104 protein-coding genes and 2 pseudogenes (1 of these 106 running past the window's edge) are annotated in these 101,891 nt (G+C 71.3%); 51 read left to right on the forward strand and 55 right to left on the reverse strand.

All coding sequences use genetic code 11. From position 1 onward, the window contains the following. From ABD385_RS20025 to ABD385_RS20035, 3 genes are all read right to left on the reverse strand, one after another. Window positions 1-317, reverse strand: the 5' portion of a protein-coding gene (locus tag ABD385_RS20025) for a VOC family protein (RefSeq protein WP_344577873.1). Its footprint begins 76 nt before the window's first position; the window shows 317 of its 393 coding nt (coding positions 1-317); its start codon is at window positions 315-317; its stop codon lies beyond the left edge, outside the window. A 151-nt stretch (window positions 318-468) separates the two neighbouring features. Next, complete coding sequence (locus tag ABD385_RS20030) at window positions 469-627, reverse strand: hypothetical protein (protein WP_344577876.1); 159 nt, start codon at window positions 625-627, stop codon at window positions 469-471. Between the two features lie 1,059 nt (window positions 628-1,686). Then, window positions 1,687-2,034 (reverse strand): ArsR/SmtB family transcription factor, encoded by a 348-nt coding sequence (locus ABD385_RS20035; protein ID WP_344577877.1) that lies wholly within the window; start codon window positions 2,032-2,034, stop codon window positions 1,687-1,689. A 181-nt stretch (window positions 2,035-2,215) separates the two neighbouring features. Here ABD385_RS20035 and ABD385_RS20040 point away from each other — a divergent pair, with 181 nt between their 5' ends. From ABD385_RS20040 to ABD385_RS20050, 3 genes are all read left to right on the forward strand, one after another. Continuing rightward, window positions 2,216-3,214, forward strand: coding sequence for a zinc-dependent alcohol dehydrogenase family protein (locus tag ABD385_RS20040; RefSeq protein WP_344577879.1), 999 nt, complete (start codon window positions 2,216-2,218; stop codon window positions 3,212-3,214). Between the two features lie 138 nt (window positions 3,215-3,352). Then, on the forward strand, window positions 3,353-4,177 hold the full coding sequence (locus tag ABD385_RS20045; RefSeq protein WP_344577880.1) for an LLM class F420-dependent oxidoreductase: 825 nt from the start codon (window positions 3,353-3,355) through the stop codon (window positions 4,175-4,177). A gap of 16 nt (window positions 4,178-4,193) precedes the next feature. Beyond that, window positions 4,194-4,625 carry a TIGR03668 family PPOX class F420-dependent oxidoreductase gene (locus tag ABD385_RS20050; RefSeq protein ID WP_344577887.1) on the forward strand — a complete coding sequence of 144 codons (432 nt, stop codon included), beginning with the start codon at window positions 4,194-4,196 and terminating at the stop codon, window positions 4,623-4,625. A 218-nt stretch (window positions 4,626-4,843) separates the two neighbouring features. Here the strand turns inward: ABD385_RS20050 and ABD385_RS20055 are convergent, their stop codons facing one another. The 4 genes from ABD385_RS20055 to ABD385_RS20070 form a co-directional block, all read right to left on the reverse strand. Beyond that, a complete protein-coding gene (locus ABD385_RS20055) occupies window positions 4,844-5,293 on the reverse strand; it encodes a VOC family protein (protein ID WP_344577890.1) in 450 nt (149 codons plus the stop codon). A gap of 63 nt (window positions 5,294-5,356) precedes the next feature. Further along, window positions 5,357-6,145 carry an enoyl-CoA hydratase/isomerase family protein gene (locus ABD385_RS20060; protein ID WP_344577893.1) on the reverse strand — a complete coding sequence of 263 codons (789 nt, stop codon included), beginning with the start codon at window positions 6,143-6,145 and terminating at the stop codon, window positions 5,357-5,359. Window positions 6,146-6,238: 93 nt separating this feature from the next. Next, complete coding sequence (locus ABD385_RS20065; protein ID WP_344577895.1) at window positions 6,239-6,664, reverse strand: nuclear transport factor 2 family protein; 426 nt, start codon at window positions 6,662-6,664, stop codon at window positions 6,239-6,241. Window positions 6,665-6,732: 68 nt separating this feature from the next. Further along, window positions 6,733-7,722 carry a zinc-binding dehydrogenase gene (locus ABD385_RS20070; RefSeq protein ID WP_344577897.1) on the reverse strand — a complete coding sequence of 330 codons (990 nt, stop codon included), beginning with the start codon at window positions 7,720-7,722 and terminating at the stop codon, window positions 6,733-6,735. 341 nt (window positions 7,723-8,063) lie between these two features. On the opposite strand from ABD385_RS20070, the gene ABD385_RS20075 reads away from it, so the two are divergent. Continuing rightward, window positions 8,064-8,765, forward strand: coding sequence for a GntR family transcriptional regulator (locus ABD385_RS20075; protein WP_344577899.1), 702 nt, complete (start codon window positions 8,064-8,066; stop codon window positions 8,763-8,765). On the opposite strand, the gene ABD385_RS20080 is transcribed toward ABD385_RS20075, so the two are convergent. Together ABD385_RS20080 and ABD385_RS20085 are read right to left on the reverse strand one after the other, a co-directional pair. Further along, complete coding sequence (locus ABD385_RS20080) at window positions 8,762-9,229, reverse strand: Rrf2 family transcriptional regulator (protein WP_344577902.1); 468 nt, start codon at window positions 9,227-9,229, stop codon at window positions 8,762-8,764. The two genes, ABD385_RS20075 and ABD385_RS20080, sit on opposite strands and share 4 nt — an antisense overlap. 88 nt (window positions 9,230-9,317) lie before the next feature. After that, window positions 9,318-10,214, reverse strand: a complete 897-nt coding sequence (locus tag ABD385_RS20085) for a LysR family transcriptional regulator (RefSeq protein ID WP_425585440.1) — start codon at window positions 10,212-10,214, stop codon at window positions 9,318-9,320. Between the two features lie 263 nt (window positions 10,215-10,477). Between ABD385_RS20085 and ABD385_RS20090 the strand changes: the two genes are divergently transcribed. Both ABD385_RS20090 and ABD385_RS20095 read left to right on the forward strand, forming a co-directional pair. Continuing rightward, window positions 10,478-11,704 carry an aspartate aminotransferase family protein gene (locus ABD385_RS20090; RefSeq protein WP_344578126.1) on the forward strand — a complete coding sequence of 409 codons (1,227 nt, stop codon included), beginning with the start codon at window positions 10,478-10,480 and terminating at the stop codon, window positions 11,702-11,704. Between the two features lie 49 nt (window positions 11,705-11,753). Beyond that, window positions 11,754-12,560 carry a helix-turn-helix domain-containing protein gene (locus tag ABD385_RS20095; RefSeq protein WP_344577908.1) on the forward strand — a complete coding sequence of 269 codons (807 nt, stop codon included), beginning with the start codon at window positions 11,754-11,756 and terminating at the stop codon, window positions 12,558-12,560. On the opposite strand, the gene ABD385_RS20100 is transcribed toward ABD385_RS20095, so the two are convergent. Next, window positions 12,557-12,919, reverse strand: coding sequence for a nuclear transport factor 2 family protein (locus ABD385_RS20100; RefSeq protein WP_344577910.1), 363 nt, complete (start codon window positions 12,917-12,919; stop codon window positions 12,557-12,559). The genes ABD385_RS20095 and ABD385_RS20100 overlap by 4 nt on opposite strands. A gap of 182 nt (window positions 12,920-13,101) precedes the next feature. On the opposite strand from ABD385_RS20100, the gene ABD385_RS20105 reads away from it, so the two are divergent. Next, window positions 13,102-13,845: an SDR family oxidoreductase gene (locus ABD385_RS20105; protein WP_344577913.1), complete on the forward strand. Its 744-nt coding sequence runs from the start codon at window positions 13,102-13,104 to the stop codon at window positions 13,843-13,845. Between the two features lie 46 nt (window positions 13,846-13,891). On the opposite strand, the gene ABD385_RS20110 is transcribed toward ABD385_RS20105, so the two are convergent. The 12 genes and pseudogenes from ABD385_RS20110 to ABD385_RS20165 form a co-directional block, all read right to left on the reverse strand. Beyond that, window positions 13,892-14,350, reverse strand: a complete 459-nt coding sequence (locus ABD385_RS20110; RefSeq protein ID WP_344577915.1) for a hypothetical protein — start codon at window positions 14,348-14,350, stop codon at window positions 13,892-13,894. Beyond that, entirely contained in the window at window positions 14,347-15,486 is a 1,140-nt protein-coding gene (locus ABD385_RS20115; RefSeq protein WP_344577916.1) for an alkene reductase, read from the reverse strand. Before ABD385_RS20115 ends, ABD385_RS20110 begins: the two co-directional genes overlap by 4 nt. Before the next feature lie 79 nt (window positions 15,487-15,565). Continuing rightward, on the reverse strand, window positions 15,566-16,168 hold the full coding sequence (locus ABD385_RS20120; RefSeq protein ID WP_344577917.1) for an NADPH-dependent F420 reductase: 603 nt from the start codon (window positions 16,166-16,168) through the stop codon (window positions 15,566-15,568). A 22-nt stretch (window positions 16,169-16,190) separates the two neighbouring features. Continuing rightward, window positions 16,191-16,693: pseudogene (locus tag ABD385_RS41345) on the reverse strand (thiamine pyrophosphate-dependent enzyme); the annotation flags it as partial. Window positions 16,694-16,995: 302 nt separating this feature from the next. Next, complete coding sequence (locus tag ABD385_RS20130) at window positions 16,996-17,397, reverse strand: nuclear transport factor 2 family protein (protein ID WP_344577919.1); 402 nt, start codon at window positions 17,395-17,397, stop codon at window positions 16,996-16,998. A gap of 78 nt (window positions 17,398-17,475) precedes the next feature. Continuing rightward, window positions 17,476-18,339: a fumarylacetoacetate hydrolase family protein gene (locus ABD385_RS20135; RefSeq protein WP_344577921.1), complete on the reverse strand. Its 864-nt coding sequence runs from the start codon at window positions 18,337-18,339 to the stop codon at window positions 17,476-17,478. A 32-nt stretch (window positions 18,340-18,371) separates the two neighbouring features. Further along, window positions 18,372-19,304 (reverse strand): VOC family protein, encoded by a 933-nt coding sequence (locus ABD385_RS20140; RefSeq protein WP_344577922.1) that lies wholly within the window; start codon window positions 19,302-19,304, stop codon window positions 18,372-18,374. Window positions 19,305-19,413: 109 nt separating this feature from the next. Then, window positions 19,414-19,803, reverse strand: coding sequence for a lipocalin-like domain-containing protein (locus tag ABD385_RS20145; protein ID WP_344577930.1), 390 nt, complete (start codon window positions 19,801-19,803; stop codon window positions 19,414-19,416). Between the two features lie 54 nt (window positions 19,804-19,857). Then, a complete protein-coding gene (locus tag ABD385_RS20150; RefSeq protein WP_344577933.1) occupies window positions 19,858-20,142 on the reverse strand; it encodes a hypothetical protein in 285 nt (94 codons plus the stop codon). Window positions 20,143-20,810: 668 nt separating this feature from the next. After that, window positions 20,811-21,860: a helix-turn-helix domain-containing protein gene (locus ABD385_RS20155; RefSeq protein WP_344577936.1), complete on the reverse strand. Its 1,050-nt coding sequence runs from the start codon at window positions 21,858-21,860 to the stop codon at window positions 20,811-20,813. Between the two features lie 52 nt (window positions 21,861-21,912). Next, window positions 21,913-23,655 (reverse strand): CocE/NonD family hydrolase, encoded by a 1,743-nt coding sequence (locus ABD385_RS20160; RefSeq protein WP_344577944.1) that lies wholly within the window; start codon window positions 23,653-23,655, stop codon window positions 21,913-21,915. Window positions 23,656-23,831: 176 nt separating this feature from the next. Continuing rightward, window positions 23,832-24,260, reverse strand: a complete 429-nt coding sequence (locus tag ABD385_RS20165) for a VOC family protein (RefSeq protein WP_344577947.1) — start codon at window positions 24,258-24,260, stop codon at window positions 23,832-23,834. A 59-nt stretch (window positions 24,261-24,319) separates the two neighbouring features. Here ABD385_RS20165 and ABD385_RS20170 point away from each other — a divergent pair, with 59 nt between their 5' ends. Then, a complete protein-coding gene (locus ABD385_RS20170) occupies window positions 24,320-24,925 on the forward strand; it encodes a TetR/AcrR family transcriptional regulator (protein WP_344577949.1) in 606 nt (201 codons plus the stop codon). A 354-nt stretch (window positions 24,926-25,279) separates the two neighbouring features. Here the strand turns inward: ABD385_RS20170 and ABD385_RS20175 are convergent, their stop codons facing one another. Further along, window positions 25,280-26,155, reverse strand: coding sequence for an NmrA family NAD(P)-binding protein (locus ABD385_RS20175; RefSeq protein ID WP_344577950.1), 876 nt, complete (start codon window positions 26,153-26,155; stop codon window positions 25,280-25,282). Continuing rightward, window positions 26,152-26,577 carry a nuclear transport factor 2 family protein gene (locus tag ABD385_RS20180; protein WP_344577951.1) on the reverse strand — a complete coding sequence of 142 codons (426 nt, stop codon included), beginning with the start codon at window positions 26,575-26,577 and terminating at the stop codon, window positions 26,152-26,154. The genes ABD385_RS20175 and ABD385_RS20180 overlap by 4 nt, the downstream gene beginning before the upstream one ends. An 86-nt stretch (window positions 26,578-26,663) precedes the next feature. Here ABD385_RS20180 and ABD385_RS20185 point away from each other — a divergent pair, with 86 nt between their 5' ends. The 5 genes from ABD385_RS20185 (at window position 26,664) to ABD385_RS20205 (ending at window position 31,600) form a co-directional block, all read left to right on the forward strand. Next, on the forward strand, window positions 26,664-27,299 hold the full coding sequence (locus ABD385_RS20185; RefSeq protein WP_344577952.1) for a TetR/AcrR family transcriptional regulator: 636 nt from the start codon (window positions 26,664-26,666) through the stop codon (window positions 27,297-27,299). A 444-nt stretch (window positions 27,300-27,743) separates the two neighbouring features. Beyond that, window positions 27,744-28,319: a DUF4291 domain-containing protein gene (locus tag ABD385_RS20190; RefSeq protein WP_344577954.1), complete on the forward strand. Its 576-nt coding sequence runs from the start codon at window positions 27,744-27,746 to the stop codon at window positions 28,317-28,319. 267 nt (window positions 28,320-28,586) lie between these two features. Beyond that, window positions 28,587-29,360 carry a (5-formylfuran-3-yl)methyl phosphate synthase gene (locus tag ABD385_RS20195; RefSeq protein WP_344577956.1) on the forward strand — a complete coding sequence of 258 codons (774 nt, stop codon included), beginning with the start codon at window positions 28,587-28,589 and terminating at the stop codon, window positions 29,358-29,360. 54 nt (window positions 29,361-29,414) lie between these two features. Next, entirely contained in the window at window positions 29,415-30,518 is a 1,104-nt protein-coding gene (locus ABD385_RS20200; RefSeq protein WP_344578129.1) for an NAD(P)-dependent alcohol dehydrogenase, read from the forward strand. Between the two features lie 173 nt (window positions 30,519-30,691). Next, window positions 30,692-31,600: a class I SAM-dependent methyltransferase gene (locus ABD385_RS20205; protein WP_344577957.1), complete on the forward strand. Its 909-nt coding sequence runs from the start codon at window positions 30,692-30,694 to the stop codon at window positions 31,598-31,600. Between the two features lie 115 nt (window positions 31,601-31,715). On the opposite strand, the gene ABD385_RS20210 is transcribed toward ABD385_RS20205, so the two are convergent. Beyond that, entirely contained in the window at window positions 31,716-32,639 is a 924-nt protein-coding gene (locus ABD385_RS20210) for a hypothetical protein (protein ID WP_344577958.1), read from the reverse strand. Between the two features lie 288 nt (window positions 32,640-32,927). Here ABD385_RS20210 and ABD385_RS20215 point away from each other — a divergent pair, with 288 nt between their 5' ends. After that, on the forward strand, window positions 32,928-33,530 hold the full coding sequence (locus ABD385_RS20215; protein WP_344577960.1) for a hypothetical protein: 603 nt from the start codon (window positions 32,928-32,930) through the stop codon (window positions 33,528-33,530). Here ABD385_RS20215 and ABD385_RS20220 read toward each other — a convergent pair. Beyond that, the gene (locus tag ABD385_RS20220; protein ID WP_344577962.1) at window positions 33,527-33,652 is read right to left on the reverse strand and encodes a DUF6233 domain-containing protein; all 126 of its coding nucleotides are present in this window, start codon (window positions 33,650-33,652) and stop codon (window positions 33,527-33,529) included. The two genes, ABD385_RS20215 and ABD385_RS20220, sit on opposite strands and share 4 nt — an antisense overlap. Window positions 33,653-33,868: 216 nt before the next feature. On the opposite strand from ABD385_RS20220, the gene ABD385_RS20225 reads away from it, so the two are divergent. Together ABD385_RS20225 and lanM are read left to right on the forward strand one after the other, a co-directional pair. Continuing rightward, window positions 33,869-33,997, forward strand: coding sequence for a hypothetical protein (locus ABD385_RS20225; RefSeq protein WP_344577964.1), 129 nt, complete (start codon window positions 33,869-33,871; stop codon window positions 33,995-33,997). Between the two features lie 251 nt (window positions 33,998-34,248). Continuing rightward, on the forward strand, window positions 34,249-36,990 hold the full coding sequence (lanM, locus tag ABD385_RS20230; protein ID WP_344577966.1) for a type 2 lanthipeptide synthetase LanM: 2,742 nt from the start codon (window positions 34,249-34,251) through the stop codon (window positions 36,988-36,990). Here lanM and ABD385_RS20235 read toward each other — a convergent pair whose 3' ends face one another. Both ABD385_RS20235 and ABD385_RS20240 read right to left on the reverse strand, forming a co-directional pair. Beyond that, window positions 36,991-37,536 carry an AAA family ATPase gene (locus tag ABD385_RS20235; RefSeq protein ID WP_344577968.1) on the reverse strand — a complete coding sequence of 182 codons (546 nt, stop codon included), beginning with the start codon at window positions 37,534-37,536 and terminating at the stop codon, window positions 36,991-36,993. A gap of 115 nt (window positions 37,537-37,651) precedes the next feature. Further along, window positions 37,652-38,536 carry a helix-turn-helix transcriptional regulator gene (locus ABD385_RS20240; RefSeq protein ID WP_344577970.1) on the reverse strand — a complete coding sequence of 295 codons (885 nt, stop codon included), beginning with the start codon at window positions 38,534-38,536 and terminating at the stop codon, window positions 37,652-37,654. 126 nt (window positions 38,537-38,662) lie between these two features. On the opposite strand from ABD385_RS20240, the gene ABD385_RS20245 reads away from it, so the two are divergent. Together ABD385_RS20245 and ABD385_RS20250 are read left to right on the forward strand one after the other, a co-directional pair. After that, window positions 38,663-39,523 carry an SDR family oxidoreductase gene (locus ABD385_RS20245; RefSeq protein WP_344577972.1) on the forward strand — a complete coding sequence of 287 codons (861 nt, stop codon included), beginning with the start codon at window positions 38,663-38,665 and terminating at the stop codon, window positions 39,521-39,523. Window positions 39,524-39,840: 317 nt separating this feature from the next. Then, the gene (locus tag ABD385_RS20250; RefSeq protein WP_344577974.1) at window positions 39,841-40,473 is read left to right on the forward strand and encodes a GmrSD restriction endonuclease domain-containing protein; all 633 of its coding nucleotides are present in this window, start codon (window positions 39,841-39,843) and stop codon (window positions 40,471-40,473) included. Between the two features lie 106 nt (window positions 40,474-40,579). On the opposite strand, the gene ABD385_RS20255 is transcribed toward ABD385_RS20250, so the two are convergent. Next, window positions 40,580-41,500, reverse strand: coding sequence for an SDR family oxidoreductase (locus tag ABD385_RS20255; protein WP_344577976.1), 921 nt, complete (start codon window positions 41,498-41,500; stop codon window positions 40,580-40,582). A gap of 123 nt (window positions 41,501-41,623) precedes the next feature. Here ABD385_RS20255 and ABD385_RS20260 point away from each other — a divergent pair, with 123 nt between their 5' ends. The 3 genes from ABD385_RS20260 to ABD385_RS20270 all read left to right on the forward strand — a co-directional run bounded on the left by ABD385_RS20260 (window position 41,624) and on the right by ABD385_RS20270 (window position 43,885). Beyond that, window positions 41,624-42,190 (forward strand): TetR/AcrR family transcriptional regulator, encoded by a 567-nt coding sequence (locus ABD385_RS20260; RefSeq protein WP_344577978.1) that lies wholly within the window; start codon window positions 41,624-41,626, stop codon window positions 42,188-42,190. 362 nt (window positions 42,191-42,552) lie between these two features. Then, entirely contained in the window at window positions 42,553-42,795 is a 243-nt protein-coding gene (locus ABD385_RS20265) for a hypothetical protein (protein ID WP_344577980.1), read from the forward strand. Next, the gene (locus tag ABD385_RS20270; RefSeq protein WP_344577982.1) at window positions 42,788-43,885 is read left to right on the forward strand and encodes a response regulator; all 1,098 of its coding nucleotides are present in this window, start codon (window positions 42,788-42,790) and stop codon (window positions 43,883-43,885) included. The genes ABD385_RS20265 and ABD385_RS20270 overlap by 8 nt, the downstream gene beginning before the upstream one ends. 95 nt (window positions 43,886-43,980) lie before the next feature. Here ABD385_RS20270 and ABD385_RS20275 read toward each other — a convergent pair whose 3' ends face one another. From ABD385_RS20275 to ABD385_RS20295, 5 genes are all read right to left on the reverse strand, one after another. Beyond that, window positions 43,981-45,144, reverse strand: a complete 1,164-nt coding sequence (locus ABD385_RS20275; protein WP_344577984.1) for a ferritin-like domain-containing protein — start codon at window positions 45,142-45,144, stop codon at window positions 43,981-43,983. Window positions 45,145-45,602: 458 nt separating this feature from the next. Continuing rightward, entirely contained in the window at window positions 45,603-48,542 is a 2,940-nt protein-coding gene (locus ABD385_RS20280; RefSeq protein WP_344577986.1) for an AfsR/SARP family transcriptional regulator, read from the reverse strand. Window positions 48,543-48,734: 192 nt separating this feature from the next. Further along, window positions 48,735-50,606: a transketolase gene (locus tag ABD385_RS20285; protein ID WP_344577987.1), complete on the reverse strand. Its 1,872-nt coding sequence runs from the start codon at window positions 50,604-50,606 to the stop codon at window positions 48,735-48,737. A 521-nt stretch (window positions 50,607-51,127) separates the two neighbouring features. Next, a complete protein-coding gene (locus ABD385_RS20290; RefSeq protein ID WP_344577989.1) occupies window positions 51,128-51,658 on the reverse strand; it encodes a universal stress protein in 531 nt (176 codons plus the stop codon). A 215-nt stretch (window positions 51,659-51,873) separates the two neighbouring features. Continuing rightward, the gene (locus ABD385_RS20295; RefSeq protein WP_344577991.1) at window positions 51,874-52,659 is read right to left on the reverse strand and encodes a GNAT family N-acetyltransferase; all 786 of its coding nucleotides are present in this window, start codon (window positions 52,657-52,659) and stop codon (window positions 51,874-51,876) included. A 550-nt stretch (window positions 52,660-53,209) separates the two neighbouring features. Here ABD385_RS20295 and ABD385_RS20300 point away from each other — a divergent pair. From ABD385_RS20300 to ABD385_RS20310, 3 genes are all read left to right on the forward strand, one after another. Next, the gene (locus ABD385_RS20300; RefSeq protein WP_344577992.1) at window positions 53,210-53,989 is read left to right on the forward strand and encodes a GNAT family N-acetyltransferase; all 780 of its coding nucleotides are present in this window, start codon (window positions 53,210-53,212) and stop codon (window positions 53,987-53,989) included. Between the two features lie 677 nt (window positions 53,990-54,666). After that, on the forward strand, window positions 54,667-55,341 hold the full coding sequence (locus ABD385_RS20305; protein WP_344577993.1) for an HdeD family acid-resistance protein: 675 nt from the start codon (window positions 54,667-54,669) through the stop codon (window positions 55,339-55,341). Window positions 55,342-56,266: 925 nt separating this feature from the next. Beyond that, window positions 56,267-56,932 carry an HhH-GDP family DNA glycosylase gene (locus tag ABD385_RS20310; protein ID WP_344577994.1) on the forward strand — a complete coding sequence of 222 codons (666 nt, stop codon included), beginning with the start codon at window positions 56,267-56,269 and terminating at the stop codon, window positions 56,930-56,932. A gap of 38 nt (window positions 56,933-56,970) precedes the next feature. On the opposite strand, the gene ABD385_RS20315 is transcribed toward ABD385_RS20310, so the two are convergent. The 3 genes from ABD385_RS20315 to ABD385_RS20325 are packed head-to-tail and all read right to left on the reverse strand — an operon-like array spanning window position 56,971 to window position 57,875. Next, window positions 56,971-57,237: a hydrogenase subunit MbhD domain-containing protein gene (locus ABD385_RS20315; RefSeq protein WP_344577996.1), complete on the reverse strand. Its 267-nt coding sequence runs from the start codon at window positions 57,235-57,237 to the stop codon at window positions 56,971-56,973. A 15-nt stretch (window positions 57,238-57,252) separates the two neighbouring features. Further along, entirely contained in the window at window positions 57,253-57,687 is a 435-nt protein-coding gene (locus ABD385_RS20320) for a monovalent cation/H+ antiporter complex subunit F (RefSeq protein WP_344577997.1), read from the reverse strand. Beyond that, window positions 57,684-57,875 carry a hypothetical protein gene (locus tag ABD385_RS20325; RefSeq protein ID WP_344577998.1) on the reverse strand — a complete coding sequence of 64 codons (192 nt, stop codon included), beginning with the start codon at window positions 57,873-57,875 and terminating at the stop codon, window positions 57,684-57,686. Before ABD385_RS20325 ends, ABD385_RS20320 begins: the two co-directional genes overlap by 4 nt. A gap of 194 nt (window positions 57,876-58,069) precedes the next feature. On the opposite strand from ABD385_RS20325, the gene ABD385_RS20330 reads away from it, so the two are divergent. After that, window positions 58,070-58,840, forward strand: coding sequence for a maleylpyruvate isomerase N-terminal domain-containing protein (locus tag ABD385_RS20330; RefSeq protein WP_344578000.1), 771 nt, complete (start codon window positions 58,070-58,072; stop codon window positions 58,838-58,840). 42 nt (window positions 58,841-58,882) lie between these two features. Here the strand turns inward: ABD385_RS20330 and ABD385_RS20335 are convergent, their stop codons facing one another. Further along, window positions 58,883-59,503, reverse strand: coding sequence for a DNA polymerase ligase N-terminal domain-containing protein (locus tag ABD385_RS20335; RefSeq protein ID WP_344578002.1), 621 nt, complete (start codon window positions 59,501-59,503; stop codon window positions 58,883-58,885). 99 nt (window positions 59,504-59,602) lie between these two features. Continuing rightward, complete coding sequence (locus ABD385_RS20340; protein WP_344578004.1) at window positions 59,603-60,115, reverse strand: MarR family winged helix-turn-helix transcriptional regulator; 513 nt, start codon at window positions 60,113-60,115, stop codon at window positions 59,603-59,605. Window positions 60,116-60,178: 63 nt separating this feature from the next. Between ABD385_RS20340 and ABD385_RS20345 the strand changes: the two genes are divergently transcribed. Next, on the forward strand, window positions 60,179-61,180 hold the full coding sequence (locus ABD385_RS20345; RefSeq protein ID WP_344578006.1) for an amidohydrolase family protein: 1,002 nt from the start codon (window positions 60,179-60,181) through the stop codon (window positions 61,178-61,180). A 55-nt stretch (window positions 61,181-61,235) separates the two neighbouring features. Here ABD385_RS20345 and ABD385_RS20350 read toward each other — a convergent pair whose 3' ends face one another. Next, window positions 61,236-61,553: a hypothetical protein gene (locus tag ABD385_RS20350; RefSeq protein ID WP_344578008.1), complete on the reverse strand. Its 318-nt coding sequence runs from the start codon at window positions 61,551-61,553 to the stop codon at window positions 61,236-61,238. Window positions 61,554-61,992: 439 nt separating this feature from the next. Here ABD385_RS20350 and ABD385_RS20355 point away from each other — a divergent pair, with 439 nt between their 5' ends. From ABD385_RS20355 to ABD385_RS20380, 6 genes and pseudogenes are all read left to right on the forward strand, one after another. Then, window positions 61,993-62,319 (forward strand): plasmid stabilization protein, encoded by a 327-nt coding sequence (locus tag ABD385_RS20355; protein ID WP_344578010.1) that lies wholly within the window; start codon window positions 61,993-61,995, stop codon window positions 62,317-62,319. Window positions 62,320-62,521: 202 nt separating this feature from the next. Next, a complete protein-coding gene (locus ABD385_RS20360) occupies window positions 62,522-63,217 on the forward strand; it encodes a response regulator (RefSeq protein ID WP_344578012.1) in 696 nt (231 codons plus the stop codon). Between the two features lie 36 nt (window positions 63,218-63,253). Beyond that, window positions 63,254-64,351 (forward strand): sensor histidine kinase, encoded by a 1,098-nt coding sequence (locus ABD385_RS20365; RefSeq protein WP_344578013.1) that lies wholly within the window; start codon window positions 63,254-63,256, stop codon window positions 64,349-64,351. A gap of 205 nt (window positions 64,352-64,556) precedes the next feature. Next, a complete protein-coding gene (locus ABD385_RS20370; RefSeq protein ID WP_344578014.1) occupies window positions 64,557-65,150 on the forward strand; it encodes a hypothetical protein in 594 nt (197 codons plus the stop codon). A gap of 36 nt (window positions 65,151-65,186) precedes the next feature. After that, window positions 65,187-65,582 carry a hypothetical protein gene (locus tag ABD385_RS20375; RefSeq protein WP_344578015.1) on the forward strand — a complete coding sequence of 132 codons (396 nt, stop codon included), beginning with the start codon at window positions 65,187-65,189 and terminating at the stop codon, window positions 65,580-65,582. Between the two features lie 299 nt (window positions 65,583-65,881). Continuing rightward, window positions 65,882-68,916: pseudogene (locus tag ABD385_RS20380) on the forward strand (Tn3 family transposase). A 45-nt stretch (window positions 68,917-68,961) separates the two neighbouring features. On the opposite strand, the gene ABD385_RS20385 reads toward ABD385_RS20380, so the two are convergent. Then, entirely contained in the window at window positions 68,962-69,720 is a 759-nt protein-coding gene (locus ABD385_RS20385) for an SDR family NAD(P)-dependent oxidoreductase (protein ID WP_344578017.1), read from the reverse strand. Between the two features lie 146 nt (window positions 69,721-69,866). Here ABD385_RS20385 and ABD385_RS20390 point away from each other — a divergent pair, with 146 nt between their 5' ends. Beyond that, complete coding sequence (locus ABD385_RS20390; protein ID WP_344578018.1) at window positions 69,867-70,502, forward strand: TetR/AcrR family transcriptional regulator; 636 nt, start codon at window positions 69,867-69,869, stop codon at window positions 70,500-70,502. A 228-nt stretch (window positions 70,503-70,730) separates the two neighbouring features. Then, complete coding sequence (locus tag ABD385_RS20395) at window positions 70,731-71,654, forward strand: recombinase family protein (protein WP_344578019.1); 924 nt, start codon at window positions 70,731-70,733, stop codon at window positions 71,652-71,654. A gap of 65 nt (window positions 71,655-71,719) precedes the next feature. Here ABD385_RS20395 and ABD385_RS20400 read toward each other — a convergent pair whose 3' ends face one another. Next, window positions 71,720-72,904 (reverse strand): MFS transporter, encoded by a 1,185-nt coding sequence (locus ABD385_RS20400; protein ID WP_425585441.1) that lies wholly within the window; start codon window positions 72,902-72,904, stop codon window positions 71,720-71,722. Window positions 72,905-73,235: 331 nt separating this feature from the next. On the opposite strand from ABD385_RS20400, the gene ABD385_RS20405 reads away from it, so the two are divergent. Further along, the gene (locus ABD385_RS20405) at window positions 73,236-74,159 is read left to right on the forward strand and encodes a LysR family transcriptional regulator (RefSeq protein ID WP_344578022.1); all 924 of its coding nucleotides are present in this window, start codon (window positions 73,236-73,238) and stop codon (window positions 74,157-74,159) included. Window positions 74,160-74,309: 150 nt separating this feature from the next. Here the strand turns inward: ABD385_RS20405 and ABD385_RS20410 are convergent, their stop codons facing one another. The 3 genes from ABD385_RS20410 to ABD385_RS20420 all read right to left on the reverse strand — a co-directional run bounded on the left by ABD385_RS20410 (window position 74,310) and on the right by ABD385_RS20420 (window position 77,098). Then, window positions 74,310-74,549, reverse strand: coding sequence for a hypothetical protein (locus ABD385_RS20410; RefSeq protein ID WP_344578024.1), 240 nt, complete (start codon window positions 74,547-74,549; stop codon window positions 74,310-74,312). Between the two features lie 514 nt (window positions 74,550-75,063). Then, on the reverse strand, window positions 75,064-75,825 hold the full coding sequence (locus ABD385_RS20415; protein ID WP_344578025.1) for a pirin family protein: 762 nt from the start codon (window positions 75,823-75,825) through the stop codon (window positions 75,064-75,066). A gap of 289 nt (window positions 75,826-76,114) precedes the next feature. Continuing rightward, entirely contained in the window at window positions 76,115-77,098 is a 984-nt protein-coding gene (locus ABD385_RS20420) for a pentapeptide repeat-containing protein (RefSeq protein WP_344578027.1), read from the reverse strand. Between the two features lie 276 nt (window positions 77,099-77,374). Between ABD385_RS20420 and ABD385_RS20425 the strand changes: the two genes are divergently transcribed. After that, window positions 77,375-78,067 (forward strand): haloacid dehalogenase type II, encoded by a 693-nt coding sequence (locus tag ABD385_RS20425; RefSeq protein WP_344578029.1) that lies wholly within the window; start codon window positions 77,375-77,377, stop codon window positions 78,065-78,067. An 84-nt stretch (window positions 78,068-78,151) separates the two neighbouring features. Here the strand turns inward: ABD385_RS20425 and ABD385_RS20430 are convergent, their stop codons facing one another. Then, complete coding sequence (locus tag ABD385_RS20430) at window positions 78,152-78,502, reverse strand: hypothetical protein (protein WP_344578031.1); 351 nt, start codon at window positions 78,500-78,502, stop codon at window positions 78,152-78,154. Between the two features lie 137 nt (window positions 78,503-78,639). Continuing rightward, window positions 78,640-79,659 (reverse strand): hypothetical protein, encoded by a 1,020-nt coding sequence (locus ABD385_RS20435; protein WP_344578036.1) that lies wholly within the window; start codon window positions 79,657-79,659, stop codon window positions 78,640-78,642. Between the two features lie 296 nt (window positions 79,660-79,955). Between ABD385_RS20435 and ABD385_RS20440 the strand changes: the two genes are divergently transcribed. After that, window positions 79,956-80,882 (forward strand): D-alanyl-D-alanine carboxypeptidase family protein, encoded by a 927-nt coding sequence (locus ABD385_RS20440; RefSeq protein ID WP_344578039.1) that lies wholly within the window; start codon window positions 79,956-79,958, stop codon window positions 80,880-80,882. 386 nt (window positions 80,883-81,268) lie between these two features. Here the strand turns inward: ABD385_RS20440 and ABD385_RS20445 are convergent, their stop codons facing one another. After that, entirely contained in the window at window positions 81,269-81,847 is a 579-nt protein-coding gene (locus tag ABD385_RS20445) for a fasciclin domain-containing protein (protein WP_344578043.1), read from the reverse strand. 863 nt (window positions 81,848-82,710) lie between these two features. Between ABD385_RS20445 and ABD385_RS20450 the strand changes: the two genes are divergently transcribed. The 3 genes from ABD385_RS20450 (at window position 82,711) to ABD385_RS20460 (ending at window position 86,210) form a co-directional block, all read left to right on the forward strand. Beyond that, complete coding sequence (locus tag ABD385_RS20450; protein WP_344578046.1) at window positions 82,711-83,556, forward strand: tRNA-dependent cyclodipeptide synthase; 846 nt, start codon at window positions 82,711-82,713, stop codon at window positions 83,554-83,556. Further along, window positions 83,553-84,851 carry a cytochrome P450 gene (locus ABD385_RS20455; protein WP_344578052.1) on the forward strand — a complete coding sequence of 433 codons (1,299 nt, stop codon included), beginning with the start codon at window positions 83,553-83,555 and terminating at the stop codon, window positions 84,849-84,851. Before ABD385_RS20450 ends, ABD385_RS20455 begins: the two co-directional genes overlap by 4 nt. Window positions 84,852-85,085: 234 nt before the next feature. Beyond that, on the forward strand, window positions 85,086-86,210 hold the full coding sequence (locus tag ABD385_RS20460) for an MFS transporter (protein ID WP_344578136.1): 1,125 nt from the start codon (window positions 85,086-85,088) through the stop codon (window positions 86,208-86,210). Between the two features lie 159 nt (window positions 86,211-86,369). Here ABD385_RS20460 and ABD385_RS20465 read toward each other — a convergent pair whose 3' ends face one another. After that, the gene (locus ABD385_RS20465; RefSeq protein ID WP_344578062.1) at window positions 86,370-86,954 is read right to left on the reverse strand and encodes a helix-turn-helix domain-containing protein; all 585 of its coding nucleotides are present in this window, start codon (window positions 86,952-86,954) and stop codon (window positions 86,370-86,372) included. 118 nt (window positions 86,955-87,072) lie between these two features. On the opposite strand from ABD385_RS20465, the gene ABD385_RS20470 reads away from it, so the two are divergent. Next, a complete protein-coding gene (locus tag ABD385_RS20470) occupies window positions 87,073-87,909 on the forward strand; it encodes an EamA family transporter (RefSeq protein WP_344578063.1) in 837 nt (278 codons plus the stop codon). Window positions 87,910-87,980: 71 nt separating this feature from the next. Continuing rightward, entirely contained in the window at window positions 87,981-88,691 is a 711-nt protein-coding gene (locus tag ABD385_RS20475; protein WP_344578064.1) for a B3/B4 domain-containing protein, read from the forward strand. A gap of 140 nt (window positions 88,692-88,831) precedes the next feature. Here ABD385_RS20475 and ABD385_RS20480 read toward each other — a convergent pair whose 3' ends face one another. Together ABD385_RS20480 and ABD385_RS20485 are read right to left on the reverse strand one after the other, a co-directional pair. Then, complete coding sequence (locus ABD385_RS20480) at window positions 88,832-90,253, reverse strand: carboxylesterase/lipase family protein (protein ID WP_344578065.1); 1,422 nt, start codon at window positions 90,251-90,253, stop codon at window positions 88,832-88,834. A 63-nt stretch (window positions 90,254-90,316) separates the two neighbouring features. After that, entirely contained in the window at window positions 90,317-91,219 is a 903-nt protein-coding gene (locus ABD385_RS20485) for an MBL fold metallo-hydrolase (RefSeq protein WP_344578067.1), read from the reverse strand. Between the two features lie 157 nt (window positions 91,220-91,376). On the opposite strand from ABD385_RS20485, the gene ABD385_RS20490 reads away from it, so the two are divergent. Beyond that, complete coding sequence (locus ABD385_RS20490; protein ID WP_344578069.1) at window positions 91,377-92,222, forward strand: helix-turn-helix domain-containing protein; 846 nt, start codon at window positions 91,377-91,379, stop codon at window positions 92,220-92,222. Between the two features lie 50 nt (window positions 92,223-92,272). Here the strand turns inward: ABD385_RS20490 and ABD385_RS20495 are convergent, their stop codons facing one another. Beyond that, complete coding sequence (locus ABD385_RS20495; protein ID WP_344578071.1) at window positions 92,273-93,073, reverse strand: DUF899 family protein; 801 nt, start codon at window positions 93,071-93,073, stop codon at window positions 92,273-92,275. A gap of 222 nt (window positions 93,074-93,295) precedes the next feature. On the opposite strand from ABD385_RS20495, the gene ABD385_RS20500 reads away from it, so the two are divergent. After that, the gene (locus tag ABD385_RS20500) at window positions 93,296-93,634 is read left to right on the forward strand and encodes a DUF4333 domain-containing protein (RefSeq protein WP_344578074.1); all 339 of its coding nucleotides are present in this window, start codon (window positions 93,296-93,298) and stop codon (window positions 93,632-93,634) included. Window positions 93,635-93,671: 37 nt separating this feature from the next. Here ABD385_RS20500 and mdlC read toward each other — a convergent pair whose 3' ends face one another. Then, on the reverse strand, window positions 93,672-95,270 hold the full coding sequence (mdlC, locus tag ABD385_RS20505; RefSeq protein WP_344578077.1) for a benzoylformate decarboxylase: 1,599 nt from the start codon (window positions 95,268-95,270) through the stop codon (window positions 93,672-93,674). Window positions 95,271-95,470: 200 nt separating this feature from the next. Then, window positions 95,471-96,226, reverse strand: coding sequence for an alpha/beta fold hydrolase (locus tag ABD385_RS20510; protein WP_344578081.1), 756 nt, complete (start codon window positions 96,224-96,226; stop codon window positions 95,471-95,473). Window positions 96,227-96,457: 231 nt separating this feature from the next. Here ABD385_RS20510 and ABD385_RS20515 point away from each other — a divergent pair, with 231 nt between their 5' ends. Further along, window positions 96,458-96,973, forward strand: coding sequence for a 2,4'-dihydroxyacetophenone dioxygenase family protein (locus ABD385_RS20515; RefSeq protein WP_344578084.1), 516 nt, complete (start codon window positions 96,458-96,460; stop codon window positions 96,971-96,973). Next, the gene (locus ABD385_RS20520) at window positions 96,970-97,092 is read left to right on the forward strand and encodes a hypothetical protein (RefSeq protein WP_344578085.1); all 123 of its coding nucleotides are present in this window, start codon (window positions 96,970-96,972) and stop codon (window positions 97,090-97,092) included. The genes ABD385_RS20515 and ABD385_RS20520 overlap by 4 nt, the downstream gene beginning before the upstream one ends. Here ABD385_RS20520 and ABD385_RS20525 read toward each other — a convergent pair. Next, entirely contained in the window at window positions 97,064-97,828 is a 765-nt protein-coding gene (locus ABD385_RS20525; RefSeq protein ID WP_344578088.1) for a PIG-L deacetylase family protein, read from the reverse strand. The genes ABD385_RS20520 and ABD385_RS20525 overlap by 29 nt on opposite strands. A gap of 563 nt (window positions 97,829-98,391) precedes the next feature. Between ABD385_RS20525 and ABD385_RS20530 the strand changes: the two genes are divergently transcribed. The 5 genes from ABD385_RS20530 to ABD385_RS20550 form a co-directional block, all read left to right on the forward strand. Next, a complete protein-coding gene (locus ABD385_RS20530; RefSeq protein WP_344578090.1) occupies window positions 98,392-99,336 on the forward strand; it encodes a histone protein in 945 nt (314 codons plus the stop codon). Between the two features lie 6 nt (window positions 99,337-99,342). Beyond that, window positions 99,343-100,263 carry an SRPBCC family protein gene (locus tag ABD385_RS20535; RefSeq protein WP_344578092.1) on the forward strand — a complete coding sequence of 307 codons (921 nt, stop codon included), beginning with the start codon at window positions 99,343-99,345 and terminating at the stop codon, window positions 100,261-100,263. Between the two features lie 219 nt (window positions 100,264-100,482). Next, window positions 100,483-100,884 (forward strand): gas vesicle protein GvpO, encoded by a 402-nt coding sequence (locus ABD385_RS20540; protein WP_344578094.1) that lies wholly within the window; start codon window positions 100,483-100,485, stop codon window positions 100,882-100,884. A gap of 84 nt (window positions 100,885-100,968) precedes the next feature. Further along, window positions 100,969-101,451 (forward strand): gas vesicle structural protein GvpA, encoded by a 483-nt coding sequence (locus tag ABD385_RS20545; RefSeq protein WP_344578096.1) that lies wholly within the window; start codon window positions 100,969-100,971, stop codon window positions 101,449-101,451. Between the two features lie 3 nt (window positions 101,452-101,454). After that, window positions 101,455-101,891: GvpL/GvpF family gas vesicle protein (locus ABD385_RS20550; protein ID WP_344578100.1), on the forward strand; the 437-nt coding region annotated here is incomplete at its 3' end.

The following is a 101,891-nucleotide window of genomic DNA, read 5'->3' on the forward strand; positions in this document are numbered from 1 at the left end:
AGCACGACGAAGTCGGCGTCGTCCGGATAGTCGTCCCACGCGACGCGCCGGGCGCCCAGCGCCAGCAGGCGCTCGACCTCGGCGGCCTGATCGGCGGCGTCCCCCGCGTACAGGTCGAGGTGGACCCGGGGGCGTTGCTGGACGGGCGACGCGCTCAGCCCGAGGGACAGCTGCGGCCCGATCCCGCGCTCGGGCACCAGGACCACCCAGTCGTCCGTCATCTCCTCCCGCGGGACGTATCCCAGCGCAGCCATCCAGAACGCGGCCGCACGGGGTACGTCCGCCACGCCCAACACCACGGAACCGACAGTCAGCATGGGCCGATTCTGCCCGCTGCCGACGAATTCGGCTGGTGCGGGGTGGTGTTGGGGTCAGTGGAGATGCTCGCGGTGTGCGGGACCGGCGCGTGTCGGTCGGGTCGTCGGTGGTGGTTGGCGGTGTCGGTCGGATCGGTTCGTCAGAAACGCCCTAGCGGTTCTGGGCCCACCAGACCGCGAAGCCGATGACGCCGGTGCCGCAGGCGTAGGACGCGCCGCGCAGGAAGTTCGTGGCGACGAGCCGACCGTAGCGGCGCCACGGGTGTGGGAATCGGCGGGGTGTTGGCGGGCGGTCCTCCAGTGTCTGCATAGGAAGCCCCTCTCGTGAACGCGGAGAACAGCGACGGTTCCACCTGGGGAGTCCCGAGCGGGCGGCGTCGGCCGCCGTGCTGTTGGGCCCGAGCTCCCTAGCGTTGAGTAAGAGCTTACGAGGTTGTGCGCTTGTGAAGCCGTCGCGCTCCCGGCGCGTCCCCGAGCGATTTGGGCGGAATTGCGAACCCGCTTGGATTCTGCGCCTGGTGGCCCGGCTGGCGAACGGGGCATCGGTTGGTGCCGGTGTTCCGTTCCACTGCCCGAGGGGCGGCGGGGGAAGGGCGAGGTGAACGGGGGAGCGGCTTCAAGGGCCCCATACCTGGAGGGACTTGAAGCCGGGGAGTGTTCCGGTGGCGGAGGGCATGCCTGTCGCGGGGCCTCGGCTGCGGAGAGGTCCAGGGTGACTGTGGGCGGTGAGGGGGCGGGGTGGAGCGCTCGTCGGCGGACGAGGTGACGGCGCGGAGGCATCTGGCCGAATTGGAGGACCGGGTGCGGGGCTGGCGGCCCTGGCGCAGGTCGACCCCGCGCAGCACCGCGCGGCCTTCGCCGCGAGCCTCAACGAACTGGCCGGTGGCCTCAACGAGTGCGCCATGCACGGTGGGCTGCCCGGCCGTTGGGCGGACCGGCTGCCGGTCCACGGGGAGGCGTTGGCCCTCCATCGCGAGCTGGCCGCGGCCGAGGGTGGAGCGCACCGCGCCGGACTGGCCGCGAACCTGGTCAACACCTCCCTGTCGCTGGGGGAGACCGGCCGCCTGTCGGATGCGGTCGCGTGCCAGGGAGGGGCGGTCGCCCTCTACCGGGTTGGCCGACGTCGACCCCGGCGCCTGCCTGTCGAGGCTCGCCCGGCCCCTCTGGAACCTCGCCGTCGATCTTCGGGAGTTGGGTCGGTTGGGTCGATACCGCGCGGACGTAGGGGAGGGGGCCGCACGCTTCCGGGAGGGGATCCGCGTCGAGGGGCGCACGCCCCAGGAGGGCTGAGCTACGCCGCGGCTCTCCTGGGGCGTGCGCCGCCGGGCGGCTCAAGACGGGCGGCCGGGATCCCGGGGGCGGCCCTTCCTCACGCGTCGCGGTCGCCGTCGCGCTGGGCCAGGAGGGCCGGGAGCAGTCCGGGGAAGGCCCGGTCGAACTCCTCCAGGCGCAGGGCGTTCATGCGGGAGGTGCCGGCGTAGTACTGGCGGATCAGGCCGGCCTCGCGCAGCACGTGGAAGTGGTGGGTGGCGGTCGACTTGCTCACCGGCAGCTCGATCGTGCCGCAGGCGACGTCGTGACCGGTGGAGTGGAGGTGCCTGACGATGCAGCGGCGCACCGGATCGACCAGTGCCTCCAGCACCTGCTGGAGGGTGATCGTGGCCAGGTCCGGGTGCGGCGGGGTGCGGTCCCTGCCGGCTCGCGCTGCTGCCGTCATCGCCCGTGACCTCCCGATCGTCCGTTGACCTCCCGCACATATGGTACGACACGCATCGAACTTTGATGACCGTCAAGGTTTGATGTCCATCGAAGTTTGACACGGGTCGAACTTTTGGTTTGAGTGAGGCACGGGCGGCCCGGATCGGCGCCGCCGTCACCGAACGGAAGGACGAGGCGTCATGGCCAGAACGGTGCGGTTCCACGAACTCGGCGGGCCGGAAGTGCTGCGGCTGGAGGACGTGGAGATCGGCGACCCCGGGCCCGACGAGGTGGCCCTGCGCGTCGAGGCGATCGGCCTCAACCGCGCCGAGGTGCTCTTCCGCAGCGGCACCTACATCGAGCAGGTCAAGCAGTTCCCCGCGCGCCTGGGAACGGAGGCCGCCGGCGTGGTCGAGGCCGTCGGCTCCCGAGTGACCGGACTTGAGGTCGGCCAGGCGGTGAGCGTGGTGCCGGCGTTCTCGATGAACGACTACGGCGTCTACGGCGAGCGGGCGCTCGTGCCAGCGGCCGCGGTCGTGCGCCGCCCCGACGGGCTCGACGCGGTCGCCGGCGCAGCGGTCTGGATGCCCTATCTGACGGCCTACGGCGCCCTGGTGGAGGTCGGCGGCATGCGTGCCGGGGACACCGTCGTGGTGACCGCGGCCTCCAGCAGCGTCGGCCTGGCCGCGATCCAGCTCGCGCTGCGCGTCGGAGCGGTGCCGATCGCCACGACCCGCACCGCGGTCAAGAAGGACGCCCTGCTCGCGGCGGGTGCGGCGGACGTGGTCGTCACCGACGAGGAGGACGTGGTGGCGCGCGTGCTCGGGCTGACCGGAGGCCGGGGTGCCGCATTCGTCTTCGACGCGATCGCCGGGCCCGGCGTGCTGGACCTGGCCAAGGTGGTCGCGCCCGGCGGCACGCTCTTCGAGTACGGCGCCCTGAGCGGCGAGGTCACGCCCTACCCGGCGTTCGAGCTGGGGATGCCCGCCCTGAACATGCGCACCTACACCCTCTTCGAGACCACCCGCGACCCGGAACGGCTGCGCCGGGGCGAGGCGTTCGTCGCGTCCGGGCTGCGCACGGGGGCCTTCGAGCCGGTCGTGGACCGCGTCTTCACCCTGGACGAGATCAGGGAGGCGCACCGTTACATGGAAGCGGGCGCACAGGTCGGAAAGATCGTCGTCACCGTCGACCACTGACGGGCCGCGTGGCCGGTGCCGGGCCGGGGCGGCGATCGCCCGGTTGGCGGGTCGGATTGTTGCGGCGGGGCCGGTCGGGGTACCTCGGCAGAGGTCGCCGACCGGGCGCCCGACACCTCCGGAACCGAAGGAGCCGCCGTGAAGTTCGGTGTATCGACCTTCATCACCGACCGAGGCACCGCGCCGACCGCGCTGGGGCGCGCCGTGGAAGAACGGGGCCTCGACTCCCTGTTCGTCGCCGAACACACACACATCCCGGTGGAGCGTCGTACGCCGTACCCCCGAGGCGGCGAACTCCCCGAGATCTACTACCGCACCCTCGACCCGTTCGTCGCGCTGGCCGCGGCCGCCGCCGTCACCGACCGGATCCTGCTGGGCACCGGTATCGCGCTGGTGGTCCAACGGGACCCGATCACCACCGCCAAGGAGGTGGCCTCCCTGGACCTGGTCTCCGGCGGCCGGGCGGTCTTCGGCATCGGCGTCGGCTGGAACGAGGAGGAGATGGCCAACCACGGGACGGATCCGCGGACCAGGGGCCGGCTGGTGGACGAGCGGCTGCGGGCCATCCGGGAGCTGTGGACGCAGGAGAAGGCCGAGTTCCACGGCGAATTCGTGGACTTCGATCCGGTCTACTCCTGGCCCAAGCCGGTCCAACGGCCCCATCCGCCGATCTACGTGGGCGGTGGCGAGGGCGCGTTCCCCAGGGTCGCCGCCCTCGGCGACGCCTGGTTGGCCAACGGCGTCCCGCCCCGCCAACTGGGGCCGCAGATCGCGCGGATGCGGAACACCGCGGGCCGCGACGTGCCGGTGACCGTCTACGGGGTGCCGGCCGACCCCGCCGTCATCGAGGAGTACGCCCGGCTCGACGTGGAACGGGTGCTGTTCTTCCTGCCCACGGCGCCGGAGGCCGAGACGCTGACCCACCTCGACCGGTTCGCCGAGGTCGCGGGGGGCTTCCGGTGACGGGAACGGGACAGCCGTGCCGGTGATGACGAGCGGCCGGGCCCGGCAGTGCTTCGCCGCCTCGCGGATCGCCCGCCTCGCCACCGCGGACACCGAAGGACACCCGCATCTGGTCCCGGTCGTCTTCGCCCTGACCGGCGACCACCTCGCCTTCGCCGTGGACCACAAGCCCAAGCGGACCACCGAACTCAAGCGACTGGCCAACATGCGGGCCCGCCCCCAGGTCTGTCTGCTCGTCGACGCCTACGACGAGGACTGGGACCGGCTGTGGTGGGCACGGGCGGACGGGACCGCCACCGTGCTGCCACCCGCGGACGCCTCCGCGTCCGCCGCGCACTACGTACGCCTGCTGGCGGCGAAGTACCCCTCGCAGTACGCCGGGCGCCCACCGGCCGGACCCGTCGTCGAGGTGGCCGTGACCCGCTGGTCCGGCTGGCACGCCACATGAGGGAGCCCGCGGCGGGGCCGGGCCGGGACCGGCGGTCGGCCGTGCACTGAGCCGGCGGGGCGTGGTGTCCAGCGGCTCGGACGCCGCGCGGGTCTACGTCTCGTCGATCGCCGCCGGCAGCCACGCGTACGCGTGCAGCACCAACAACAACCGGCCCTGCGGCGGCGCCCGGGGCGCGTTCTGCAACCACCTCCGGGCCCTCGTCCACGTGGCCGGGATCAGGCGAAGCCGAGCTCGGTGGCGTCGGGATCCAGATACTGGCGTCCCTCCGGAGAGATCTCGAAGAGCTCGACCACATACCCGCCCGGCGTCTCGAAGCGACCCTGGAAGCCGATCGGAACAGGTGTCTTCTCCTGGAGCGGCTTCATCCCGGCGGCCTCGGCGGCCCGCAAGGTGCCGTCGATGTCGTCGGTCCGGTAGAGCACGCTCGTCCTGGCGAGGTAATCGGGGAAGCCGTCGAGGGAGTCGGTGATCACGGCGGAGACGTTGCCCAGGGGCGAGGTGATGCCGACCACCTGAAGGTTGTTCAGGCGCGGGATGCTGAACACGTACTCCAGGCGCGCGTCGAAGTTGTGCAGGTAGTTGCGGACGAAATCCCGGCCGGCTTCCGGCTGCACGAACACCCGGGTGTACGGCCCGCCGGTCAGGAACGATGACAGATCGGACATGAGAATCCTCGAAAGCGGGTTGGTGATGGATCGGTTGCTGGGCTCGCTCGTGCCGACAGCCGGCTACGTTCCCACGAACGTCGGCCGGATGATGCCGCCGCCGGTCTCGGCAGCCTTCTTGACGGCGGCGAACGCGCCCTGCGCGTCCGTGGACTCGAAGAGGTCCATGGTGAGATCGAGCGTCAGCTGATCTGCGGACGGCACCCCACCACCCGACCAGGCCTTGAACAGTGCCCGGACCGCGGCGTATCCGCGCGTCGGTCCTGTCGCGAGCCGTTCGGCCAGGCGGTCGACGGCCTCGTCCAGTTGCGCGCCGGGAACGACCTGGTTGACCAGCCCGATCCGCTCCGCCTCGGCTGAGGTGAGGGAGTCGGACAGCAGCACCTGAGCGGTGGCGCGCCCACGACCGACTCGGTCTGCGAGGCGCTGCACCCCACCGGCCAGCGGCGCCATGCCGGTGTCTGCCTCCACCCACGTGAACGTCGCGTCATCGGCGGCGACGATGAGGTCGCAGCGCAGGACGAGCTCGTAGTGGCCGCTGACCGCCCGGCCCCGCACAGCCGCGATGGTGGGGACGCGCAGGGCCTCGATCGCCGTGTAGGCCTGATTCACTTCGGCGATGAAGGTGCGGAACCAGTTCCGGTCTTTGCCGGGCCATTCGGGGACGAAGCCACCCGTGCCGAAGTTCGGGCCCGTGGCGCGCACCACCAGTACTCGAATGTCACTGCTGCTTGCTTCGTGGACGGCTGCCAGCAGGTCGTTGGCAAAGGTACGGCTCAACGCGTGGTCGGGCGGGTCGACCAGGACTATGCTCCCGACCCTTCCAGTCTGCTCGAATGTGACTGTCTTCATGATCTTTCCTTTCTCTGGGCGAGCTCCGCAATAGCGGAGGCACTGGGGGCGTGCGATTCCCAACAGTTCCCCTGGGTGGCCCCAGCCTTCCGTTCAGCTGGTCCCGTCCGCGTGAAACGCCTGGTCGACGATCAGGGTGTCCTCGTAGAGATGCATCTGGACGATCCGGCCGTCCTCGATCACCAGGTGGAGTGCGGCCGGCGTGGTGAACCGCTGGCCGCTGGCCGCGATGAGGTGGCTGAAGGTCGCCAGCAGCATCACGTCACCGCCTTCGACGATGGTCCGCTCCAGCACGACCTTCGACTGACCGGGGACGTAGTGCGGCCACATCGTCGTGAAGTACGGGGCGACCTCCTCGCGCCGGGTTCGGCTACCGGTCCACGGCAGCTTGTCGCTGCCTGGCACATGCCAGTCGATCTCGGGTGCGAACAGCTCCTGAATGCCGTCCTGGTCCTGCTTGCCGAGCCGCTCGACGAACTGGTTGGCGACCATGCGCGAAGTGTCGGTGTCTGTAGTCATGGTTCTCTTTCCTCTGCGACGACGGCGCGAAGCCGAAGTCGTTCATTGGGCGCGTGCTGGATCGGACCTCAGCTCAGCTTGAGCAGTGCGCTGCCGGAGCCGTTCGTTGTTGCGGCGTCGATGGCGTCCCAGAGTTCCTCGAGCGGGTAGGTGCCGTGCACGGTGAGGAGTTCGGGATGCCGCACGGCGAGTTCGAGGGCGGCTTCCCGATCGGCGGCCCGGATGGCTTTGGGGCGGTGCATCCAGCGGGAGATGCTCACCGCCCGCACGTTCAGTTCCCGCATGAGCAGGTCCAACGTGCTCAGGGTCCAGGGCTCCGCCGCCAGATCCCCCCACACGACCAGCGTGCCGGCGTCGGAGAGGAACGGCAGGATCTCCTGCACGAACGGTCCTCCGTGGGCGTCAGTGATCACGGGGACAGCCCTCCCGCCGATCAAGCACGCAAGCTCCGTCTGCCATCCGTCGTCCTGGGTGACCACGACTGGGACGTCAGGGAAGTGCGTGCGGACCGTTGTCGCCGACCGCTGACTTCGCACAACGGCGATGACGCTCCAGCCGCGATCAATGGCCTGCCTGACGATGAGTTTGCCGACCGCGGACGCGGCTGCCGAGACCACCAGGGGAGCATCCTCCGGGGCCGCCGCAGCGCGCCGCAGCTCGTCGATTGCGCGCAGGACGTCCCGCGAAGTCACGGAATTGACGAGCGCAATGCTCGCTGTTTCGTCGCTCACCGCCTCAGGAACGATCACAGCGGCATCGGCCGGCACGGTGACGCGCTCGGACCACGCCCTCATGGCGGGGAAGACGGCCACCCGGTCCCCGACGCTCAGGGTCGACACCGACTCACCCACAGCGGTTACGACTCCCGCCGCTTCTGTTCCCAGTGCACGCATCGAGGCTCCGCCCGGGAGTGGCCTGGAGGCGCCCACCAGGTCTCCCCGGTGCACAGGGGAGAAGCTGACGGATACCTGGACTTCGCCGACGCCGGGCGCGGGCGCCTCGGGAACGTCTTCGACGCGCACGACGGTGGCCGCGTCGCCTGCCTCGCTCTGCACCACGCTTCGCATGACCTTCACCCTCCGAAGTAACTGAAGTGGTTACGACCGTAGCGCACGCAACGGCTCCCGGCCACCCGGGCGCCAGGAAGTGACGATCCGTCAGGCAGCGGACATGCCGTGGTTCTGCTTCGGCCGCTCACCCTCGTCGACGGCAAGGACTGGACCTACGAGCGGGTCGAGGCATGGCCCCTCCGCCAGGCGAGCGCCGCGCTGCGCACCTCGGCTGGTGCGGTCGGTCGGCACTCGCCTGCTGGTCCATGTCCCGAGTCCCTCCTCTGTCGATAGTGGTAGCAAATTTCGATAAAGGCATGGTTCATCGTTAAAGGTGCTAGGGTATGCCGGTGGCCAGAGAGAACGCGACGCGCACTGAAGAGGTATTCGACGGGATCCGGGCGGATCTGCTCAACGGGCAGCTCGATCCCGGGCAGCGGTTGAAGCTGGTTGCTCTCGCAGGCCGCTTCGGGGTGAGTCTCTCGGTGGTGCGCGAGGCGCTGACCAGGCTCGCCGAGCAGGGGTTGGTGGTTTCCAGTCCCCAGCGGGGCTTCAGTGTGATGCCGCTATCGGTCGACGACATGTCCGACCTCACCAGGACCCGGATCCAGGTGGAGTCGCTCGCGCTGCGGCAGTCCATCGAGCTGGGTGATCTCGAGTGGGAGGCCGCCGTCGTGTCGTCCTTCCACACGCTTGATCGCACCCCGGTCAACGGGGAGGACGGACACCTCAACGAGGACTGGCCCGATGCGCATCGCGCTTTCCACCAGGCGCTGCTCTCCGGATGTCAGAGTCCGCGCCTGATCGGGATCGTCACGACGCTGCGCGACAGCGCGGAGCTCTACCGGCGCTGGTACTGGAGCCTGACGGAGGATCAGATGCGCGACCTCGCCGCGGAGCACCGGGCGCTGCGGGACCATGCTCTGGACCGCGATGCGGACGCCGCGGTCGCGGCGCTCACCGAACACATCGACAGGGCGCCTCGTAAGCTCATCGCCTACGCCCGCGAGCACAACCTGGAAGACCCCACCCATCCGCCGGCTGGGGTCTAGCGGGCCGGGCTGTCGACTTTCCCGTCGGGCTCTTGGGCGGCTTTGAGGATGTCCCGCAGGACGTCCTCCAGGGTTGTTCGCGCCAGCTCCTTGCGGAGGGTGGCCTCGATCCCGCCGTAGACGGTGGTCATCACCGGGCCGATGCCGTGGCCGACGACGCATTCCGGGTCGGGTGTCGAGCGGTGCAGGGCGAAGATCGGACCTGCCTCGACCGCTTCGTAGACATCGAGCAGCGTGATGTCTCCCAGGTTCCGCGAGAGCATCCAGCCGGCTCCCGCGCCTCGGCGGGAGTCGACGAGTCCGGCCTTGCGCACCTCGGACAGCAGGCGCCGGATCACCACTGGATTGGTGTTGACGCTCGTCGCGATCTGCTCGGAGGTGGCGACCTCATGGCCGCGGCGCTGATAGAGCCCGATCCACGTCAGCGCGTGTGCCGCGATGGTCAGTCTGCTGTTGGCGCTCACGGCGCACCTCCCTTGCCTCGTAGGAACAATAATAGTTACATCGAGATGGTGCAAATATCCGGAGCTTGTCCGGCCTCCGACGGAGGTGTTACCGTCTCGCCGCGCTTGCTCGAAGTAGCGCTTGGCGCACCGCCAGGACCGCTGGATGGCCATGTGCGCCCCGGCGGGTGGCGGCCACGATACGGCGGCTGCTGTGCGGGTCGGCGAGCCCGTGTTGGGCCACGGTGGGTTCGGCGCCGGCCCAGACGAGTTCGGGCAGCAGAGCGACGGCCTCACCGGCCTCCACCAGCTTGACGTGCAGCTGCAAGTCGTAGGAGCAGTACCGGACATCGGGCTCGAAGCCGGCCTCCCGGCACACGGCCTCGCACCAGCGACGGGCAGGAGTGCCGGGCTGCTCCATCACCCAGGCGCGGTCGGCCAGGTCCGCCAGCCTCAGCTGTTTGTCCGCCAGCTCCTCCGGTACGGCGATGTGCAGGCGATCGCGCACCAGGGTCTGGTGCTCGATCTGGGGCAGTCGGGGGAGGGGGTGACCGGGGTACTCGTGCGCGATGACGAGATCGAAATCGTGCGCGACCAGTCCTGGAAGCGCCTGCTCCGGCTCGAGTTGGCTGATCTCTACTCGGAGCTGCGGGTGCTCGGCCCGCAGTTGCCCGAGCGCAGTGGGGAGCAGCGCGAGGGCGACGGTCTGGAAGGTGGCGAGCCGCACCGTACCGGTGATGGCGTGCGACGAGGCCGCCAGGTCGGCCTCCGCGCGCTCCATGAGTTCGAGCAGTGCCTCGGTGTGGGAGACGAGCAGCTCGGCCTGCGGGGTGAGCCGGACCGAGCGGCCGACCCGTTGCAGCAGCGGCACTCCGGTCTCCTCCTCGAGCTGGGACAGCTGCATGGAGATGGAGGAGGGCGCGTAGGCCATTGCGGCGGCGACGGCTGCCAGCGTTCCCCGGTGCTTGAGCTCGCGCAGGATCCGCAGGCGATGCATGTCGAGCACGTTCACCTCTGGGGTCAAGATTTTTGATGAATATAGCTCCAAAACTTTCGCTGGACCTATCGATCGGTGAGGAGGAGCGTGGCAGGCGTCCACGAAGCGGGCAGTGGGGCCGGTAACCAGGAGGCGGGAGCATGACTGAACCTGTGCGCAGCACGATTGATTCGCTCGGTGGGACGCCGGCCTCGGCGTTGGAGAGTGCCCGGGAGGCGTATGCGGAGGCCAATCAGGAGAGTCGGCGCCATTTCGAGAGCGCCTGTGCGCACATGCCGGGAGGGAACACCCGCACCGTCCTCTTCCACAGCCCCTTTCCGCTGCGCATCGTCCGTGGCCAGGACGCCCGCCTGTGGGATGCGGATGGGCACGAGTACGTGGACTTCCTCGGGGACTTCACTGCCGGGCTCTTCGGTCACACCAACCCGGCCATTGCCGATGCGGTGCGCAGCGCCCTTGCGGACGGCATCTCGCTGTCCGGACACAACCGGCTGGAGGCGCGCTTCGCGGCGCGGATCTGTGAGCGGTTCCCCTCCGTCGACTCGGTTCGGTTCACCAACTCCGGGACCGAGGCCAACCTGCTCGCCATCACGACGGCCATGGCCACGACCGGCCGGAGGAAGATCCTGGTGTTCGACGGCGCCTACCACGGCAGCCTCGCGTCGTTCGCCGGCGGCTCGGCGCCGACCAACGTCCCGCACGAGTGGGTCGTCGGCACCTACAACGACATCGATAGCACCAGCGCGCTTCTCGATGAATACGGCTCGTCCCTCGCGGCCGTCCTGGTGGAGCCGATGCTCGGGTCCGGCGGCTGTGTGCCTGCCGATCAGGAGTTCCTCCGGCTGCTACGTCGCCGAACCCGGGAAAGCGGGACGTTGCTCATCTTCGACGAGGTCATGACCTCGCGGCTCGCCCACGGCGGCTACCAGAGCATCTCGGGGCTCGAAGCCGACCTCACCACGTTGGGCAAGTACATCGGCGGGGGCCTGTCCTTCGGTGCCTTCGGCGGTCGATCGGACCTCATGTCGGTCTTCGATCCTCGACAGCCCGGCTCCCTGGCGCACGCAGGCACCTTCAACAACAACGTGCTGACCATGAGCGCGGGACTTGCGGCGCTCGACGAGCTGACGCCGGAGGCGGCCGACGAACTCGGCACGCGGGGCGACCGGTTGCGCACGGAGTTGAACCTCCTGTGCGAGGAGTCCGGTGTTCCCATGGTCTTCACCGGCTTGGGATCGCTGATGACCGTGCACTTCACCGACCGGGCGGTGCATTGCGGTGCCGATGTGCGGGGCGCGGACCAGGAGTTGAAGGAGTTGTTCTTCTTCGACATGCTGGCCGCCGGCGTCTACCTCGCGCGACGGGGCATGGTCGCGCTGTCGCTGACGATCGGTTCCGCGGAGTGTCGCCTGCTCTTCGAGGCCGTGGCCGCCTTCATCGAGCGTCGCCGGCCTGTGCTGTCCGGCATCGCGCGGCAACAGAGCTCGGCGGCGCCTTGACACGACGGCAATGCGCGGCCGCCGCGTCGGTTTGGATAGATTGTTGACCATGCCTGCCACTGTCACCCCATTCGGAGAATTCCTCCGTGCGAGCCGCGCGCGCGTCGACCCGGCGGACGCCGGGCTGATCACAGGCGGCGCCCGGCGAGTCTCGGGCCTGCGCCGAGAGGAGGTGGCCGTGCTGGCCGGGGTGAGCGCGGACTACTACGCGCGCCTGGAGCAGGGCAGGGAGCGCAATCCGTCCGGGCAGGTCGTCGCGGCGATCGGCCGGGCGCTCGCGCTGGACGCGGATGCGCGGGCACACCTGTTCCGGTTGGCCGGACTTGCTCCGGGCATGGCCCTGGACGCATCGCGCGATCTGGTCCACCCCTCGCTGCGGGACCTCCTGGACGCTTTCCCGACCGCCGCCGCATATGTCCTGAGCCCGTCGTTCGACGTCTTGGCCACCAATCCGCTCGCCACCGCGCTGCTCTCGCCGTTCACCGGGACGGACAACATGGTCCGGGTGCTGTTCTCGCATCCCGCGGCGCGGAGCGTCTTCGTCGAGTGGGGGACCGTCGCCACCGCCACGGTCCACGCGCTGCGGCTGAACGCCGGCACCTACCCGGGCGATCCGGCGGTCCACGGCCTCATCAAGGAGATGCTGGCCACCTCGCAGGAGTTCCAAGCGATCTGGAAGGACCAGACCGTGGGGAGCCTGAGTCGCGCGTACAAGGTCTTCGTTCATCCGCGCGCCGGCCGGATCGAGCTGACCTACCAGACCTTCGACGTGCGGGACGCCCCCGGTCAGCAGCTGCTGGTCGGCACGCCCACACCCGGTGCGAGCGCGGACGCCGCCGCCTCCCTGCTGAGCTAGGCCTGAATTTCGTTGTTCCACATCCGGAACATCGAGCATCTCCCGCCGGTGGTGAGCGTCACCACCCAGAGGTTCTCGAACGTGCCCAGTTCCTTGTAGACGCCGACGCCGCTGACAGCGGCGGTATCACCGGTGATCATCAGGATCTCGCTCTCGAAGCTCCAGCCGCCCGCTTGCCAGTCCTGCCGTGAGAGCCACCCGGCGACGATCGCCTCACGGCCCACCCAGTCGGTTTCGAAGGGCTGCTCGTGGTACTCGGCATCGGCAGTGAAGAGCGCCGCGATGTCCTGCGGATCCGCGGTGTTCCAGGCATGCACATAGCTGTCGATCCAGCCCTGCACCTGCTTCGTCGTCGTCACCCCTGGCTCCTTTCGAGTCGGTTTGCTTGATGGTTCCAATCTGCCGGACCAGGCACGACGCCGGAAGGGCGGCGGTTCCTAGGTGTGGCGCACCTAGGAACCGCCGCCCTTCCGCGCCTCCGGACGAGATCGCAAGCTGGAAATCGCAACGATTCACCCCCCCCTCAGCTCGGGAGCATGCCGTGACGGACACCTCGATCCGCGAATCCAAGACAGTTCTGATCACCGGTGCGAGCAGCGGCATCGGCGAGGCGACCGCCCGTCATCTCGCGTCACTCGGGCACCAGGTGATGCTCGGAGCCCGACGTACCGACCGGCTCGCCGCACTTGTCCAGGACATCAACGAGGCCGGCGGGCAGGCGGACTTTCGGCAACTGGACGTGAGCGTTCTGGAGGAGATGCAGGCCTTCGCGGGCGCCGCCCACGAGAGGTTCGGCCGCATCGACGTACTGGTCAACAACGCTGGTGTCATGCCGCTCTCGCCGCTCAGCATGCGCCGGGTCGAGGAGTGGGATCGGATGATCGATGTGAACCTGCGGGGGACGCTCCACGGAATCGCGGCAGTGCTGCCGTACATGGAGGAGCGCCGCTCCGGCCAGATCGTCAACATCGCCTCGTCCTCCGCGCACCGCGTCGACCCGACCGCCGCCGTCTACTGCGCCACCAAGTTCGCCGTCCGGGCACTCTCCGAGGGCCTGCGCCAGGAGAGCGAGGATCTTCGTGTGACCGTCATCAGCCCCGGCTTCACCAGCAGCGAACTGATGGGACAGGGCGGGGCGCCAGAGGTCATGACAGAGGTGCGCACGGCAGCCGACCAGCTGGCCATCCCGGCCAGTGCCGTCGCCCAGGCCATCGCCTACGCAGTCGACCAGCCCGCCCACGTAGATGTGAACGAGGTCATCGTCCGTCCGACCGCGCAGCGTTGAGGAATCGGGCCAGGACGGCCGTCGCCTCCGGCAAGACGACCGCCTCTCAAACGCCCCCGCCCCCACCCTGGTCTCGCCTGGTTTGGCTCCGCGGGGCCGAGCGTGAGACCGAGGGCGTGGACAGGTAGCGGTGCAAGACCTCGGGGCCGCCGGGGACGAAGCGCCAGCGGTGTACGGCTCGGTACAGGTGTGCCAGGGGCGTGCGTCGGAGATCCGGGACTCCTGCGAGTACCACGGGTACGAGGGCCCGGAGTGGTCGCGCCGGTTCCGTACGTTCCTGCGACACGGGGCCGTCCGGCTGGAAGACCCAGTCAGGGTTCTCTGTTCGTGGCTGTTCCGCCCGCCGGGCGAGGGCCTTGCGGCCGATGACGGCGCGGCCGGTCTCGTGCCAGCGGACGTCCTCGGAGTAGATCTCCGCGACGGCAGCGGCACGGCGCTCGGCGGCCGGTTCGTCGAAGACCTCGAGGAGGTTGCGGCGCATCAGGTCCGCGACGGTGCCGCTCATGCTGGTGACCCCTTGGATTGCCGGTTGCCCTCCGAGATCGCGGGGTAGTCGATGTACCCGTCGGCTCCGCCCGCATAGAACGAGGCCCGATCCCCGTCCGCCAGCCGATGGCCGCCGGCGAAACGGTCGACGAGGTCCGGATTGGCGATGAAGGGCGCGCCGAACGACACGGCGCTGGCCACCCCTTGCTCGATGATCGCGTTTCCGCTGGACCGGTTGAAGCCGACATTGGCCACGATCGGCCCGTCGTACTGTGCGCGATAGCGGGCGAACGGCCTGATCCGGTCCTGGTCGGTGATGTCCTGCGTGACCGGACCCATGAGGTGCAGGAAGGCCAGAGAGTTGCCGCCGAGCCGCTTGATCACCTGGTCGTAGTCGGCGAGGTCCTCCTCGTCGGCGACGAAGGCCGAGCCGCTCGTCCAGTACGGGGAGATCTTCACGCTGACGCGCCCGGCGTCCCATACTTCGGTGACGGCGTCCAGGATGTCGAAGAGGAACTGTGCGCGCCGCTCGGCATCGCCGCCGTAGGCGTCGGTGCGCTGGTTCAGGCGGGGGTTGAGGAACTGGGCGATGAGTTGCGAGCCCTGGGCGTGGACCTCCAGGCCGTCGAAGCCCGCCTGGCGGGCGTTGGCCGCGGCCGTTCGGTAGTCGGCGATGGTCTGGGCGATCTCGGACCCGGTGAACGCGCGTGGGGTGACGGTGTCCTTCATGCCGGACGGGGTGAAGGACCGCTCACCGGGGTTGATCGCGGAGGGGCCTGCCGGCAGGCGGCCGCCGAAGTGGTCGGGGTGGGAGCCGGCGCCGACGTGGCCGAGCTGGGAGATGATCCGCCCGCCGGCCGTGTGGACGGCCTCGGTGACCGTCGCCCAGCCGCGGGTCTGGGCCTCGCTGTAGATGCCGGGCACATTGATGAACCCGATCGCCTGGTCGTTGACCCAGGTGCCCTCGGAGACGATCAGGCCGGCGGAGGCGCGCTGGGCGTAGTACGCCTGCATGAGATCGGTGGGGACCAGGCCGGCGTTCTGGGCGCGGGAACGGGTCATGGGGGCCATGAGGACGCGGTTGGGCAGGTGGAGCGCTCCCAGGCGCACGGGTTGCAGCAGGGGCTGGGACGGGGTGGCGCTTCGACTCGTCACGGGGCGTCTTCCTCAAGGTGTCGCTGGCGGGCTCCCGGGCGGCTGCGCGGGAGCGACGGAGAGGGGTGGGGGAGCGGGTTCAGTCCTGCTTGAGGACGTGCAACCCGGAGAGCGGGCCGCCGAGTTGCATGAGTCGGCCGCCTTCACGCAGTGACCCCAAGCCGACGGGGGCGAAGCCGAATTCGGATGCCAGATCACTGACGGTGGAGACCGCGTCGGGATCGTCGCCGGCGAGGAACAGCACCTGGCGGCCGGCCGGGTGCCGGGGATCGGCGGCGATGTACTTGCCGTAGAGGCTGTTGAATGCCTTGACGACGCGAGCTCCGGGCAGGTGCGCGGCGACGAATTCGCTCCCGGTCAGGTCCCCGAGGTCAACGGCCTTCGCATGGGAGGGCGGATCGGCGAATTGGTTGGTGGCGTCGATCACGATGCGTCCGTCGAAGGCGGGCAGTGCGGCCACGGCCTGGGGAATCTGCGGCCAGCCGACGGCCAACACGACCAACTCGGCCGAAGCTGCTTCCTCGGGCGTGCCGGCACTGGCCAGCGGGCCGAGATCCCGCACCACAGCCGCCAGCGAGTCGGGGCCGCGGCTGTTGCTGAGGAGGACGTGGTGCCCGTGGGCAACGGCGTGGCGGGCGATGGCTTGGGCGACCGTCCCCGCGCCGAGTGTTCCGATGTTCATGGGAGCCTTTCAGGATGGGGGCTCATGGCCGCGGGATGTTGCGAAGGTTGGCCCGCGCCACGTCGAGCATCTGACCGACGCCCCCGGCCAGGACTGTTCGGCCCGCCGCCAAGGCGAAGCCCGTGACCTGTTCCGTGGAGATCCGCGGGGGGATGGCGAGGGCGTTCGGATCGGTCACGAGCTCCACCAGGCAGGGGCCGGGGAAGGCCAGTGCCTCCTTGAGACCGGCGCGGACCTCACGGGGGCGCTCGATGCGGATGGCGTGGATTCCGGCAGGATGGGAAGGCCGCCGTCGCCGGACATGGAGATCACCTGACGGCTGCGGTCGGCCATCTGCGCCCCGATGGCGTGCGGGAGGGCGTTGGCCATCGTGCCGTGCAGGAACGAGCCGAGGATGCGACGCTTCCCATTGGGCGTGATGTATCGGGCGGCCCAGACGTTGCACATGCCGGTGTCGACGGTGAACACCGCATCATCGGCGGCCAGTTCGTCGAGGACGGCGGCCGGGAACTCGGGGCGACGCGGCCCGCTGCCGGCACCAATGGGTTCAAACCCGTGGTGCCGGTCGTCGAAGCCGCGGCGAGGTCGCCGGGCAGGACGAGAACGGAGACGTCACTGTTGCCGACGGCGCGCTGCATGGCGATCCGCAACAGGCGCGGCATCTGGTCGGGTGTGGAGACCAGCTCGCAGAAGTCGCTGCACTCGACGAAGAGCCGCTCCGGATGCGTCTCCTGGAAGTAGCCCGTACCGATCTGGCGCGAGGGGATGTGCGAGGCTACGTCTTCCGGGGGAGCGGAGTTGCGGTGGAGCGGTGGTGAGCGGGTTGTTCAGGGACGCAGGGCGCGGGCGACGGTCAGGGAGTCCTCGAACATGTAGAAGCGGCTGATTCGGCCCTCTTCGTCGACGACGATGTCCACGGCGAAGGGCGTGTCGATCGTCTTGCCCGTGGAATTGACGACGACCCGCGCCCGTCCGATCAGCACCGCGTTGGGACCGTCGACGACGACGCGCTCGATCTCGAAGAGCTCGCGGACGGTGAGTCGGCCCATGGTCTGGAAGAAGTCCGGGATGCCGGCGACCCCGCGGCTGCCCACCCAGGGGACGACCTCCGGGTCCCCGGGGACCTCCCAATGGGCGTCGTCCGCGAACAGCGCCACCACGGCCGGGATGTCACCCTCGCCCATGCGCTTGAGGAGCTCGTTCACCACGTCGCGTGTCTGGTCACTCATGATTGGTTCCCTTGTTGCCGATCGGAGTCGGCGTCTCGAAGTGTGTTCTTGCGTTGTTGGTGGTGGGTCGGGACCCGGTCAGGCAGTGCCCTGCGCTCCATAGCCCGCCACCAGGGGGTTGTTGAGCGAGCCGATGCCCTCGATGGTGCTCACCAAGGTTCCGCCCGGTACCAGGTAGCGCTCGGGGGCGCGGCCCATCCCCACCCCGGAGGGGGTGCCGGTGAAGATGACGTCTCCGGGAAGCAGTGGGACGACGGCGGAGAGCCGCGCGACGAGTTCGGGCACCGAGAAGATCAGATCCTTGGTCCGGCCGTCCTGGAGCACCTCGCCGTCCAGGGCGCAGGACAGGGCCAGATCGTCGGGGTCGGCGAACTCGTCGACGCTCACCAGGGAGGGGCCGATCGGGCTGAACCCCGGGTAGGACTTGCCGAGGGAGAACTGGGGTACCGGGCCCTCCAGTTGGACCGTGCGCTCGGACAGGTCCTGGCCCACGGTCAGGCCCGCCACGTGGCTCCACCCGTCTTTCTCCGCCACCTGGTGTCCGCCGCGTCCGATGACCGCGACCAGCTCGACCTCCCAGTCGACCCGGGTGCTGGGCAGGGCCACGGTGTCGTGCGGGCCGGCGATGCTGGTGACGAACTTCGTGAACACCGCCGGTGAGGTGATCTTCGGTCGCACGCCGGCCTCGGAGACGTGTGCCTGGTAGTTGAGGCCGATCGCGAAGATCTGGGCCGGGCGCAGCACGGGGGCGCCGACCTGCGCGGGCGAGAAGGGAATCGCGTCGTCCAACGAGCGGCCCCGGGCCCACTGCGCGAACTCGTCCCATCGCTCGAAGATCCAGTCGGGCTCGGCCTCGAACCTGCCGTCGCTCGCCGTGTGGACGTCCAGTGCCCGGTCGCCGTTCAGCAGTGCCAGCCTGCCGTTGATTCTGCCAATGCGCATGACTACTCCTGTGGATGTGCGTGCGATGAACGTCAGCGGGGGCTGTGCGACCCGGTCATCAGGGCGGCGAGGTCCTCGGGCTTGATGAAGGACGGGGGGAGCGGCGGGCCCCAGTTGTAGATCCCTCGGGCCCCGTCGACGGTGGAGGGCTTCCACAGCTGGTCGTCGACGATGCAGTCGAGGTCGCTGTAGTACTCGGAGAAATTGCCGGCCGGGTCCTTGAGGTACCAGAAGAAGTTCGAGCCGATGTGGTGCCGGCCCAGTCCCCACACGTGCCGCTCGGGGTTCTCCTCCAGCATGGCGGTGGCGCCGCGGCCGACCTCGTCCACGTCGTCCACCTCCCATGCGGTGTGGTGGAGGAAGTCCACCGGAGCCTTCTGGACGAGGATGTTGTGGTGGTCGGTGGAGCACCGCAGGAAGCTGGCCAGGCTGGGTACGTGGTCGGTCGCCTTGAAGCCGAGGCCCTGGGTGAAGAAGCGCTGGCTCGCGTCCTGGTCGCGCGAACCGATCACCACGTGGCCGAGCTTGCGCGGTCGAACCCGGTCGGTCCGCTCCACCCCGGGGGCGCGGCCGTTGGGCCGGGAGGGGCGGCCGGGGCCGTTGTAGGGCACCTGCTCGGCCGGGGCCTGCTCGAGATGCGCGGCGATCTCCAGAACCACCGTCAGGTTGGAGTTCGGATCGGCGACCCGCAGCGAGGTGGCGCTCCGCTCGGAGGGCACATCCAGCTTCGCCAGGTTGGCGGCCACGCGCTCCAGGTCGTCCTGGTCGTCCACGCCGACGCCGAGCTCGACAAGCCTTCGTTGCGCGGAGTGGGCGAGCTTCAGCTGCTCGCCGCCGTCCTGGGTGGCGAAGCGGTGCACCTTGCCGTCCCCGACGGGCGTCAGGCCGAACTCCTCGTAGTAGCCGGCGGCGGCCGCGACGTCGGGGACGCCGAGGGTGATCGACGTCAGGCGGTGCAGAGCCATCGCGTTCTCCTTCGGATAGCGGGCGCGTCCGCGGGGTGCCGACTGCTGCCCAAGTACTGGCTGTCACGCAGGTGTTGTTGGGGGAGTACCGCTCTGGGGACGTCGCGCTTCAGGTGCGAGTCCACCGCAGCTCGGTGCGGTGCTGCCCCTCGATGTCCGTTGCGAGGGCCAGGGAGTCGCCCTCGAGTTGTGCCCAACGGACCTGGTCCTCGGTGAAGGGTGGCAACCCGACGTGCACGTTGTGCAGGACCTTCCCGGCAGCGTCGGCCTCGTACTCGCCCAGGTATGCCACCGCGGGCGCGTCGGCGTGACCGGGGATCACCACTGCCACCTGGTGCGCCGGCCCGTAGTGCAGCCGCCCCGGCGGCTGCTGCCCGTACGGCTCGTCCAGGACGGCGCCGTCGGCCCCCAGCTCGCGGATGCTGCGCAGGCGCCAGGTCCCGACCAGGCCCGCGTCCCAGTCCGGCTGGGGGACGGGCGACTTCTCGGTGCCGCTCATGTCGCTTCCTTTCGTTCCCTCCCCGGGGGTACCGGCCCTCCGGGTGGCACCCTTCTACTCTAGCCAAATTTCGTCAAAGCGCAAGATTATCGAAATTATGGCTTCGGTGGAGGTGGTGTATCCGGCGCCGCGCTCGCTCTGATTGCGTGCGGATCCGGTGAGCCCGGGGCTCATCGCGGTGGGGCACCAGTTGCCGGTGTCGGCGATCAGGGCGGTGCGGGTCGTGCGCTCGTGCCAGCGGCCGATCTGCTCCAGGGGCGCGTCCAGGCGCGCGGGATCAAGGCCCGGAAGGGCCTGCACTGACAACACGTCGACATGGGGGGCCATCGCGTCGAGCACGGCGTCGGGTACGCCGGCCCGAGTGCCGTAGCGGTCTCCCGGGACCAGAAGTAGCCCAACAGGTTCGGGTCGTCCGGTCGGCGCACTGTCCTGGCCAGATGGTCGCACCAGTGGGCGAACGCGGGATCGCGGGGGATCCCGGCAGGCAGGGAGGCCGTTCCAGTGCTCGATCTCAGCGGCACGCAGCGACAGTGTGTACGGGATTCCGGCGTCCGTCAGGACTTCGGGAGGCAGGCCCTTGGAATGTCCCAGGTCGACTGCGGCGCCCCCCGTGGCGAGGCCCGCTCCGCCGACGTAGTCCGGGGGCCAGCCCAAGGTGTTGAAGCCCCAGCTCCTCGGGTCTGGCACGAGGCCCTCGTGCAGCCATCGACACCGCGAACTTCCTTACCACGAGCGGTAGATGGGGCGATTGTGTGGATAGCGAAGGTTGGTGTCGTCGGCATGGACGACGCCTACCGATAGGAAAGGCCCGCCGTCTGGCGTGCGGAGTCGCCATCGATGTCGGCGTTCGGCAGTGAAAGCTGGCTGGACGCACGTCGCGCGCGGAGAATACCCGGAAGCGCGCGGCCTGGTCCGACGCGCCATCAGACTTGGTCGCGAGATCGGTGATGCCAACCATGATGCGGCGTGATCGGTCCGGCGACAGAGAGGGGAACGGAACGGCGGGCTTATCGGCCGTCGTCGGGATGGAGCAGCAACCGCCGGACCACGAGGGCCAGTTGGATCCGCAGTCTGCCCTGCGGGGTCCGCACCGGGAAGCCCAGCTCGTGCTCGATGGCGGTGAGGCGGTCGGTCAGGGTCGAATGGTGGATGTAGAGGGCCGCCGCCGCGAGCCGCAGGCTGGAGTGCGAGGTGAACTCCGCGAGGGTGCGCAGTACCCAGGGCCCGGAGTGGGCCGCCAGCTCCAGGGCGCGAACGTCGTCCGGCGGTGCGGCCGGGTCGAGGGAGCGGGCGAAGATGGCCAGCGCGCCCAGCTCCTCGGCGTACACCGTGCTGGGCCCCGGGTCGTGGTCGGTGCCTGCCGAGGCGAAGCGGAGCGCGGTCCGGGCCTCGGCCCACGACGTGGGCAGTTCCAGCACCGGTACGGCGGGGCCGACCCCGGTGCGGGCAGGCCCCTTCAACTGCCGTGCGGTGATGAGGCCGTGGAGGTTTCCGCCGTCCTCGGCGGGGAGCATGATCCGGCCGGGCCCGTCGCACGTCGCCACCGCGCGGACCGCGGTCTGCTCGGTCAGGCTCAGCAGCCGGGCGGCATGCCTCCGGTCGTCGGGGTTTGCCCGGCCGTCGAGCAGCACCTCCACCGCGGCGTCGTCCTCAGTCGGCTCGAGTGGCCCCGCCCTGTGGCCTCGGCGTGTCCGGCGGAGGACCTCCCGGGCCGCGAAAGCGGCCCGGTCCAGCACCATCGCGTCCAACAGGGTGTGGGCGCCGACCCGCTCCAGCCAGAAGACCGGCGGGCCGTCGGGGGTGAGTGGTGCGGAGCACCACTGGGGATCGGCCGCCCCGAGGGGGCGCTCGACCCTGCCGTCCACTTCCGCCCGCAGGGCGACATCGAAATGCTCGTCGACCAGGCGGGCCGCCGTACCGGTGAGCACGGCGACGGCCGTGAGGATCGGCGCCAGGCCGGCCCGCCCCTCGACGAGTGCGTCGAACCGCGCGATGACCCGTACGGCCGCGCCGGCCTCCGGATCGAGGGAGTCCAGCCTCGCGACGACTTGATGCATGGCGGCATCTTTCCTGCTCTTGCCGTGGAGGGCCAGGCCCCGTGCCCGAGCTCTAGCGGTCGATCACGGGGAGGACGATCCGGCTGGGGTACTCCGGGCCCCGGTGGAGCCGGTTGGTGGCGGTGACCATGTCGGCGAGGCGCTCCTCGGCGATGACACCGCCAGTGTTCGAATTGCGGTCGTAGCGGGGGAAGTTGCTGCTGGAGACCTCCACCAGGATCCGGTGCCCGGGCAGGAACACATTCGCGGTCGCGATCAGGTCCACCTCGATCTCGTAGACCTCTCCGGGGACCACCAGCTCGGGCGCGGAGAGGGAGTTGCGGTAGCGCATCCGCTGGAGGCCCTCGCAGAGGATGATCGCCCGGCCGTCCGGGTGGACGTCGACCAGCTTGGCGGTGAAGTCGGTGTCCACCGCGGAGGAGCTGACGAACAGTGTGGCCGTGACCGGTCCGGTGACCTCGAACGGCTCCTCCAGCACCTCGCTGGTGAAGACCAGGACGTCATCGCGGTCGTGGAGCGGACTCTGGTCCAACGGGCCGTCGTAGCCGCCCATGTTCATCATGGTTCCGCCGTGGGAGGGCACGGGGCGGCGGGGATCGTAGAGGTAGGTGTCGGCGAAGTCGCCGACGGGCTCAGCCGCGCTGAGGCGCCCCTCACCGCCCGCCGAGTTGGCGGGGCCGTCGCCGTCCAGGTAGAAGGGCGTGTACCGGGCATCGGGCAGCGGCCAGTCCGGCTCGTCCCGCCACTGGTCGATGCCCATGACGAAGAGCCGGACCGGAGCGAACCCGTCCAGCGCGTCCGACTCGCCCTTCACATGGCTGTCGAAGAAGGCGAGTTGGGATTCGGTCAGTCCGGCGGCGTCCATGGACGCGGTGAGCCCGAAGCTGCGGTCGGGGGAGTAGCCGAGGAAGCCGGTCGGGTTGTGGCTCCAGGGTCCGATCACCAGGCGCTGGCCCTCGCGCGCCCGGGCGGTGGCGGCGTTCGCCTTCATCTCCCGGTAGGCGTGCAGGGTTTCGCCGATGAAGAGGTCGTACCAGCCGCCGATGTGCAGCGCCGGCGTGGAAATCGTCGACACGGCGTCGATCGCCGCGAGCTGCTGCCAGTGCTCGTCGCGATCCGGGTGGCCGATCGCCGTCTCGACCACCCAGGGCAGGTAGCGGCGAAGGATCGGCTGTTCGGCGATCGGCGTCGCCTCGGTGAGCGCGGACCGGTTGCCCATCATGGCCGTCAGAGCCGCGATGTCCTCGGTGACGTCGGCGCCCGTGGATGCGGCCCGCAGCGCCTCGTTGAGCGCCATCATCGTTCCCCAGCCGAGCGTGCAGTCCAGCGAGAGCGCGCCACCGGGGGAGTGCCAGGGCGCCCGGTACAGATCGGCCGTGGTGACCACGGGGGCGATCGCCTTGAGGCCGGCGACTCCGGTGGAGGCGGCCTGCCACTGCACCATGCCCACGTAGGAGGCGCCCCACATGCCCACACTGCCGCTGCACCACTCCTGGGAGGCCAGCCAGTCGATGGTCGCGGCACCGTCCGCGGCCTCGTCCGCGTGCGGGACGAAGGCGCCGGAGGAGGCGAACGTACCCCGGCAGTCCTGGAGGGCGATCGCATAGCCGCTGCGCAGCATCGCGAAGAGGTTCGGCGCGCCGGTGGCGCGCGAGGCGATGCCGTCCCGACCGTAAGGGGTGCGCATGAGCAGCACAGGGACGGGCTCCTGGGCTGCCGGCCGCCATACGGTCGTGGCGAGCTTCGTCCCGTCCTTCATCGGCACGGCCGCGTCGAGGTCGATGTCGTAGCGCATGGTCCATCCGCCCCTTCTCTTCGTATCCGGACGGGCGACAGGCTAAGCGCTCCTCGCGCTGCCGGTCGGCGGGTAATTCCCGCCGTCCGGCAGGTGGCGTGAGCGGGAGTCGCCGCTGGACGCTGGCTTGGTGTCGACCTGTCCCATCCACGTGGGTGCGGTGCCGGGCGCCGCCCTCACTCGCTACTGGTCTCGATGAGTTCGATGAGGTTCCGCTCGGGGTCGTGGATGTAGGCGTAGCGCATGCCGTCGGTGGCGCCGGGGGCCGGGCGGGAGACGGGAGCGGCGCCGCACTGGCTGGTCAGGCGCGCGAACTCCCCGTCCAGGTCGATGACGAGCAGTGCGAGGTGGCTGTAGGTCTGGTCGGCGGTGGCGGCGAGGGGGTCGGGGTGGTGCACCGGGCGCGAGCCCGAGCGCTCGGTGAACTCCACGCGCAGACCGTGGCCGTCGGAGAGCACGGCGGTGCGCACACCCGCGTCCGGCAGGTCGACCCGTTCCTCGACGTGGGTGAGCCCGAAGGCCTGGCCGTACCAGCGCTCTTGGGCCGACAAGTCGGCCACCGAGACGCTGATGTGGTGGAAGCGATAGACAGCAGGGGAAGTCATGATCGGGTACCTCCGAGGTGAAACCCATTTACCTAGTGAATGATGTTAACCTTAGGCTCATGAGCGAGCCTGTCAAGCGGCGCCGGAGCGGACATCACCACGGGGACCTGCGCCATGCCCTGGAGGAGGCGGCTTTGTCCTTGGTCGCCGAACGCGGCCCGCACGGTTTCACCCTTGCCGAGGCCAGCCGGCGGGCCGGAGTCAGCGTGGCGGCGCCCTACAAGCACTTCGCCGACCGCGACGCCCTGCTGGCGGCCCTTGCCGAGCGCGGCTACCGCGAGCAGCGGGCCCGTTTTACCGCGGCGATCGCCACCTGTGAGGAACCCGCCGACCAGCTCGCGGCCTTCGCCGCCGCCTACGTGCGCTTCTCCGCCGAGCAGCGGGCACTGTTCGACATCACCTTCAGTTCCGGCCTGGACAAGGCCGACCACCCGGCTCTGGCCGCCGCCGGCGACAGCCTCTTGGCCTCCCTGCTGCCGGTCGCCGAACGGCTGGCCACCACCCCCGAAGCGGCTTTCGACCTGCTGCTGCGCATCGCCTCCGCCGCGCACGGCATCGCCCTGTTCCTTCGGCAGGGACTGTTCGGCATCCCAGCGGATGCCCTGGCGCAGACCCAGGAGCGCGCCGCCCGCACCGCACGGGACATCGTCCGCAGCGCCCAGTGATCGCCTCACCGAGGCATCGACCCAACTCCCCAGCGCGCCATGATCTGTTGCCGCAGGCTCGGCAGGAGAGCCGGCAGGACATGGTCGACGTCATTGCTCGTCGCCCGTTGAGCTCTTGGGCCTTTGGACCGTCGGCTGTGCATGACTCGCGACCCGGTTGTCCACGCCACCGCACAGGCGCTCCAACTCCGTACGCGCCGGCGCCCCGGCGTACGCCGCATACTTCGCGGCTTGCTCATCCGTCAGAAACTCGACCGGCACGCCGGACCTCCAGACAGTCAGTGATCAACACGACTGCCGAAGACTCCGCCCCCGCCGGGCCCCAGGTCAAAGTGCTCTCAAGCCCCCAGAGGCTCAGCGCTGGTTTTCGTTCCGATGTTCCTCAACCCCCGATCGCAGCTCCCTCTCAACGAGGGCTCGGAAGGTGCGCGGGGGCCGACCGGTGAGGCGCTGGACGGTGTCGGTGATGTGGTCCTCCGTGCCTTCGGCGATGGCACGGTCCATGCCGGCCAGCATTGTGGCGAACTCCACCGGCACCTGCGTCGTGAGGCGATCGCGCATCTGCTCGTAGGACAGACGGCGGTGGACCACGGGCCGGCCGGTGACCTCGGTGATGATCGCGGCGATGTCGTCGTAGCCGAGTGCCTCGGGTCCGGTGAGGAGGAGATCGGTGTTGGGGGCTTGCTCGTCGGTCAGAGCGCGCACGGCGACGGCCGCGATGTCCTCGGCGTCGACGAAGCCGACCCGGCCGCTTTCGGTGGCGGTCCAGATGATGCCCTCGTCGCGGATGCCGTGAGCGTGCGCGTGCGTGCCGGTGAAGTTCTGCATGAACCACGAGGGCCGCAGTACCGCCCACTGTTCGAAGAGATCGGGCAGGGCTTGGTGGACCGTTCCCACCGCCGGGCCGCCCTCGGGGATGGCAGAGGAGCTCAGCAGCACCGCGCGGTGCACGCCGGCGGTGCGGGCCTGCTGGAGGAACGGCAGCATGGTCGCCGCGGGGTCGGAGTCGCCCAGGGGCGGTATGAGGTAGACGCGGTCGACTCCGTCGAGGGCGGTCGCGTGGGTAGCGGGGTCGTACCAGTCGAAGGGGACCGGCTCGGTGCCGGCGACCGGGGTGGCCCGGCGGCTGGCGGCTTTGACGCGGTGACCCGCGGCCGTCAGCTGTGCGGCGGTGCGGCTTCCGGTGGTGCCGGTGGCGCCGATGACCAGTGTGGTGCCGGTGGTGGTCATCGGCTGCTCCCGGTGAAGTCGGCGCCGGGTTCCTGGACGGCGAGGGGGTTCCAGTAGTCGCGGTAGGAGGTGATGTGTGCGTCTCGAACGGTCACGACGGCGATGTAGGTCATGCCGAAGGGAGCGTCGCTCTGCACCAGCCGGCCGACGCCGCGCATCTCGACCACGATGGTCTGTGGATCGGTGGTCTGGTGGATCCGCAGGTCGGGGAAGTCGTGCAGGTCGATGTGGTCGGGGTAGTGGCGCATGTAGGCGGCGATGGCCTCCTTGCCCTCCAGACGTCGGGGCCAGCCGTCGGGGGCGAAGGGGAACTCCATGAGGCCGTCCTCGGCCCACAGGGCGACCCACGCGGGAATGTCCTTGTCGAGTAGCAGTCGCAGGCTGTGGCGGTACAGATCCGCCGGGGAGGTCGGTGCGGACATGGGTATCCTCCAGTCATAGAATCCGGACCCTGGGTCCACTTCAACGATATGGACCACGGGTCCGTTTTGCAAATGGAAGGAGCGGCATGCCCGAACGCCAGTCGTCTCGCAAGGACGCCATCCGCAACCGGGAGGCCGTCCTCGCGGCCGCCGACACCCTCTTCACCCGCCGTGAGAGTCCCGAGGACGTCACCATGGCCGACGTCGCGGCTGCGGCCGGCGTCGGAAAGGGCACGCTCTTCCGGGCCTTCGGCGATCGCGCCGGGCTGCTCCGCGCGCTGTACGAGGCACGGCTCGAACCGATCAGGCAGGCCGTCGAGACCGGCCCACCACCCCTGGGGCCCGCGACCCCACCGCGGGATCGCGTACCCGCCCTACTCGATGCCCTCCTGTGCTTCAAACTCGACAACCGGCGCCTCGCGCTGGCCCTGGAGGAAGGTGGGAGCAGCAGCCCGTACCGGGCGGAGCACTACGAGCGGTGGCACAGCCTGCTCCGAGCCGTACTAGAGCAGATCCCCGGCCTGACCGACCGCGACTTCACCGCCCACGCCCTGCTCGCCGCCACACGAGCCGACCTCGTCGAGCACCTGGTCGAAGAAGAGCGCATTCCGCGGGAAAGAATGCGGTCACAGTTGGCGAACTTCGTCACCAGCGTCCTGGCCTGCGGCCCACTGCAAGGGTCGACCGCCGAGGAGGTGACCGAGAATCGGGCGAGTCCTTGATCAGCGGAGCCTCGCAAACGATCGACAACGAATGTTGGGACGGCTGCACACGCAAAACTCTGGGCGACAACGTCTCCTGGGATTTCGTGAGCTGCGGTCTTCACCGTGATTTGCCTATCCCCTGGTCACCGAGGTGCACGGCGAGAAGGCCGTACGGGACGGGACAGGCGGATCAGGTGTTCCGTATCTCCTTATGTTGCCGCTGTCCCACCTGAGCTTGTTCAGTTCGCAGTTCGTCATGGGGTCGACGCGGTCGCCCGGCACGTAGTGTCGTGTGCCTTGTGCCGTACGCAGCGACGACCCCGTTGCGTACGGCACAAGGAGCGCCGGCCCCGCGGCGGCGGCCGTAAGTCGGGGCGGGCACCGCGGCACCGTGCCCGACGCGGCCGTGCGGTGCGGAAAACGACTCGCGGTCCGCGTGGCGCGAGTGACAGGGTGCCGGGCATGGCACCCCAGTACCAGATCCGTGCCGACTACGACGCCCGCACGATCGTGGTCTACCAGGCCTACCCGCCCGTCATCGCCGACGCGGCACTGCGGGCCGGACGCTTCGTGACGCCGTTCTCCTTCCATCGGATGACGTGGATCAAGCCGTCGTTCTCCTGGCTCATGCACCGCAGCAACTGGGCCCGCAAGGCGGGCCAGGAGCGCATCCTGGCTGTGCGGATGACCCGGCAGGGGTGGGAGGAAGCCCTGTCCCGGGCCGTGTTGACGACCGCCGACCCGAAGGCCGTGGCCCAGGCAGCCGTGCACGTCCAATGGGACCCCGAGCGTTCGCCGCGCGGGGCTGCCCTGAACCACTACAGCATCCAGGTCGGCCTCGGCCGCCAGGTGATCCGCACGTTCACCGACGACTGGATCGTCAGCCTCACCGGCCTCACCGGCCTCACCGCGCAGGTCCGCAAGGCCGCGGCGCTGACGCAGACCGGGCACGCCGGCAGAGCCCAACGACTCTTCCCCCAGGAACGCGCCTATCCGCTGCCTCCGCGCCTACATGGCGTCGTCCCCGGCGGCGGATGACCGCACACCCTAGACGGAGCCGGCTGCCAGGGCGACCGGACGACGGCTGGACGACGGCCGAGCGCCGTGCCCGACGTGCCGACGCGACCGCCCGCGTTCGGACCGGCGCGGACGGCGCACCAGGGGCGCGCGACCATGAGTCGCGGGACTCCACGCGCCCCTACCGGGTGTCTCGGGCCGCAGGAATGATGAGCACACCCCGAGCGAGCCAGGCGACTCCGCACACCTGACCCCGGCCAGGTGCACCTGCGGCGGAAGGAATCCACGTTGCTGCTTCTCATCTCCCCGGACGGCGTCGAAGAAGCCCTCCAGTGCGCCAAGGCGGCCGAACACCTCGACATCGTCGACGTCAAGAAGCCCGACGAGGGCTCACTCGGCGCGAACTACCCCTGGGTCATCAGAGAGATCCGCGCCGCGGTCCCCGCCGACAAGCCGGTCTCCGCCACCGTGGGGGACGTGCCGTTCAAACCAGGCACGGTGGCCCAGGCAGCGCTCGGCGCGGCCGTCTCCGGCGCCACGTACATCAAGGTCGGCCTCTACGGGTGCACGACGCCGGAGCAGGCCATCGAGGTCATGCGGGGCGTCGTCCGCGCCGTGAAGGACCACCGGCCGGACGCGTTCGTCGTCGCCTCGGGCTACGCCGACGCCCACCGGATCGGCTCCGTCAACCCGCTGGCACTGCCCGACGTCGCACGCCGCTCCGGTTCTGACGCGGCCATGCTCGACACCGCGATCAAGGACGGGACGCGGCTGTTCGACCACGTTCCGCCGGAGGTCTGCGCGGAGTTCGTGCGACTGGCCCACCAGGCCGATCTGCTCGCGGCCCTCGCCGGCAGCGTCACCCGGGCCGACCTCGGCGCACTGACCCGCATCGGCACCGACATCGTGGGGGTGCGCGGGGCGGTCTGCGAGGGGGGCGACCGCAATTCCGGCAGGATCCAGCCGCACCTGGTGGCCGCCTTCCGCGCAGAGATGGATCGGCACGCCCGGGAACATCCCGCTGCCACGGCCGACAACCACCGCTCCAAGGTGGTGAGTTGAGGCCCTGCGGACGCCCGAGCCGTTCGTCGTACCCCGTCCGGAGGCGGCGTGACCATCAGGTTCAGCGCGGCGGTGCTGCGCGCGTACGAGAGTCCGTTCGCCGTCGAGGAGGTGGTCCTCACCACCGGACCGGCCCGCGGCGAGATCCTGGTCAGGATCGCGGGCTGCGGCATGTGCCGCACCGACCTCGCCGTCCGGCGTTCGGCGGGCCGCTCACCGCTGCCCGCGGTGCTCGGCCACGAGGGGTCCGGCGTCGTCGTGGACACCGGCGGCCCGGACACCGGCCTGAACGTCGGCGACCACGTCGTGCTGAGCTTCGACTCCTGCGGACGGTGCCGCAACTGCACGGGCGCGGCCCCCGCCTACTGCGACTCCTTCGCCGCGCTCAACCTCTTCGGCGGGCGCACGGAGCACGCCGCGCGGTTCACCGACGCGGCCGGAGGTGCCTTGGCGCCGCGGTGGTTCGGCCAGTCCGCGTTCGCCGAGTACGCGGTGGTCCCGGCCCGCAACGCCGTCCGGGTCGATCCCACCCTCCCCCTCGCCCTGCTCGGGCCGCTCGGCTGCGGCTTCCTGACCGGCGCCGGAGCGGTCCTGAACACCTTCGGCGTCGGCCCCGGCGACACCCTCGTGGTGTTCGGCGCCGGGGCGGTGGGACTGGCCGCGGTGATGGCGGCCACCGCCGGCGGGGCGGTGACCGTGGCCGTCGACCGGCACCCCCAACGGTTGGCCCTCGCCGAGCGGTTCGGCGCGCGCCCGCTGCACGCCGCGACGGCCGACCTGCCCGACCGCATCCGACGCCGGACCGACGGCGGCGCGCAGTACGCACTGGACACCACCGGGTCCGCCCGGCTGATCAACGAGGCGCTCCGGGCGCTGCGCCCGAGGGGCCACCTCGGCCTGGTGGCCCGGCTCCACACCGCACTGCCGTTGGAACCGGGGAGCCTGGACCGGGGCCGGCGGATCTCCCACCTCTGCGAGGGGGACGCCGTACCGGGACTGCTGATTCCGCGACTGACCGGACTGTGGCAGGCCGGCCGCTTCCCCTTCGACCAACTGATCCGCACGTACCCGCTGGCGGACGTCAACGAGGCCGAAAGCGACTGTGACGCCGGCCGCGTGGTCAAGCCCGTCCTGCTTCCGGTGACGGGGAGTGGATGAGCCGGGCGCCCGTAGGCGGGGCGTCGGACGTCGGACGTGCTCATCGTTCCGACGGCCTGTTCGTTCCGACGTTCCGTTCGTTCCGGTGTCCCGTCACGCACGGCCCGAACGGATCCTGAACGTCATGCACGTGCCCGTAGTTCGTGGGCGCTCCGCGCGCCGAGGGAGGACACATGGTCAGCACGGCCCGTCGAAACACCGGTGTGGACGGCGTGGACGGGGGCGTCGGCCTCACCGCGCTCCTGGTCGCCGCGGCCCGGGCGATCGAGACGCACCGTCACGACAGCCTGGCCCGGGACGTCTACGCGGAGCACTTCGTGCGCGCTGCCCCTGCCTGCGCGGCCTGGCCGGTCCGCATCGAAGACGTGGCGGACGGGGACGCGAATCCCCTGTGGGGGCGGTTCGCACGCTACTTCGGGCTGCGCACCAGGGTCCTCGACGACTTCCTCCGCCACGCGGTGCAGGCCGAGGGCGTCCGCCAAGTGGTGCTGCTCGGCGCCGGGTTGGACACCCGTGCGTTCCGCCTCGACTGGCCCCGGGACTGCGTGTGCTACGAGATCGACAGGCATGGCGTGCTGGCCTTCAAGCACGAGGTGCTCGACGGGGTGTCGGCCCGGCCGAGGGCGGCGCGCGTGCCGATCCCGATCGATCTGCGCGACGACTGGGTCGGGGCGCTGCTCGACGCCGGGTTCGACACCGGCGCACCGAGCGCGTGGCTGGCCGAGGGCCTGCTGTTCTACCTGCCCCGAGCCGTCGAGACGTACCTGATCGACACGATCGACGGGCTGAGCACGGGCGGCAGCGCCCTGGCCTACGAGGTCAAGTTGGAGCGGGACTTGCTGGCGTACCGGGACAGTCCGCTCTACACCTCGACCAAGCACCAGATCGGCATCGACCTGCTGGACCTGTTCGACGGCGAACCGCGCCCCGACTCGGCCGGCGACCTGGCGGGCCGGGGATGGTCCACGACCGTCCACACCCCCTTCGACTTCACCCGGCGGCACGGCCGCGGCCCCCTGCCCGAGGAGAACGACGCGCTGGCGGGGAACCGTTGGGTCTTCGCCGACAAGCCCCGTCCGTGACGCCGTGTCGCGTCCTGCGGGTCCGGACCGCACGGCGTTTCGGACCCGCCCGCGCGTGCCCCGTCGGAGACCACAGCCGTCGCCCTGCACCGTGCCGATCCTGCCGCCTCGTGGCTCAACGCCGCATGGGCAGGGCGCGGAGCGGGGACAGTTCGGCGTCCGTCGCGGGGCGGAGCGTCGAGAGGACGTGCCGGGCGGCCCTCAGGCCGTCGGGGCGGTCGGAGAGGGACACGGTGTGGATCAGGCCGCCGCGGCGCAGGCGCAGTTCCCGCCACGCGGTGAACCCGTCGTAGGCCACCAGTTGGCGACCGCCGCCGTCGTCGGTGCAGGTGACCGTGACGCCGGGAAGAACGGGACAGCCGTGGGCGTCGGTGCGACGGGTGTCCTGGTCCGGGTGTGTCACGGAGAGGTGGAGCCCCGCGGCGCCCGGCCGCTCGTACTCGGCGCCGAAGCCGCTCTCGCTGGCCCCGTTGACGCGCAGGACGTAGCCCGTGGGCGGCTCCCCGAGGCGCAGCAGGGCGCGGTCCACGCCGTTGGCGGTGAGCCAGGCATCGAGCGTGGGGGGTTGTGCGGAGGCCCAGGCGGCGTAGCCGACCCCCACGGCCAAGGCCGCGGTGACGCCCAGGGCTCCGTAGCGGATCCGGGGTCCCGGGAGGAAGAACGCGGCGCCGAGCGCGTAGCAGCCGCCGCCCCACAGGTAGAGCAGCCAACTGGGGCCCGGTCCGCCGGGGCCGGCGGTCAACACGGCGGCGCCGACGGTGCCCGCGGCGCCGAAGGCGTAGACGCCGCCAGCCCAGACCCACCGCCCCCGGGTCGTGCGGGCGAGCGGTACGAACTGCTGCGCGGCGGCGGCGAAGCCCGCGAGGAGGCCGACCGCCCCGGCCGCCACGACGAGGGACACGGCGACGAAGACCGGCACCCTCCCGGTGAAGAGCGCGACCAAGGCCACTGCGAACTGGACCGCGGTGAGCACGTAGCCGACGAACCCCACTCCGGTGAGGTGGACGGCGAGGCGCCACGCCGTGCTTCTGCTAGCCATGTCCCTTCTTAACACGAGCCCGTCGCCACCAACCGCACTGCCTGGGCCAGTTGGGAAACGAACGCGCAACGCCACAGCAGCACCCGCCCCGCCCGGCCCGGGTGCAGGCGCCGGCCGCCATCGGGCTTCATCGCATGCCGTGAAGCCCCGGAGTGCCCAGCCGGCCGAGCACGCGGGTGCCGAGAGCGGAATGAACCGTTTCTTGACTTTCCGTCCCCTATTCGCCTGTTCGCTCGCCTGCCAGGGTTCTCGTGCGTACCCCCGAGGTACGGGGAGAGAGGACTCTCGGTGAACCTAAAGGTGAGATCGGCACTGGTGGCCGGCGCGCTGGCGGCCGCGGCAGTGGCGGGAACAACGGGCACCGCCCAGGCGAACACCTACCAGTACAACGTGATGCTCCAGGACTACGCCACCGGCTACTGCCTGGACTCCAACGGCGGCGACGTCTACACCAATCCGTGCCAGCCCGGTAATCCGTGGCAGCGGTGGAACGTCGTGTCCTACGACGGCAACGTCGGTGGCTACTACGACCGGGTGCAGATCGTCCATCGCAAGGAGGGCAACTGCCTGCGAGTCCAGTGGTCGCATTCCGTCTCGTCGCCCGGTGACTGGTTCGCAACCCGGGCGGCCGGGTGCAGTTCGAGCGACTACCACGACCAGTGGAACATGACCTGGGTCGGCAACAGCTCCGGCAACCCCCACAACAGCTGGCAGTTCGCCAACTACCAGGCGGACTCCAATCTCAACTCGGTGCTCTGCCTCGATCGCGGGCAGGACGGACACCGGAATCAACTGCTGTGGGACCAGGGCCACCCGCAGGGCGCCCCGGTCGCCAAGACCACCTGCTACAACCACACCAACCGGTACCAGATGTGGAACATGGTCCATTAGGCCACGGCAAGACCCAGCCCGGCGCCTGGCCGGCAGAGCGCGCAGGGTGCGATGTTCGGGTCGGCGAGCGCGGCTCGCGCTTCGTCGGCCCTAGCCGGCGGGCCGGCCGCCCGCGCCACCACGGCGCTGGCGGTCGGCCCGCTGATTCTTGCGTTCGGGCATGGTGTGCTCGAAGCGTTCGAGGGCGGGGCCAAGGCTTCATCGGAGCGAAGTTGAACAGGCCGGCTCCACCGTTTCAGCCCGAGATGTGGCGCACTATCGACATTTCATCGACATTTCACTACCCCCTGTCAAGGTCACGGAGTAAGCACCAACCACGCAAAGGGAGATGAACAGCCATGAGCGATGATCTTCTGGGTACGTACGACGAGTCTCAGCTCATCGAGATGAGCCAGGAGCCGGAGCAGGAGTCGGCCCCCAACGCGAGCCAGATCGGGTGCAGCTTCAGCTTCTGTTTCCGCGACTGAGCAATGACATCGTTGCCCAGATAACTGCGGCATGAATGCCCAGCGGGGTGAGGGTCGGATCGTGACCCTCACCCCGCCGGGTCAGTTCGCATTGACTCGCATCTGCACGCAACGGGGTACCGCCTTGCGACTTCTCCACGGAGTCTCCGCCCGGAAATCCGGCACGGTCCCCACCGGAAGCTGGTTGGCAACCGGGCGCGTCACCGTGTTCCGAAGGCGGGCGCCGGTTCTTCTCTGATTGGCGAGCGAGCATGAGCAATCCGACCCTGGGTGTGCAGGCGTTCCTTCCCTTCTACCGGCACGTCCTTCCGCTGGAGACGTTCGCGGAGAACCTGGCGTCGCAACTCGCCGCGACCGTGGCCGAGGAGGACCGTGGGAAGGTCACCGCCAAGTTGTGGCAGGTGGCGTTGCACGTCGTGGAGGACCATAGCTACCGCACGTTGATAGAGCGCTTCCACCACTTCCGTGCGGAGCACGGCCTCCCGCTGGATCCCGGCAGCAGCACCGGCATCGACGCGTTCCGCCTCGCCTTGTGCCATGCGGACGCCTGCGAGGCGGTCTTGGATGCGCATCCGGTGTTGCGGCGCCGCCTGGGGAAGATCACGGAAAACCTGCGAAGGGCGTACGCGAGGATGTTCGTCGCCTTCCGCGACGACCGTGCGCAATTGGCCGACATCGCCGGAATCGGCGCGCAGGAGACGATCCGGGAAGTGAGCCTGTCGAACTCCGATCCGCACAACGGCAATCAGCGGGTCGTGTTCGTCACCACCGCCTCGGGCGCGCAATTGGTCTACAAGCCGAGGCCGCTGGCCGGGGACGGGTTCGCCCGTGCGGTGTTCGAGGCCGCCGAGCCGTACGTGCAACACAGCCTCTCCGGTTGCGTTCCCGCCTCGATCTCGTCGGGCGACCACGGCTGGCAGAAAATGGCAGCCAGTGAACCCATGACCTCCGACGCGCAGGCGGGCCGCTATTTCTACCGTCTCGGGGCCCTGATCTGCTTGTTCGGTGCTCTCGGCGCCACCGACCTGCACGACGAAAACCTCCTCGCCTGCGGCGAATTCCCGTGCGTGGTCGACACCGAGACCCTGCTGCGCGCCCACTTCGGCGCCGCCATGAAGAACACGCTCACCGACACGTTGGTGGAGCAGCTGAGGATCTCGCCGGCGTCCACACTGCTGCTGCCGGTCAACAACCCCCACTCCGCGATCGACGTGATGCTGGCCGGCGTCGGCGTGCTCGGTGAGCAGAAGCCGTCGCTGAAGAACCCGACGGTCGTGTACCCCGAGAGCGACGGAATTCGGGTCGAATGGCGGACGTACACCCATCGGCATTCCGACAACGTCCCGTCCTTGAAGGGCGAACAGCTCGCTGTCGGCGACTACTTCGCCGACGTGATGAGCGGCTATCAAGACGCCCTGGAATGCGTGCGGTCCGGCGCGATCGACGCGGTACTGGACCGCTTCGCGGACCTGCCGGTGCGGTGCCTCATACGGGCGACGGAGGTCTACGCCCGCTACCTCGACGCCTCCACCCACCCGACGTACCTGCGCGACGAGGCCGAATCCCGCCGGTTGTTCGGTCTGCTACGGCGGTTCCACAAGACGCTGACGCCGGAACAGAACGATGCGCTGGCCGCCGCCGAGCACGTGGCGCTGGACGCCGGTGACATCCCCTACTTCTCCACGCTCGCCGGCGGCACCGACGCCCGGGCCTACGGTGGCGAGCCGTGGCGGTTGTTCCACCGCTCTCCCCTCGCCACGGCCCGCCGCGGACTGGCCCTGGCCCGAGAGCGCCACGACAGGTTCCACCGGTTCCTGGTCGAGGAGTGCCTCGGCCACATCGCCCCCGATGCCGGCGGGGTGTGGCGGCACTCGGTCTTCGGCCCCACCCTCGTACAGGCCGGGCCCGGCACCTGGGGCGGGCGGATCGTCGAGGTGATCGGCGACCTGGCGGTCACCAGTGGCAACGAGCCCGAGCACGAGCACGGTGCCGGCGTCGGATGGCTCGGCAGCATCGGCCCGGACCGCCACACGCCCACCATCACTCCGGGCAACCACGTGGCCTTCCACGACATGGGAGGCATTCGACGCGCGGTGGCATCGGCCGGGCGCCACGACACGGCGAATGCCGCCGAAGTCGGCCTCCGCGAACTCACCGACGCCTACGGCGAGCAGCTGGACGCCCTCCCGGAGTCGGTGTTCTCCGGGTTCGCGTCACAACTGCTGTCGATGCCCGACGCGATCGACGACGCCTGGCTGGACACCCTGCTCGAAAAGATCGCCAAGCGGGGCGAGGACCGCGAGGGCGATCTGTCCAACGGGCCGGCCGGTCCCCTGATGCTGCTGCTGTCCCGGATGGAGCGCGGCATCCCGGTGCGTGCCGCGTCCCTGGACACGTTGGCGCGCACGGCCTTCGATCCGCACGGCCCCCGGCCCGAGGGCGCCGGGTGGGAAGTCGCGCACGGGCAGCTCGGCGTGATGTGGGCCAAGGCCCGGGCCGGTCGGCTGATGTCCCACGGGCAGTGGCGGCGGGAGGCCGCCGAGTGGCTGGAGCGCCAGCTGCCGGACTGTCGGCCGACGCGCGCCGGTTGGTGCAACGGCGGCGCCGGAGTTCTCCTCGCGGTCGGCGAGATCGGCCGTCGCACCGGGCTCGACGACTTGGTGCGGGCGCATGCGGAACGCCTGGCGCAGGCCGCGGTCGCGTTGCCCGACGACCGGCCGGTGGATCTGTCGGTGTGCCACGGAACCTCCGGGGTGATCCAGTGCCTGCTCGCCGCCTCCCGCCACCTGGACGACCCCACGCTGATCGACCAGGCACGGTCCTACCAGCACCGGGTACTGGCCCAGGCCCGGCGGACCGGCTTCTACGTCGGCGCGCCGGGGCACACCTCGCTCGTCGGCTACATGCTCGGCTGGGCGGGCGTCGCGGACACCGACCTGATGCTCAACACCCCTGACCTGCCCAGCGGGGCTCCGGTCGCCTTCCTCTGCTAGCTAGCCATCGACCCCCGTCAGCCACCCGGTGGCGCGTACCACGTCGTGTGCGACGTCGACGACGGAACGCCCGTCGGTCGCCACCCGCACCGTGTCCGCGGGCGCCCGCTCGTCAAGGAGCCGTGCCTTGACGGCGCTGTTCTTCAGCTCGTGCGCCAGCTCCGAGCCGTGTTCCCGGCCGGTCAGCCGCTCCCCGGCGGTCGCGTCCGACGCGGTGAGCAACACGCGCACGATCCTGACGTCCGTGCCCATGGCGCGCCGGAAGATGTCCTCGTTCTCCGTCAGCACGCTCACGGTGTTGGTGTAGACGAGGCGCCGGTACCCGAGCTCCGCGTAGTTCGACCAGATCGCCGCGAGGTTGCGGGCGGTGAGCGCGCTGCGGTGCGGGTCCGCCGCCGGGGCGGGATGTGCCTGTGCCATGAAGTCGCCCTCGACGACGCAGTGCGCGATCGGCGCGGCGCGCAGGCGCGCCGACACCTCCCACCCCACCGTCGTCTTGCCGACCCCTGCCCGCCCGCCGATGAGCAACACCTCTGATCGATCCATGCCCGCACCCTGCCAGCCAAGGGGCCGCGCGGGCCAACGGATTTCGTGCGGTTCGGGGCGGGGGAGAGGGGCTGTCGAAGGTGCGGCGCCGGCGGTCGTGCGGGCCGGGCAGTGTCTACTCCTCGCCGGACGCGGGCTGCCGGGACGGTGCCGGCTCGTGCTCGGGCGGGTCGGCGGCCAGGCTGCCCAGCAGGGCGAGCGCCTGTTCCGAGGGGCTGTCCGGGGCGGCTTGGTAGACGACGAGCTGTTGTCCCGGTGCGCTGTTGACCGTCAACGACTCGTAGGCGAGGGTCAGTTCGCCCACCAGTGGGTGTCCGAAGCGCTTGGTCTCGTGGGTCTTCTGACGGACGTCGTGGCGGGCCCACAGGCGGCGGAACTCCGGGCTCTTCAGCGACAACTCGCCTACCAGGGCGACCAGGTCAGGATCTTCGGGGTCGGCTCCCGCCGCGGTGCGCAGTCCGCCCACGGTGTTGGTCGCCACGCGTTCCCAGTCCGGATAGAACGCCCGGGCATCCGGGTCGAGGAACACCAATCGCACCAGGTCTCCGCTGTGGGTGTGGCCGGCGAAGAGCGCCCGGCCCAGGGAGTTGTGGGCCAGCACGGTCAGCCGCCGCCCCAGGACCACGGCCGGTGTGCGGTGCCAGGTCGTCATCAGCTGCAAGAGGACCGGACTGACCTCTTCCGACCGTGCCCGGCCGCGGCCCCGCGAACGGACGCGCGCGGGAGCCGGCGTCGCCAGTCGGTGCAGATGGTCCGTCGCCTCCTCGTCCAGGTGCAGGGCCCGGGCGAGTGCCTCGACTACCTGCACCGAGGGGTTCCGCTCGCGGCCCTGCTCCAGCCGTACGTAGTAGTCGGCGCTGACCCCGGCCAGCGTCGCGACCTCCTCCCGGCGCAGCCCCGCCACCCGGCGCCGTGGGGAGACGGGCATCCCCGCGTCGTCGGGCGTGACCAGGGCACGGCGGGCACGCAGGTACTCCCCGAGCGGATTCGCGCTGTTCATGAACACCACCCTAGGACCGGCGCACGGAGCGGGAGCCCCGGAAGGTGGCCGTGGTACTCCTACGACCGGTTCCCCCGCGAGTAGCCCGGCCTGTTCACCGGAGTGCGGCCGCCGCATCGTCGAGCCATGAACGCATTTCCTCCCAGCAGCACTCCCAGCAGCACTCCCGGCAACACCGGCAACGCCGGCAACACTGACGACGCGGGCAACGCCAGTGGCGGCAACCCTGCTCCGAACCTGTCCGGCCGGGTCGCGGTCGTCACCGGAGCGTCGAGCGGCATCGGTGCGGCCACCGCCCGCCGCCTGGCCGCCGGCGGGGCTTCCGTCGCCCTCCTGGGCCGCCGCGCGGACCGTCTGCGCGCGTTGGCCGACGAGTTGGACCGCACCACCCCCGGGACCGCCCTGCCGGTGCCCGTCGACCTGACCGAGCCCGGGGCCGTCGGCGCCGCTGCCCGCACCGTCACCGCGCGCCTCGGCCGTGCGGACCTCGTGGTCGCCAACGCCGGTGCAATGCTCGGCGGCCCCTTCGAGGCCGCCGGCACCGAGGAGTGGGACCGCATGATCGACCTCAACCTGCGCGCCTTGGTGCACACCGCCCGCGCCTTCACCGAGGACCTCCTCGCCGCCGCGGCCGCCGGCCGGCCCGCGGACCTGGTCCACGTCGGATCGGTGGCCGGCCACACCTGCTTCCCCGGCTGGTCGGTCTACTGCGCCACCAAGGCCGCGGTGGCGCACCTGACCCGCAACCTGCGCGCCGAACTGGGCCCCCGAGGCGTCCGCGTGAAGAACGTCGAACCCGGTGTCACCGTCACGGAACTCGGGAGCGACATGCGCGACACCGCCATGCAGACCACCCTCGCCCGCATGCGGGCCGACCTCCAGCCCCTGACCGCCGACGACATCGCCGACGCCCTGGCCTTCGCGGTCGCCGCGCCCCCGCACGTCAACATCGCCGAACTGGTCGTCGTCCCCGTCCAGCAAGGCTGACCTCCGCCTGCTGACCTCTGCCCGCTGGCCGTCGCACCGGCCAGCGGGCAGACCGCATCCCACCGCATCACCGCGAACAGCAGCCCTCTGTAAGGCCGTTGGTCATGAGGTTGTCACCTCCCGTACGGGGCGGCGGGTTCGAAGGCGGCGGCTTGTGGGTGGGTTGGTGGGAACGGGCCTGCGCCCCGGTGTTCAAGGATCGGTAATGGCCAGGGAAAGGTATTGTCATGTCCATTCAACGCGCGTAGCGCGCGGTGCGGCAAGTGCGGTTTCCTCGAAAGGCGTCTCTCCAACCCCCCACATTTCAGGAGATCTTGATGCCTCGTGCTGCCCTCGGGCTGTCCGCCGCCGCCGTGATAGTGGTCGGCCTGGCCGCCGCCCCGGCGCTCGCCGACCCGCCGGCGCCACCGTCGACCTCGACCGCGCGCAGCGAACTGGCAGCGCTGACCGTAGGCACTCCGCACTCCATGGACGGCTACGCGCGCGACAAGTTCTCCATATGGGCCAAGCAGCCCGACGGCTGCACCACGCGCCAGGAAGTCCTCGCCCGCGACGGCAAGGACGTCCAGGACAAGCCGGGGAGCTGTCAGCCGGCCAGCGGTTCGTGGTACTCCGCCTACGACGACGCCACCGTCACCGAAGTCGCCCAGGCCACCATCGACCACATGGTTCCGCTCGCCGAAGCCTGGCGGTCCGGCGCCGACACCTGGACCGCCGACCAGCGCAAGGCCTTCGGCAACGACCTGAAGGACCCGCAGCTGCTGATCGCCTCGGAATCCTCGAACAGTTCCAAGAGCGACAGCGGGCCCGCCGACTGGAAGCCGACCAACCACGCCTTCTGGTGCACCTATGCCAAGGACTACACCCACGTCAAGTCCGTGTGGAAGCTGACCTCGACCGACGACGAGAAGAAGGCGCTGGGCTCGATGCTCGACGCCTGCACCAACTGATCCGACGGTGATCCGCCTCCCGCACGCGCCAAGGGGCTCCGCGCGTGCGGGAGGTGCCGTGCGTCGTGCGGCCGGCAGCGGCTGCGGACGGCCCTGAGGTCGACTGCTAGGCGGTAGTGGAACGGCTCGCGTCGTCCCGGAAGTAGTGCCCCTGCTCCAGGTCCGCCAAGAGTCCGTGGTGGGTCGGCTGCCACCCGAGGAGTTCGCGGGTCAGCGCGCTGGAGGCCGGAGCGTCGGCCCCGAGGAAGACTCCGAGCCAGCCGAAGTGCCGCTCCGCGTACTCACGCGATACGGGGACGGCGGGAAGGTCGAGGTGCCGGCCGATCGCCTCGGCGATGGTGTGGACCGGTACCTCCTGCTCGGCTATGCCGTGCAGTACGGACCCCGCAGGGGCGCCCTCCAGCGCCAGACGGAACAGCCGGGCGACGTCGCTGCGATGCGCTGCGCACCACCGGTTGGAGCCGTCGCCGACGTAGCCGGAGACGCCTTTGTCGCGGGCGGTGGCGATGAGGGACGCGACCAGGCCGCGATCGCCTTCGCCGTGCACCGACGGCGGCAGTCGCAGCACCGACGAGCGGACCCCGTGGGCGGCCAGGGCGAGCGTGGTGCGCGCGGCGGCGGCCCGAGGGCCCGCGGTCGAGCCGGTTCCGGGGGCGTCCTGTTCGGTCGCCACCCGCCCTTCGCTGACCCCCAGTGTGCCGGAGGCGATGACCAGGGGTCGGCCGGACCCCTCCAGGGCGGCGCCGAGGGTCTCGATCGCGCAGAGATCGGTGCGTGCCGCCTCCCGGTGCCGCGAGAAGTCGTGGATGAACGCGAGATGGATGACGCCGTCCGAGGCGGCGGCGCCGGCCCGCAGGCTGTCGAGGTCGGTGAGCGTGCCGCGGTGCACCTGTGCACCGGCGTGCGTCAAGGCGTCGGCGGCGGCGTCCGAGCGGGCGAGCCCGATGACCTGATGGCCCGCACCGATGAGTTCGGGAACGACGGCGGAACCGATGAACCCGGAGGCGCCCGTGACGAATACGCGCATGAGGAAATCTCCCAGTGCTCTCGCCCCCGCCGACAGAGATCGCCGAGGGTCGAACGATGTCAGTGACTGTCATCGAAGATACCACGACGATGTCAGTCACTGTCATCGCGTAGGATGCCGGTCATGAGTCGATGGGAGCCCAACGCGCGTGGCCGACTTGAGCAGGCGGCATTGGAGCTCTACACCGAGCGCGGATACGAACAGACCACCGTGGCGGAGATCGCCAAGCGGGCGGGACTGACCGAGCGGACGTTCTTCCGGCACTTCCCCGACAAGCGCGAGGTCCTGTTCGCCGGCGCCGGCTCCCTCCAGGACCTGTTCGTGCACACCGTCACCGAGGCGCCCGACGTCGCCGCACCGATCGACGCGGTGACCGTGGCCCTCGAAGTCGTCGCGGCGCAGTTCCAGGACCGCTTCGACCACGTCAGCCGGCGGCAGGCCGTCATCGTCGCCAACGCCGAACTCCGCGAACGCGAGCTGATCAAGCTCGCCTCGCTGTCCGCCGCGCTCGCCGACACCCTGCGCCGCCGCGGCGTCGGCGAGCCGACCGCGCGCCTGACGGCCGAGGCGGCGGTCGCCGTGTTCAAGATCGCCTTCGAGCGCTGGATCGAAGGGGGCGGCGAGCGGGACCTGACGCACCTCATCCGCGAGTTGCTCGCCGAACTCAAGGCCGTGACCGCGGGCGCCTGACCGCGTCGTTGCCGCCGAGTTCCCCGCGCCGCCCGGTCGAGGAGTGGCCGCCGCCGCACTCCGCCACGCCGGACGGAATCGGCGGCGACGCGCAGCGCCGGCCCGGTGCGAGCGTCAACACCGCGCCCACCACCTCTCGGGCGTTGCCGCAACGCCACCACCGGCAGGGCGCCCCCGATCTGCGCAGGTGACGCGTTGCGGGGGCGGCGGACGACACCGCAACGGGCACCCGCCGTTGCCGATTCTTCGGTTGCCTGGCGCAACGGGTTCACCGGGCGCCATGGTGTGGCGCAGGGCGAGGCGGCCCACTCGGGGCCCGCCGCCCCCGACCGCCCTGTGGCGGGTGAAGGAGGGCAGGTGCGATGGATCGTTCGCTTGTGTCGGTGCGGGCGGCGCTGGTGCTGTTGCTCGTGGCGCTGACCGGAATCGGCGTCGGCCTGTTGTCGGTGCTGGCCGGCGACGGAACGGCGCGCGCCATCCTCGCCGGGCTCGCCGCCGCCGGCGCGGCCTTGCCGGTGTGCAACCGGGCCATCGCCCCGGACGCCGCCACCGGCCGGCCGGCGGCGGGCACGGAACGGGTGAAGGGCGGAAGCATCCGTGGGTGAACTGCGTCCCCTCGGCGAGCACCTGACACCGGAGTCCCGTGCGTTGGCCCTCGCACTGCGGGAGTTGTTCGAGGGCCTGGAGGTCTCGGTGCGCCGCTACGCCGCCCGACGGGTGCGCGACGCCGGTACGTTCTCCCGCTACCTCGGCGGTTCCCGCATCCCGCCTTGGGAGGTGGTGATGGACCTTTTCACCGACGTCGCCGAGCACCGCGGCATGGCCGCCACCCCGGACGCCATCGACCTGGTGCGGCGACTGCACCGGACGGCGGTGGAAACCGGCGCCTCGCCCCGGCACGCGGTCGAGGTGCTCGAACAGCAACTCGCCGAGGCCGACCGCGTCTCGCGCCGCTCGACCGCCCGCGGCGACGCGCTGGGCGACGCCCTACTGGACCGCAAGCACCGCATCGCCGACCTGGAAGTGCGCCTGAACCAACTGGAAGCCGAATGGAGCGCGGAACGGCAACGGGCCGAACGCCTGGCCGCGGCCAACCTCGACGTCACGGAGCTGCTGCACGAACGTGACCGGCTCCACGACGAAATGACCCGCCTGTCCGCCCAATTGCACGAGGCACAAATACGGCGTGACGAGGCCGAACAGCGCTGCGCCCTCCTGGAGCGCCAGTTGGACGCGGTCGAACACGTGCAGCAGGCCGCCGTCGCCGTCTCACCCGCGGCTCCGCTGGCCATGCCCAAGGTCCTCATCGTCGACGACCAGCCCGACAACCTGCTGGCCATGACGGCCGTCCTGGCCACCCTCGACCAGGAACTGGTCGCGGTCCCCTCGGGCCGCGAGGCCCTCAAGGCCCTGCTCGACCACGACGACTTCGCCGTGATCATCATGGACGTCCAGATGCCGGACATGGACGGCTACGAAACCGCCGCCCACATCAAACGACGCCCCCGGACCCACGACGTGCCCATCATCTTCCTCACCGCCATGGGCACCGACCCCGAGCACTCCGCGCGCGGTTACGCCGCCGGCGCCGTCGACTACATCGGCAAGCCCTTCGACCCTTGGGTGCTGCGGGCCAAGGTCGCCGTCTTCACCGGCATCTACCTCGAACAGCGCCGCCTCGCCGGCGGCCGGTGACGGCCTTGCGGCCCGCCGGCCCGGCCTCTACGGCAACGCCCGTGCCGCAGCAGGTGCGGCACGGGCGGCACCCGACGCGGGTCCGGGCGCGCCGGTCAGATGGCGCGGCGGTCCGGGAACGGCCGGAACTCGGGACCGTAGGTGCCCGGGGCGTCGGGACGCTCGATCTCCATCAACTCCACCGCGGGGGTCCCCAGCCCGTGCATGGCGTGCACCGCCGCGTCCAGGGCACGGTGGCCGCCGCCGTCCCAGGCCCGTTCGAGGGCGCTGAGCACGGCGTGGTAGTTGGCGTCGAAGCGGTGCAGGAGGCGCCGCACGTGCTCCGGGGGACGGTGCCAGCCCCCCTCCGGCACCCGCGCCATGGGGCGGGTCTCCGGGAACGGCACGGGAGCGCCGGTGAACCGCCACCTGCCCCGGTCCTTGCGCAACCGCCGGCCGTGGTAGATCTCACCGAAGGCGTAGTAGTGGGCCGGATGGTCGTCCTCGAACGTGTCGGACGGGGAACTGGAGGTGCCCTCGCCCTGTTCCTTGACCATCTCCATGGCCCACTCGACGTCGTCGAGGTTCGCGACGGGCCGCAACTCGTCCGAGCCCATGTGCTTGGACAGCTGCCCCCGCGTGGACAGTTCGGGATCCACCTTGTGGAACGCCTGCTGCAGTTCGCTGTAGAAGGCCCCCACGCTGACGGAGTTGTCCAGACGCTGCGCGAGCGGGGCCTCGGGCTCCTCGATCGCCATCATCACGTCGCGCACGAACGCCTTGCTGAGCCCCGCCAGGTACACGGTCACGTCGGCGCGCACACCACCGGGCAGCGGGCCGGGGAAGTCGGGTGCGGCGTCCCTGATCCTGGGACGCCCGCCCACCGCGACCAGCAGGTTGGACACCACGCCCAAGTGGAACATCTCGTCGCCGACGATGCGTCGGATCAAACGGGCGACCTCGCTGCGTCGGTCCTTGATGGACCACCAGGCACACAAGTACGTGGGAATCGTGGCGAGTTCGAGCGCCAAGGCGACCTGGAGCGAGTCCCGGATCCAGGCCATCCCGCGGGCCTCTTGGGGAACGGCGAGGAGGCGTCCCACCGTGCCGGAGTCGGGACCGGGAGCAGTGCGCGGCCCGTCCACCGGGGGTTCGGCGGCCTGCGCCGCACCGGCGGCCGCGACCGGCGTGGCGGCCGCGACGGCAGCCGATGCCAGGAAGCTCCGGCGTTTGAAGCGGTTGTCCGTCAACGCGTCCGGAACGTCCCTCGCGTCAGTCACCGTTGCCTCCGCTCACAACCATGGTCAGCCTCGGCGTCATTGCCTGGGGCCCTCAACCAGTTCGCGAAGGTAGCAGCCGCCACCACCGTTCCCGGCGCGCACGGCGTCGGCGAGTGCCTGCACCACCCTGTCGGGCCAATCGGCGGCCGGTGAGGGAGGGCCGGATCTCCGTCGTCGGGAAATCGGCGGACCGGCCGCCCGTGCGGCAGTCACTGCACCACCCCGCCGTCGCCCGCGCGCCCCGAGCCGGACGAGCCGGGTCCCGCCCGCGCCACGCGCGGACCCGCGCACCGCCGCACCCGGTTCCGAACGTCCGCACCACCAGCGAAGTCATCGCCATGTCAGCGCGATGTCAACGGTCACGGCTAGCGTCGCTGACGTCCGATGCAGGCACGATCCGGGAACTCCAGGGAGCCCGGCCCACGACGTGCGGCCGGACCGATGCCGTCAGCAGCGCCCTAGAAGTCCGTGACCCGCGCGTCCCGTTGGCGGCGGATGCCGTCCAGGAAGGAGGAGACCCGTGCACGGTTGGCGCCGGCGTCGGGCAGGGCCACCGACCGCTCGAAGAACTCACGCGACCCGGCGAGGTCTTCCGCCGCGACGTCGTTCCAGACCAGCCGGGTGCGGAGCGCCTCGGACGCCGGGTCGATCTGCCCGTTCAGCACCCGGCGCGCCAGGCAGCCGAGTTCGGCCGCCTGCTCCACGTTGCCCAGGCACGCCTCGGCGATGCTCGACCTGCCGAGGACGGCCGCGTAGAGCGGCACGTCCCGCAGACGGGCGGCCAGGTCCCCGGCCCGGCGCAACGCGTCGACGGCGTCCCGGGCCCGGCCGCGGTCGAGATGGAGGATTCCCAGGCGGAGCAGCGTCTTGCCGAGCAGCCGTGGACTCTCGACCCGCTCGGCGAGGACGATCGCCTCGGTGTAGCACTCGTACGCCCGGTCGTGCTCGCCCAGCTGGTGGTGCATGTCGCCGACGGTCGCCGTGACCACGGCCGTGAGCCAGGCGTCGTCCAACTCGCCGACGATCAGGGCCACTTCGGCGAAGTGGCCCATGGAGTCCTCGACCCGGCCCTGTAGGTTGGCGAACGTGCCGAGGTTGCCCAGGGCCCTGGCCTGTTCCAGCAGGTCGCCGGATCCGCGGCTGATCTCCAGGGCCTGCGTCAACCAGGGGTGGGCCTGCGCGTACCGACCCTGCAGCCCGTACAGCATCCCCAGGCAGGTGCGGAGTTCGGCGGCCATCCGCCGGTCGGTGACCACGGTGACCAGGGGAAGCACCGTTTCCAGGGCGGTGCGGCACTCGTGGAACCGGCCCTGCCGGGTGAGGTAGTCGAACAGCCCCTCGGTGAGCCAACAGGCTTCGTCCAACTTGCCCACGCCCACCGCGTGCCCGACCACGTCGACCAGCTCGGCGCCCACCGCGTCCAGCCAGTTCGTGGCCTCCTCCCAGTCGGCGAACGGCGCGCTTCCCGGCGTCGGACCGGTCGGGAAGGCGGACGGCCCCCAGTCGCTCGAACGGCGGGCGGCGGCCACGTACAACCGGAACACCCCGTCCCGGACCTCCGCGACCTCCGCGGGAAAATCGGCCGCGACCCGTCGCGCGTACACCGCGACCAGATCGTGCAAGCGGTAGCGGTCGGCCGCCACCTGTTGGACGAGGCTCGCATCGACCAGGCTCGTCAGGACGTGTTCGGCCACCAGCCGCGTCCAGTCGAGCATCGCGGCCAACGCCAACGCGTCGAACTCCACGGTGGGCGACAGTCCCAGGGCCCGGAACGCACGCTGCGCGGCGACCGGCAACTGGTCGTAGGAGAGCTGGAACGCGGCCGCCACGCTGCGGTCCTCGACCGCGAGTTCGCCGAGCCGCCGCTCGTCGTCCGCCAACCGGTCCACCAGGGAGCGCAGCGCCCACGACGGACGGTTCTGCAACCGCGCACCGGCGATCCGCAGGGCCAGCGGCAGCTGGTCGCACAGGCCGGCCAGCCGGCGGATCGCGCCGTCCTCGTGCGGGGTCCCCGAGCCGCCCACGATGCGACCGAGCAGCCCCATCGCGTCGTCGATGTCGAGCGGCGCCAGCGAGAGCCTGCGGTCCACGTCCAGGCCAGTCAGTCGCTGACGACTGGTCACCAGCAGCATGCTGCCTGGGCCGGCGGGCAGCAGCGGACGCACCTGCTCGGCGCCGGACGCGTCGTCGAGCACCAGGAGCAGCCGTAGCGCAGCGGTGGCCGTCCGCCACGAGGCGGCCAACTCGTCCAGGTCCTCCCCGTCCTCGCCCTCGTCGGCGCCGACCGCCCGCAACAACCGGCGCAGCACCCGCTGCGGACCCGACGCCCCGCGATCCTCGCGGTACCCGTGCAGGTCGACGAAGAGACAGCCGTCCGGATACCGCTCCCGGCCCGCCCGCGCCGCGCGCACCACCAGCGCGGTCTTGCCGACCCCGGCCATGCCGTCCACCGCGCGGACCGTCACGCCCTCCTCGTCGGCCACCGGCGCGCCGAGGAGCGCGAGTTCCCGGTCCCGACCGACGAAGTCCCCGACGCCGACCGGGAGTTCGTTGCGCACCCGGCGCTCCCGGCGGGCGGCCACGGGGTGCGCCGGTGCCGGCCGCCGGGGCTCCGGCCGCACGGCGGTGCCGATCAGCCGGGCGTCGTCGCCGCGCAGCACCGCCTCGTGCACCTGCCGCAGCTCGGCACCCGGCTCCGCCCCCTGGTCCGCCACCAGACGACGGCGCACCTTGGCGAAGACGTCCAGGGCGTCGGCCTGCCGGTTGGCGACGTACAGGGCGCGCATCAACAGGGCGGCCAGCGCCTCGTGGTACGGGTGCGCCTCCGTCAGCGCGAACAGTTCGCCGACGGCGGTCGCCTGCCGGCCCAGGCGGAGTTCGCAGTCCAGCTTGTCCTGGACCAGGGCCAGGCGGTACTCCGTCAGCCGCAGTCGTTCCCCTTGCGCGAACGGCCCGGGAATCCCGGCCAGCGGCTCGCCGCGGAACAGTGCCAGCGACCGGGACCAGGCGTCCGCCGCGGCCTCCGGATCGCCGCCGTCCCTCGCCGCCGTCGCCTCGGCGGCGAGTTCCGTCACGTGTGCCGCGTCCACCCACACGTTCCGCGGTACGAAGCGGTAGCCCCCGCGGTCCGTGACGATCACGGATTCCGCCGGGCCGGCGCCGGCGTCGTCCAGGCACTTGCGCAGCCGGTGCACGTAGACCGGAAGAACCTTGGCGCCGGTCCCGGGCTGATCCGTGCCCCACACGCCGTCGAGGAGTTGCTGCCGGCTGGCCGTCGTGCCGGGGCGGAGCAACAACGCGGCGAGCAGTGCCTGTTCGCGCACCGGGCCGAGGGCCAGCGGCACGTCGCCGCGCCATGCCTGGAGCGGGCCGAGGAGAGCCAATCGAAGCTGCCGCACGCCCGTGAACTCCCCCACCCGTCGAAGACCCGCAGGGGAGTATAAGCCGCTGATGACGGCCCTCCGGCCCGGCCTCCACCAGGCCGCACGACCTGTGAGCGAGGTGGGTTCCCCGCCCGGACCGTGGACCGACATCGCCGGTGGCGCGAGGCACCGCTGCGGGCCGCCGCGCGCCACCGGCGACGTGCGGGACTACGGCCGCAGCAGCGCCCGCGCGGCCCGGGCCACGTGGTCGGCGGAGAGGCCGGCCGCGTCGAGGAGCTCGTCGGTGGTGCCGGAGCCGGGCAGGACGGTGACGGCGAGATGGGCGAAGGCGGGACGGTCGCCGGTGGCCGCGAGCGACGACAGGACGGCTTCGCCGATGCCGCCCTCGGGGTGGTGGTCCTCGACGACGACCAGGGCGCCGGTCTCCCGGGCGGCCCGCGCGAGGGCGTCGGCGTCGACGGGCTTGACGGAGTACAGGTCGATGACGCGGGCCTCGACGCCGTCGTCGGCAAGGCGTTCGGCGGCGGCCAGGCAGGCGTGCAGGGTGACGCCGGCGCCGATCAGGGTGACCCGGTCCTGCCCGCCGTGGCGGAGGGTCTTGGAACCGCCGACCGGGAAGGTCTCGTCGCCGCCGTAGAGGACCGGGTACGCGCCGCGGGTGGTGCGCAGGTAGGAGATGCCGTCGAGGTCGGCCATGGTCGCGGTCAGGGCCGCCGCGGAGGTGGCGTCGCTGGGGTACAGGACGGTCGAACCGTGGACCGCGCGCATCATGGCGAGGTCTTCGAGCCCCATCTGGGAGGGGCCGTCGGCGCCGATCTCGACGCCGCAGTGGGTGCCGCACAGCGCCATCGTGACCTGGGAGACGGCGGCCATGCGGATGAAGTCGTGGGCGCGGGTCAGGAACGCGGCGAAGGTGGTGGCGTAGGGGCGGTAGCCGCGTACGGCCATGCCGACGGCGTCGGCGATCATCTGCTGCTCGGCGATGTACGTCTGGAAGTACCGCTCCGGGTGGGCCTTCGCGAAGTCCTCGGCGTGGGTGGAGTTGCCGACCTCGGCGTCCAGGGCGACGACGTTCGGCCGGGCGCCGACGGCGGCCAGCGCCCGGCCGAACGCGACGCGGGTGGCGACGGCGTCGCCGACATCGAAGCGGGGCAACTCGACGGGCTCGGCCGGCGACGCGGGGGCGGGCGCCGCGTCCGGCGGTCGGGGGCCGCGCACGCGCAGGTGACGGATGCCGCCCAGTTCGGCGACGGCCCGCTCGGCCAGATCCGCGGGCAGCGCCTTCCCGTGCCACCCCTCCTTGTCGGCCACCTCGGCCACGCCGCGGCCCTTGACGGTCCTGGCGACGATTACGGTGGGGGCCAGGCCGTCCGCTGCGGTGGTCAGCGCCTGGTCGATCGCCGCCACGTCGTGCCCGTCGATCACGAGCGCCCGGCACCCGAACGCCTCCACCCGGCGGGCGTAGGCGGCGGTGTCCCACTCCAACTCGGTGGGTCCGCTCTGGCCGAGCCGATTGACGTCGACGAGCACGGTGAAGTTGGCCAACCGGTGCTGCCCGGCCTTGTCGAGGGCCTCCCACACGGACCCCTCGGCCATCTCGCTGTCCCCGCACAGCACCCACACCCGGTAGGGCTCCTTCTCCAGGTCCCGGCCGGCCAGCGCGATGCCCACGCCGTAGGCGATGCCCTGCCCGAGCGAACCGGTGGCCAGGTCCACCCAGGGCAGCACGGGAGTGGGGTGGCCCTGGAGACGGTGGCCGAACCGGCGGTACGTCGTCATCAACTCGTCGTCGGTGACGGCACCGGCGGCCTTGAACATCGCGTACAGCAGCGGGGACGCGTGCCCCTTGGAGAAGACCAGGTGGTCGCCCGCCGGATTGTCGGGCGCGGTCCAGTCGTAGTGCAGGTGACGGGTCATCAGGACAGCCATCAGATCGGCCGCGGACAGGCTCGACGTGGGGTGTCCGGAGCCGACGGCGGTGCTGGCGCGCACCGAGTCCACGCGCAGCTGCTGCGCGAGTTCGAAGACGGCGGGCAGGTCGCTCTCCGGCCCGAGCGTGGTGGTCTGCGCTGCGGTCATGAGGAGGCCTTTCGTGGACGACCGGTGGACGCCGGGTGGGGTGCCGCCGGTTCGGGATGCGGGGTGGCCGATCAGCGTCCGGGCAGGGTAACCGTGCCCTCGGCCCGGGATCGGGCAGGAGCGCGCCCTGGGCGATCCGTTCGAACGCACGGGCCGGCCGGCGGCGGGCGGAAGGGCCGGGCGGTGCCCCTGCCCGGAGCAGCCCGACGACCGCACGCTGGAGCCGTCGCCGCCCCAGGGACAGCGGTCGTAGGGAGGCGGCGGCACGGCACACGGCCCGCGCCCCACCAGCCAGGCACGGCCCACGGACGGCGGCCGCCGCCGCTCCGGGGCCGTTCGAACCGGGGAAGGATGAGGTCTTTGACCTGCCCGAACTCACCACAGCCGAGTGCCACCCGGTGATCGCCCGGTCGGACGGACGGTTGCAGCGTCGTCGACGCCCGCTTCCGCCCCGCGCCTCACCGGGCCACCGACCCGTATCTGCGCCGCCTCTCGTGAGCCGGCGGCGGATGCCCGCCGGCTCAGCGGCTCTCCGTCAACCCCTGCGTCGTCAACGGCAGGTTCCACGCGTTGCGGCGGTGCACGGTGTGCAGCGTGCGGTGGAGCGGAGACGGCGGCACGGCCAGCACCGGGCAGCAGGAGCGCGCGAGGCAGTACCGCCCTACGGAGGGCCACATCGCGCGGTGCAGCCGGCCGCGCGGACCGGCCCCGACGACCAGCAGGTCGTCGGCCCGATCGGCGACCGCCACCAGGACCGCCCCGGGTTTGCCGCACACGACGATCCGCTCCATCGGCATGCCGGGCCCGGCGCTGCCGAACGCGTCGTCGAGGGCTTCGGTGAGGCGGTCGACCGCCATGCCGCGCCAGGCAGCGGTGGACGTCGGGCCGGGCCCGCCACGGTGCGGGATGTTGCCGCCCGGCGGCTCCCAGGCAAGCACGGCGCACAACGCGGCGTTCCTGGCGCGGGCCTCGCCGGCGGCCCGATGCAGAGCGGTCAGACTTCCCAGCGAACCGCTCACGCCCACCACGACGCGCCCGCCCGGCCTGCTCATGCGTCAGTTCCCCATTCCTCGTCCCGTGGCACGACCACGTGCGCCACGGTTCTGCGTGACACGGTCACCCGCGCCCTGTCCGTACCGTTCCATCGAAAGCGCGGCAACGTGGCAACCGCGGGGTCGTTGGCGCTTCCCTTGCGCGGGGAGGGGCATCCCTGACGGTTCCTTGACCGCTTTCCCCCGCATCACCACCCGCCGCCCGGCATCGCCACTCAGACGACCAGCCCGACCGCGGGCCGTACCGGCTGTCCGACGGCGTAGTGCACATACTCGTCCGCCAGGCGAAAACCGGCCGTCCAGGCCAGGAGGCGACTGGCGCGGTTGTCCCGGGAACAGGTCCAACTCGGCAGGTGTCCGCGCGCAGTGACGTCCCGGCACAGCGCGGTGACGCAGGCCAGGGCGAGCCGCTGCCGGCGGTGCGCCGGCAGCGTCACACAGGCGATGTCCTCGTGCGTGGCCCCACGGAAATACGTACAGGCGACGGCGACCAGGCCCCCGTCCCGGAACGCCCCCCAACAGTGCCCGGAGGCGGCCAACCCCACCGGGCCTCCCCAACTGGCATGGATCCAGGGGACGTCCACGCCCGGTGCGCTCAGCGCGCCCAGTGCCTCGGCGTCCTGTGCGAGAAGTCGGCGCACCGTAACGCCACGGGGCGGGCGCACCACTGCCTGGGGCTCACGCAACAGGTACACCATGCGCTCCCAGGGCACCAGCAGGTCGAACGCACTGCCCAGCAGGGGGAGGAAGCGGTCGGGTGCCTGGGCGTAGTGCGCGGCGAACCCGGCCAGCGAGAGCGGCGCGAGCGCCGTGGGGTCCCCCCGGAACAGCACATGGTCGGCACAGGCGACCACCACGGCACGCGGGTCGTGCGCCCGGTCGGCCCACCAACGGCCGGTGCCGGTGAGGAGCGCGTGTTCCGCCAGCGCGGTCGCGCCGGGAGGACCATCCATGAACCACTCGGTGCGGTCCGGGAGTTGACGGGGCGAAAGTTCGATCACAGGAGTTCCTCATGGGTGTCACGAAGGGCGCGGACCGGCCCGCCGGACGGAACGGCGTTCGCCGGCACGTGGTGGCTGACGTGCTGGCCGCATGGCCCGAACGGGTGGTGGAGGCCGAACGGGCCGTACGGGTCGGTTGGGTGGGGCCGGCGTGCCGCCTCACGCGGTGTTGCGTGAGGGACGGTCGCGCTCGACGGTTCCTCTGCGCGCCGGGCGGAGACGACCGCCGCGGGGGAGAGGGCCGCCGGGCCCCAGGGCGCGGGCGGCGCCGCCGTTGGTCACGGCGGTCCCGCAGTGCCGCGGAAGGCGCGTCAGCAGGACCCGGACGTCGTCAGGCAGCGCGCGGCGCGCCGCTGCCCCTTGGGATGGGGCGGGTGGTCGAAGACGAACCGGACACCGTTCACAGCCCCATCGAATGCCATGCCCCAGCGGCCCGCAAGAAGCGCCCACCCCTCTTGACGCACCCCTGATGAACTGCGGTTTCGCCGGCGGGGGCGGGGGTCGGGGAATCCAGTTGCTGCCTTCGTTCGTTCGGTGATCGACTGGGTGGATGGACCCTGAAGCGGTACTTTCCCTGTTCGACCGGCAGATGCGACAGGATGCGCGAGCCGACGATCCTGGGGCGAGGGTCGAGCGGATCGGCGACGTGGTGCGGCAGGTCGGCGCTGGCGACGGCGAGTGGAACGGCGTCGTCTGGTCCGACCTGAATGAGGCCACGGCGGACGCGGCGATCACGACACAAGTCCAGCACTTCGCCTCGCTGGGGCGGGAGTTCGAATGGAAGCTGTATGGTCACGACCAGCCCGGTGATCTTGCTGCGCGGCTGAGGGCTGCGGGGTTCTCCCCCGAGCCTGAGGAGACCTTGATGGTCGCCGAGATCAACGACCTTTCCATCGACGTCGAACTACCTGAAGGCGTCCATTTGCAGTCGGTCACCGGCCGATCCGGTGTGGATCTCGCGGCGGACGTCCACGAACAGGCATTCGGCACGAGCGCCAGCCGGCTTCGCCACCGCATGCTCTCCCAGTTGGTTGGGAAGCCGGAAAGCTTCAGTATGGTCGTCGCGATGGCCGGTGACCTGCCGGTGTGCGCCGCGCGGATGGAACTGCACCCAGGCACCGCGTTCGCCAGCCTCTGGGGCGGGGGCACTGTGCCGGCATGGCGCGGCCGGGGCATCTACCGGGCGCTGGTCGCCCACCGAGCCCGTATCGCCGCCGAACGCGGCTATCGCTATTTGCAAGTCGACGCCTCCAGCCAGAGCCGCCCGATCCTGCAACGCCTCGGGTTCGCCGTCCTGAGTACCACCACGCCACACGTGTACCGGCCGTAGAGCGACCGAGGACAGGCGCTGTTTCAGGCGGCGGGTCTCTGGCCGGGTGTCCCACCGGTAGCGGTAGCGGTAGCGGTAGCGGGCCTACCGGACCGGGCAGCGCGCCGTGACGAACGCGGCGGCGAGGTGCGTCTTACCGACGCCGGACCCGGGCGGTACGGCGACCCGCTCGTGATGGACGATCGCGTCCAGCGCTGCCCGCTGCTTCGACCACAGCGATTCGCCGAGGACGTCTTCGGCGAAGTCTGGCGGAGAGTCCCGTCACCAACCCATGCCCTGACGCCCCGACCGGACCGCGGATTCCGGCGCCGTGTGTGACTACGAACCCGCGCCGCCTGCTGGGGTGTTCACGCTGGAAGTCCCCGCTCAAGGCCCGTGTGACTGGGGGCGTTGTCGCGCGGGCCTCGGCATCTACAGTCCCGTACAGTCCCGCGGAACGGCACCTGCCGCCTGCCGCCTGCCGCCTGCCGCCCGCCCCCGCCACGACGGGTGCCTGGTGTCACGACCACAGGCCGGAGCCGTTCGGGCACGCTGCGCCCTTCGGCGGGGTGCTCGGACGCTGTGCGTGGATGGCGTCCATGCCTGGCGCGTCCTGCCCCGCGAGCGGGACTGGGCCGATGGGGTGACGATGGAGAGACGTGACCCGACCGTGCTGGTCCATGAGAAAGGTGGGCGGCATGACAACACCCTCCGCATCCTCGGGCAACAGTCAGCCCCACGCCCAGCGAGCCGGTCCCGCGGGCGAGGCGCTGGGCGCCATGGCGAACCTAGGCTGGCAGGCCCTGCTGACCATCGGCCTGGCGTCGATCGCCCTGGGCGTCGTCGTCCTGGCCTGGCCGCACCGGACCCTGCACGTCGTCGGAATCGTCTTCGGCATCTTCCTGGTGGTCAGCGGGGTATTCCAACTGGCCGCGGCGTTCGGCGTGCACGTGCCCGGACACCTGCGTGCCCTGCACTTCATCACGGGTGCGCTCTCCCTCCTGCTCGGCCTCGTCTGCTTCCGCGGCACCCTGCAGTCGATCCTGCTGCTCGCACTCTGGATCGGCTTCGGCTGGTTGTTGCGCGGCATCATGATGACGGCGGCCGCGGGCTCGTCTCCCGAAATGCCCGCGCGTGGTTGGCAGCTCTTCTTGGGCATCATCACCCTGCTGGCAGGCATCGTGCTGATCGTCTCGCCGTTCGGGTCGATCGCCGCGCTGACCGTGGTGGCGGGCATCATGGCCATCGTCCTGGGGGCCGTCGAAGTCGTCCACGCCATCCAACTGCGCATGACGGCCGGTCGACTCACCCGGGGCACGAGCACCAAGCACCGGCGGTCCCTGTTCCACGCACACCCCCACCCGCAACACTGACTTCCCGCAACACTGACTTCCCGCAACACGGGCCGGGCGTACCGCGTCAGCGGACGCCCGGCCCGTGCTGCGCATCCAGGCGTTCGCGCCGGGGCGGCCAGCGCCCCGGCCAGTGCCCCGACGGTGCATGACGTGTCGTGCGGATCACCCGAAAGCGCCGGTGCCAGGGTCGCGGCGGAGCGGGCCGGTGGAGGCGGGGCGCGGGCCAGGGGCGGGGCCGGGAGTGGGGCCCGGTGTCGGCGGGGTCGGGACGGGCGGCACGGGGTCCGGTTCGGGCCGCAGAGGGGGCGGCGGCAGCGGGTCGGGGCCGGGTGGTGGTGCGGGGACGGGCCCGGGCGCGGGACCCGGTTGCGGGCCCGGCGGACCGGGGTTCGGGCCCGGTGTGGGTGGGACCGGGTCGGGGCGGGTCGGTCCGGGCGGTCCCGGGGGTTGCGGCACGGTCATGGCGATCTCCGTCCACGGGAGAAGAGCGTTCTGTCCACCGTACGACGGCGGGGCTCGGGCAGAAGTCGCGCGTTCCGTGTCCCCGAGCGAGACGGGGGTGGCGACGGCCGTCGTGGCACCGGTATGCACGCACATGGCCCATACGACGTGCCGCCGGCGGAGCAGTGACGGTTTCTGCCGGCCCGGGCCGCGGGTACGGAAGCCGGGGCCGTAAGGGGCCGTACGGGGCAGCACCACGGGACGAAGCGTACGGCGGCGGGGCGGCACGGCGCCCGGGCGGATCGCCGGATTGCGTACCGGATTGCGTACCGGATTCCGGGCGGAGTCCGGTACTCGGATCTCCCCGAGAGACCGACGGAGGGCATTGCATGGTGGCGAACGGGTTGACGGAGAAGGGAACGGTCGAGGGGGAGGGGCGCGCCGCGGAGTGGTTGGCGCGGGGCCCCGGTGGAAGGCTCGGCGCACGGCGCGGAGGGTGGCGATGAACGGCGCATCCGGTGCACGCCAACAGGACCTCGTCCGGGCCCTGTTGGCGCGCCACGGCGAGACGTACGCGGCGCAGAGCGGCATCACGCTGCGGAACACGCCGCAGCCGCTCTACCAACTCGCGGTGCTGGCGGATCTGCTCAGCACCCGCATCCGCGCGTCGATCGCCGTGGCCACGCTGCGGGCGCTGCGCGACGCGGGACTGGGCACCCCGCGCCGCATGCTCGACGCCACCTGGCAGCAGCGCGTGGACGCCCTCGGCGCGGGCGGGTACCGACGCTACGACGAGGGCACCGCCACCCGACTCGGCGAGGGTGCGGAACTGTTGCTGGACAGGTACGGCGGCGATCTGCGCCGGATGCGGGAGACGGCCGACGGCGACGCCGACGCGCTGCGCCGGATGCTCCAGGAACTGCCGGGCGTCGGGCCCACCGGATCCGCGATCTTCCTGCGTGAAGTGCAGGGCGTCTGGCCGGAGTACGCCCCGTTCCTCGACCCGAAGGCTGTGCAGGGCGCGGAGCGGCTGGGGCTGCCGGACGATCCGGGGAAGCTCGCGCGGCTGGTCCCAGCGGGACGGGCCGCCGCGTTCGCCTCCGCTCTGGTCCGCGTCGCGCTGGACCCGACCCTCGCCGAGGAGGTGCGGGCGGCGGCGACCCGCTGACCGGCCGGCCCGGGCTGGCCGCCGCCGGACCCGCCTGCTCATGCCCGCTCCGTACGCCGCGCACCGCGGGCGCGGCGCCGCACCTTCCGCACGGACAGCAGCACCATCAGCGGCGTCAGCGCGGAACCGACGGCCAGTTGGGACAGGGCGACGTCCGGTGCCTGGAGGAGCAGGAAGAGCAACGCGAGCGCGAGCCCGAGGAGGGAGAGCAGAAACGACTGGCGGACGGGATCGCGCACCAGCACTGTGGCGGTGCCGGCCACGGCCACCAGGAGCAGGCCGAGCAGCAGCGGCACACCGGTCACCCCGGACCCCCTCGTTCACCCATCGGACGTCCCGCCCGTCGACCGGACCGAGCCGCGTCCCGACGAACCGGCCGCCGACACCGCCCGCCCCGCGACCCGGCTGCCGAGCACCAACAGCGCCCCGACGACCAGCAGGACGGCGAGGTAGTTCAGCCACGTCGTGATCCGCAACGACCGTCGCGCTACCGGGCGCGCCGCCACGTCGTCCGCGAGCAGGCGTGCGTACAACAGCGTCCCGGCCGGACCGAGCACCGCGAGCTCCAGGGCCGGATCCTGGTATGCGGGGCGGGCGAAGCCCTGGGCCAGCAGCAGAACGGCCAGGCTGACCAGTGTGGTCACGGTGTTCTGCGCGACCACCCGGCGTCCGGCCGGTCCGGTGGCCGTCGCCCAACCGGCCGGGGCCGCACCGAACAGGAACAGTGCGGTGCCGGCGGCCGTCCAGCCGTTCACGGGGTGCTGGCTGCGCGCCGTGCCTCATGGGCCGCGCAGGCGGCGAGCAGTGCGGCGAGCGCACCGACCACCCATTCCAACGTGTCGACGCTGCCGATGAGCACCATCCACAACCCGGTCAACGCCGCCCACCAGACGAGGAGTTCGGCGCCCGTCACGAGCACGCGCGTCGCCGTCGAGCGACTCATCCCTGCACCTCCTGCCGAGCGGTTGCCGGGGCCAGGCTCACATGCGGGCCGGTGGCCGCCGGGGCACCGCGCCGCGGGTTACTCCGACGGGGTGCCGCGCGGTGTTCCGCACGCCGCGCACGCCGGAACGGCACCGGCGCCCGGTCGGCCGCCGGTCGGTTTGGCCGGGGGCCCCGCCCGGATACCCATGGCCCATGATCCCCTCACAGGTCAACGACACCCTGCCGGAACTGGCGCCGTTCCTCCACGCCGTCCAGGCACGGCGGCCCGACGACGGCACCTGGTGCGAGGCGTGGACGGTGCGCGACGTCCTCGCCCACCAAACGGGCAACGCCGAGGAACTGGCCCGGGTGCTCGGCGCGTTCCTCGCCGGAACACCGGTGGAGACCCGGGGCTTCGAGCGGGAGGAGCCCTACCGGCGGATGTCCGACGCCGACCTGTGGGCGGCGTTCACGGCCCGCTGCGAACAGCTCACCGAGGTCGCCGCGGCCGCCGCACGGGACCTCTCGCCGGACACCGAGGTGCAGTGGACCGGCCGAACCGTGAAGGTGCCCTTCTTCGCGGAGCACCTGCGCGAGGAACTCATCCTGCACCGCTGGGACCTGACCGGCGACGACCGCACCGCCGTGCAGGCGCTCAACGAGCCGTGGATGACGGAGCGCAGCGTCGTGTCGGTCGGCCGGCCCCTGCTGAAACGGGGCCGGACCGCTCTCGACCTGGGACCCGAGGGCCGGTTCGAGGGGCGCCTGCGCACGCCGGGCACCGATGACGTCGTCGTGGTGGCCGACGCGGACGGCGGCAGCATCCGGCTCGCCGCCCCCGAAGGGCCGGCCACCATCGAGAGCGACGCGGCCGTACGCGTCCTGCTGCTGTGGGGACGACGTCCCGCCGACCCGGCACGCTGGCACAGCTCGGTCGGCCCCGACACCCTGCGCAGGGTGCGGACCCTGCTGGGCGGCTACTGAGCCGAGGGCCGCCAAGCGGACGGCGCGGCCCGGCAGCCCGTGCTACCGGCGTTCCCCACCCTCGGCGGCCTCCTCGGCCACGCGTCCGAGGGTCCGTCCGCTGAGCACGGACCGCGCCCGGCGGGCGTCGGGCGCGCCGTGCTCCTCGGCCCGCTCGTCGTTCTCCTTGACCAGCAGCCAGGCTTCCCGCTCTCCGGCGCCACCGCTGCGGAACCGGGTGAGCGCGTAGCCGCCGTGCAGCTTGCTCCCGTCGAGCCAGAAGGACACGTGACCGTGCTCCAGGGCTTCGCCGAAGGTGCGGCCGCGGTTCCTGCGCCCCGGCAGCGGACGGTAGCTGCCCTCGTCCCAGACGATCACGGTGCCCGCACCGTACTCGCCCGCCGGAATGACGCCTTCGAACTCCCGGTACTCCAGTGGATGGTCCTCCGTGGGCATCGCCAACCGCTTGTCGTGCGGATCGGCGGACGGGCCCTTCGGCACGGACCAGGACTTCAGCACGCCGTCGACCTCCAGCCGGAAGTCGAAGTGCAGGGTGCTGGCGTCGTGGATCTGCACCACGAAGTGCGGTGCGTCCTCGGCGGGCGCCCGCCCGCCCCGCGGCTCGCCGGTCCGGTCGAAGTGCCGCTTGCCCCGGTATGTCGTCAGCGCGTCGTCGCCGTTCACGGTCCGCCCGCCTTCCTTCCGGATGCAGTGCCCGCACCTCCCACTGTGGCGCGCGTCGGACCGCGCCGCACGCGCACCCGGACCCGTCCCGGCCGGGACCTACCGGTCCGGTCCGGGCGTCAAGTCGGTGATCAGCCCGGCGAGTTCGTGCAGTTGCGTCGTGAGGACGCGGCGCTCCTGGGGTGTGAAATGCGACAGGGCGCGCGACTGCCGGGCCCGCAGGTCGGTGCGGATGGCGGCGAGCCGACGGGCGCCGTCCTCGGTGAGGCGGATCAGGACCTGGCGTTCGTCCAGGTCGGAGCGTCGTCGGGTGACCACGCCGGTGGCTTCGAGCTGTTTGAGCATCCGGGTGGCGGTCGGCACGCTGACGTCGGCGTGCGAGGCGAGCTTGCTGACCGCCAGCCCCTCGCCCCGGATGTCGTCGGCGAGCGGGTAGAGGAGCGCCAGCTGCGCCAGGGACAGCCCGGCCGACGACCGCCCGACGGTGGCTGCCCGTGACCGCCGCATGGCGTAGAAGAGCTGGTCGGCGGCGCGCGCCAGCTCCTCGATGCCGCCTTCGTCGGGGGTGGGGGCCGGGTCGTCCGCGCCCCCGTGCTTGCTCGCCTCTCGCATGATTGTTAGCTTACTCAATGAATTACTTAGCAAGCTAATGACTAGGGGGCTAAGGAGCTAGTGATGAACTTTCCCGCCCGCATCGACGTCCACCAGCACATCGTCCCGCCGGTCTGGGCCGACGCCCTCGACGCCCGCGGCCTGGATTCCGGCGGCTGGGCCGTCCCCGCCTGGAGCGCCGGCAGCGCCCTCGCGATGATGGACCAGCAGGGCATCGCCACCGGCGTGCTCTCGGTCACCGCGCCCGGCGTCCACTTCGACGGCGACGCCGACGCCCGCCACTTGGCCCGCGCCGTCAACGAGTACACCGCCGAACTCGTCAAGGACCGCCCGGACCGCTTCGGCCACTTCGCCAGCGTCCCCCTGCCCGACGTCGACGCCGCCGTCGCCGAGGCCGTGTACGCGCTCGACGCCCTGGCCGCCGACGGGGTCGTGCTGATGTCCAACGCGCACGGCCGCTACCTCGGCGACCCCGACTTCGAGACGCTGTGGGCCGAACTCGACCGACGCCGCGCCAACGTCTTCATCCACCCCGCCCAACCCCCGATGCCACTGCTCCCCGGCACCCCGGCCCCCTTGGCGGACTTCGTCTTCGACACCACCCGCACCGCCCTCAACCTGGTGCTCAACGGCGTCATGAACCGCTACCCGAACGTCCGGGTGATCCTCTCCCACGGCGGTGGCTTCCTGCCCTACGCCGCCTACCGCTTCTCCGGCCTGGCTCCGCTCGCCGTGGACCCGGACCGCAGCGCCGACGCCGTACTGCGCGACCTCAAGCGCTTCTACTTCGACACCGCGCTGTCCGCCAGCCCCAGCGCCCTGCCCGCCCTGCTCGCCTTCGCCGAACCCGGCCACGTCCTCTACGGCAGTGACTGGCCCTTCGCACCCCAGGGCGCGGGCACCTACTACAACACCTACCTGGAGACCTACCCCGACTACGCCCCCGGCCAGGCCGACGCCATCGACCGGACCAACGCCGAAGCGCTCTTCCCGCGCCTGGCGGGCCGAACCGGCACCGCCGACGCACCGGCGGCCGACGGCCACGCCACTCCACCCGGTCGGTGAAGCCGTGGCGACGGGCCCCACCGGCCACGTCGCCACCACTTCGCGGAACGGGTCCCTAGTGCGGGTTGAACATGACGCTGGCGAAGCGCGCCTTCGCCGGTGCGGCCTGGCCCGGGGCGAGCTGCGTGAAATGGCCCCGGCAGCGCTTGCCGTTGTAGACCGCGAGCGGCTTCTTCGTCGCGTTGCGCGCGCCGCGGGCCGTCTGGCTCATGTCGAGGCACTTGTTTTCCGGCGGGTTCTTCAGGGCGTACACCTTGCCGTTGGGCCCCACCCACGCGAACGAGCCGCTGGCGGCGGCCGCCACGCCGGCGGGGAGAGAGAGGGCCAGGGCCAAACCACTGACGCCTAGGGCAATACGGTGGAACGGGCGCATCATTGTCCTTTCGCGGACAGGAACGACAATTGACACCCGGACCAACGGCCGAGCCGCGGAGAAGGAAACGGTCTGCCCCACGGGAGACGAAGCCGGTCCCGCCCGCCCGCAGTTCGGCGAACTGGTGCCTGTCGCCTGCCGCGTCGCGGCGTCGCCACGCCGGAGGGTGCGCGTGACCTCATGGTCCCCGCCCGGCGGACGACCTCACGTCACCTCGGACTGCGGCCGGAGCCGCGAGGTCGTCGTGCCTGCCGACGAGAAGGAGCAGCTGCGGACCGCGGCGGCATCACCCGAGGTGAGCGCCCGGGTGCGCCTGGACGTCCCGCATCGCGTCCGGCGGCAGAACGGGGTGAACTGGAAGGGAGCGGCCGGCTTCGTGCGGTGTCCGTGCACCGCCGTGTGGAGACGGCACGCACCGCCATCGACGAGGGGACGCACCATGCCGGCAGGTTCGAGCAGGAAACGCGAGCGACAGTACGAGCACATCAAGGAGCAGGCCGAAGAGCGCGGCATGCCGGAACGCCGTGCGAAGGAGATCGCCGCGCGCACCGTGAACAAGGAACGCGCCCGCGCCGGAGAAGCGAAGACCGCCAGCCGGACGTCCCTCCAGGACCCCAAGTCCGCCTACGAACGAGGCGGCGAACGCAGTCACCGCGGTGCACAGGGCCCCACGAGGGACCAGCTGTACGAAGAGGCCAAGAAGAAGAACGTCGAGGGCCGTTCCCACATGAGCAAGGAGGAACTCCGCAAGGCGGTAGGCCGGTGAAGCACGGCCCGAGCGGCGTGCCGGGAGCGGGCTGTCGTGTCGCAGGCGCGTTGGCCGGGAGTTCGAGCAGGGGAGAACCAGGCAGGAGGGAACCGGTCAAGGGGTGACTTGGCGGGGGCAACGCGCGCAGACCGGTCGGTTAACCTGAATCCGTTATTCCGGAATTCATGGGGGCGGCGAGGCTTTGACCAGGGTGGACGTCATGGTCGTCGATGACGAACCGTTGATGCGCGGCGGTCTCCAGCGCATCTTGGAAACCGACGAGAACATCCGTGTCTGTGCGACGTGCGACGGGGGCGAAGCCCTGGCCGCCGCGGTGCGGCACCGCCCGGACGTGGCGCTGGTCGACATCCACATGCCCGATGTCGACGGGGTGACCGTGCTGGAGGGCCTGCGTGCCTTGGCGGAGCCGCCGGTCGTGGCCATGCTGACGGGGTTCGGCAGCGACGCCAACGTCGCGCGGGCACTGGCTGCGGGGGCGTCGGGCTTCCTGCTCAAGGACCGGGCGCTGGACGAGTTGATTCCCGGTGTGCACCTCCTGGCCGCGGGCGGCAGCGCCCTGTCCGCACGGGTCACGCGCGCCATCCACGCGGCCCCACGGCCCCCGCAGACGGTGGTGAGCGCCGCCGACCCGGGGTACGCGGCCCTGACCGAGCGGGAGCGCGAGGTGTTCTGGCTGTTGCCCACGGGGGCGTCGAACGAGGAGATCGGTCGGCGGCTCTTCCTCAGCAGGACGACGGTGCGCGACCACGTCAGCACCATCCTGGCCAAGCTCGGCGTGGCCAACAGGATCCAGGCGGCGGTGCTCGCACAGACCCTGGACGCTCGCGTTCCGGAGCAGCGGCAGGGCCAGACAGGCGCGGTGCCGTCCGCCCCGGCTGACGAGCCGCAGGAGTAGTAGGGGTAGTAGAGGCAGTAGGGGTAGTACGAGGCGATGAGGCGTCCGCCGAGGTGGTTGGTCGACGGGGCCGTGCTCGGTTCCGCCACGGTGGAACTGCTCACCGTGGTCGACGAGGTCGGTGTGGGGGCGCGGTGCACGTACCTGTTGGCGGTGGCCTTGCTGACGGTGCGCCGTCGCTGGCCGCTGGCGGCCGTGCTCGCCGCCCTGCCGGCCGCCGTCACCGGCTACCTGTGGCTCGCGCCGATGTTCGCGCTGAGCACGGCGGCCGCGGTGCTCAGCAACCGGCTGGTGGTGTACGCCTGCGCGCTGTTGATGTTCCTCGTCGCCGCGATCCCGTGGTGCGAGGAGATCCGGGACTGGTCGATGTCCCACTGGGTGACGGCCTTGCTGGGGCCCGGGCTCTTCAGCGCCGGGCCGCTGGCGCTGGGGCGACTGGCCCGCATCAGGGGAGAGTTGTCCCTGCGGGTGCGGGAACTCACCGAAAGCCGGGAGCGCGAGCGCCTGCTCGTGGCCCAGGAAGCCGTGGCCGCCGAACGGGCGCGCCTGGCACGGGAGATGCACGACGCGGTGTCCCACCACGTCAACCTCATCTCCGTCGAGGCCGGGGTGCTCTCCCTCACCGCCGCCCACGCCGATGCGCGCCGAGCCGGGCAGCGGATCAGCACGTTGAGTTCCACCACCCTGGACGAACTGCGGGACATGCTCGGCGTGCTGCGCAGTCCCAGTGAGCCGGAACCGTCGCCCGGCCTGGCCGAGCTGCCGGCGCTGGTCGCCTCCAGTGGGCTCGACGTCCACCTGGCCTTCCGGCTGCCGCCGGACGCGCGTTGGTCCGCCGCGACGGAACTCGCCGCCTACCGGACGGTGCAGGAATCGTTGACCAACGCCGCCAAGCACGCTCCGGGCTCCCGCGTCACGGTCACGCTCACCACGACGGCCGGTACCGACCGTCCGGTGGGGGAGTTGACCGTCGAGGTCCACAACGGCCCGCCGGCGAGCGGTGCCAGGCCCACGGTCGGTGGTGCGGGCCACGGTCTGGTGGGGCTGCGGGAACGGGCGGCCCTGCTCGGCGGCACGGTGACCGCGTCACGGACCGACGACGGCGGCCACCTCGTGCGGGCGTGCCTGCCGTGACCCCCGACGGGTGTCGGGGCACCCCGACACCCGTCCGAACAAAACGGACGGCGCAGCGTTTTTGCGGAGGAAGGCGCTCGATTCCGCCTTGTTACGTGAACGTGGCGACAGTGACAATCACCATCGCCGTCCGGAGGTACGGGTCGAAACGAACTCTCCGGACGGCGATACGACAACGCACAGCACCATCAGAGAGGGCACCCGCGTGTCTGCCTCCACATTGTCCCGCACCGCCCTGCGCCGCATGGCCGTGACCGTCGCCGGCGTCACCGCCGCCAGCATCTTCGCGACCACCGCGACCGCACACGCCGCGGAGGCCCAGTCCCACCAGGCGCCGCGTCCCGGCGCGACCGCGGACACCGCCGACGACATCCCGTTCGACGAGGCGTCGATCGACGCGTTCGCCAACATCCTGCGCATCATCGACGAGATCCCCGAGTCCGTCCTGGCCGAGGGCCAGGAAGCCACCGTGAAGTGGCTCCAGGAGCACGCCGGCATCAAGGCGGTCGAGGCCGCCGGACCGGTCCTGTACGCCTTCAACCTGGCGGGTTGCTCGCGCGGCATCCTGCTCGCGGTCGGCTCGAACATCTTCGCCATCGCCAAGGTCTACAAGGTCAAGAAGGCCATCGACAAGCTCGGCGGCATCAACAAGGTCATCAACAAGATCCGCTCGAAGAAGAAGGCCGGCAAGACCTTCAAGAAGGGGATCATGGAGGTCTTCGAGGAGGCCGGCGGCGGCCTCGGCGGCATCGCCGCGGAGATCCTCGGCATCGACGGCGTCGTCAAGAACTGCTGGTAGTCGCCGGCCGTCCGGCCGGAACCGAGGAGGGCTCACATGATGACCATGGCAACGACGGCGGCCGTCCTGCGCTGGGGATTCCTCATCGCGGGAGTCTGCGTGCTGCTCGCATTCTCCGTGACGGCCGTGCGCCGTTGGCGCGGCGGCTCGCGCTTCGGCGAACTGACCGACGTGATGGAACGCGAGTGGTTCAGCGCCGGGAAGGTGTTCTTCGCGGTGCTGGCGGGGGCGGCCGGTTCGTGGGCCGCGGCCTACGTCGGGGGAACCCGCAGTCCGCTCATCGAAACCGTCCCGATCGTCTTCCCCCTCGGCCTCGTCGCGGCCTTCGTGGTCTGCCGGTACGCCGGGCGGGGTGGCAACCCCCTGCGGGTGAAGGCGCTCGCACTGCTCCTGGCACCGTTGGCGTTGGGAACCGTCATGACCGGGTGGTGACCGTTCACCAGGCCCCCCCTGAGGTCCGACCACGCTCCGCCCACGTTCGCCGGCCCCCGCACAACTGCCCGGGGGCCGGCGAACGGCGTTGCGCCGCCCGATGTCGGGGCCGATGCCCGAGCGAGCCGGCCCGGGTGTCGCCGTTCCTGCCCCTTCCCGGTCCTGTCCGGCCTCGGGGAACATCGGTACAGCGGTTGGCGCTGAGAACGATCATGGTCGGCTAGCACACCGGTCGGTGGTGCCGCTGGGCTTCTTAGAAAGGCCTTCGAGCGGGTAGCGGCGCTGGCTACGGTCTGGCTGTGCCGGTGGAGTTTCTGACTGATGAGCAGGCCGAGGCGTACGGGAAGTTCGCCGAGGAGCCGACCCGCCCCGAGCTGGAGCGGTTCTTCTTCTTGGACGATGTCGACCGCGATCTGATCGCGCGGCGCCGCTCCGCGCACCACCAGCTCGGCTTCGCCCTTCAGATGTGCACGGTGCGCTATATTGGCCGGTTCCTCCCGGACGACCCGCTCGACGCACCGTGGCCCGTGATCGAGCACCTGGCCGCGCAGCTCGGCATCGAGGACGCGTCGGTCGTGAAGCGCTACACCGAGCGGCCCAAGACGGCGTACGAGCACGCGTGGGAGATCCGGGACGTCTACGAGTACCGCGAGTACGACGATGCGGAGTGGTCGCGGCGGTTCCGTACGTTCCTGCACGGGCGGGCGTGGACGCACGCCGAGGGGCCGGTGGCGTTGTTCAACCAGGCGGTGGGCTGGCTGCGCCGTCACCGGGTGCTGCTGCCCGGGGTGAGCGTGCTGGCCCGGCAGGTGTCGGAGGCCCGGAAGGTCGCGGAGAAGCGGCTGCACGCCACGGTCGCGGGCGCGGCCCGCCGCGCCGACCCGGCGCTGCCGGGCGAGTTAGTGGCGACGTTGAAGACGCCGGAGGGCTCGCGGTTCTCGGAGCTGGAGCGGCTGCGCCGGCCGCCGACGCGGACGACAGGGACGGCGTTCGCCCGTGCGTTGGAGCGGGTGGACGAGATCGGCGCGTACCGGCTGGGGCGGCTGCGGCTGTCGCAGATCCTGCCGAACCGGATGGCGGTGCTGGCCCGGTGCGCGCTGGGGTCGAAGGCGCCGTTGCTGGAGCGGGCCTCCGAGCCGAAGCGCACGGCGATGCTGGCCGCGGTGATGCGGCACTTGGAGGCGAAGGCGATCGACGAGGCCCTGGACCTGTTCCAGGTCCTGATGGCCGCCCGGCTGCTGAACACCGCCAAGCGCAAGACGGCGCGGACCTGGACGTGGCCGCTGTGTGGGCGGCGCTGGAGGAAGTCGGGCCGCGCGCGGCGGTGACGACCGCCGCGGCGACGGTGGTGACGCTGGTGCCCGAGGACGAGAACACGGCCGACGTCGCGATGCGGGCCGCGCTCGCGACCCGGTACGCCACGGTCCGCCCGTTCCTCGCGCTCCTGGGCGAGTCGAAGGCCCTGGACGCGGCGAGCGCGGGCAAGCGGGTCCTGGCCGGGGTACGGGGCCTGCCGGCGCTGGCTCGCCGGAAGGTCGGGGTGAAGCCGCTGCTGCCGCGCTAGGTGGACGGCAAGCTCGTGCCGCCGATGTGGCGCAAGGCGGTGTACGCCAACCCTGATCTGCCGCAGGGCTCGGTGGACCGGGACGCGTACGTGGTGTGCGTGCTGGAGGAGCTGCACCGGGCCCTGAACAACCGCGACGTGTTCGCCTCCCCCTCGCACCGCTGGTCCAACCCGCGCGCCCGCCTCCTGGACGGTGCGGACTGGGACGCGGTCAAGGAGGACGTGCTGGCGGCCCTGAGCCTGGACATGCCCGTCACCGAGCACCTGGCGGAGCTGGTGCGTGGCCTGGACGCCGGATGGAAACAGCTCGCGACCCGCCTGGAAGAAGCCGGTCCGGCGGCGAAGATCTCCATCGAGGTCCAGGAGGACGGGCGGGTGAAGCTGCACGTCGACAAGCTCGGCGCGCTCGGCGAGCCCAAGTCGCTGACCTGGCTGCGCCGGCGGGTGGAGAAGATGCTCCCGAAGATCGACCTGCCGGACCTGCTGTTCGAGGTGAACGCCTGGACCGGGTTCCTCGACGCCTTCGTGCACCTCGGCGACGGCACAACCCGGATGAAGGACCTGCCCACCTCTATGGTCGCGCTGCTCGTCTCCGAGGCGTGCGACATCGGCCTCACCCCGGTGGTGACCCTGGCTACGAAGCCCTGACCCGGGCCCGGCTCGTGCACGTCGACCAGTACTACCTGCGCGCCGACACCATCGCCGCGGCGAACGCCGCGCTGATCGCAGCCCAGGCCGAGATCCCGATCGTGCAGTTCTGGGGTGAGGGGCTGCTGGCCTCCGTGGACGGGCTGCGCTTCCAGGTGCCGGTCCGCACCATCAACGCCGCCCCGGTCGCCGAAGTACTTCGGGTTCAAGCGCGGCATCACCTGTCTCAACGCCGTCAACGACCAGGTCGCGGGCATCGGGCAGATGGTCGTGCCCGGCACCCCGCGCGACTCCCTGCACATCCTGGACGCCCTGCTGAACCTCGATGGCGGCGTCAAGCCGGAGATGGTGGCCACCGACAACGCCTCGTACTCCGACATGGTGTTCGGCCTGTTCAAGATCCTCGGCTACAACTTCAGCCCCCGCTTCCGCGACCTGGACGATCAGCGGTTCTGGCGGGCCACGATGCCTGGCGTCGAGACCGGTACGTACGGCCCGGTGCAGGAGCTGGCCCGTAACCGGGTCGACCTGAACAAGGTGATCACGCACTGGCCCGACATGCTGAAGGTCGCCGGTTCCCTGGTCACCAACCAGGTCCGCGCCTACGACCTGCTGCGCATGTTCGGCCGCGACGGCCGCCCGACCCCGCTCGGGGCCGCGTTCGCGGAGTACGGGCGGATCGCGAAGACCGAGCACCTGCTGCGGGTGGTCGACCCGGTGGACGACACCTACCGCCGCCAGATGAACCGGCAGCTCACCGTGCAGGAGTCCCGCCACAAGCTTGCCCGCGACGTGTGCCACGGCAAGCGCGGCACCATCCACCAGGCGTACCGGGACGGCATGGAAGACCAGCTCGGCGCGCTCGGCCTGGTACTCAACGCCATCGTGCTGTGGACCACGAAGTACATCGACGCCGCCGTCGCCCAGCTCCGCGCCGAGGGCCACGAGATCCGGGACGAGGACATCGCCCGGCTCTCCCCGCTCAAGCACCGCAACCTGAACCTACTCGGCCGCTACAGCTTCACCGCCAGCGTTCCGGCCGCCGGCGCCCTGCGCCCGCTTCGGGACCCTGATGCGCCAGAGCTGGACGAGGATGAGGACGAGCCGGTCGGCTCGGAGTGAGTTGGGGCTGTTACTGCCTGCCTCCCTACCGGCCGTCGCCCGGCGTCACAGGAGGGCGCCGCCGGAGACCTCGATGCGCTGGGCGGTGACCCAGCGCAGTCCCTCGGAGGCCAGCGTGGCGATGGCGTCACCGATCTCCTCAGGTTCGCCGACGCGGCCGAGCGCGGTCTGTCCGGCCAGAACCTGGCGCATTCCGGCGTCGTCCCGCATCGCTCCGCCGTTGAAGTCGGTGGCGGTCGGCCCCGGGGCGATGGAGTTGACCCGAATGCCGCGCGGGCCGAGTTCTGCGGCGAGGGTGCGGCTCAGAGCTTCGACGGCGGCCTTCGATGCGGAGTAGACCGAGGTGGCGGGGCTGGTGTGGCGGGTCAGTGACGTCGAGACGTTGATGACCTGACCACCCTGCGCCAGCAGCGGCACGAGCGACTGGATGAGGAAGAACGTGCCCCGGACGTTGGTGCCCATCACCGTGTCGAAGTCGTCGATCGTGACAGTCTCCAGCGGCCCGAAGACTCCCACCCCCGCGTTGTTGACCAGGATGTCGAGCCGCGAAGTACCCCAGCGCTCCAGCTGCGCGCCCAGTTCGGAGGTGAAGGACGCGAAGGAGGAGACGTCGCTGATGTCGAGCCGGAGGACAGCGGCAGTCCCACCCACGGCCTGCACCTGTTCCACCGTCGTCTCAGCCCCGGCCGCATCACCGCGGTGGGTGACCACGACCCGCACCCCGTGTGTGGCCAGGGCGATGGCCGCGCTGCGCCCGAGGCCGCGATTCGCACCGGTCACCAAAGCGATCTTGTCGACTGTCATGAACTTCCTCCACCGTGCGACAACCAGGATGCGCCCAGGTGCCACAGATCAGATGCGAGTCACTCGACTCGCCTTGCTGGTGCACCGTAAGCGGGCCCCCGAGGCGAGTCAAGTGACTCGCCTCGGGGCTGCGGCATACTCTCCGCATGGCAGCAGAACTCACCGCGCATCACCGCAGGCTCGCCCAGCAGAAGCGCGAGGCGATCACCTCCGCGGCCACAGAGCTGTTCCTGAACCGTGGCTACGACGGCACTTCCCTCGCACGGATCGCCGAAGCGGCCGGGGTCTCGAAGTCCACCCTGTTCAAGCAGTTCCCCACCAAGGCGGCCCTCTTCGAGGCCATCGTCACCGAGTCCTGGCAGCGCGACGCCGGCGATACCGCCGCGCGGCCGCAGGCGGGAGATCTGCGCTCCGGGCTGACAGTCATCGGCCACCGCTACGCCGACCTGATCGGCCAGCCCCGCATGGCAGGTCTGTTCCGGATCGTCATCGCCGAACTGCCTCGTTTCCCCGAGCTGGGACGGATGCAGTTCCAGCTCGGCAAACTGCCCTACTTCGCCTCCGTCCAGCACTACTTGGAATCCGAGCATGAGGCGGGCAACGCTGATGTGCCCGACGCCGAGAGCGCCGCGAACCAGTTCCTCGGCATGATCGCTAACTACGTCCTGTGGCCCCGCATGCTGCTGACCGGCTGGAACCCCGCAGCCTCCGACATCCACAACGCCGTCGAAGAGGCCGTCCAGACCATGCTCGCCAGATACACCCCCGACCCGCCGGCCTGACCCGAAGCCGGAATTTCCACACTGACGCACAATGCCCAAGACCGCGACGCCTTCACGCGGGATACGTGTCGGCAAACGATCGAATGACGACAGGCGCGGCGGGCGTCCAATGAACCCGGTGATTCCCGGGCCTGACGGCGGCTCCGATCCAATGAGATCCGATGGCGGATGACGACAGGGTTAGATGACACCCAAGGTCCGATGCGGCGGCAGAAGCGGGGAAACAGCGTGGCCAATCTCGTCTACAAGCGGGTGTCGACCGACCAGCAGTCCACCGCCCGCCAGGACCTCGTCCTGGCCGAGGCCGGGATCGAGGACCCGGTCGTCTTCGAGGAGGACCCGGGCACGTCCAGTCGCCTCCACCCGCTCCAGCGGCCGAAGTTCGGCGAACTGCTCACCTACGCGCGGCCGGGCGACACGGTACACATCTCCGAGATGTTCCGCCTCGTACGCGGCAACCAGCACATCCTCGATGTCCTCGACGTCCTCCACTCGGGCCGCCTCGCCCTACGCATCCACGATGGCGCATTCTCCGCCATGGACCTCACCGCCCGCCACCCGCGCACCGGCGAGCTGCTGTCCACTGTGAAGTTCATGGTCCAGACCCTCGCCGCCGCCGGCGAACTCCAGCGAGACCTCCAACGGGAGCTGACGTACGACGGACTGCGCGCCGCCGAGGCCAAGGGCAACAGGGGCGGACGCCGACCCGCCCTCGCGGGCGAAGCGATCGCCACTGTGCGCACCGCCTTCCTGGAAGGCCAGTCCATCGCCGCTCTGGCCCGCGAGCACAACGTCAGCCGCGGCGCCGTACGCACCGCCGTCGACGACCTCCTGCCGGAGCACGTCGCCGCAGCCGAAGAGACACCGGCGCCGGAGCTGCCGGTCGCCCTCGACATGCCGGGCAAGGTGGCCGACTTCCTCCGGAGCGCCGAGCTGGACGACATCGAGCGGGCCGCGCTCGACCAGGGCGTGACCGTACGGCGTGGCCAGGGCTACACCCTGCGCGTCACCGCCGTCCCCTCCGTGCACCGCCAGTTCCTTGCCCGCTGCCAGCCGCTCGACGGCGGCCACGGCCTCCCCGCGATCCCTGCCCAGCGCAAGGCACGCCGCGAGTACGAGAACCGAGTCAGCACGCTCATGCCGGAACCATGATCGTTCTCAGCGCCAACCGCTGTACCGATGTTCCCCGAGGCCGCTGTCCGCCGGGCCGTCCACGGTCAGGCGACGGCTTGCGACTGTTGGGCGCCCCCGGTCGTTCGTCGAGTGGCCGCCCAGACGAGGCAGAGCAGCAGGGCCAGGGCGGCACCCAGCACGCACACCCCGTTCCAGCCGGCGTAGGCGTGCGCCGCGCCGGCCAGCGCCGAACCGGCCGCGCCACCGATGAAGTAGCACGTCATGTAGGCGGAGGTGATGCGTCCGCGGGCCTCGGGGCGCAGGGCGTAGATCAGTGACTGGTTGGTGATGTGCACCCCTTGGTGGGCGAGGTCCAGCAGCACGATGCCGATGATCAGCGCGGCGAGGAGGTGCGCGCCCAGGGCCAGGGCCCACCACGAGACGAGCAGAAGCAGCGCGCTGGTGACCGTGGTCAGGGTGGTGCGACCGCGGTCGGCCAGCCGTCCGGCGGCCTGGGCGGCGATCGCGCCGGCCGCACCGGCCAGTCCCAGCAGTCCGATCTCGCTGTCCGACCAGCGGTAGTCGGGCCCGGACAGGAGGAAGGCCAGGGCTGTCCACAGCACGCTGAAACAGGCGAACGCCAGCATGCCGATGGCCGAGCGGGCGCGCAGCACCGGCTCCTCGATCAGCAGGCGGCCGGTGGACCGGAGCAACTGCCCGTAACTCAGGCCCGCGCCGCCGCGGAACTGCGGCAGCACGCGGTGCAGCGTTGCGGTCAGGACGAGCATCGCCAACGCGGCGACCCAGTACACGGTGCGCCACCCGCCGAACGAGGCGAGCGCCCCGGAGGCGGTGCGAGCCAACAGCATGCCGAGGACCAGCCCGGTCATGACCGTCCCGACGGTCCGGCCGCGTTGCTCCGGCAGGGCCAGGTCCGCGGCGAACGGCACCAGGATCTGGGCGGTCACCGACAGCAGGCCGGTCAAGGTGGTGCCGATCAGCAGCAGCGCGGTGTTGGGCGCGATCGCCGTCAGTGCCAGCGAGCAGGCCGTGGCCAGGGTCAGTGCGCAGACCAGCCGACGCCGTTCGAGCAGATCGCCCAGCGGCAGCACCAGGACCAGTCCGAGGACGTACCCGACCTGGGCGGCGGTGACCACGAGCGAGGCGGCCGCCGACGACAGGCTCAGGTCGTGGGCGATGGTGTCCAACAGCGGTTGTGCGTAGTAGTTGCTGGCCACGCACAGTCCGACGGCCACCGACATCACCAGGAGGGTGCGGCGCCCCGGCATGCCGGGGTTCGCGGCGTCAACCTCCTTGTGCGGTGCGGTTGTTCCGTCGGCTGGGGAGGCGGGGGAAGCGGGTGAGGAGGGGGACGGGCTTGCAGAGGATGCCACGGGCGGGGCACTCCCTTCTTGCGGTTCTCGTCCGCGGACCTCGGCGCGGTCCCGGTCGAGGCGCGGGACGACGGTGCGTTGGCCGGCCGGTGGGCGGACGGTGTGATGGGCGGGTTGGTGGGTGGGGGCGGTGTGGTGGGTGCCTTGCCCGTTCATGCTGGCCACCCTGGTGGCATGCGTCCAACAGATAGTTGTCATGCAGGCCATCTCGAATCAAGATGACTGGATGGAACTCCGTCAGCTCAGCTACGCCGTCGCCGTTGCGGACACCGGCAGCTTCACCCGTGCCGCGCACCGCTGTTTCGTGGTGCAGTCCGCGCTCAGCCACCAGATCGCGCGGCTGGAGGAGGAGTTGGGGACCCGTTTGTTCGAGCGCGGCAGCCGTGGTGTCCGGGTCACGGCTGCCGGTGCGGTGTTCCTGGGGCCGGCCCGCGAAGCGTTGGCCGCGGTGGAGCGCGCCCATGACGAAGTGGTGGCCCTCGGGAGCCAGCTCCGGGGCACGCTGAACATCGGCACCATCACCCCGCTCGCCGCGGTGGACCTGCCCGACCTGCTCGCCACCTACCAGGAGCGGCACCCGGCGGTGCGCGTCACCTTGCGCACCCGCCTGGTCAGCGACCTGCTGGATCAGGTGCGTGATTACGGCTGCGACCTCGTGTTCGTCGACGCCCACGCACCGGAACCCCCGAGGGGACTGCTCGCGCGCAACCTTGCGCACGAGGACCTGGTCGTCATCGTCGCGGCCGACCACCCCCTGGCCGGAGCCGCCGAGGTCACCCCGGCCCAACTGGCCGGGGGCACCATGGTCGACATGCCACCGGGCTCGGGGATCCGCCGCCACAACGACGCCGCGTTCGCCGCGGCCGGCGTCACCCGCAAGGTCGCCTTCGAGGCCGACGCCATGACCTTGCTGGAACCCCTCGTGGCCCGCGGCCTGGGCACCGCCCTGGTGTCCGCCGCGTCCGCCGCCGGCATGCCCACCGTGCGGAGCGTGCCGGTGACGGGCGTGCCACCCCGCGTGATCCAGGCACTGTGGAAGCCCTCCGGAGCCTCGCCGGCCGCCAGGGCCTTCGTGGAGCTGCTCCGCGAACGGACGCCGGACGTCCTGTCCGAGGAGGACGGTCGGCCTTGCGCGAGCCCGACTGCCTGAGGCGGCGGCGGAGGGTTCCGGGACGTCACCGCGGTCAGGAACGGAACGCGTTCGCCGGGTGCCTGGGACGGTGGCCCGGGGGAGGCCGTTCCCGCCCGTCCCGATGCGGCACGACGTCCCCGTCGGTGCGGGACTGGCACCGACGGGGACTCAGGGCGTGACGCCGAGCCCTGCGGGGGTGCGGTGCGGGTCGGGTGCCGTCGCCGCGGGTGCCGTGGAGGCCGGTCGAGGGGGCTGCTGCTGCGGCACGGTGCCGTGGACGTGGGTGCCGATCCAGTAGCCGACCAGCAGGCCGAGGACGAGCAGGACCTTGTGCCGGTTGGCCTTCCACCCGGTGGGGCGGGCGGGTTCGGTGAGCACGCCCAGGATGGTCGGGGTCTGCTTCGTCATCATCATCTCCTTTCCATGGGTGGTGGGTTGGCCGGGCGGCCGGTACGGCTCTTGGGGCTGACTGGCGCCGAGGGGCGGGGCGCCCGGGACGCGTCAGGGCAGCAGACGGCGGAGCCGTTGACGGCGTGCTGTCGTGGGGGCGGTGAGGTAGGTGCGGATCGACTGGGCGATGACGGCCCGGGGACCGGTGGTGCGGCAGGTGCCCATGCCAATCTGCCTGTGGGAGAAGGCGATCGACAACTGGTTTATGGCCGGACGAGGGCGTCAGCGGGCTTTCGGCAGCACGAAGTGCGCGGCGCTGCCGGCCGGGTGGAGGCCGTGCCGTAGGGGGCGGGCGCCAGCCAGTCAGGCCGTCGATCGGGGGACGGCGGGTGTGCCGCGGGACGAGGTGCGAGCTACGACGTGCGAGCCGGCACGGCCGTTGACGGCCTCGCCGTGCGGCGCGTTCGCGACCGTGCCGCACGGCACCGGGCGTGGGGCGGCCGGGCGCCGCCGTCGCCCGCCCGCCCCTTGCTCACTTCATCGCGATGGCGGCGTCCATCTCCCACATGAGGACCTCCGCGCCGTCCGGGCCGGCGGTGAGGCGCTGCCCCTCGGCGCGCGTGATGCGTGCCGCGTCTCCCGTGGAAAGCGGTCCGCCGCCCTCCAACTCGACGCTGCCCCGGGCGACGAAGAGGTGGGCGAACGGAGCGCTGGCGATCGGGAGGGTCTCACCGGGACGCATGCGGCTGACGTGCAGAGCCGCGTGCTTCTGACGGATGCCGATCGCCCGCTGGTCGGCGTGCTGGGACATTCCGGAGGCCAACGTGCTCCAGCCGCCGCGAGCCAGTTCGTCGTTGATGTCGAGCTGCTCGTAGCCCGGGCGGATTCCGGCCTCGTCGGGGATCACCCACATCTGGAGGAAGTGCACCGGGTCCGCGTGCTCCGGCTTGCCGGTCAGGGTCCACGAGTCGTTCTTCTCGCTGTGCAGGATGCCGGTGCCGGCGCTCATCCGCTGCGCCAGGCCCGGGTAGATCACGCCGTTGTGCCCCTCGGAGTCCTGGTGCACGAGGCTGCCGTCGAGGACCCAGGTGACGATTTCCATGTCCCGGTGCGGATGGGTGTCGAAGCCGGTGCCCGGCGCGACGACGTCGTCGTTGGAGACCAGCAGGAGTCCGAAGTGGGTGTTGTCGGGGTTCCAGTGGTGGGAGAACGAGAAGGAGTGGTGGGAGTCCAGCCACCCGGCCTGGGTGTGGAAGCGCTCGTCGGCGCGGCGGACGTCGAGGGTCGAAGCCATGGTGCGGTCCTTTCTGGCTGGTGTGGGCGGTCCGTGACCTGGTGTTCCGGGGGTGCGGCCGGATGCCTGCGGTCCGAGGGAGGGGAACCCCTCTCGGTTGGTTGAATCGTAAACAAAAACGGGAGAGGTGGGTATTCCGGGGTTGCGTGGGCTCGGCGCGGACTGCGGAAGGTAGCCGACCTCGTGCGGACGGTGAGGTGGCGGTCGTTCCGGCGCGGCCACGTCGTACCGGCCGGCTCGCGCTCCGGGGCGCGCGTGCCAGGTCCGCCGCCTGGCCCCCGCGGGCCGCTCAGGCAGGCCGTGCTGTCGGCGGGGGAGCGGAGTCCGTCGAGCCCCGCTGGTCGGCCCACGCGGTGCAGTCGGCGATGCGCGCCCTGATCCACGGGTCGGCTGCCAGGTCCGGTGGCAACCTGGTTCCCTCGTCGAGGAGACAGCCGGACAGCTGCTCGGCGGTCACGCCACGGGTGTCCGTCAGGTCGGTGCCGGTGAGATCCGCGCCGACCAGCGACGTTCCGCCGCCCAAGGAGGCGCCGCGCAGATCGGCGTTGGCGACCGCCGCGCCGTCGAGGAGGGCTCCGGAGAGCATCGACAGGCGTAGATCGGCGCCGTTGAGGATGGCGCCGCGCAGATCGGCTCCCCGTAGGTCGGCCCGGCGGAGGTCCGCCCAGGTGAGGTAGGCGCGGGTGAGGCGAGGCCGGGAATCGAAGTCGAAGCTGCGCATCAGCAGGCCGACGAGGGCGGTGCGGCGGAGGTCCATCCGGCGGGCCTCCTCGCGCTCGGGCCTGCGGGCGAGGACCTCCATCGCCGCCCTGATGTCCGCAGGCGGTTCCGTGCCGAACGGCGGGGGAGGCCCTTGCTGCCCGGCGTTCCCCTCCGGGCTAGCATCGCCCTCGCGGCGTGCGTGCTCACGGACGAACGCGGAGAGCACGGACACGACGGTGGCGTGGTCCTGCGGCGACTCGGCCATGACGTGCTCCAGGCCGTACACGGCACCCACCCGCTCCTCCAGCTTGTCGGACGCCAACTGACCGATGGCCGTGCTGAACCGGCCGGTCACCTGGCCGCGCCGCGACAGGTGGTACGTGCGGGCCGTGTACCCGAAACCGAGCAGGACCGCCGCTCCGCCCGCGGCGGTCAGGACGGTCTGGCGCACCGCGTTGAGCGCATCGGCCTGCTCCTTGCCGCCGAGGCTCCGCACCGTGCCGCCGGCCACCAGCCACGACACGGGCCCGAGCATGACGAGGATGAAGCCGAGCACGGCGGGGACGCCCAACGCCAGCCCCGTCGCGGCTCGATGACGGCGAAGCCAGCGTGTGCAGGCCCGTATGCCACTTGCGGCGCGTGTTCCGGCGCGTTCATGAGATCTCACAGTTGGCCATCCCACCGCATCGCGGTGGCGGCTCGCCAGCTTGCACGGCTGAGGGGGTCAAGTGCCGGATGGTCGCCGGGCGCGGCGGACTATGCGTCACCTCCTTGACCGGTGACGCAGCGCATGGCAAGGTCATCACCTGCTGAGCCGGTGATGCCTGGAGCGAGAGGGGAACGACATATGGCCGGGAGTCATGGCATCGAGGTCGTCGTCTTCGACGTCCTCGGAACGCTGGTCGACGAACCCAGCGGACTTCGGGCCGCAATTCGGCGGGCGGTACCGGCCGCCGACGATCCGTCGGTCGACGAGCTGCTCGCCGTGTGGCAGCAGCACGTGGAGCGCGAACAACGCCGCATGACGCAGGGTCAGCGGGCGTACGCCAACACGCAGATCATCGATGCAGAAGCGGCCCGACGCGTCGCCGACCAGGCCGGAGTCACCGATCGGGCCACCGTCGCCGAGCTGTCCACGGCGGGTCAGCGGCTGCCTGCTTGGGCCGACTCCGTCGCCGGTCTCGAACGGCTCGGGCGGCACTTCCCCGTGGTCGGGCTCTCCAACGCCAGTCGCGCCGCCCTGCTGCGTCTCAACGCGGCTGCCGGGCTGCGCTGGCACCAGGCACTGTCCGCCGAATCCGCCCGGACCTACAAGCCGGCCCCCGAGGTCTACCAGCTCGCCGTCGACGCCGCCGGATGCCCACCGGACCGCGTACTCATGGTGGCCGCCCATGCCTGGGACCTCCGCGGAGCCCAGGCGGCGGGCCTGCGGACCGCCTACGTTCGCCGACCGGTGGGCGATCCCCCGACGCCTTCCGACGCGTTCGACTGGCGCGTCGACGGACTGGACGAACTGGTCACCGCACTGACGGCGAGCTGACCGGACGGGTTGGGGGATCGGCCGGACGAGGCGTGGGGGCACACGCGGTGCGGCCCCGACCGTGGTTCGGCCCGAGGGCTGGCTTCACAACCACCGCTTCGCCGCCTCGACGCTGTCGCCACCACTGGTGTTGAACGCCACCGCGGCTGCCGGAGCGTGTCGCCGGACCAGGTTCACGACCAACTCGAAGAAGGTCAGCAGGGGTTCGGGCTTGCGGATGCCGCCCCCGATCACGACGACGTCCCAGGCCCGCTCGGACAGCGCGGCGATCACCATCGACTCGGCCGAACCGTCCGGCGCGATCAGCGCCATGGAAGCATCGATGGCCTCTTCGCCGAAACGAGCCAACTCCTCGTCCAGCACGGCGCGCAGGGCGTCACCGTCCATTCCGGGTACGGCGTGCGGGTCGAATCCGAGAACGAGAACGGCAGGCATGCCCTGCAAGACGGTCGGCCGGCCGTGTCGGTTCCCGCGGCGCCACGTCGTCGCCCGAGAGCCACGACACCTCAGGCGCCTCCTCGTGCGGCGGCCTGCCGAGCGACCCGTGCACGGCGCCGCCGGCACAGGCTCCGTCATCCGATCTCCGCAGTGCGGACGCCCTGCCGCCGAACCCGCACCGTCGCCGCGCCGAGCAGGACCAGGGCCGCCGCGCCGAAGACCACGTTGCCGCACAACGCCGTGCCGTACGGGACGTCCATCTCCCGCGCATGCGTGAAGCCCAACCAGACATACGTCAGCACCGCGCCGGCGGTCAGGGCCAGTCGGTGGCGCGGGCCCCATCCGGGGGTGCGCGACCAGCGGGCGCACAGCCAGCCGACGCCCGCCGCCAGTACGCACCAGAGGGCCACCGCCACCCAGGGCGACACGCCGTCGGGGAGCAGGAAGTCGCGGGCCCAGTAAGCGCTGCCGGCCGCGAACGCCACGGTGCCCACCAGCCACGGGGCGGGCGCGGCGACGTCCCACGGTGGCAGCCGGAGCCGGCCCACCGCGAAGGCCGCGGCGATCAGCACGACGATGGCGGCGCACGCCCCGGCGAACTGGGCCGTCGACGCCAGGAACTTGCCGCTCCGGTACTGCTCGACGGCGAGGAACGCCGAACCCGCCACGAAGACCGCACCGGTCAGCGCCCAACCCGGGCGCCCGAGCCACGGCCGGCTCCGGTCCGCAGCGAACGCCTCGACCAGCGCGATCGGCACGCAGACGCTCCAGACGGTGTGCATCGCCAGGACGTCCTGCAACAGGGCGGCGCTCGTACCGAGCCAGGACACCTGGGTGTCCGCATAGGCCAGCCCCATGTCGACGTCGCCGTAGTGCGGGTTCCACAACATCTGGTCGATCGGCCCCTCCTCCAACAGTGCGTACGCCGCGGCGAGCAGCAGCATCGTCGGCCAGCCGCGGCCGGCCCGCCGTGCTCCCTCGCGGATCAGCAGCGCGCCGCATCCGTACATCGGCGCCAGCACCAGCACCGCGGGCAGTGCCGTGATCGGCTGGTTGCCGAGGAGGTACTCACCCACCAACGGAGCGAGCAGCACCAGGGCCAACGCCAGCAGCAGCCGATGGCGAGGACGAGTCGTGGGCGCCGGGGAAGCCATGCCGTCCAGAGTACGGACGGGACCGGCTCCGAGGCGGCGCGATATGCGTACGACGCGGCCGTCCCGCCCGGCCTCGATCGACCACCCACGAACCGCTGCCCCGTGACGTCGACGAAGGGGAGAGGAGCCCCCAGCCCGGGTGCGACCGCGGCTCGAAAGGCGAGATCGGTGCCGGACGCGGGGGTGGCGGACCCGATCCGTCGGCCATGACGTTTGATGGCGGAGACACGCAATTCAACTGTCCTTCCCTGGGCCCACGGTTCGGGAAGCGGCAGTCCGCACATGGAGCACACTCTTTGACCGTCGGAACCCTCACCCAGCGCGCAGTTGCCCTCGCGGGCGGCACCCTGCTCGCCCTCTCCCCGCTGACCGCTCAGGCTGCGACACCCAGCCAGCCCGAGCCGCAGCCGACGCTCGCCGCCAAGGGCGCCACGTTGGTGGACGACACCAGCGGCAACACGCTCTTCGCCAAGGACGCGGACACGGCCCGTCCCATAGCCAGCACGGCGAAGATCATGGCCGCGTCCGTGGTGCTCGACACCACCGGCGTCGACCTGGAGCGCCAGGTCCCCGTGCAGCAGGAGTACCGGGACTACGTCACCCAGCACGGATCCAGCACCGCGGACCTGCAGACCGGCGACAAGGTCACCGTGCGCCAACTGCTGTACGCGACCCTCCTGCCCTCTGGCGCGGACGCCGCCTACGCGCTCGCCGACACCTTCGGCTCCGGTGCCACCAGTGCCGAACGCACCACGTCGTTCATCGCGAAGATGAACACGAAGGCCGGTGAACTCCACCTGCCACACACGGAGTTCACCTCCTTCGACGGCGGCGGCGCCGACTCCAGCACTCCGACCGAGCTGGCCGAGTTGGCCCAGCACGCCATGAAGAACGACACCTTCCGCACCATCGTCAAGACCAAGGAGTACAAGGGCGAAGCGCCCGCCGCCAACGGCCGCACCCGCTACTACACCTGGACCAACACCAACCAACTCCTCGGCTCGTACGACGGCGTCATCGGGATCAAGACCGGGACGACCACCCCGGCGGGCGACTGCCTGGTGTTCGCGGCCACCCGCAACGGCAAGACCCTCGTCGGCACCCTGCTGAACAGCACCGACCGGTACGCCGACGCGGCGAAGCTGCTGGACTACGGATTCGGTTCGAGTACCGCGAAGAGCATGAAGCTGCGCGCACTTCCGACGCACGCCCAACGCGACTGACCCGTTCCCACGACCCCCGCGCGGCGTGCAGCCACCACGTCAACCACACGCCGCGCGGGGCCAGTTGCGGCCCTACGCGACGAGCTGGACCACGAGGTCGAGAGCCACCACGGCGGCCAGCACCGCCCCGGCGGGCTGCCAGGTCCGCCGTGGGACAGCACAGGGACCACTTCGAGCGAGGTCCCGCCGGGGAACACGTAGTAGACGCGGTGCGGCCGGTGCGGTACTTCCACCCGGGCCAGGGCTCACCGACCGTCCCGGGCCGGGGGCCACGTATCGCTCGCGCCTGTGGGTGGCAGGACACCGGAACGCGGTCCGCGACAGCAGTCAGGACGGGCAGCGCGGCCACGCCCCGATGCTCGTGACCCCGCCGCCCCGGGCCGCCGTCACTTGGGAGGCGTCAGCACGTGGTCGATGAGGTACACGGTCGCGTTCGCCGCCTTGAGGTTTCCGCAGGTGACCTGGGCGGTGTTGTTGACGGTGTATGTCGAGCCGGAGGCCTGGGTGGTCAGCTCGCCGCCCTCAAGCGTCTTGAACTTCCCGTTCGGGAACTGCTTGGGCGTGATCTGCTCGCCGACCACGTGGTAGGTGAGGACCTTCTTCAACTCCTGTTTGTTGTCGAGCAGTTTGGCCAGGTCCGCCTTCGAGATCTTGGAGAACGCCTTGTTGGTCGGGGCGAAGACTGTCAGATGCTTGCCGTGGTTGAGGGTGTCGACGAGCCCTGCCTTCTTCAACGCCGTGACCAGCGTCGACAGGGAGGAGTTCTGCTCCGCGCCGGTCACCACCGGTTTGTCGGCCAGGGACTGGGCGCTCCCCGGCCCGCTGTGGGGGAGTGCGGAGCACCCCGAGCCGACGGTCTCGGCTGGTGGAGAGGCGGCGGCCGGTGTCGCGGCGGCGGCCCAACACAGGGGCAGGGCGGTGGCCGTCGCGATGGTGAGGGCGGTGCGGATGCGGTGGGTGCTCATGAAGAACCTCCTACGGCCCCGCACTCCGACACTGGTCGCCCACGGGTAGGGGCGCACAGCAGCAGCTCGGAAGGACTGTTGGGAAGTCGGATCGTCGCGCATGCCGGCGCGGTGCGGACTCGCGTGCCGCGCAACACCGCCGGCGACGTCGATGCCTCGGGCGGGGCCGTTGCCCTGTGGGCGAAGTACCCGGAACAAGTGATCGGTTTCACAACAGGCTAGCACGGGTGCGCGAAGGAGGTCCGGCGCTGTGGGCCACACCCCAGAGGTATGCGGGACCGTTGCGGTGCACCATTTCGCGCCACGCTCCGTGAACGGCGCACGTGCACGTGGTGCGTGACGCGGACGGTCGCGAACGGTGCCGCTCCGTGCCGGCGGGACCCCGTAGCGGCCGGATGTGCAGCCTGTCTCCAACTGGCGGGAAGGTCGCCGGGGCGAGGTGGAGCCGCCCCCGTGTGTGCAGTCGGTCGTTGCGGGCCGTCAGTTGGACGCGTGCGCGCGCCGCTCCGGTCACCGCGGCTGTCTGCCGGCTGAGGACCCCGGCGGGCCCGCTTGCGCAGACGGATCGATGGTGGCGGAGCCGAGGGGCGGGGCGGATCGTCGGCGTGTCGAGCGGGTTGACGCCTGGTTCCCTGGCTGCGGTCGGCCGGGGCGGCGTACGCGTCGCGTTGTGGCTGGTCACGGGCGCCCTGTGCCTGCGCCCTCCGTGCCTCTGAAGCGGGTTTCGCGAACTTCTCATAGCTCGTTTGAGTGGACTTTTCGGCGCAGCCTGGACGGTCACGCAGCGTGTCAATTTCGATGATTATCATCACCGGCCGTTTCTGGGGCGGGTGCACCTGCTGCACGGGAGAGGCGGGAGAGCCATGGATACGAGCATGGAAACGGGCGCGGGCGGGAGCGGGGCCGCGGACGCCGGGGCGGATGCCAGAGGCGCCACGGTCGCGGGGCGGCGGGTACCGACTGGCTTCACCGTCGAGCCGTTCACGGACCGCTGTCGGGAGATCTGGGCCCGGGGCGAGCACGTCCTGATCGGGGTCAGCCCCGGCAACGGGTACTTCAGCGAACAGCGGTTGACCGCCCTGCTGCGGTGGGCGAGCGAGGCGTTTGCCGAGGTGGACCCGATCGTCCCGGACGTCTCGCTCGTCCACACCTACCGAGCCCTCGGCCATTCCGAGGAACGTGCCTGGTCCTACGCGCAACGCGACACCCGGCGGGTGTGCCGGCGCATCGCGCGTGCCTGGACGGCCAGCGGCGTGCCCGAACACCGCCATCGCGTCCGCACGCTCACGGAGTTCACCGGCCACCCGACGTACCAGGCACTGCTCGGCAGGGTGGAGCGGGCGGCGGAGCGGCAGTCGTCGGTGCGGGAGGTGTTCCTGCGGGCGAGCGGCAAGGCGCTGGCATCGCATCTGAAGGGCGCGGCGCCGACCGCCGGTCAACTCGCCGAGGGAATGCGCTACTTGATAGCCGAGATGCCGCTGTGCATGGACTCGCCGGCCATCCTGGGCGTCCCCTCCTCGGTGCACGTCTACCACCAGGTCATCCCCACCGTCCCGTTGGTCTTCAACGAGCTGTTCACCACGCAGCTCCAGGCGTACGCGGTGGTCCGCCCCGTCCTCCCCGCGCAGCCACCGCCGTCCGCCCCGCCGAGGAGATCCGGGCAACTGCCGCCCGTAGGCCCGCTGACCGGGGTGGTGACGGGCCCATGACCACCACCGACGGGCCGCAGCCCACCTCGCGCACCGCCGCCGAGGGCCCGCCGGCCTTCCCGTTCGACGACTGGGGGCAGCAGATCTCGCCCGCCTACGCCCGGTTGCGCGAGGCTCCCGCCCCGGCCTGCCGGGTCGTGACGGTGACGGGCGACCACGTCTGGTTGGTCACGCGCTACGACCTCGCCCGGCGGCTCCTCGCCGACCCCCGACTCAGCCTGACCGCCGCCCTCGAAGCCGACGCCCCCCGGCAGGAGCCGCTCCGGCCGCGCGCCACGGGCGCCAGGGGCGACGGCATGGCCACCCTCCAGGAGAGGGGGGTGCGCGGCATCCTCGCCGACGCCCTGAGCCCGCGCGCGATCCGGGCCCACCACGCCTGGACGCGCCTGCGGGCCCGCGCCCTCTTCGACGAGCTGCTGGAGCAGGGTCCCCCGGCCGACCTCCAGCAGGGGCTGGCCCGACCACTGACCTTCGCGGTGGCCCGTCGGGTCCTTCTCGGTGAACTCACCGAGGAGGAGGCGCAGTTGCTCAACACCTGGTGCGACACGGTCCTGGTGTGGCGGGACCGCACCGGCGAGGAGATTCAGGCCGCCCTCGACGCCATGTACGGGTTCTTCCTGCGGCGCGCACCGGAACTGGCCACCGCACCCGGCTCCGACGTCGTCAAACGGGCCGCCGCGGCCCGTACCCGGGACGGCGGCCGACTCGGCGCCGACGGGCTCGCCGAAGTCGCCAACCTGATGCTGATCGCCGGATACCGGACGGCCGCGAGCTTCGTGGCCAACGCGCTGGTGATGATGCTGTCGCACCCCACGGCCCTGGCGGCGTTGCGCGACCGGCCCGCGCTGCTGCCGTCCATGGTGGAGGAGGTGTTGCGCCACACGCCGATGTCGACGGGCGGGGTGAAGCGGGTGGCGACCGACGACGTGCCGCTCGACGGCCTGACGATCAAGGCAGGGGAGTGCGTGCTGGTCTCCCTGGAGTCCGGCAACCACGACCCCCACGCCTACCCCCAACCGGACCGCTTCGCTCCGGACCGCTTCGCCGCCGACCGCGGCCCGGGGGACGGCACGTCGTCCGGAGCCGGACGCCCGCGTCCCCGCCCCCACCTCGGGTTCGGCCACGGCAAGCACCACTGCCCCGGCAACGCCCTGGCCAGGATGCAGATCGCCGTCGTCCTGGAGGCGCTGGCCGACCACGCCCCGGCGCTCCGTCTGGCCGTGCCGACCGGGGAACTGCGCTGGCGCCCCGACGTGGCCTTCCGCATCCCCGAGACGATCCCCGTCACCTGGTGACCGCCCCTCCCCTCGGGACCACACGCTGCTCGGGGACGTGGCCGCACCGAGGCACACAGGCGCACAGGCAAGGGCCAGGACGCCGAATTTCGGTTGCGACCGGCCCCGCGGGGCCGGTGAAGTAGCGGTATGGAAGGTGCCACCGAGCGAGCGCGACGGGCCCAGGCGGGGGCGGGCGGCGCCAACACGGGACGCCCGGCCCGGTGGCGCGGGCCGGCGGTGCTCGTGGCCCTGATGCTGGCCGCCTTCACCTTCAACACCGCGGAGAACCTGCCGGTCGGCCTCCTGGAGCTCATCTCCGGCAGCCTCGGGGTGTCGCTGTCAGCGGTCGGCCTGCTGGTCACCGGCTACGCGGTGACCGTCGCGGTCGCGTCCGTGCCGCTCGCGCACGTCACGCGGGCCGCACCCCGACGCCATGTGCTCACGGGCCTGCTGGCCGTGCTCGTCGTGTCCAGTCTGGCCGGGGCGCTGGCGACCTCGTACGGTCTGCTGCTCGTGGCGCGGCTGCTGACCGCGCTCGCCCAGGCGTTGTTCTGGGCCGTGATGGGCCCGGTCGCGGTGGGCCTGTTCGCGCCTGCCGTCCGTGGGCGCGTGGTCGGGGCGCTGTCCGTCGCCGGTTCGCTCGCCCTCGTGCTCGGGGTGCCCGTCGGCACCTGGCTGGGGCAGCGCAGCACCTGGCAGGTGCCCGTCGCCGCGCTGGCGGTCCTGGGGCTGCTGTCCCTGGTGACGATCGCCGCGCTGCTGCCGACCGCGCCCGCGGACGCGGCACCCGCGGCCTACGGGACCCGCCCCGACACCCGCCGGTTCAAGACCGTGCTGGCCACCGGAACGCTCTCCGCCACCGGGGCGTTCACCGGCTACACCTACCTCGTGGAGTTCCTCGACGAGGTGAGTGGATTCGCGCCGAGCACCGTGGGCGTGCTGTTCGTGGCGTTCGGCGTGGCCTGCCTGGTCGGGGTGGGCATCACCGGGGCACTGTTGGACCGCTTTCCGCGCGCCGCGCTGACGGGCGCCGTAGCCACCCAGGCCGCGGGCATGCTCGGCCTGTACGCGGCCGGCCCCCATCCGGTGGCGGCGGTGGCGTTCCTGGCGCTCATGGGCGGTGCGCTCGGGCCGGTGTTCATGGCGACCCAGCACGAGATGCTGCAGTGCGCACCCGGCCGCACGGACCTCGCACTCGCGGCCAACTCCGGTTGCTACAACGTCGGGATCGCCGCCGGCGCCGCGCTCGGCGGACTGATCCTGGCGCTGGCCGACGTCCGGAACACCTTCCTGGCCGGCGGGTTGCTGACCGCCGGGGCGTGCGCGGTGCTGTGCGGCGGACGGTTCCTGGGCGACGACCGCGATTGTGCCGCATAGGGCCGACCGCGGCGCTCGCAGCCCGCGCCGGGCCCGCTCGCCGCGGCAAGGGGAGTCGTGGCCGTCGCCATCGCTGCCCCGCATGTCCGTTGCGGCGGACGCGTTGCGTTTGCCGCCGGGCCCGGTCGCCGGCAATCGGGAACTCCCGGCCGGCGACGGTCAGGCAGTGGCGCCCGGGGCCGGCGGGATGTGCACGGTCATGACCAGGTGGCAGGTCTCGGCGCCCGCGCCGCGGTAGGTGTGGGGCGCGTCGCCGTCGAAGGTGGCGGTCTGCCCGGCTTCGACCGGGTGCTCGGTGCCGTCGACGGTGAGGGTCATCCGGCCGGCGGTGACGCTGACGGTTTCGACGACGCCGGCCTGGTGCGGATGGCTGGGGTACTCCTCGCCCGGCTCCAGCGCCCAGCGCCAGATCTCGACCGGGGCCGGTCCCGAGGTGGTCAGCATGAGTCGGGCCTGGCTGCCCCGCTCCCCGGCCCACAGGGGCATGAGGGCGTCGGCGGACACCACGCGGACGCGGCCTTCGGCGGATCCTTCCAGCAGGGCGGACACCGAGACGCCGAGGGTGTCGGCGAGGCGGATCAGGGTCGCGAAGTTCGGGTTGCCCTGTGCCTTCTCCAGCCCGACCAGGGCGCCCTTGCTGACCTTGGCGCGGCGGCCCAGTTCGTCCAGCGACAGGCCCGCGCGGGTGCGGGCGGCTCTGACGTTGTGCGCGAGCGTGCGCAGGGCTTCCTCTGCTTCGGGCACGTGATCACCGTCCTGACGGAGTGGGGCACTGGAATAGACCGTCCGGTCGTTTGGTTGACAACGGTCGGTCGTTTCATTGTACGGTCGAGTCGTTCCATTGTGAAAGTAGGGAAGTGCCGTGATCGCTCTGCTGCTGGCCCTGGGCAGCTCTCTCGCCTACGGATGCGCCGATTTCCTTGGTGGCCTCGGCGCCCGCAAGGCGCACGTACTGCGCACCGTGCTCATCGCCGCTCCGGCCAGCCTCGCCGTCGAGCTGGTGCTCTGGCCGATCCTGGGCGCCACGTTCACCGGCGCCAGCATCGGGTGGGGCGTCGCGTCCGGCGTCGCCTCCGCGGTGGCGTTCGTCCTGCTCTACAAGACCCTCGCGATCGGCCCGATGAACGTGCTCTCGCCCGTCACCGCGCTGGTGTCCGCGACCCTGCCGGTCACGGTCGGGCTGCTCCAGGGCGAGCACCTGGGACTGGCCGGCCTCGTGGGTCTGCCGCTCGCGCTGGTGGCGGTGGTCCTGGTCAGCGCCGGCCACGGCGCAGGCGCACTGCGCCCGTCCCGGACGGCGCTGTTGCTGGCCCTGGGCGCGGGGGCGGCCATCGCCCTGCAACTCGTCTTCCTGCACCAGGCACCCGCCGACAGCGGCGTGGCACCGCTGATCGTCGGGCGGGCGGTCTCCTCTACGGTCACCCTGGTCGCGGCCGCTGCGATGTACCGCCGACTGGGCTCGGAGCGGCCGGCCTACGCGATATCGGCGACCGCGGGCGTGCTGGACTCGCTGGCGAACCTGCTGTTCCTGCTCGCCGCCCGCAGCGGTGACCTCACGGTCGTCGCGGTGATCATCGCCCTGTACCCGGCCGGCACCGTCCTGCTGGCCCGCGGCGTCCTCGCCGAACGCATCCACCGCAACCAACTCGTCGGCCTGGGCGCCGCGGCCGTCGCCGTCAGCCTCCTCGCCCTCACCTGAGCCGCGGCGCCAACCCACCCCGGAAACCCAGTCACCCACCCGCTCTCCCACGCACGAACAGGACCCGCCGCATGACCGACTTCCGTCTCAGCGCCGCCGTCGCCGACGCCTTCCCCGACGCCCGGATAGCCCTGATCACCGCCACCGGCCTGCGCGGCAACGCACCCTGGCCGCACACCGCCACCGCCCTCGAAGAACTGGAGCGGCAACTCGCGGACGGTGCCTGGCAGCCGGCCGACGAGACCGATCCCCGCATCGAGTCCTGGCACGCCGCCTACCGCTCCTTCGGCACCAACCCCCGCCGCACCCGCCCCAGCGTCGACGCCCTCGGCCGCCGCCTGGCGAAGAAGGGCGGCCTGCCGCGCATCAACCCGGCCGTCGACTCCTACAACTGCGTCTCGGTCCGCCACGGCCTGCCCGCCGGAGCCTTCGACCTCGACCACGTCACCGGCGACCTCGTCGACATCCGTCACGCCGACGGCACCGAGTCCTTCACCCCGCTCGGCGAACCCGACACCGTCGAGGTCCCCAAGCCCGGCGAGATCATCTACGCCGACACCACCGGCGTCCTGACCCGCCACTGGAACCATCGCGACGCCCACCGCACCCGCGTCACCGAGGACTCCACCCGCGTCGCCTTCATCCTCGAAACCCTCCAGGCGACCCGCGACGGCGACCTCCTCACGGCCGCCGCCGAGGAACTGAGGGGCCTGCTCGACCCGCACGCCGAACAGACCGCCGTGCACCACCTCAGCCCGGCCCGGCCCCGGACCGCCGTCTGACACCCGCCCCCGGACGACCGGCGGCGCAGGTCCTCCCGGAGCCGCGAACCACTCCCGGGAGCCGGGCGCCCCGCAAGCACGGTGCCCGGCGGATCACCTGGCCCTCGTGCACCCGCTGGAGCCGGAACCCGCCGGGCCGGTCACTCGTCCCCGGCGAAGCGGTGGGTTTCGGACCGGGCCCAGCCGGGGTCGCCGGTGTGGGCGAAGGAGACCCAGGCGCCGTGCATGCGGGCCGCCAGGCGGGCCGGTGGCGGGGTGGGGCCGAGCAGGCCGTGCGGGCCGCGCAGGGCGGGGAGGTCCAACCTGTCGAAGACGAAGGGGAGTTCGGTGGTGTGGGCCGCGCCGAGTTGCCCGTCGAGGGCAGCTGAGCGCCAGGCGAACGCGTAGGTGTGGGTGGCGGCGGCGCGGTGGGACGCGTGGGCCTCGGCAAGGCGGCGGCTGCCGGTGCGGAACAGCGCGTCGCCCAGGAGGGCCGAGCGCAGGCGGCCCGGGTGCGCCCCCGGGTACCTGGCGCGGTACTCCGCCACGAGCGCGGCCGGGTCGGGGTGGATCCGGGCGGCGAGGGCGTGCGCGTCCGCGGTCGTCGAGGCGGCCAGGTCGCCCTGCGGCGCGAGGTAGAGGTTGCCTTCCTCGGTGGTGGTGCCGCTGAGCAGGGGCACGTCGGCGCCGGCGCCCGAGGCCACCGCGTCGGCCGGCTGACGGTCCAGCACCAGGCCGTACGGGCTGAGCCCGAGGAGCGGATCGGACCGGGTGGCGGTCCGCAGGTCCAGGCCGGTGAGGCGGGGCAGGAGGGCGAGGAGCCGATCGTCGGGGACGTCGGCGAACGCCGCGGCGGTCGGCTCGACGCCGAGGGCGGTGGCCGCCGCGCGGGTCACGCGGGCCGCCTGCTCGGGTGAGAACGCGCCCAGTCCGTTGCCGCTCTGGACGATGGCGCGCTGGAAGAGGCCCGTCGCGTCGGGGGTGGCCAGGATGCCGCCGATGAGCGTCGCGCCCGCCGACTGGCCGAAGAGGGTGACGTTGCCGGGATCGCCGCCGAACGCCTCGATGCTGCGCCGGACCCAGCGCAGCGCGGCCACCACGTCGAGCAGCCCGCGGTTGGCCGGGGCGCCGGGCAGGTCCAGGAAACCCGTGGCGCCCAGGCGGTAGTTGACCGTCACCAGCACCACCCCGTCGCGGGCGAAGGCGGTGCCGTCGTAGAGCGCGGCTCGGGTGGAGCCGGCCAGGAAGCCGCCGCCGTGCACGAAGACCATGACGGGACTGCGGTGGGCGCGGGGAGGCGCCCAGACGTTCAGCGTCAGGTGGTCGGCGCCGGGTATCCAGCCGGGACCGAAGTACGGCGTCATGTCCAGTGCGCCGAAGCCGTCCCGTCGTGGCTGGGGCGCGGTCGGTCCGGGCCGGGTCGCGTCCCGGACGTCGCGCCACGGCGGGTGGGGCGCGGGCGCGGCGAAGCGGGCGGCGCCCGTCGGGGGTGCGGCGTACGGGATGCCGAGGAAGGCGTGGGCGGCGGCACCGGCGAGGCCGCGGACGGGGCCTTCGGAGGTGCGGACGAGCGGGTGGGACATCGACTTGTTCTCCTGTCGTGGGGCGCGGTGGCGTCCGTGTGCGGCACCGCGGGCGGGGGCGGCTCAGACGCGGGAGAACGGGGCCCAGCTCTTGAGCGCGAACCGGTCGCCGTCGCGGACGACTTCGGCGCCGCCGTGCCCACCGAGGTGCGCCGGCAGGACCAGGGCGTTGGTGTCGGCGGCCCGGCCGAGCAGGCGCCGCCGGGTGGCCCTGGCCAGCTCCGGGTCCTCGCAGAAGCAGCTGTTGGTGTCGGGCTCGACGAACTGCAGCGGCGTGTGCAGCAGGTCGCCGATGAACAGGGCCCGGTCGGTGCCGGATTCCAGGGCCAGGACCGCGGAGCCGGGGGTGTGGCCGGGGGCCGGCTCCAACGTCAGGTGCGCGTCGATGCGGTAGCCGTCCTCCCACAACACCGTGCGGCCGGCCCGGTGCACGGGGGCGACGCTGTCCTCGAACACGTTCTGGTTGCCGCGGCCGAGTTTGGGGCGGTGGCCGCCGGCGGGGTCCCAGAAGTCGAAGTCGGCCCGCGATATGAGGTAGGTGGCGTTCGGGAACGTGGGTACCCACTCCCGCCCGTCGAGGCGGGTGTTCCAGCCGACGTGGTCGACGTGCAGATGGGTGTTGACCACCACGTCGACGTCTTCCGGCTGGACGCCGGCCCGGGCGAGGTTGGCGAGGAAGTCGGTGTTCAGGTGGTTCCACACCGGCGAGTGGGGCCGCTCCTTGTGGTTGCCGACGCCGGTGTCGACGAGGATCGTGCGGCCCTCGCTGCGCAGCAACCAGGTCTGCACGGCGGAACGGCACAGGCCGGTCCGCGGATCGAGGAAGTCGGGCGCCAGCCACGGGGCATGGCGCTGCCAGGCCCCGTCGGGGCTTTCGGGGAAGAAGGTCTCCGGCGTCATTCCGACCGGGCCGACGTACTCCGTGACGCGGGTGACGGTGACGTCACCGAGGACGAGGTCGTGCATCAGTGCTCCAAGTGCTCGCTGGTGAGGTGCCCAGCGTGCGGCCCCCGGCCGGGGGGAGCCAGCCCCCACCATGGGCATCCCGGCCGTGCGTGTCCCCGGCCGTGCCTATCCCGGACGGGGACAGGCAACGGGGCCGGCGGCGGGCGATACTGGCCGCATGGGTGTCACCGGCCAACTGGGCGAGTTCCTGCGGGCGCGACGTTCGCGTCTGCGTCCCGAGGACGTGGGCCTGCCCGCGTTTCCCGAACGCCGGCGGGTGAGCGGACTGCGGCGGGAGGAGATCGCGCACCTGGCCGGGGTGAGCCCGTCGTACTACACGCGCCTGGAACAGGGACACGCGGTCAACGCCTCCGACGACGTGCTCAACGCGCTGGCCGGGGCACTGCACCTCGATCCGCACGAGCGGTCCCACCTGCGGGAGTTGGCCGGCCGTCGCCCCCGTGCGGCCTGTCGGCCGGCCCCCGAGCGGCTCCACCCGCTGAACCGCGAGCTGATCGACTCCCTGCGGGACGTGCCCGCCCTGGTCCTCGGCCGGCGGACCGACGTCCTGGCCTGGAACGGCCCGGGGCACGCCCTGTTGGCCGGGCACACCGACCGCACCGCGCCGGAACGGGCCGCGGACCGGCCGAACCTGACCCGGATGCTCTTCCTCGACCCGCACACCCGCGAGCTGTACGCCGACTGGCCGCGCAAGGCACGTGCCGTGGTGGGCCATCTGCGCCTGGTCGCCGGCCGGCACCCCGAGGACACGCTGCTGGCCGGGCTGATCGGCGAACTCTCCATGAAGAGCCCGGAGTTCGCGGCGTTGTGGGGCGACCACCGGGTGCGGCCGTGCGAGGGCGACGGCCACGAGCTGCACCATCCGCTGGTGGGCCCGCTCGCCGTCACCCAGCACTCACTGGTGCCGCCGCACTCGCCGCAGCAGTCCGTGGTCCTCGTCACCGCCGCCACGGGGGACGACGGTGCTCGGAACGCGCTGGAACTGCTGGCCCGGACCCACTGAACGGTCCACCGCGGACGGTCACGGATCCGGGCCGTCGACATCGAGGCGGGTCAGTGGTCGTGGTCGTGCCGCCCGAGGGTTGTCACCGGGGTCGCGCCGGGGCGGGTCCACTGCGGCGCGGGGCGACTGGTCGGGCCCCAGGTCGCGTTGCCGTCCGCGTCCGAGCGCCAGTACCAGCACGGGGCGTGCCCCTCGGGCCAGCCTTCGGGACTGTCCTGCCACGCCTCGCCGCGTCCGTAGGGCGTCATGTCGAGCAGGGTGAAGAAGGCGGCGACGGGCTCGATGCCGCGGCCCGTCGTGGAGTAGGTGAGGAACGTGCGGTCGCCGTCGCGCAGGTAGCAGGTGAGGTACCCCATGGGGCCGCCGGCCGGCCCGTCCACGTCGCGCACCGAGTACCAGGGCTGGGCGTACCCCATGAAGTCGACGAAGGAAGCCACCTCGTCCCACCGGCCGGTGGTCAGGATGGCCGACGAGACGCCGCGGGCGTTGAGGTAGACGGCGTCCTTCAGGTGCCAGGCGGCGGTGGTGCAGCCTTCGCACTGTCCCTGGTGCGGCGCGCCGTCGTGCCACATGTGCTTGTAGACCACGAGCTCGTCGCGGCCCTGGAACAGGTCCAGGAACGGCACCGGGCCGTCCTTCCCGACGACCTCGACGGTCCCGTCGAACTCCACCATCGGCAGCCGGCGGCGGGCCGCGGCGAGGGCGTCGCCCTCCCGGGTGTGGGCCTTCTCGCGGACCAGCAGCGCGTCACGGGCCGTCTGCCAGGTGGCCGGGTCGACCACGGGCGGGCGGCCGGGCACGGCGCCGGTCGGGGCGTTCGGGCCGTTCGGGTCGTTCGGTGTGCGCGTCATGGTGTCCTCCGTGGTGACTCGTGCCGGGCAGCGTTGTACCGCGTCGCGCGACGCTCATGAGGAAGGACTCGCGGTCCGGTCGGAACTCATCGGCGTGCGGTGCCGGTGTTAGTGGGGTGTTAGCGGCGCGCTAGGAGATCAGGAGAGCGTGGGCGCCGTACCGAGGAGCCACCGAGGACACCGGTTGCCGTGGGGGCCCGGGACGATCACGAGGAGTTGAGCATGAAGCGCATCATCATTGCCCTGGGCGCCGTCGTCGTACTGGCGGCGGGTGTGGTGACCGTGGTGAACATGACCGGTCACGGTTCGGTCGCCACGGCCAGCGGAGCGGGGGCGACGGTGCCGCAGGCGGACGTGGAGGAGCACGCGGCGAAGGACTTCCCCTACCGGGGAGCGGACCCCGATGCGGTGCACTGCCCGAGCGGGCTGCCCGCCAAGCAGGGCGCGATGGTGCGCTGCACCGCCGTTTTCGGCCAGCAGAGCAAGACGATGGAGGTCTCGGCGGACAAGGTCGACGGCGATCAGGTCTCGTTGGGCTTCGGCCTGCTGGAACGGCGCTGAGCCCGACGGGAACCCCGCGTCACCCGCATCACCCGCGTCACGGCCCGTAGAGCGGGCCCTCGGCGTCGCTGACGCGTAGGTGGAGCAGGCGCGGGCCGTCGTCGTCGCCGAGCGACGTGATCGCGCGGTCGAGGGCCGAGCCCAGGTCGCGGGGGTGGTCGGCGGACTCCGCCGGACAGCCGAACGACGTGGCGAGGCCGGTGAAGTCGATGTCGCCGAGGTCCGTGCCGGGCACCGGCGCGATGCCGAGCCGGCGGCCGAGCGCGCGCACCGCTTGGTAGCCGCCGTTGTCGAGCACGACGAAGGTGACGGGGGCCCGGTGCCGGGCCGCCGTCCACAGTGCCTGCACCGAGTACAACGCCGAACCGTCGCCCACGACGCACACCACCCGCTGCCGGTCGGCGAGCGCGCGGCCGACGGCCAGCGGCAGGCCCCAGCCGAGCGCACCGCTGCCCGTGGTGAGGAACCCGCCCGCCAGGTTGACCGGGACGCGCGCGTGCAGCACGTCCCGGTGGCTGGGCGTCTCCTCGACGAGCACCCGGTCGCGGGGCAGGCGCCGGCGCAACTGGTCCAGGACCCAGTCGGGCGTGAGGACGTCGCCCGCGCTCGCCGGTGCCGGCTGCCTCCGCACGGGTGGCGGTTCGCGGTCCGAGCGGGCGACCAGCGCGGTGAGTTGGGTGAGGGCGGGGCGCAGCGTGGTGACCAGGCTCGTGCCCGTGGGCAGCCACGCCGCCTGGGCCGGATCGCAGTCCAGGTGGAAGAGCGCGGTGCCCGGCGCCAACGGAGGGCCGTCGTCCGCCACGTGGTACGTGAACAGGGGCGCCCCGAGCGCGACCACCACGTCGTATGGCTCCAGGCGGGCGGCCAACGGGCCGGCGACCGGCGGCAGGAAACCCTGGAAGAGCGGGTGGGACTCGGGGAATCCGGAGCGGCCGGACAGCGGGCTGATCCAGACGGCCGCGCGGATCCGCTCGGCCAGCGCGACGGCCTCGGGGAGCGCGCCTTCGTCGTCCACACCGGGGCCGATCACCAGCGCGGGCCGCCTACCGGCGTCGAGGCGGGCACCGAGCGCGGCGAGCGCGTCCGGGGCCGCGGTGAACCCGCCGTGCACCGCCCGCGGCTCGACCGGTTCGGCCGCCCGGTCCCAGTCGTCCTCCGGGACGGACACGAACACCGGCCCGCGCGGAGGCGTCATCGCGATGCGGTGCGCCTCGGCGAGGACGGCCGGCACGTCGGCGGCGCGCTCCGGCTGACGGGCGGACTTCACGTACGGGCGCGGGAACTGATCCGGTGCGTCGGCGCCGAGGAACGGACGCAGCTGGAGCAGCGAGCGGGCCTGCTGACCGGCGACGATCACCAACGGCACCCGGTCGCGGTACGCGTTGAAGACGGCGCCCAGCGCGTGACCGACCCCGCCCGCGGAGTGCAGGCAGACGAACGCCGCGCGCCCCGTTCCCAGGGCGTGGCCCGCGGCCATGGCGACGGCCGCGGACTCCTGCAACCCGAGGACGTAGGCGAAGTCCTCGGGCCAGTTGCGGAACATGCGCAGTTCGGTGGAGCCCGGATTGCCGAACACGGTCGTCATGCCGGTGTCGCGCAGCAGTTGGACGACCGCGTCCAGGACCGTTGTCGTCATGCCTTCCTCCCCTGCACCGGGCAGTCGCTTCTCGACCGCCGGCAAGCCGGTGTGGAGCAGCCGGCCCGGGTGGCGCGGGCGCACGCCGGCGCCGCCCGGGCGGTGCGCCGATCGACATGCCACGGGCTGTCGGTCGGTCAGCTGCGCCGGATGTCGTGCTCGGTACCCGGCGGTGGCCCTGACGACACCGGCGCGGGCGGTCAGGCGCGCAGGAACGCCTCCAGGGAGGTGGCGAAGGCGACGGGCAGTTCGTACATCGGGTAGTGGCCCGAGTTGGCGAGGACCTCCAGCTCGGCCTGCGGGTAGTCGGTCAGCCAGGTGGTGCGCATCGCCTCGGCGGTGATGGCGAGGTCGTGCTCGCCGACGAAGACCTTCACCGGAAGGGTGCTGCCGGCGACCTTGGCCGCGAAGTCCTGGGTGGTCCAGTCGGTCAGGTAGGCGGCGACGGCCTCGGGCCGGGAACCGGCGACCGAGCGGCCGGTCATGGCGTCCAGCCACCGGTCGCAGGCCCGGTTCCCGGTGATCAGGTCGAGGATCGCCCGCCGGTTGGCGGGGTTCTGCGGCGCGCCGTGGAAGAGGTCGTAGGCGTCCCCCTCCAGCGGGTAGGGGCTCGCCTGGACCGGCGCCACCCCGACCAGCTTGCGCACCCGGCGCGGCGCCTCGACGAGGACCCGCTGCGCCGCCTTGCCGCCCATCGAGTGCCCGACCAGGGAGAAGGTGTCCCAGCCCAGTTCGTCGGCGAGGGCGAGGGCGTCCCCGGCGATCTCGGCGAGCGTGAACTGCCCCGCCACGTCCTGCCGGTCGCCGTACCCGCGGTAGTCGAGGAAGGCGTAGCCGAACTCGCTCGGTTCGAGGTGGTCGAGGAGCGGGTTCCAGGAGGCGCTGGTGCCGAACCAGTCGTGGAGGACGAGCACCTTGTGCTCGCCGGTGCCGATGGAGCGGTGGCTGATCGTCATACCGGGACCTCTCGTCGGGTCGAGTATCGACCGATTCTTGCCCGACCCGCGCCGTGCTACTCCGCCCGTCACCGCCGGTCGGGTGCACTGGCGGGCGGCGGGCGGTCCGACCTGGGAACGGCCCCGGCCGCGACCGACCGTCCGGGAAACCACTGTTGCGCCCGGGCCGGGAGAGTCGAACATGGGTGTGCGTGCGAGTCCGCCCCAGCACCGGCAGGAAGGACCTCAGCCATGACGACCAACTCCACCCCGGGGGTGGACGGCCCGGCCGCGATCGAAGCGAGGATCGACCGGCGCCGGGACCAGTACGCGCTGCCCGAGGGCCACATCGCGGAGGCGGACTCACCGTGGCTCCCCTTCGCCCCGCAGGTGATGATCAAGCATCTGACGTTCGACATCCGCAGCAACTCCGCCGCGAACGTCCTGTGGGTGCAGTCCGGCGGATCGCTGGGCCGCCACCGCCACCGCGGCCCCGTCTCCGGCTACGTGCTCGAAGGCAGCTGGCGCTACCTGGAGTACGACTGGGTCGGCCGACCGGGTGACTTCGTCCGGGAGAGCCCGGGCCGCACCCACACCCTGGTCTCCGACGAGGGCATGAAGACCGTCTTCTGGCTGAACGGGCCCGTGGAGTTCCTCGACGACGAGGACGGGGTGACCGAGGTGATGGACGTCTTCTGGTTCATCGACCACTACGAGCGCGGCTGCCAGGACCAGGGCGTCCCGATCAACCGCGCGCTCTACCTGTGACCCGGGACTTGCAGGACTTCGCGGTCGACGACCTCGACGAAGCCGACGCGTACTTGTCGGAGCTGGACAAGCAGCAGGCGGACGGCGTGGTCACCGGAACACCACCTCGAACGACCTGATGTGGTGGGCCACTTCCTCCGGCGGCAGGATCGCGGTGTTCTCCGCACCGTCCCCCGAGGGACGGATCTGGCTGACGAACTGCGCGATGGCGAGGGACTTCAGGGCGCTCGCCTCCGGCGGCAGCGGGAGGTGCGCAGCCAGGCCCCACGGCACGCGTGGGTCCTCCGGCCGCGCCCAGTGCCACATCCACACCGGATACATCCACAGGGGCACTCCCGTGGCGCGGCAGGCATCCCTCGCGGCCCGACCTGCGGCTTGGTGGTCACCGTGGAGATCTCCGACCCATGGCGCCACACACCGCGCGGCCCCGACCTCGCGCAGCAATCCGGCGATGGCCCGGGCCACCGCGCGTTGATGGCGGTCCACCTGGGTGTCCGGGATCCCCAGTCGCTCCACACGCACGTCGGGCAACCCCAACTTCGCCAGTGCGTCCAGGAGTTCGCGATGACGCATCCGGGCCAGTCGGTCCGCGGTGACCGCTGTGCCGCGAGGGTGGGACCCCTCCCCGTCCGTGACCGACACGATGTGCACTTCGGCGCCGCCGGAGGCCAGCAGGGCCAGACTGCCGCCAAAGCCCAGCACTTCGTCGTCGGGGTGGGCGGCGACGACCACGACCGGCTCGTCGGGTGGCGGGACCGGCGGCAGGTGCCTCGGGCCGTACCAGGACGCCCATTGGCCTTCCGGCGTGCCGGCGGCGTCGATGGAGTCGGCCGCTTTCCGGTCGGTGTCACTCATGTCGTTCTCCCGTTGCCGCCCATCGCCCGCGGCGTGGGCGGCGCCGCAGCGCGTGGAAGCGCTCTCGTGTCTTCCCGGAGCCGCGCGGGGTCACCCACTGCGGCCCGTTGTCCACGAGGGCGACGGAGCCTACTGCCGTCACCGGGCGGTCACCCTCCGGGGCCGGTATGCCCCGTGCGACAACGGCCGCAACGCCGGAATCCGCTCGGAGGTCGACGCGCGAGGCGGGAGGAGGTTCCACGATGACTCCTCTCGGACGTGAGCACAGGCTCTCCCAGTAGTGTCCTGCGGTGAGCCCTCCCGCCGCACGTCGTGCAACGGGTGCGCGTGCGTGGGACATCGGGCACACGACCCGCAGGGCCACCGGTCATTCCCGAACGCCTCGTGCGCACAACGTGCCGGCCCGGTGGCAGACGGTTCTTCGACGCAGGCCGGAGGGGCAGCCGGCCCGTCGGGATGCGAAGGCCGTCAGGAGGGTCACCCTGGAGGTATGGCGCCGGAACGTGCCACGGGGGCAGTCTGCCGCGGCGCCGGGCTGCACGCCCAGAGAAGGTGACGTACGCATGGACAGTGGGACCAAGGTTCTCGTGGCTGCTGCGTTGGCCGGCGGCTACGTGCTCGGCCGTACCAAGAAGGGCCGCCTCGCACTGAGTTTGATGTCCACCTTGGCGGGGCGTGAACTTGGGCTCGATCCGAGGCGCCTGCTGACTGAGGGCGCCCGTCAGCTCGGCGAGATTCCCCAAGTTGCCGAACTCGGCGAGCAGTTGCGCGGAGAGGTCGTGGATGCCGGACGTCGTGCCGTCTCGGCGGCGGCGACCCGCGGCATCGCGACGCTCGCGGACGCGCTGCACGACCGCACGCTGGAGCTCACTGAAGGCGAGGAGTCCTCCGAAGAGGATTCCGCGTACGACGAGGGCGAAGAAGAGGACGAAGAAGAGGAAGTGGGAGAGGGCGAGGACGAGGAAGAGGAAGAAGAGGGCGAGGAAGGGGAGGAGGAAGAGGAGGAAGAAGGAGCGGCGGAGCGGAAGCGGGAGCGGGCTCAACGGCGCAGGTCCCGCGGTACGGCGAGGACGAAGACGGAAGAACGCACGTCGAGCACGCGGAAACGGGAATCGGGTGCGGGAAGGCGGGCGCCGGGCGCGGAGCGGCGGAAAGCGAGTCGGAGCGGCAGCGGCAGCGGCAAGTCCCGCCCGACGCCCCGGAGTTCCTCCGCCCGTGAAGAGCCGAAGACCGCCGCCAAGAAGCCAGCGGCCAAGAAGGCCCCTGCCAAGAAGCCCACCGCGAAGAAGGCTCCCGCCAAGAAGACCGCGGCGAAGAAGGCTCCCGCCAAGAAGCCGACGGCCAAGAAGTCCGCGGCGAAGAAGGCCCCCGCCAGGAAGGCCCCTGCCAAGAAGTCCACGGCGAAGAAGGCTCCCGCCAAGAAGTCAACGGCGAAGAGGCAGACCGCATCGACTTCTTCCCGGAAGGGCACCGGAAGAGCACCGTCGAGTCAGGGACGCCGGAGGTAGCCGATCATGGCCAAGGTCGCACAGGATGAGACGAGGGCGGAACTCGATCGGTTGCGCGACGAACTCGGTGACTTCGTGACGGCCTGGGCGGGAAACCTCGCCGAACGGGCCGGGGACAAGCTGACCGACGTCACGGACCAACTCTCCGACGTCGCCGACAACGGAGGCTCGCTCGCAGGAGTGGGGGCCGCCCTCCTCGGTGGCGGTTCGCCCGTGAAGAAGGTGCTCGGTGGTGTGGTGAAGGGCCTTGGCGGCAACGTGCTGGAGAAGGTCAAGGAATCCTTCGGCGGGGGCAAACGCTCTTCGGGGGACCGGAAGGTCACCAACATCGTCGAGGTCATCGACGTCGGGCTGCCGGTACGCACCGTCTACAACCACTGGACCGAGTTCGAGAAGTTCAGCAGCTTCACCAAGGGCGTGCGTGACGTCTCCACGAGCGACGAGGTGACCACGCACTGGAAGGCCAAGGTCGGCCCTTCGACCCGAACCTGGAAGGCCACCGTGCTGGAACAGGTGCCGGACGAGCGCATCATCTGGACCTCCGAGGGCGCCAAGGGCTCGACCCGGGGAATGGTGAGCTTCCACGAGGTCACGTCCGACCTCACGCGGGTCGTGCTCGTCGTCGAGTACTACCCCATGGGGTTCTTCGAGAAGACCGGAAACCTGTGGCGAGCGCAGGGACGCCGGCTGCGCCTGGACCTCAAGCACTTCCAACGCTACGCGAGCCTCGCCGAAGAGGAGCCGGAGGGCTGGCGCGGCGAGATCCGCGACGGGGAAGTGGTCCTCAGCCATGAAGAAGGGCTGGAGGAGGACGAGGCGGAAGGCGACTACGAAGACGAGGACGAGGAGGACGAAGGAGACGAAGAGCAGTTCGCCGGCGACGACGAGGAGGACGAGGAAGGCGAGGAGGACGACGAGGCGGCGTGATGCCGTCGTTCCCACGGCGGGCGCTCATGGTGACGGCACCTGCGCGCACAGTGCTCTCGCATCACCGGCTTTCGAATCCGGTGTGCGGAGGACGCGGGGGCCTGGCCCACGGCGGCCCGGACGCTTCCCGGCGGCAACCAGCACCGTCGTCCGCGGAACGCAGGTGGATACCATGGAGGGGCGCCGTGCGCGCGCGGCGCTGAACGCACGAAGTCTCCGATGTCGGAGAGAGCAATGGCCGCAGGCGAAGAGGACCAGCCGCAAAAGGCCCGGCGCACGCCCCGGCGTCGTGCGGAGGCGGCGGACGGATCTCGCGAAGCGCGCCGCGCCGCGAAGGGTTCCGGCACGGGAGAGAAGCACCGTGTCACGGCCCGGCGGGCCATGCACTACGCGGCCGAGCAACTCCAGGAGCTGCTGGGTCGGGCCCCGGAATCCGTCTCCGCGGTCACTCCCACCTCGGATGGCTGGCAGGCGGACGTGGAAGTCCTGGAACTCGAACGCGTCCCTCCGACGACCAGTGTGATGGCGAGCTACCGAGTCAAGCTGGACGAGGAGGGCGAACTCGTCGCCTACGAGCGCATCCGCCGGTACACCCGCGGTCAGATCGACAAGAGCCGCTAGTCGTGGTCGGCCGGACGCGGCACGGAGGGCGTCACGAACGACAGAGCCGCCCGTGAGCCGGACGGGCAGCCGAGAGGAGGCACCGTGACTGTGGTGCCGCAGGGTGAAGGAGCACTGGCCAGGAACAACGGCGGTGGCTCGGGCAACCTCTACGACGTTCTCGACCTGATCCTCGACCGCGGCCTGGTCATCGACGTCTTCGCGCGCGTGTCGTTGGTCGGCATCGAGCTGGTCAAGGTGGACGCGCGCATCGTCGTCGCCAGCGTCGACACCTACCTGCGCTTCGCCGAGGCGTGCAACCGGCTCGACCTGGAGTCCGGCGACAAGGCGCCCGCGCAACTGACGGACATCGTCGGTGAGGTGACCGAAGGCGGCGCGCAGGGCAAGGTGAAGGGCGCCCTGTCCGGTGCCGCCGAAGCGGTCAGCGACGCGATCAAGGGGGGCAAGGACGACGAGGACGAGGAGGACGAAGAGGAGGAGGAAGGGGAGGACGAGGAGGAGAAGGAGCCCGTGGCGTCGAGACGGGAACGGCCGGCGCGGCGGTCCGCGCGCCGCCGGAGGGAATGAGCCATGACTGTGTACGTCTACTCCGTGGTCTCCACCGACCATCCGCAACGCGTCGACGAACTCGGTGGCGTCGGGGACCCTCCGGCGAAACTCCGCACGGTCCAACACGGCTCACTGTGCGCGGTCGTCAGCGATGCGCCCGAGGACCTGCGGCCCAAACGCCGCGACCTCAACGCCCACCACGCGGTCCAGGAACACCTGATGGCCGACGGTGCGGTCCTTCCGTTGCAGTTCGGCTTCACCGCCACCGACGACGACGCGGTGCGCGCGGTCCTCGAAGCGCGCGTCGACGCGCTCACCACCCAGTTGGCGGCGCTGGACAACTGCGTCGAGTACAACCTCAAGGTGGGCCAGGACGAGGAGGCGCTGCTGCGCCAGGTCCTGCGCGAATCGGACCAGGCACGGGCCCTCAACGACGAGATCAGGAGCGGCAGCAACAA

Source organism: Streptomyces lunalinharesii (assembly GCF_039532155.1).
Classification (GTDB): domain Bacteria; phylum Actinomycetota; class Actinomycetes; order Streptomycetales; family Streptomycetaceae; genus Streptomyces; species Streptomyces lunalinharesii.

Excerpts from the sequence above, each read along its gene's own strand:
- ABD385_RS20030 (WP_344577876.1), bottom strand. The coding sequence starts at position 627 with ATGCAGACACTGGAGGACCGCCCGCCAACACCCCGCCGATTCCCACAC.
- ABD385_RS20035 (WP_344577877.1), bottom strand. The coding sequence starts at position 2,034 with ATGACGGCAGCAGCGCGAGCCGGCAGGGACCGCACCCCGCCGCACCCG.
- ABD385_RS20040 (WP_344577879.1), top strand. The coding sequence starts at position 2,216 with ATGGCCAGAACGGTGCGGTTCCACGAACTCGGCGGGCCGGAAGTGCTG.
- ABD385_RS20055 (WP_344577890.1), bottom strand. The coding sequence starts at position 5,293 with ATGTCCGATCTGTCATCGTTCCTGACCGGCGGGCCGTACACCCGGGTG.
- ABD385_RS20060 (WP_344577893.1), bottom strand. The coding sequence starts at position 6,145 with ATGAAGACAGTCACATTCGAGCAGACTGGAAGGGTCGGGAGCATAGTC.
- ABD385_RS20065 (WP_344577895.1), bottom strand. The coding sequence starts at position 6,664 with ATGACTACAGACACCGACACTTCGCGCATGGTCGCCAACCAGTTCGTC.
- ABD385_RS20090 (WP_344578126.1), top strand. The coding sequence starts at position 10,478 with ATGCCGGGAGGGAACACCCGCACCGTCCTCTTCCACAGCCCCTTTCCG.
- ABD385_RS20095 (WP_344577908.1), top strand. The coding sequence starts at position 11,754 with ATGCCTGCCACTGTCACCCCATTCGGAGAATTCCTCCGTGCGAGCCGC.
- ABD385_RS20110 (WP_344577915.1), bottom strand. The coding sequence starts at position 14,350 with ATGAGCGGCACCGTCGCGGACCTGATGCGCCGCAACCTCCTCGAGGTC.
- ABD385_RS20120 (WP_344577917.1), bottom strand. The coding sequence starts at position 16,168 with ATGAACATCGGAACACTCGGCGCGGGGACGGTCGCCCAAGCCATCGCC.
- ABD385_RS20130 (WP_344577919.1), bottom strand. The coding sequence starts at position 17,397 with ATGAGTGACCAGACACGCGACGTGGTGAACGAGCTCCTCAAGCGCATG.
- ABD385_RS20135 (WP_344577921.1), bottom strand. The coding sequence starts at position 18,339 with ATGCGCATTGGCAGAATCAACGGCAGGCTGGCACTGCTGAACGGCGAC.
- ABD385_RS20140 (WP_344577922.1), bottom strand. The coding sequence starts at position 19,304 with ATGGCTCTGCACCGCCTGACGTCGATCACCCTCGGCGTCCCCGACGTC.
- ABD385_RS20145 (WP_344577930.1), bottom strand. The coding sequence starts at position 19,803 with ATGAGCGGCACCGAGAAGTCGCCCGTCCCCCAGCCGGACTGGGACGCG.
- ABD385_RS20155 (WP_344577936.1), bottom strand. The coding sequence starts at position 21,860 with ATGCATCAAGTCGTCGCGAGGCTGGACTCCCTCGATCCGGAGGCCGGC.
- ABD385_RS20160 (WP_344577944.1), bottom strand. The coding sequence starts at position 23,655 with ATGCGCTACGACATCGACCTCGACGCGGCCGTGCCGATGAAGGACGGG.
- ABD385_RS20165 (WP_344577947.1), bottom strand. The coding sequence starts at position 24,260 with ATGACTTCCCCTGCTGTCTATCGCTTCCACCACATCAGCGTCTCGGTG.
- ABD385_RS20170 (WP_344577949.1), top strand. The coding sequence starts at position 24,320 with ATGAGCGAGCCTGTCAAGCGGCGCCGGAGCGGACATCACCACGGGGAC.
- ABD385_RS20175 (WP_344577950.1), bottom strand. The coding sequence starts at position 26,155 with ATGACCACCACCGGCACCACACTGGTCATCGGCGCCACCGGCACCACC.
- ABD385_RS20180 (WP_344577951.1), bottom strand. The coding sequence starts at position 26,577 with ATGTCCGCACCGACCTCCCCGGCGGATCTGTACCGCCACAGCCTGCGA.
- ABD385_RS20185 (WP_344577952.1), top strand. The coding sequence starts at position 26,664 with ATGCCCGAACGCCAGTCGTCTCGCAAGGACGCCATCCGCAACCGGGAG.
- ABD385_RS20190 (WP_344577954.1), top strand. The coding sequence starts at position 27,744 with ATGGCACCCCAGTACCAGATCCGTGCCGACTACGACGCCCGCACGATC.
- ABD385_RS20205 (WP_344577957.1), top strand. The coding sequence starts at position 30,692 with ATGGTCAGCACGGCCCGTCGAAACACCGGTGTGGACGGCGTGGACGGG.
- ABD385_RS20210 (WP_344577958.1), bottom strand. The coding sequence starts at position 32,639 with ATGGCTAGCAGAAGCACGGCGTGGCGCCTCGCCGTCCACCTCACCGGA.
- ABD385_RS20225 (WP_344577964.1), top strand. The coding sequence starts at position 33,869 with ATGAGCGATGATCTTCTGGGTACGTACGACGAGTCTCAGCTCATCGAG.
- lanM (WP_344577966.1), top strand. The coding sequence starts at position 34,249 with ATGAGCAATCCGACCCTGGGTGTGCAGGCGTTCCTTCCCTTCTACCGG.
- ABD385_RS20235 (WP_344577968.1), bottom strand. The coding sequence starts at position 37,536 with ATGGATCGATCAGAGGTGTTGCTCATCGGCGGGCGGGCAGGGGTCGGC.
- ABD385_RS20240 (WP_344577970.1), bottom strand. The coding sequence starts at position 38,536 with ATGAACAGCGCGAATCCGCTCGGGGAGTACCTGCGTGCCCGCCGTGCC.
- ABD385_RS20245 (WP_344577972.1), top strand. The coding sequence starts at position 38,663 with ATGAACGCATTTCCTCCCAGCAGCACTCCCAGCAGCACTCCCGGCAAC.
- ABD385_RS20250 (WP_344577974.1), top strand. The coding sequence starts at position 39,841 with ATGCCTCGTGCTGCCCTCGGGCTGTCCGCCGCCGCCGTGATAGTGGTC.
- ABD385_RS20255 (WP_344577976.1), bottom strand. The coding sequence starts at position 41,500 with ATGCGCGTATTCGTCACGGGCGCCTCCGGGTTCATCGGTTCCGCCGTC.
- ABD385_RS20260 (WP_344577978.1), top strand. The coding sequence starts at position 41,624 with ATGAGTCGATGGGAGCCCAACGCGCGTGGCCGACTTGAGCAGGCGGCA.
- ABD385_RS20265 (WP_344577980.1), top strand. The coding sequence starts at position 42,553 with ATGGATCGTTCGCTTGTGTCGGTGCGGGCGGCGCTGGTGCTGTTGCTC.
- ABD385_RS20285 (WP_344577987.1), bottom strand. The coding sequence starts at position 50,606 with ATGACCGCAGCGCAGACCACCACGCTCGGGCCGGAGAGCGACCTGCCC.
- ABD385_RS20290 (WP_344577989.1), bottom strand. The coding sequence starts at position 51,658 with ATGAGCAGGCCGGGCGGGCGCGTCGTGGTGGGCGTGAGCGGTTCGCTG.
- ABD385_RS20300 (WP_344577992.1), top strand. The coding sequence starts at position 53,210 with ATGGACCCTGAAGCGGTACTTTCCCTGTTCGACCGGCAGATGCGACAG.
- ABD385_RS20305 (WP_344577993.1), top strand. The coding sequence starts at position 54,667 with ATGACAACACCCTCCGCATCCTCGGGCAACAGTCAGCCCCACGCCCAG.
- ABD385_RS20310 (WP_344577994.1), top strand. The coding sequence starts at position 56,267 with ATGAACGGCGCATCCGGTGCACGCCAACAGGACCTCGTCCGGGCCCTG.
- ABD385_RS20325 (WP_344577998.1), bottom strand. The coding sequence starts at position 57,875 with ATGAGTCGCTCGACGGCGACGCGCGTGCTCGTGACGGGCGCCGAACTC.
- ABD385_RS20330 (WP_344578000.1), top strand. The coding sequence starts at position 58,070 with ATGATCCCCTCACAGGTCAACGACACCCTGCCGGAACTGGCGCCGTTC.
- ABD385_RS20340 (WP_344578004.1), bottom strand. The coding sequence starts at position 60,115 with ATGCGAGAGGCGAGCAAGCACGGGGGCGCGGACGACCCGGCCCCCACC.
- ABD385_RS20345 (WP_344578006.1), top strand. The coding sequence starts at position 60,179 with ATGAACTTTCCCGCCCGCATCGACGTCCACCAGCACATCGTCCCGCCG.
- ABD385_RS20350 (WP_344578008.1), bottom strand. The coding sequence starts at position 61,553 with ATGCGCCCGTTCCACCGTATTGCCCTAGGCGTCAGTGGTTTGGCCCTG.
- ABD385_RS20355 (WP_344578010.1), top strand. The coding sequence starts at position 61,993 with ATGCCGGCAGGTTCGAGCAGGAAACGCGAGCGACAGTACGAGCACATC.
- ABD385_RS20360 (WP_344578012.1), top strand. The coding sequence starts at position 62,522 with ATGGTCGTCGATGACGAACCGTTGATGCGCGGCGGTCTCCAGCGCATC.
- ABD385_RS20365 (WP_344578013.1), top strand. The coding sequence starts at position 63,254 with ATGAGGCGTCCGCCGAGGTGGTTGGTCGACGGGGCCGTGCTCGGTTCC.
- ABD385_RS20375 (WP_344578015.1), top strand. The coding sequence starts at position 65,187 with ATGATGACCATGGCAACGACGGCGGCCGTCCTGCGCTGGGGATTCCTC.
- ABD385_RS20385 (WP_344578017.1), bottom strand. The coding sequence starts at position 69,720 with ATGACAGTCGACAAGATCGCTTTGGTGACCGGTGCGAATCGCGGCCTC.
- ABD385_RS20390 (WP_344578018.1), top strand. The coding sequence starts at position 69,867 with ATGGCAGCAGAACTCACCGCGCATCACCGCAGGCTCGCCCAGCAGAAG.
- ABD385_RS20400 (WP_425585441.1), bottom strand. The coding sequence starts at position 72,904 with ATGCCGGGGCGCCGCACCCTCCTGGTGATGTCGGTGGCCGTCGGACTG.
- ABD385_RS20405 (WP_344578022.1), top strand. The coding sequence starts at position 73,236 with ATGGAACTCCGTCAGCTCAGCTACGCCGTCGCCGTTGCGGACACCGGC.
- ABD385_RS20410 (WP_344578024.1), bottom strand. The coding sequence starts at position 74,549 with ATGACGAAGCAGACCCCGACCATCCTGGGCGTGCTCACCGAACCCGCC.
- ABD385_RS20415 (WP_344578025.1), bottom strand. The coding sequence starts at position 75,825 with ATGGCTTCGACCCTCGACGTCCGCCGCGCCGACGAGCGCTTCCACACC.
- ABD385_RS20425 (WP_344578029.1), top strand. The coding sequence starts at position 77,375 with ATGGCCGGGAGTCATGGCATCGAGGTCGTCGTCTTCGACGTCCTCGGA.
- ABD385_RS20430 (WP_344578031.1), bottom strand. The coding sequence starts at position 78,502 with ATGCCTGCCGTTCTCGTTCTCGGATTCGACCCGCACGCCGTACCCGGA.
- ABD385_RS20435 (WP_344578036.1), bottom strand. The coding sequence starts at position 79,659 with ATGGCTTCCCCGGCGCCCACGACTCGTCCTCGCCATCGGCTGCTGCTG.
- ABD385_RS20445 (WP_344578043.1), bottom strand. The coding sequence starts at position 81,847 with ATGAGCACCCACCGCATCCGCACCGCCCTCACCATCGCGACGGCCACC.
- ABD385_RS20450 (WP_344578046.1), top strand. The coding sequence starts at position 82,711 with ATGGATACGAGCATGGAAACGGGCGCGGGCGGGAGCGGGGCCGCGGAC.
- ABD385_RS20455 (WP_344578052.1), top strand. The coding sequence starts at position 83,553 with ATGACCACCACCGACGGGCCGCAGCCCACCTCGCGCACCGCCGCCGAG.
- ABD385_RS20460 (WP_344578136.1), top strand. The coding sequence starts at position 85,086 with ATGCTGGCCGCCTTCACCTTCAACACCGCGGAGAACCTGCCGGTCGGC.
- ABD385_RS20475 (WP_344578064.1), top strand. The coding sequence starts at position 87,981 with ATGACCGACTTCCGTCTCAGCGCCGCCGTCGCCGACGCCTTCCCCGAC.
- ABD385_RS20480 (WP_344578065.1), bottom strand. The coding sequence starts at position 90,253 with ATGTCCCACCCGCTCGTCCGCACCTCCGAAGGCCCCGTCCGCGGCCTC.
- ABD385_RS20485 (WP_344578067.1), bottom strand. The coding sequence starts at position 91,219 with ATGCACGACCTCGTCCTCGGTGACGTCACCGTCACCCGCGTCACGGAG.
- ABD385_RS20490 (WP_344578069.1), top strand. The coding sequence starts at position 91,377 with ATGGGTGTCACCGGCCAACTGGGCGAGTTCCTGCGGGCGCGACGTTCG.
- ABD385_RS20495 (WP_344578071.1), bottom strand. The coding sequence starts at position 93,073 with ATGACGCGCACACCGAACGACCCGAACGGCCCGAACGCCCCGACCGGC.
- ABD385_RS20500 (WP_344578074.1), top strand. The coding sequence starts at position 93,296 with ATGAAGCGCATCATCATTGCCCTGGGCGCCGTCGTCGTACTGGCGGCG.
- mdlC (WP_344578077.1), bottom strand. The coding sequence starts at position 95,270 with ATGACGACAACGGTCCTGGACGCGGTCGTCCAACTGCTGCGCGACACC.
- ABD385_RS20510 (WP_344578081.1), bottom strand. The coding sequence starts at position 96,226 with ATGACGATCAGCCACCGCTCCATCGGCACCGGCGAGCACAAGGTGCTC.
- ABD385_RS20515 (WP_344578084.1), top strand. The coding sequence starts at position 96,458 with ATGACGACCAACTCCACCCCGGGGGTGGACGGCCCGGCCGCGATCGAA.
- ABD385_RS20525 (WP_344578088.1), bottom strand. The coding sequence starts at position 97,828 with ATGAGTGACACCGACCGGAAAGCGGCCGACTCCATCGACGCCGCCGGC.
- ABD385_RS20530 (WP_344578090.1), top strand. The coding sequence starts at position 98,392 with ATGGACAGTGGGACCAAGGTTCTCGTGGCTGCTGCGTTGGCCGGCGGC.
- ABD385_RS20535 (WP_344578092.1), top strand. The coding sequence starts at position 99,343 with ATGGCCAAGGTCGCACAGGATGAGACGAGGGCGGAACTCGATCGGTTG.
- ABD385_RS20540 (WP_344578094.1), top strand. The coding sequence starts at position 100,483 with ATGTCGGAGAGAGCAATGGCCGCAGGCGAAGAGGACCAGCCGCAAAAG.